83 protein-coding genes and 4 pseudogenes are annotated in these 105161 nt (G+C 59.9%); 44 read left to right on the forward strand and 43 right to left on the reverse strand.

Annotated elements, in window-relative coordinates; all coding sequences use genetic code 11:
- Window positions 1–385: pseudogene (locus GV818_RS23285) on the reverse strand (transposase); the annotation flags it as partial.
- A 639-nt stretch (window positions 386–1024) separates the two neighbouring features.
- Here GV818_RS23285 and GV818_RS23290 point away from each other — a divergent pair.
- Together GV818_RS23290 and GV818_RS23295 are read left to right on the forward strand one after the other, a co-directional pair.
- The gene (locus GV818_RS23290) at window positions 1025–2428 is read left to right on the forward strand and encodes an HNH endonuclease (protein ID WP_161777651.1); all 1404 of its coding nucleotides are present in this window, start codon (window positions 1025–1027) and stop codon (window positions 2426–2428) included.
- 109 nt (window positions 2429–2537) lie between these two features.
- Window positions 2538–3011 (forward strand): hypothetical protein, encoded by a 474-nt coding sequence (locus GV818_RS23295; protein WP_161777652.1) that lies wholly within the window; start codon window positions 2538–2540, stop codon window positions 3009–3011.
- Window positions 3012–3090: 79 nt separating this feature from the next.
- Here GV818_RS23295 and GV818_RS23300 read toward each other — a convergent pair whose 3' ends face one another.
- A complete protein-coding gene (locus tag GV818_RS23300; RefSeq protein WP_256679517.1) occupies window positions 3091–3852 on the reverse strand; it encodes a 3'-5' exonuclease in 762 nt (253 codons plus the stop codon).
- Window positions 3853–3962: 110 nt separating this feature from the next.
- Between GV818_RS23300 and GV818_RS23305 the strand changes: the two genes are divergently transcribed.
- Window positions 3963–4130, forward strand: a complete 168-nt coding sequence (locus GV818_RS23305; protein WP_161777653.1) for a hypothetical protein — start codon at window positions 3963–3965, stop codon at window positions 4128–4130.
- A gap of 572 nt (window positions 4131–4702) precedes the next feature.
- Here GV818_RS23305 and GV818_RS23310 read toward each other — a convergent pair.
- Window positions 4703–5440 carry a hypothetical protein gene (locus tag GV818_RS23310; RefSeq protein WP_161777654.1) on the reverse strand — a complete coding sequence of 246 codons (738 nt, stop codon included), beginning with the start codon at window positions 5438–5440 and terminating at the stop codon, window positions 4703–4705.
- Between the two features lie 970 nt (window positions 5441–6410).
- Between GV818_RS23310 and GV818_RS23315 the strand changes: the two genes are divergently transcribed.
- Window positions 6411–7952 carry an AAA family ATPase gene (locus GV818_RS23315; protein WP_161777655.1) on the forward strand — a complete coding sequence of 514 codons (1542 nt, stop codon included), beginning with the start codon at window positions 6411–6413 and terminating at the stop codon, window positions 7950–7952.
- Entirely contained in the window at window positions 7949–8809 is an 861-nt protein-coding gene (locus tag GV818_RS23320) for an HNH endonuclease (RefSeq protein ID WP_256679518.1), read from the forward strand. Before GV818_RS23315 ends, GV818_RS23320 begins: the two co-directional genes overlap by 4 nt.
- Before the next feature lie 713 nt (window positions 8810–9522).
- Here the strand turns inward: GV818_RS23320 and GV818_RS23325 are convergent.
- From GV818_RS23325 to GV818_RS23360, 8 genes and pseudogenes are all read right to left on the reverse strand, one after another.
- A complete protein-coding gene (locus GV818_RS23325) occupies window positions 9523–12462 on the reverse strand; it encodes a DEAD/DEAH box helicase (protein ID WP_161777656.1) in 2940 nt (979 codons plus the stop codon).
- 566 nt (window positions 12463–13028) lie between these two features.
- The gene (locus GV818_RS23330; RefSeq protein ID WP_161777657.1) at window positions 13029–14231 is read right to left on the reverse strand and encodes a hypothetical protein; all 1203 of its coding nucleotides are present in this window, start codon (window positions 14229–14231) and stop codon (window positions 13029–13031) included.
- Between the two features lie 41 nt (window positions 14232–14272).
- Entirely contained in the window at window positions 14273–14878 is a 606-nt protein-coding gene (locus GV818_RS23335; protein ID WP_256679519.1) for a hypothetical protein, read from the reverse strand.
- A gap of 398 nt (window positions 14879–15276) precedes the next feature.
- A pseudogene (locus GV818_RS23340) lies at window positions 15277–15433 on the reverse strand (IS66 family transposase); the annotation flags it as partial.
- A 130-nt stretch (window positions 15434–15563) separates the two neighbouring features.
- Window positions 15564–15767: a hypothetical protein gene (locus tag GV818_RS23345; protein ID WP_161777658.1), complete on the reverse strand. Its 204-nt coding sequence runs from the start codon at window positions 15765–15767 to the stop codon at window positions 15564–15566.
- 165 nt (window positions 15768–15932) lie between these two features.
- Complete coding sequence (locus GV818_RS23350; RefSeq protein ID WP_161777659.1) at window positions 15933–16445, reverse strand: Imm15 family immunity protein; 513 nt, start codon at window positions 16443–16445, stop codon at window positions 15933–15935.
- A gap of 150 nt (window positions 16446–16595) precedes the next feature.
- On the reverse strand, window positions 16596–17741 hold the full coding sequence (locus GV818_RS23355) for an AAA family ATPase (protein WP_161777660.1): 1146 nt from the start codon (window positions 17739–17741) through the stop codon (window positions 16596–16598).
- 14 nt (window positions 17742–17755) lie between these two features.
- The gene (locus GV818_RS23360; protein ID WP_161758835.1) at window positions 17756–18616 is read right to left on the reverse strand and encodes an RNA ligase family protein; all 861 of its coding nucleotides are present in this window, start codon (window positions 18614–18616) and stop codon (window positions 17756–17758) included.
- Between the two features lie 339 nt (window positions 18617–18955).
- On the opposite strand from GV818_RS23360, the gene GV818_RS23365 reads away from it, so the two are divergent.
- Both GV818_RS23365 and GV818_RS23370 read left to right on the forward strand, forming a co-directional pair.
- Window positions 18956–19615: a hypothetical protein gene (locus GV818_RS23365; protein ID WP_161758836.1), complete on the forward strand. Its 660-nt coding sequence runs from the start codon at window positions 18956–18958 to the stop codon at window positions 19613–19615.
- Between the two features lie 382 nt (window positions 19616–19997).
- Window positions 19998–21095, forward strand: coding sequence for an NADH:flavin oxidoreductase (locus GV818_RS23370; RefSeq protein ID WP_161777691.1), 1098 nt, complete (start codon window positions 19998–20000; stop codon window positions 21093–21095).
- A 584-nt stretch (window positions 21096–21679) separates the two neighbouring features.
- Here GV818_RS23370 and GV818_RS23375 read toward each other — a convergent pair.
- On the reverse strand, window positions 21680–22603 hold the full coding sequence (locus GV818_RS23375) for a LysR family transcriptional regulator (protein WP_161777661.1): 924 nt from the start codon (window positions 22601–22603) through the stop codon (window positions 21680–21682).
- A gap of 227 nt (window positions 22604–22830) precedes the next feature.
- On the opposite strand from GV818_RS23375, the gene GV818_RS23380 reads away from it, so the two are divergent.
- Both GV818_RS23380 and GV818_RS23385 read left to right on the forward strand, forming a co-directional pair.
- Window positions 22831–23886 (forward strand): M24 family metallopeptidase, encoded by a 1056-nt coding sequence (locus GV818_RS23380; RefSeq protein ID WP_161777662.1) that lies wholly within the window; start codon window positions 22831–22833, stop codon window positions 23884–23886.
- 690 nt (window positions 23887–24576) lie between these two features.
- On the forward strand, window positions 24577–25455 hold the full coding sequence (locus tag GV818_RS23385) for a LysR family transcriptional regulator (RefSeq protein WP_161758839.1): 879 nt from the start codon (window positions 24577–24579) through the stop codon (window positions 25453–25455).
- Window positions 25456–25665: 210 nt separating this feature from the next.
- On the opposite strand, the gene GV818_RS23390 is transcribed toward GV818_RS23385, so the two are convergent.
- Window positions 25666–26172 (reverse strand): DUF4265 domain-containing protein, encoded by a 507-nt coding sequence (locus tag GV818_RS23390; RefSeq protein WP_161758840.1) that lies wholly within the window; start codon window positions 26170–26172, stop codon window positions 25666–25668.
- Window positions 26173–26530: 358 nt separating this feature from the next.
- Between GV818_RS23390 and GV818_RS23395 the strand changes: the two genes are divergently transcribed.
- Window positions 26531–27757, forward strand: a complete 1227-nt coding sequence (locus tag GV818_RS23395; protein WP_161758841.1) for an MFS transporter — start codon at window positions 26531–26533, stop codon at window positions 27755–27757.
- A gap of 146 nt (window positions 27758–27903) precedes the next feature.
- Here the strand turns inward: GV818_RS23395 and GV818_RS23400 are convergent, their stop codons facing one another.
- On the reverse strand, window positions 27904–28551 hold the full coding sequence (locus GV818_RS23400) for a dTMP kinase (RefSeq protein ID WP_161758842.1): 648 nt from the start codon (window positions 28549–28551) through the stop codon (window positions 27904–27906).
- Window positions 28552–29746: 1195 nt separating this feature from the next.
- Between GV818_RS23400 and GV818_RS23405 the strand changes: the two genes are divergently transcribed.
- From GV818_RS23405 to GV818_RS23430, 6 genes are all read left to right on the forward strand, one after another.
- A complete protein-coding gene (locus GV818_RS23405) occupies window positions 29747–30652 on the forward strand; it encodes a hypothetical protein (RefSeq protein WP_161758843.1) in 906 nt (301 codons plus the stop codon).
- Between the two features lie 322 nt (window positions 30653–30974).
- Window positions 30975–31334, forward strand: coding sequence for a cupredoxin domain-containing protein (locus tag GV818_RS23410; protein WP_161777663.1), 360 nt, complete (start codon window positions 30975–30977; stop codon window positions 31332–31334).
- 4 nt (window positions 31335–31338) lie between these two features.
- Window positions 31339–32169, forward strand: a complete 831-nt coding sequence (locus GV818_RS23415) for an FTR1 family iron permease (protein WP_161777664.1) — start codon at window positions 31339–31341, stop codon at window positions 32167–32169.
- Between the two features lie 17 nt (window positions 32170–32186).
- On the forward strand, window positions 32187–32711 hold the full coding sequence (locus tag GV818_RS23420; protein WP_161777665.1) for an iron transporter: 525 nt from the start codon (window positions 32187–32189) through the stop codon (window positions 32709–32711).
- Window positions 32712–33075: 364 nt separating this feature from the next.
- Complete coding sequence (locus GV818_RS23425) at window positions 33076–33825, forward strand: SDR family NAD(P)-dependent oxidoreductase (RefSeq protein WP_161758847.1); 750 nt, start codon at window positions 33076–33078, stop codon at window positions 33823–33825.
- A 100-nt stretch (window positions 33826–33925) separates the two neighbouring features.
- Window positions 33926–35401, forward strand: a complete 1476-nt coding sequence (locus GV818_RS23430; protein WP_161777666.1) for an aldehyde dehydrogenase family protein — start codon at window positions 33926–33928, stop codon at window positions 35399–35401.
- A gap of 165 nt (window positions 35402–35566) precedes the next feature.
- Here the strand turns inward: GV818_RS23430 and GV818_RS23435 are convergent, their stop codons facing one another.
- A complete protein-coding gene (locus GV818_RS23435) occupies window positions 35567–36508 on the reverse strand; it encodes an AraC family transcriptional regulator (RefSeq protein ID WP_161758849.1) in 942 nt (313 codons plus the stop codon).
- 467 nt (window positions 36509–36975) lie between these two features.
- Here GV818_RS23435 and GV818_RS23440 point away from each other — a divergent pair, with 467 nt between their 5' ends.
- Window positions 36976–37746, forward strand: coding sequence for an N-acetylmuramoyl-L-alanine amidase (locus tag GV818_RS23440; RefSeq protein ID WP_161758850.1), 771 nt, complete (start codon window positions 36976–36978; stop codon window positions 37744–37746).
- 205 nt (window positions 37747–37951) lie between these two features.
- On the opposite strand, the gene GV818_RS23445 is transcribed toward GV818_RS23440, so the two are convergent.
- Complete coding sequence (locus GV818_RS23445) at window positions 37952–38293, reverse strand: hypothetical protein (RefSeq protein WP_161777667.1); 342 nt, start codon at window positions 38291–38293, stop codon at window positions 37952–37954.
- Between the two features lie 214 nt (window positions 38294–38507).
- Here GV818_RS23445 and GV818_RS23450 point away from each other — a divergent pair, with 214 nt between their 5' ends.
- The 4 genes from GV818_RS23450 to GV818_RS34270 all read left to right on the forward strand — a co-directional run bounded on the left by GV818_RS23450 (window position 38508) and on the right by GV818_RS34270 (window position 41861).
- The gene (locus GV818_RS23450) at window positions 38508–38771 is read left to right on the forward strand and encodes a hypothetical protein (protein WP_161758852.1); all 264 of its coding nucleotides are present in this window, start codon (window positions 38508–38510) and stop codon (window positions 38769–38771) included.
- Between the two features lie 292 nt (window positions 38772–39063).
- Window positions 39064–39444, forward strand: coding sequence for a RidA family protein (locus GV818_RS23455; RefSeq protein WP_161758853.1), 381 nt, complete (start codon window positions 39064–39066; stop codon window positions 39442–39444).
- Window positions 39445–39569: 125 nt separating this feature from the next.
- The gene (locus GV818_RS23460; RefSeq protein WP_161758854.1) at window positions 39570–41570 is read left to right on the forward strand and encodes a peptidase U32 family protein; all 2001 of its coding nucleotides are present in this window, start codon (window positions 39570–39572) and stop codon (window positions 41568–41570) included.
- A 183-nt stretch (window positions 41571–41753) separates the two neighbouring features.
- A complete protein-coding gene (locus tag GV818_RS34270; RefSeq protein ID WP_256667593.1) occupies window positions 41754–41861 on the forward strand; it encodes a phosphoglycerate mutase in 108 nt (35 codons plus the stop codon).
- 11 nt (window positions 41862–41872) lie between these two features.
- On the opposite strand, the gene GV818_RS23465 is transcribed toward GV818_RS34270, so the two are convergent.
- Together GV818_RS23465 and GV818_RS23470 are read right to left on the reverse strand one after the other, a co-directional pair.
- Complete coding sequence (locus GV818_RS23465; RefSeq protein ID WP_161758855.1) at window positions 41873–42316, reverse strand: MarR family winged helix-turn-helix transcriptional regulator; 444 nt, start codon at window positions 42314–42316, stop codon at window positions 41873–41875.
- On the reverse strand, window positions 42313–42738 hold the full coding sequence (locus GV818_RS23470; protein WP_161758856.1) for an SRPBCC family protein: 426 nt from the start codon (window positions 42736–42738) through the stop codon (window positions 42313–42315). The genes GV818_RS23465 and GV818_RS23470 overlap by 4 nt, the downstream gene beginning before the upstream one ends.
- A 783-nt stretch (window positions 42739–43521) precedes the next feature.
- On the opposite strand from GV818_RS23470, the gene GV818_RS23475 reads away from it, so the two are divergent.
- Window positions 43522–44229 (forward strand): peptidoglycan DD-metalloendopeptidase family protein, encoded by a 708-nt coding sequence (locus tag GV818_RS23475; RefSeq protein ID WP_368668941.1) that lies wholly within the window; start codon window positions 43522–43524, stop codon window positions 44227–44229.
- Between the two features lie 43 nt (window positions 44230–44272).
- On the opposite strand, the gene GV818_RS23480 is transcribed toward GV818_RS23475, so the two are convergent.
- Window positions 44273–46558, reverse strand: coding sequence for a KAP family P-loop NTPase fold protein (locus GV818_RS23480; RefSeq protein ID WP_161758857.1), 2286 nt, complete (start codon window positions 46556–46558; stop codon window positions 44273–44275).
- A 57-nt stretch (window positions 46559–46615) separates the two neighbouring features.
- The gene (locus GV818_RS23485) at window positions 46616–48025 is read right to left on the reverse strand and encodes a hypothetical protein (protein ID WP_161758858.1); all 1410 of its coding nucleotides are present in this window, start codon (window positions 48023–48025) and stop codon (window positions 46616–46618) included.
- Between the two features lie 333 nt (window positions 48026–48358).
- Here GV818_RS23485 and GV818_RS23490 point away from each other — a divergent pair, with 333 nt between their 5' ends.
- Both GV818_RS23490 and GV818_RS23495 read left to right on the forward strand, forming a co-directional pair.
- Complete coding sequence (locus GV818_RS23490; RefSeq protein ID WP_161758859.1) at window positions 48359–48985, forward strand: response regulator transcription factor; 627 nt, start codon at window positions 48359–48361, stop codon at window positions 48983–48985.
- Window positions 48986–48995: 10 nt separating this feature from the next.
- Window positions 48996–52217: an ATP-binding protein gene (locus GV818_RS23495; RefSeq protein ID WP_161777668.1), complete on the forward strand. Its 3222-nt coding sequence runs from the start codon at window positions 48996–48998 to the stop codon at window positions 52215–52217.
- An 8-nt stretch (window positions 52218–52225) separates the two neighbouring features.
- Here the strand turns inward: GV818_RS23495 and GV818_RS34800 are convergent, their stop codons facing one another.
- From GV818_RS34800 to GV818_RS23520, 5 genes are all read right to left on the reverse strand, one after another.
- Window positions 52226–53242: a fimbrial protein gene (locus GV818_RS34800; protein ID WP_161777669.1), complete on the reverse strand. Its 1017-nt coding sequence runs from the start codon at window positions 53240–53242 to the stop codon at window positions 52226–52228.
- 4 nt (window positions 53243–53246) lie between these two features.
- Window positions 53247–55757, reverse strand: a complete 2511-nt coding sequence (locus tag GV818_RS23505) for a fimbria/pilus outer membrane usher protein (RefSeq protein ID WP_161777670.1) — start codon at window positions 55755–55757, stop codon at window positions 53247–53249.
- Between the two features lie 83 nt (window positions 55758–55840).
- Window positions 55841–56566, reverse strand: a complete 726-nt coding sequence (locus GV818_RS23510) for a fimbrial biogenesis chaperone (protein WP_161758863.1) — start codon at window positions 56564–56566, stop codon at window positions 55841–55843.
- A gap of 48 nt (window positions 56567–56614) precedes the next feature.
- Window positions 56615–57202, reverse strand: a complete 588-nt coding sequence (locus GV818_RS23515) for a fimbrial protein (protein ID WP_368668942.1) — start codon at window positions 57200–57202, stop codon at window positions 56615–56617.
- A 291-nt stretch (window positions 57203–57493) separates the two neighbouring features.
- Window positions 57494–58399: a helix-turn-helix domain-containing protein gene (locus GV818_RS23520; RefSeq protein ID WP_161758864.1), complete on the reverse strand. Its 906-nt coding sequence runs from the start codon at window positions 58397–58399 to the stop codon at window positions 57494–57496.
- Window positions 58400–58562: 163 nt separating this feature from the next.
- Here GV818_RS23520 and GV818_RS23525 point away from each other — a divergent pair, with 163 nt between their 5' ends.
- The 3 genes from GV818_RS23525 to GV818_RS23535 are packed head-to-tail and all read left to right on the forward strand — an operon-like array spanning window position 58563 to window position 62355.
- Window positions 58563–59921, forward strand: coding sequence for a glutamine synthetase family protein (locus GV818_RS23525; protein ID WP_161758865.1), 1359 nt, complete (start codon window positions 58563–58565; stop codon window positions 59919–59921).
- A gap of 47 nt (window positions 59922–59968) precedes the next feature.
- A complete protein-coding gene (locus tag GV818_RS23530; RefSeq protein ID WP_161758866.1) occupies window positions 59969–61057 on the forward strand; it encodes a polyamine ABC transporter substrate-binding protein in 1089 nt (362 codons plus the stop codon).
- The gene (locus GV818_RS23535; protein WP_161758867.1) at window positions 61054–62355 is read left to right on the forward strand and encodes an NAD(P)/FAD-dependent oxidoreductase; all 1302 of its coding nucleotides are present in this window, start codon (window positions 61054–61056) and stop codon (window positions 62353–62355) included. Before GV818_RS23530 ends, GV818_RS23535 begins: the two co-directional genes overlap by 4 nt.
- A gap of 37 nt (window positions 62356–62392) precedes the next feature.
- On the opposite strand, the gene GV818_RS23540 is transcribed toward GV818_RS23535, so the two are convergent.
- Complete coding sequence (locus GV818_RS23540) at window positions 62393–63280, reverse strand: alpha/beta fold hydrolase (RefSeq protein ID WP_161758868.1); 888 nt, start codon at window positions 63278–63280, stop codon at window positions 62393–62395.
- 104 nt (window positions 63281–63384) lie between these two features.
- Here GV818_RS23540 and GV818_RS23545 point away from each other — a divergent pair, with 104 nt between their 5' ends.
- On the forward strand, window positions 63385–64284 hold the full coding sequence (locus GV818_RS23545) for a LysR family transcriptional regulator (RefSeq protein WP_161758869.1): 900 nt from the start codon (window positions 63385–63387) through the stop codon (window positions 64282–64284).
- Between the two features lie 24 nt (window positions 64285–64308).
- On the opposite strand, the gene GV818_RS23550 is transcribed toward GV818_RS23545, so the two are convergent.
- Window positions 64309–65271, reverse strand: coding sequence for an alpha/beta fold hydrolase (locus GV818_RS23550; protein WP_161777671.1), 963 nt, complete (start codon window positions 65269–65271; stop codon window positions 64309–64311).
- Between the two features lie 213 nt (window positions 65272–65484).
- Window positions 65485–66240, reverse strand: coding sequence for a TetR/AcrR family transcriptional regulator (locus GV818_RS23555; protein ID WP_161758871.1), 756 nt, complete (start codon window positions 66238–66240; stop codon window positions 65485–65487).
- 353 nt (window positions 66241–66593) lie between these two features.
- Here GV818_RS23555 and GV818_RS23560 point away from each other — a divergent pair, with 353 nt between their 5' ends.
- The 4 genes from GV818_RS23560 to GV818_RS23575 are packed head-to-tail and all read left to right on the forward strand — an operon-like array spanning window position 66594 to window position 71262.
- The gene (locus GV818_RS23560; protein ID WP_161758872.1) at window positions 66594–67298 is read left to right on the forward strand and encodes an ABC transporter ATP-binding protein; all 705 of its coding nucleotides are present in this window, start codon (window positions 66594–66596) and stop codon (window positions 67296–67298) included.
- Window positions 67295–68494 (forward strand): ABC transporter permease, encoded by a 1200-nt coding sequence (locus GV818_RS23565; RefSeq protein ID WP_161758873.1) that lies wholly within the window; start codon window positions 67295–67297, stop codon window positions 68492–68494. Before GV818_RS23560 ends, GV818_RS23565 begins: the two co-directional genes overlap by 4 nt.
- On the forward strand, window positions 68487–69986 hold the full coding sequence (locus tag GV818_RS23570; RefSeq protein ID WP_372242119.1) for a TolC family protein: 1500 nt from the start codon (window positions 68487–68489) through the stop codon (window positions 69984–69986). Before GV818_RS23565 ends, GV818_RS23570 begins: the two co-directional genes overlap by 8 nt.
- Window positions 69976–71262 carry an efflux RND transporter periplasmic adaptor subunit gene (locus GV818_RS23575; RefSeq protein WP_161758874.1) on the forward strand — a complete coding sequence of 429 codons (1287 nt, stop codon included), beginning with the start codon at window positions 69976–69978 and terminating at the stop codon, window positions 71260–71262. The genes GV818_RS23570 and GV818_RS23575 overlap by 11 nt, the downstream gene beginning before the upstream one ends.
- A 148-nt stretch (window positions 71263–71410) precedes the next feature.
- Here GV818_RS23575 and GV818_RS23580 read toward each other — a convergent pair whose 3' ends face one another.
- The 10 genes from GV818_RS23580 to GV818_RS23625 all read right to left on the reverse strand — a co-directional run bounded on the left by GV818_RS23580 (window position 71411) and on the right by GV818_RS23625 (window position 84985).
- Window positions 71411–73114, reverse strand: a complete 1704-nt coding sequence (locus GV818_RS23580; protein WP_161758875.1) for an AMP-binding protein — start codon at window positions 73112–73114, stop codon at window positions 71411–71413.
- 19 nt (window positions 73115–73133) lie between these two features.
- The gene (locus GV818_RS23585) at window positions 73134–74432 is read right to left on the reverse strand and encodes an acetyl-CoA C-acetyltransferase (protein ID WP_161758876.1); all 1299 of its coding nucleotides are present in this window, start codon (window positions 74430–74432) and stop codon (window positions 73134–73136) included.
- Window positions 74432–75322 (reverse strand): MaoC family dehydratase, encoded by an 891-nt coding sequence (locus GV818_RS23590; RefSeq protein ID WP_161777672.1) that lies wholly within the window; start codon window positions 75320–75322, stop codon window positions 74432–74434. Before GV818_RS23590 ends, GV818_RS23585 begins: the two co-directional genes overlap by 1 nt.
- A gap of 3 nt (window positions 75323–75325) precedes the next feature.
- A complete protein-coding gene (locus GV818_RS23595; protein WP_161777673.1) occupies window positions 75326–76678 on the reverse strand; it encodes a 3-oxoacyl-ACP reductase in 1353 nt (450 codons plus the stop codon).
- A 30-nt stretch (window positions 76679–76708) separates the two neighbouring features.
- Window positions 76709–79258 (reverse strand): acyl-CoA dehydrogenase, encoded by a 2550-nt coding sequence (locus GV818_RS23600; protein ID WP_161777674.1) that lies wholly within the window; start codon window positions 79256–79258, stop codon window positions 76709–76711.
- Window positions 79259–79533: 275 nt separating this feature from the next.
- Window positions 79534–80949 (reverse strand): outer membrane protein transport protein, encoded by a 1416-nt coding sequence (locus GV818_RS23605; protein ID WP_161758880.1) that lies wholly within the window; start codon window positions 80947–80949, stop codon window positions 79534–79536.
- A gap of 125 nt (window positions 80950–81074) precedes the next feature.
- Window positions 81075–81566, reverse strand: a complete 492-nt coding sequence (gene praB, locus GV818_RS23610; protein ID WP_161758881.1) for an alkane oxidation protein activator PraB — start codon at window positions 81564–81566, stop codon at window positions 81075–81077.
- A 204-nt stretch (window positions 81567–81770) separates the two neighbouring features.
- Window positions 81771–82262 carry an alkane oxidation protein activator PraA gene (praA, locus tag GV818_RS23615; protein ID WP_161777675.1) on the reverse strand — a complete coding sequence of 164 codons (492 nt, stop codon included), beginning with the start codon at window positions 82260–82262 and terminating at the stop codon, window positions 81771–81773.
- Window positions 82263–82418: 156 nt separating this feature from the next.
- On the reverse strand, window positions 82419–83696 hold the full coding sequence (locus GV818_RS23620) for an alkane 1-monooxygenase (protein ID WP_161758883.1): 1278 nt from the start codon (window positions 83694–83696) through the stop codon (window positions 82419–82421).
- 293 nt (window positions 83697–83989) lie between these two features.
- Window positions 83990–84985, reverse strand: a complete 996-nt coding sequence (locus GV818_RS23625) for an alpha/beta fold hydrolase (RefSeq protein ID WP_161758884.1) — start codon at window positions 84983–84985, stop codon at window positions 83990–83992.
- Between the two features lie 267 nt (window positions 84986–85252).
- On the opposite strand from GV818_RS23625, the gene GV818_RS23630 reads away from it, so the two are divergent.
- The 3 genes from GV818_RS23630 to GV818_RS23640 are packed head-to-tail and all read left to right on the forward strand — an operon-like array spanning window position 85253 to window position 88586.
- Window positions 85253–86821, forward strand: coding sequence for a flavin-containing monooxygenase (locus tag GV818_RS23630; RefSeq protein WP_161777676.1), 1569 nt, complete (start codon window positions 85253–85255; stop codon window positions 86819–86821).
- Window positions 86808–87707, forward strand: coding sequence for an SDR family NAD(P)-dependent oxidoreductase (locus GV818_RS23635; RefSeq protein WP_161777677.1), 900 nt, complete (start codon window positions 86808–86810; stop codon window positions 87705–87707). Before GV818_RS23630 ends, GV818_RS23635 begins: the two co-directional genes overlap by 14 nt.
- A gap of 39 nt (window positions 87708–87746) precedes the next feature.
- Window positions 87747–88586: a metal-dependent hydrolase gene (locus GV818_RS23640; protein ID WP_161777678.1), complete on the forward strand. Its 840-nt coding sequence runs from the start codon at window positions 87747–87749 to the stop codon at window positions 88584–88586.
- A gap of 31 nt (window positions 88587–88617) precedes the next feature.
- Here the strand turns inward: GV818_RS23640 and GV818_RS23645 are convergent, their stop codons facing one another.
- Window positions 88618–89451, reverse strand: coding sequence for an AraC family transcriptional regulator (locus tag GV818_RS23645; RefSeq protein ID WP_161777679.1), 834 nt, complete (start codon window positions 89449–89451; stop codon window positions 88618–88620).
- Between the two features lie 91 nt (window positions 89452–89542).
- Between GV818_RS23645 and GV818_RS23650 the strand changes: the two genes are divergently transcribed.
- Together GV818_RS23650 and GV818_RS23655 are read left to right on the forward strand one after the other, a co-directional pair.
- Entirely contained in the window at window positions 89543–89941 is a 399-nt protein-coding gene (locus GV818_RS23650) for a DUF3224 domain-containing protein (protein WP_161758889.1), read from the forward strand.
- Window positions 89942–89976: 35 nt separating this feature from the next.
- Window positions 89977–90762 carry a type 1 glutamine amidotransferase domain-containing protein gene (locus tag GV818_RS23655; protein WP_161777680.1) on the forward strand — a complete coding sequence of 262 codons (786 nt, stop codon included), beginning with the start codon at window positions 89977–89979 and terminating at the stop codon, window positions 90760–90762.
- On the opposite strand, the gene GV818_RS23660 is transcribed toward GV818_RS23655, so the two are convergent.
- The 4 genes from GV818_RS23660 to GV818_RS23675 all read right to left on the reverse strand — a co-directional run bounded on the left by GV818_RS23660 (window position 90738) and on the right by GV818_RS23675 (window position 95028).
- Window positions 90738–91940: an MFS transporter gene (locus tag GV818_RS23660; RefSeq protein ID WP_161777681.1), complete on the reverse strand. Its 1203-nt coding sequence runs from the start codon at window positions 91938–91940 to the stop codon at window positions 90738–90740. The two genes, GV818_RS23655 and GV818_RS23660, sit on opposite strands and share 25 nt — an antisense overlap.
- Before the next feature lie 294 nt (window positions 91941–92234).
- Complete coding sequence (locus GV818_RS23665) at window positions 92235–93095, reverse strand: NAD(P)-dependent oxidoreductase (RefSeq protein ID WP_161777682.1); 861 nt, start codon at window positions 93093–93095, stop codon at window positions 92235–92237.
- Between the two features lie 148 nt (window positions 93096–93243).
- Window positions 93244–93846: a TetR/AcrR family transcriptional regulator gene (locus GV818_RS23670; RefSeq protein WP_161777683.1), complete on the reverse strand. Its 603-nt coding sequence runs from the start codon at window positions 93844–93846 to the stop codon at window positions 93244–93246.
- 99 nt (window positions 93847–93945) lie between these two features.
- Entirely contained in the window at window positions 93946–95028 is a 1083-nt protein-coding gene (locus GV818_RS23675; RefSeq protein ID WP_161777684.1) for a sigma-54 interaction domain-containing protein, read from the reverse strand.
- A gap of 834 nt (window positions 95029–95862) precedes the next feature.
- Here GV818_RS23675 and GV818_RS23680 point away from each other — a divergent pair.
- The 7 genes and pseudogenes from GV818_RS23680 to GV818_RS34550 form a co-directional block, all read left to right on the forward strand.
- Window positions 95863–96936 (forward strand): ABC transporter substrate-binding protein, encoded by a 1074-nt coding sequence (locus tag GV818_RS23680; RefSeq protein WP_161777685.1) that lies wholly within the window; start codon window positions 95863–95865, stop codon window positions 96934–96936.
- 22 nt (window positions 96937–96958) lie between these two features.
- Window positions 96959–98182 carry a lipase family protein gene (locus tag GV818_RS23685; RefSeq protein WP_161777686.1) on the forward strand — a complete coding sequence of 408 codons (1224 nt, stop codon included), beginning with the start codon at window positions 96959–96961 and terminating at the stop codon, window positions 98180–98182.
- Between the two features lie 15 nt (window positions 98183–98197).
- Window positions 98198–99406, forward strand: a complete 1209-nt coding sequence (locus GV818_RS23690) for an LLM class flavin-dependent oxidoreductase (protein ID WP_161777687.1) — start codon at window positions 98198–98200, stop codon at window positions 99404–99406.
- Window positions 99407–99410: 4 nt separating this feature from the next.
- Window positions 99411–101000 (forward strand): ABC transporter substrate-binding protein, encoded by a 1590-nt coding sequence (locus tag GV818_RS23695; protein ID WP_161777688.1) that lies wholly within the window; start codon window positions 99411–99413, stop codon window positions 100998–101000.
- Window positions 101001–101344: 344 nt separating this feature from the next.
- On the forward strand, window positions 101345–103924 hold the full coding sequence (locus tag GV818_RS23700) for a TonB-dependent receptor plug domain-containing protein (protein WP_161777689.1): 2580 nt from the start codon (window positions 101345–101347) through the stop codon (window positions 103922–103924).
- Window positions 103925–103962: 38 nt separating this feature from the next.
- Window positions 103963–105030, forward strand: a pseudogene (locus tag GV818_RS23705) (LLM class flavin-dependent oxidoreductase); the annotation flags it as partial.
- 5 nt (window positions 105031–105035) lie between these two features.
- A pseudogene (locus GV818_RS34550) lies at window positions 105036–105161 on the forward strand (REP-associated tyrosine transposase); the annotation flags it as partial.

The raw sequence follows: 105161 nt of genomic DNA on the forward strand, positions 1-105161 counted from the left end.
TTGTGTAGCCATTGGTAGAACCCGGCACGAGCGATCCGCAATACCCTGCACATCGTGGTAATTGCATACTGATGACGATGCTCGTTCATGAAGCGGTACTTCACTCGGGCTCTCTGGCAAAGTACCGCGCGGCTTTTTTTAAGATATCCCGCTCTTCTTCAAGGCGGCGCATTTGGGCCCGTAGCCGCAGGATTTCACTCTTGGCTTCGAGCAATTCGCTGGCCTGCTTTTCTGATTTATCAGGGGTGACGGCGCTCACCCATTTATAGAGGCTGTGAGTCGAGACGCCGAGGCGTGTGGCAATCTCCGCGACTGAATAGCCGCGTTCAACCACCTGCCTGACGGCTTCCGCCTTGAATTCCGGGGTGTATCGCTGGGTACTCATAGACTTCCTCCTATGCTCAAAGCATAGGCCGGGGATGTCTACCTTTCCGGGGCAGTCCAAAGCATAGGCCGGGGATGTCTACCTTTCCGGGGGCAGTCCAAAACGCCCTGTTGGGCTTTTTTACAAAGGCGAGTCAACACGTTTGTAAGCGATGAAACCCGCAATCTTCTGTCGTACACGAAGCCTTAACCTTGCTTGGAGCATGTTGAGATTAACCGCGCCATCTATGTCGACTCAATCACTCACTGACCACGACGAATCGCCTAGAGCACGGGTCACGACATACCCACAACCATTAGGGACGTGATTATCTATCTCATAGGTGCGGCTCGTTACATCACCAAACCCACGCTGGCTGAGATTGCGCGTGCTTCGTACTGCCCGCAACACACTCGCAAATGACGATTTAGGTGACATCAATCCTTCCTGAAATGATATTTCCGGGCAAGGTCATCCGTTGGATTCTATCGGCATCATAAGGTGCGCGCGCACAGGGGTACATTTGTACTCAGATGCTTTTTGAGCCTCTCGGATCACTCGCAGAGGCATACTCCGGTAATGTGGCGCTACTCACTGTCGCAACACTCAGAGCCTGCAGGTATACCTGCGGTTCACCATTAGGTTCGCCAAGGAAAGGATATGGCTTCACATCGCACATGCATCATCTGTGGCGCTCCCGCCAAATCAAACGAGCACATCTTCCCGGCAGCCTTGGGAGGTCGTAGAACCAACCGGGGGATCTACTGCCATGACCACAATATCGGCTTTGGCAGGCTGGTAACTCGACTTGAAACCCAGCTGGCGATGATGAACGGGGCGCTGGAGGTCAGACCAGATCGAAAGGACAAAGCCAAACCCTACATTTTCAAGGACGGCGACACTCGGTACCGGCTTATTGGGGCCGACATTCAGATCGATATGCCACCGCCGCTGGATAAGGCGCAACTCAAATCGGACATGGAGATTCAGCTAGCCGTGCCGAGCCTGGACGTGGCCCAACGCTGGGTGGAGGAGAACCAGTCCGATAAGGTCAGAATCGAGATCAAACAGGCAGGGGCGGCTCGCACGCACTACCGGACAGAGGGCAATCGCATCCGTTTGGAGTTCGGCGGGTGTGATTTTTTGCAGGCCGTGGGTTACTTGGCACTGACGTTCTTTGCACACTCGTTTCCCGGCGCTGCTCGACAGGAGGGCTTGAAACCCTTCAAGGCGATGCTCCAGCGTGAACTGAAAAACGACAAAGCAAACTGGCAGGACGAGCTCGTCTGGTGGGATGGTAGGGAAACTTCGTCGGTTGTCGGCGCTAATCCCCATGAATTTGGCCACGTCTTGGCGGTGGGGATCTGTGGCACTACGGCGCGCGCTTATGCCTACGTTTCGTTCTTCTCATGCTTGAGCTTTGGCGTTGATCTAGGGGCAGTGGAGTACGACGACGAACCGCGAACCGTATGCACCTTCATCAACCCGCTAGCGGAAAGGGCTGGTGATTCCGTTACAGTTGCCCAGGACGACGTCTTCAATGCCGAAATCGGTAAGCCCGGGATTTGTCTCCACGACATGATGCATTCCGGGAGAGCCGTGAAGGCGGTGGGCCGATTCCAAGAGAGATTGCACGTGCGCAATGCTTGGGAAATCGTCGATGCCATCATGCCTCGAGTACCGAAACAGCTGTCATCAGAGGGGCTTGAAAGGTTTTCAGAAATTGTTCGAGAACACGGCCAACCTTTACTGAATTTGCTGGGTGTGGTAGTGACCGGGGTCGCCCAAGAATTCACAAACTACGACCACGCGCAGCGAGCCCTCAACAAGATGGTCGCGAAGGACGAAAGCCAGGACAATGGCCTAGCGCCTGAGGCCTGGCAGGCACTGCAGGAATCGATGAAGGTTATCGCGTTGGCGATGCATGAGATTCATCTTGAAGGGGCCCTAGACCCTCAAGCGGTGTTGTCTTTGTTTTTCGGGCAGCCAGGCATAGCTTTGATCACATGCAAGGTCGTCCTGCCTGCCTTGCTTTCATTGTCTCCCGAAGAGTCGCTCACTTAGCCAGGATAGGAGCCCCAGCTTGTTCTCGACCTGATCCGGGCGTAGGGTTGATCCGGGCCAGAAAGCCCGTATAGGTTAGCCAGGTGGGCGGTGATTTGAGGATGCATGCATGGAGCAACTGAACCGAGCCAAACGTTACCTCAAAAGGATCCAGAAGCTGTATGCAGGGGTATTTTCATCGATGGGACATGATGAGGAGGAATACTTTGACGATGTCCTATCGTTCTTCATCCACTGCTATCACGTCAGGGACTGGGCATTCCATCAAGACGGGGCAGTCGTGCGAGCTCGAGAGATCGACGCGTTCATAGACCTAAACGAGCCGCTCAGAATTTGTGCAGATCTCGCAAATGGTTCCAAGCACTGCAAGCTCATGCGCACACCGCGCTCCGGCCATCAGCCAACCATCTCACAACCACAGAAATTGTACTCCACGTGGTTTGTAGGCGATGGCGGTGGAGAGATATTACAGTGCAGCTACCGCGTCGAGAGCAATGGCAAGTCATTCGACGTTCGAGAGCTTGCCTGCGAATGTATCACCTTGTGGGAAAAGTTCCTGAATGGCCCAAGGTCGATGGATTGATTCAAACAGCTCGTTGGTCGAGAAGATGAAGCACTACCGCTGCCACGTTCTTCGCATTATCGATCCCGCGATGATAGGTTCAGGCCCATGCTAGCCCGAGCTCCTCAACAGTAGGCTTCAGGCCACCAGGCCGCTCTCCAAACACTTGCTCGAACCAGTCTTTCACATTGAAGTGGGGTATGGTTTCGAGCAGGCTGCTGGTTTGATTGATGGCTCCATCGCGGCGTATCTGAGCAGTATCGTACTTACCCCAAGACAGCCAAGCAGCGCCGGCGTAGCCGCTCGAGAAATCATTGAGCCACTGCATGGCGTCGACAAACCCAGGAGCAGAATCGATCTCGCATTGTTCGATGGTTGTGAGCTGCCTGCAGAACGGCGTGAGTCGGGGATGTAGGCGAGGGCGAACGAAGCTCTGGAAACTGTCCACAATGCGCCGCTCTCGTTGATCAATCACGACCAATCCGAGCTCAATGGTTTCCATCTCTCCTGGCGTAATAACCAGGCCTCGCGAGGGCTCACCCGGCATCAGGTCATCGCAGGTCGCTTCAAGATCAACGCAATAGAGATAACGGTACTGGCTGAGACTGAGCTGAATATTCTGAGGCTGCTGGTTGGACATATTGCAGTAATCCAGCTTGTTGCTGTCGTTGGAGAAGGTCAGAACCCAGCCATTGACCTCGACCGTCATGAGCCCGGTCTGCGTTTGAGTCCAGCCCAAATCACCCAGGCGTCGCATCGCTTGCTGTCCAAGCGCAATAGCACGCAGCGCAGCAAAACTGCTCCGATTGTAACGGGAAAGCGCAGTCGTCAGCGTTTTAACGAAGCATTCAACCGAGTGCATGCCGGCGGGCAGGTCTGACCGCCGCGATCACTGAATCGGTGCCCGATCCATGAAACGCCTTCAAACGGCCAGCGCCAGGCAGGGGAGCATGAGAGACAGAGGGTGGGCGGATGCCCCACAAGGGCACCGGCATCAAGCGGTTTCAGGAGACCTGGGAGAAAGTGCTCGAGGTTGAGTTGAAATCAAAACAGCTTAAGGGCATTGATACATCACCGCTCATCAGTGAGGTACAACAATGCGTGGAAGTTACAGCAGCAGCTCGTCTGCCGGGATCTTGATCTGTTTGGCCGTGTTTTTGTGTTTCTGTGCCGTGGTCACCTTGGCCGACCAGGTACATCTGGATATCGCCACTACCGGCGCTGTCCTGGGAAGGTTGGGGCTCGCCTGGCTCTTAGGGTACTGCCTGGGCCGAGGGCTACTAGGCGTAGGTCTCAGCTACAGCTGGCCAGGGTGCCTCGGGCTTTCCTGGATCGCCCTCATGCCTGCGTTCAGCGTTTGGCTTGACGAGGACACCTAAGCCTGGCTCGAGCCTTTTTGGTCTCAATTGGTAGGCGTGTTTGCGGTAGCACTTCTCGCGTTTCGCATCAAATCAATCGCAGAGTAAGTCTGATCGGGGCGTGACCATGAACACCTCAGACTGAGGTCGAGGCGCTCCTCGCGATCGATGGCATACTCAATGACGTGAAACCACCTCAGCGGCGATTTTAGCCGAGCGCCGCTGTCGTTCATCAGCAGTGGTAAACAGTGTCAGACAGCAAGCATTCTGCTGGGGCATTCGACAGGTTCGAGTAGTACTAGGCGAACATTCTGAAAAAACAAGGCGCTACCATCTCTCTCAGCCCCCCTTGCACTAACTTTTACTTGAGGCACTCCCATTTGCTGCGTGATAACTCCGCACCGCCGCCTGCATTTCTCCCACGTACCTTTGAAAATCGCCGACGGCATACTCCAAAAAACGTTCGTCCATCAGCACATCGTCAATAAAGTTGACCGACACCCCCTCGGTTTTGCGAATGGCTGACAAGACCCTTTTTTCCGAAGGGCTCTTTCTACTATTGCGCGTGCTTATTTCCCTATATCCCTTAGCGGTGCCGTCGCTGTGAGCCATTACATTCCTGATAACAGTCAGATGATCCAGATCTGTGATGCCTTGGCCACCAATGACCTTTTTGAGCATAACGTGGGCCTTTTCTATTGGCCCCATACCCTTGAGCTCTCCCTCAAACCCAGTGAGTTCAAGCATAAACTCCAGGCATTGACTCATACGGTGTTCGAACAACCCAAACATCGTAAGAAATGCTGAGCGTCGCGTGAGTTGGGTGATCATAAATTTGTGTGTCAATAACACTTCTTCATGGTCATAACCGATAGAAGAGCCGCATGAGTAGAAAGTCCGTTGCCGCACGTAGTGTTCACCGTACTGACCGTACGCTTCTTCTTCGTGCTCATGCTCCTTTATCGAATCGTCGGCTTCCTTGAGTGCAAGCGCCACATTTTTTTCTGCCTGCTCTGCGAGCATTCGCATGACAGAGATGGACTCGCTGAGGGCACACATATGAACACTGAAAATAAAGTCGAGCTTGGCCAAATTGCCTCCCTGCGGGCTCATTTCGAAGACACACGATTTTCTGGGCAGATCTGAGGTCTGCTCAGCGTACATAATCCATCCGCATCTCGATATCCCAGCCTGGGCTGGCGCCCTCATAGATCTCGGAGGGCAGGCCGCATTGCCCCACGGTCGATCGCCCAGAACACAGGCCACCTAGGCAGGGCCTAGCAAGCCCCAGACGTTCGAGTACCTGCAAGTTGCCACCGCAGGTGTCCTCTATCCAATTTTTTGGAAGTGAGGAGCTTTCTTTGGAGGCAAAGAAAAGGTGGCGGCGAAGCCGCAAAAGCAGGGCAACCCTCTCCACCAGTCACTTGATGCCATCTCAATTGCATGTCATCAAAGCCAGAAAAGCGCTAGAAGCAAGGGCAGAAGCGGCCCGAAATCCGCGGTAGCAAGCGCTAACGGGTGAAATGCTTAAACCACCTCCTCAGTTTCTCGGCAACCGGATTATGTTCGGCGATCTGACGTGCGGCGTGAAGCGGTTCAAGTCACAGCGATGAGGCGGTTGGTTGCGCGTCCATTGAGTGGCGACCAGTTGTCTTTCCAGTGGGCCTGATTGATACCTGCCGATTTAGGTCAGGAGGTAAATATTGAGTGTTATACCGCTCAAAAAAGGCAATAACGGAGCGCACGCCAACGATCTGAGCTTCACGTGTTCAGAAGCCTTATTGCAGGTTGAGCAGGGCACTAACGAGCATATGCATCGATATACTGGGCCACTGCGGGCGCACACCGCCGCTAAACCACTGAAAATCTCGAAACGATAATGCGGTGCCGGCGGCGAAATGTAGGATTCAGGCGGCCAAGTTCCTGTATCCACTGAAGATAAGCGCTGTGTTAGGCCTGATCTGCGCGTCACGCGTTGTGGTTCCGGAGCTGAAATGCCACCATGAGAACCAGCTGGCGAAGATGGTCGCTGAACATCGCGTTGTATCAGGAACAGGGAAGAATGGAATTTCACATCATAGGAAGGGAAGAAAAATTCCCGAGCGGCAGACCCAGTACTGCTTACCTGAAATATGACCGCTGGAACGACCACAGTTTTGTCACAATGTTTTATGTCATCGCGTACGACGAATCTGGCGCGGCTCACGACCTTGAGAATGTCAAGATTGGATTCAAGGGGCAGGATACCGCAACAACCACACGCTCCAAACTTCCAGATTCTTTCCAAAGTCTCCCAGAGGGCTTCTTCTCACTCGGTACCAGTGTGGAGTACTACCAAAAAATCGCGAGCCTATCCTCCGATGATTTGCGGTTTGACTTCCTCCGAGGGATGAATGACATCGTTGCCAACCCTGAAATCCTCGAAGCGATAATAGACGAGCCCGTGCTGTCAATCTCGTTGTTGCGCAATGTCAGCTTGGCCAGCGTCAAGAATCAATTTACGCGAGTCCTACTTGGTGGTGCTGTCCGAACCAATTTTTCTTTCGTCTACACGAAGCAAGCGGATAGCTCTACCGCCGGCATTGAGTTGAGTTTTGATGTGAATGTTGATTCGACGCCCCTGACAAATGTGCACGCGCTAATCGGGCGAAACGGCATCGGAAAGACCACCATCCTCAATGGCATCACCAATGCCATCCACAATCGCCACGCTGGTGCAGATGCCATCTACCAAGTTCAGTTTTGGGGGCAACAGCGAGCGATTATTGCCCCTGATTTTTTCAGCAGCGTAGTGCTCGTATCCTTTAGCGCATTTGACCCCTTTGATCCACCTCCAGAGCAGCCCGATCCAGCCAAAGGCACCTGTTTTTTCTATGTCGGGCTAAAGTCAAAAGGCGAGGACGCATGGCATGAGTTAAAGCGCCGGGACGCTCTCAAATCTGACTTCATCGACGGTATGAGAGGGTGCCTGCGGGAAACGCATAAGCGAAACCGTTGGCGACAGGCCGTCAAAACTTTGCAAACTGATGAGAATTTCGCAGGTTTGGGATTCGACAGGCTCTTGTCTTTGAGTGGCGAGGAATGGAGCACGGCGGCCAACGAAATCTTTTCGAACCTTAGCTCAGGCCATTCGATCGTGCTGCTGACTATCACCAAGTTGGTCGAGCGGGTCGAGGAAAAAACTCTCGTCCTGATGGATGAGCCCGAAAGCCATTTGCATCCGCCACTGCTATCGGCATTGATTAGGGCGTTGAGTGAGCTGCTTCTGGATCGCAACGGTGTAGCGATCGTGGCCACGCATTCCCCGGTGGTGCTCCAGGAAATTCCTGCGTCGTGTGTCTGGAAAATTCATCGGTCTAATTTGGTGGCGTCAGCGCAGCGGCCAACAGTTGAAACGTTCGGCGAGAACGTAGGGATTCTTACCCGGGAAGTTTTTGGATTGGAAGTCGCATCCTCGGGTTTTCATACACTTCTTGCAGCTGAAGCTGCCGAGGGACATACCTTTGAGGTGATCCTTGGAAAATTCGGTGGGAAATTGGGGCTTGAGGGGCAAGCAATTCTTCGGGCGTTAATCGCTGAGCGTGATTCAAAGGTGCAGGCATGAAGCAATTGTTAGCCCCGAGTTGCACTCCTGAGGAGGCCTACATGGCCTGCACCTCTGCGATAATTGATGATCATCAGAGAGATAGAATGAGGGGTATTCTTCCAGGTATCAAAGCCAACGCCACCGAATTTATCGAAAGAGTCGCCGCCGGATCCACGTGGGAGTTACCATCATTGAGGTTGGCCAGGGGGGACGATCCCTTCGTGATCGATGACATTCGAAAAAGCGAGCTCGTTCACCTCTACGAATACTACATGGTGCAGCGAGAACCTGGCCGAGCACTCTACGACTCTATTTTGGTGGCTGCAGGTGACCATTGTCCTACATGTGGAGGAATAGGACGACCGCGAACCCTGGATCATTATTTGCCAAAAGCCAACTACCCGAAGCTGACTATCGTTCCTCAAAACTTGATCCCTGCCTGCCGTGACTGCAATACCGACAAACGCAATCCCTTGATTGACCACCCGCATCGGCAACCGCTTCACCCATATCTGGACAAACGACAATTTTTCGAGGAAAGGTGGATCAGTGTTTCCGTATCTCACACCAGCCCTTGCTCAATCATCTACAGCGTCAGTCCACCTGATGACTGGAATGATGAGGACAAGGCAAGGGCAGTTAATCATTTTGACCTGTTCGGTATTGCCGAGCGGTACAGCATCCAAGCGGGATCAGAACTCAGCATGCTGATGGACATGGGGGCGAACTATTTCAGCAGGCAGCCCCCCGAAGCTTTCTCTGACTTCCTTCGTTCAGGCGCTCAGGTGACTGGTTTGGTGATCAATGGATGGAAAAAAGTGCTTTACGAAGCACTGGCGGATGACGTCTGGTTTTGCAACCGCAATTATCGGTAGACGTTATCTAACTAGCTCCAGCGCTGCGCACGCAGGTGAGGAACCGCTTGGGATGTCGCTTCGTCACGACGCCCTGCAAAGGATCGGTCTGATCGAGTACAAGTTATAGCGATGAGGCGGTTGGTTGCTCGTCCATTGAGTGGCGACCAGTTGTCTTTCAAGCGGGCCTGATAGATATCTAGCGATCTAGGTCAGAAGGTTGATATTGAGTGCTCTACCGTTTTCAAAAAAGGTAGTAGCCCGCGACCCGATGAGATGAGCTTCAAGTGTTCAGAAGCCTTTTTGCAGGTTGAGCAGGGCACTGACACGCACAAACACCGAGCTACAACGGTGGCCGGATGACTCGATCGTTCGTTGCTTTCAAGATGTAGATGACGAGAATAGTACCGCGCGGTTGTCAGGATTGAACAATTCCATGCTCTTGCCCGGCGACGCTCTACGTCGGCGAATGCTAGAGAGCATCATAGCTTCCGTGTTCTGGTAAATCAGCTTGGAATTTGAAGGGTAGGGCGGATTACAGTTAGCCGGTATACCCTTGCCCACGAACGCAGTCCAGGACAAGCGGAGTTGGGAAGCCCGAAAGGAGTTTAGCGTTCCCCAGAGGAGAGGACGCCTTGATAATGCGTGCGTCAACGCCATGAATCCAAGGCACTGGCGTTGCAGCTAAAACCAACACCAGCGGAACAGGTCACTGTCCCGCCGGAGTAGGTGCATCAGGGGCTAACGATGACTTTGATGTCCGATCCCGAGATGCTTTTGATGTATGAGTGGCTTGTTCCCAATACAGCAAGCTGTTCCTTTGACACCCTCTTCGCGGATATCGCGGGCTGCACGATCACAAATTTGAAGATCAGCTCGTGGTCGTGGCACTTGTTGCGGAGTATCTCCAGCTGCTGAGGCGTGCCTTTGAGGATTCTGTCGAAATCCTTCAGCAATCCTTTCTGGTACCGATCCATCAGTCGGTTGAAGAACTTATCTCCCGTGTACAGCCATTTCACCGACCTCGACGCCTGACCGCATACCTCATAGACGTCTTCAACGCGTGCCCCGGGAGCGGCCACGCCCTTCGTCATAGGGCAGAATTTGCAGTGGTAAAGGTCTACATAGATGGCGTCCTTGCTTTCTCGAATTGCCACCAGGTCAGCGATTTCGCCTTTGCCGTCATCATTGAATACGATCGAGTAGTCATCAGCGATCTTATCAAAGGTAAAACCTTGTACTGAATCCTTACGTCGCTCTGCGCGCATAGACTCTTGATGGATTTTCGTCGCTCCCCAATTCCAGGGCTCGAGCAAACCGGCAGGCAGTTTTACATCCATACTGTTGAGCGAGTACTGACGATAATTGCCCTGCACCATGGAACCGTCGACCTTGAGCAGTACAAGCGGGTCTCCATCCAGGTAAGAGTCGAGCGGCATTTCGTGGGGGTAGAGGATCTTCACACCTGGGCAGGACGTCTTGTATGCGTCCTCCAACAGCCTGACAGAGATGGTAGTGAGGCGACGCTCCTCGCCATCATTGCCCGCGACCAAAAGGGGGATCTCCAACGTCTGCGGGTCACTGTACTCAGGCTTACCAAGCTCGACGTCGAGAAGGTTGAAAGTTTCCCCTTGAAAATACAGTGAGATCCTTTGTTCGTTTTCGATTGCGATCGACACAGGCCAGTCAGCGTAAAATAGGCCTTCCGGCCACTTGCCCTTGATCTGCTCCATACGCATGACGTTTTTGAGTACGTCACCAGGGTCAATGGTGTTGTCGTTCAGCTTGACCGCCATGCGCTTGCACCACTCGACCCAGTAGTCGATCGGAGAGGAACTCATCTCCCAGATCTTGCCCTTGTGCGAGCATCCCACGGTGGTTCGTTCTCCACCCTCAAACCCGGTGGCGAAGATGTTGGACTTCGTAGCGTTGCCTTTCTCAATGTCACTAATCACTTGGTTGATATCGCGCCCCACGTGCATCGTGAACCGCAGGTCTTTCCTGGCGCGTGACAGGCCAACGTTCTGCAGTTTCATCAGCTTGATGTCATGGAGCGTACGGAAGGCCGGCTCACCATTGATGCGACGAGAGTCCTTGGCCACCAAGTTCAGAAAGCGAGTTGTCTGGGTGTCGTCACCCGAGGTGTGAATGAACAGGGTTTTCTGCGCTTTGTCATAGAACGCGATGTACAGATTCCAATTGGTATCGACGATTTCTTCGGTCTGAGCCCACCCAACCAGTGTCTCTCGCCGAGTCACGGCAATCACTGTATCGGCCTGATCGTTGATCGAGATGTACTGCAGCGTTTCCCTGCGTCCATCAAGATCCTGCGCCCGCTGTGGTCTCCAGTCTGAGGGAGAGACGTGGTATGCCACCGCGCTGATTTTGGGATTCGGATTCAGGCCAAAAATCACTTGGGCGTCGTCCCCGTCGGCGAATTGTTCATTAAAGTCCGCCTTCTTAATTTCCCGGCCGACCTTTTGCTCGCTCACGTTGCGGATGACTGCACCCCAGTCAGCACTCTCTTTATAGAGGTCTGCCATCTGGTGGTCGGTCTTCTGGTTAGCGATGTTCGCCACGAACTTAGCATCACCAAGGGCGGCATCAACCCTCGTCAGCCGGCCAATGAATTGGAGTGTAACAGCAGGACTTTGGTGCTGATCATGAATGGCCGCGATCTTGAGTTCGGGCAGATCGAAGCCTTCCCCAAGCATGTCAACGCAGACGATGATCCGGTGCTTTTTTTTGACGATCTCCGCCATCACCTTGGCTTGGTTTGGCACCTTGCTATGGATCAGCACGGGGGTCAGGTCGGCGTGCTGCTTATAAATCTCGAACAGGTCAGTCGCCCGCTTGTGCGACTTTGCCCGCACCATCATCAGATGGTTATATCCAGCCTCAAGGTCAGCCCTCAGCAGCTCAACAGCTTTGTCTGCGATGGCCTGATCGGACAGCTTGAGGTTGTATTCTCGTACTGGATGGAACTCGATACCTTTGAAATAGCCGTCAAGCTGCGCATCCCGGAGCGGGTAGTTGTAGATGATCTTGCCGGCCAGAGCCAGACCATCCTCCCGGAACGGCGTCGCTGTGAACTGAATACATGGTTTGCCCCTGAAGGCTGTTTTGATTCGATTCCAACTGGCTGCCACGACATGGTGAGCCTCATCGATCATCAGATGGCTACACATGTTCACGAGCGCCCCCAAGGCGGCGTCTTCAAATAACAGCAGAGCCTGGGGAGTGGCCACAATGATATTGGCGTTAGCCAACTCAGCAACCTGCGCTTCAGACAGCATTGAATCGATGGCTGCAACGATAGGATTGCGCGCCTTGTCCGATACGGCCCCAACCGTGCGAAGCGTCTTCATCTCCGTGCACTTGCCAACCAATTGCGTACGGAGAGCGTCTGATGGAACCAGGATCAATGTTCTAGCCATTCTAGCAGCGATGATAAGCCCGAGCATGGTGTCAGTCTTCCCTGTCCCTGTGGGCATAACCACCGTAGCGGTGGAGGAGGGATCGACCACCAGATGCCCCAGGGTGGCGTAAAGCGCAGCCAACTGCGGTTTGCGCAACCCAGGTGCATTCGTTTTGGGATCGTCGAGACTGAAGTTGAACAGGTGGGTTTGCCAGCTCTGGTACACATCCGAATGCGTTATGACTACATCGTCCATGGCGATTACCTGGGGTAAAAAACTCAGGGGAGGGTGGCGATATGGTAGCACGACGTAATCGTATCAATGACTTGACTCAGGCCAATGCAAGGGCAAGCCGCATCGCCCCCGCGTTCTAACCATCCGCCTCAATGTGTCGGACTGGCGTTGAACAATCGAACTGCTTTGAGCAAGCGGAGCACGCAGGCGTGGGAATGAGCGCCCACATAGCCGAGTCACCGCGCGCGGAGGGGGCACGATTCACGCCAGCCGTCCCGGTAGGGTGCGCACCATCGTAATGCAACGATGTGGCTCGAGCTTTCTGAACCTCCATGGCCGATGAGCAGGTGCTTCCAGGGACGAGGTGCCCGCTTGGCGGATGGCTTGATTTACGAACTACCCCAGTAGTCGCTGAGGAGCAATGTCATGGAGAAGATGGCGTTCACAATAATGTCGCGTGGCTGATGCATAGATTCAGCCCGCGAGCAAAGCAGTACTACAACCAACTCAACTAAATGACTATTTAGTTGAGTTAAAAAGGTTTCATAGGAATACCCTCGAAAAGAGCAGGGCAGACATTCTAGATACTAACCACGCCACGCAAAGAAACGTTGATAGGCACTTTCCGCGTTTGATTTTCGCACAAGTCTGATTACGTCATCCATCCCCATCGTTCTTGCGCTGTGGTGCATACTTGTTTCTCGCAACCAGAGCAGACTCGCTTTACGAAACCCTGAGTCCGGCGAGACCACACATCCGCTCTCGGTAAGCCTATCAATGACGACTTGACATACTGTCCGGAATAACAGTCTCGCATGAGCAGAGCTAATTGAATCTTTGCCACGAATCTTTCGGAGCAACAATGTGTGATCACGCTCTAACGGAATGGATTGTTGGCCAAATTTTTTACGATAACGATTGACATAGTGATCTACAAACTCAGAATGTATTTTCCATGCGTGATTGCCGGGAAACTTCTCCTCCACTAAATCGTAAGTTCCATCCTGCATAAGTCGCAGCGCACTGATTGTCAGACCTCCCCCTAGGCTGTCGATCTCAGTTGGCTGCATCCTAAGATAATAAACGGACGCAATCATGAGCAGCGTACGCTCATGTTTGATGTCCTTATCCGCAAGGTCGCTAAGCGTCAACATCAACACCGCAAACTCTTCGTCAGTGAAGAAATTCGCACCAGTGTGAACAGGAAGACTTATGGCGTAAAAGCCAGCAGCGTGTAACCTTTGCGCAGGGTTGGTTGCTATAAGATCACTGTAGTGCAGATGCAAAAAAAAATTCGCAACTACAGACATCTGCATAGCTAGCGCGCCTCTGCCAGCTATGTACGCTATGTGAGTACGATCATCCCCAATAGACGGTTGTTCAAAGCTAAACGGACGCCAAGCGGGGTTAAATCCTATTGCCTGTTTCAGTTTGCCGGGAGTAAATCGCCGATGAGACTTATCTGCCACCCAGGCATTCGGGGGGGACGTGCAGAAACTCATAAATTCTTGAATGTCGCCTTCATTCAAATCAGTTATGGGCTTTTTTGCCTCCAAAATGCTCCAGAGCAAGAGTCGTTCGATACAGCTTCGATAGTTTGAATAGCGCGTAGGTTCGGTATGCTTAACCAAGAACTGCTTCACCAGCAGGTAGCTTTTTGTCGGCAGACTACTAGCTGGGCATTGGTTGAGAAAATGCTTAATTACAGAGAGTTCGCCATCGAGGCTGTCGGGATCTAGCTGTGAAAATTCTTTTAGCGTTTCAAAGCAAGGGCGGGGTATTGATTCCATGATTTTTTCTACCAGTAGTCTCTGAGAGTTATCTCTGAACATTAGTCGCGATTTTTCAAACCCAGTTTTTTAAGCGAGTACGAGCGTTTATCTTCATAACTGCTGTAGTAGATGTCCTGAGTAGTAGACAAATTGTTGTGACGTAGATCCATCTGCAAGTCCTTAAGGTCTCGCCAAGGGGCATCAAGTGTCGCAGCCGTATGCCTAAGCCAGTGTGTGGAGGCCAGTCGCAGAGCCTCAATCTCGCCAAGTTGGCGATCTTCGTTCACCATTTCATTAATAGCCTGGTCGAACAGCTTCTGGATGATCGAATGAACCATTCGAGTGGATAACCCTGGACGACCATTCAAGGTCGCAATCAGAGGGGTCTGTTCATTAGGTAATGGCAGTTCAGGCAGCCCCATGAAGCGTCGGTAGCGCTTTAGGTAACGATCAATGTATTCCGGCCTTACAGCTACCTTGGCGGCTTTGTCACCCTTACCAATGAGGTAGAACCACCAGTTGCCTTCATGATCTGTCTTGAAGGAGCCCATTGTGGGCTGCCAATTCACCCGACCACAGAGATCTGAAACGCGTAGGTACATCGAAAACAACGTCGCGGCGATGAACAGGGTGCGTTCATGGTGTTCAGGAGCAGTTGCTGCCATTTTTTCAGCGGTGGTCAGTACGAAGTCCCGAGGCTTTCGGGGTGGAAACGCTAGGCGCCGTCTTAGGCGCCATCTTTAAGGGAGGGCCACAGGAGGAAATGACGCGTCAGCCAATCAGCAGTTGATTGTCAGGACTTTAATTTTCGCGTTCGCGAAAACGACGGCCGGAGGCAGTGCCAGGCTTCAAATCTGATCACCAGAGCCCCTCACGTCCGTATATGATGGTTCGCATAATGTATATTATGTTAAATCATGTGTTATGTCGGCATTGATCAATTGAGGTGTCCACTTCCACTAACCCCCGAGTCCCCGGAAGTGAACATCGAAATATTTGAGACCTAAAGATCGAAACTCAGATTTCTTGCTCCATTTTGGATCTTCCCTTCAACGCGACACCTTGCGAAAGCATCATGCCCGCTGAGGTTGGCCGACTGGATCAAACTCATCAGCACCGCCGCCCGATTTCCACCGCAACGAGCCGGCAAACAACCATTTTTTGCGTCCGAGCGCCCATGGCTGCATCTGATTTTCTATGTAGTTGTTGCCTATCGGCACCTCTCATATAAGGCCGCGATGTGCCGCAACGCTTGCTCGGCGAGCACGCTTTTATCACCCAGCGACGCCCCCCGGCTTGGTGAAAGACCGCTGAGAAACATCGTGATTTTGGACTGAATTTGTACGGCCGTTAACTCCATTCAACTGCCGCCGATGCTGAGGGTAACGCTTCGCTCTGCTCCAAAGCAGCACTTCTCCGGTCGCCAAGATCGATCAGCGCATCGAGTATGCGTAGCAAGCCTAACGACTGGTCTTGATCCAGCGGAAAGTGTTTATCTGCAAGACGTTGGACCACGGCAGCTTTGAAAGTGCTGTAAGCGTAGCGCTTCTGCACGCTCGTAGGCCCCTGCCAGGTCTTTCTCGGTGATGATGATCGAGCAGATCACAAATCCTTTGACCAATTACTCAGTCTGTTGCCGATGTTGCAGGTTGGGCATTCAAAATCAGCCGCCTAGGTCAAAAGCGTATCAGCACCAACAGACAGACGAGTTCTTTACACTCAACAAGTCCTGGGAACAGCAAAGACCCTTACAATTTCCTCAGCGCAAACGGCGTCATGAAATCTACTTTCATAAAAATCAAAAGCAGTTTCTACCCCACACTTGGAAAAATGCCTTTTTACTTCATTCATCTCCCGTGACTCAAGATCTCCATCATTTTCTCGTACTTTTTCCAAAAATCCGACCGAGGCCAGCTTTGGATAAATAAATATATTAGGTATGAGGATGCCTTGTTCCTCCAACCCCTCAAAGTCTGTAAAGGTCAAGGCAAAAAATACACTTTCACTTCTCGATACTTCTAACAATCTTAAAGTATTCAAAAGAAATACAGCGAGCCCTGTCAAAAAGTTAGAAGCCCCGCTGCCGCTCATCTCATCCTTTAAGAGCTTTAAGCGGCTGTATCTTGACACAAGCGGAATTTCTTCAAAGCTTTCATAGTTCTCAAAGAATACATCCAGGTCATTATACGGTTCTTCGCTGATTATTTTACTGTAGACATCAGTAAGCTTCATTTTTAGGGGGGGGGCTCCATCCGTGCTTATTAAGTCATTCTTCTGTTTTCTTCGAGAGCGTCACATCCCCTTTGCTCTTTTCAATTGTATTGTCCGACTCACTGTATTGGATTTGGAGCAGCCTCCTCGACGACTCTCCATTAGGACCGCTCATCCCGTCACTGCCTGATAAACAACCCGGTGTGCCTCGGTCGGCAGCGGCACTTCCCACTTGAACAGCATGCGGCGGATATCATCGTTGCGCAGCGAGGTGTCGCGCTTCTGGTTGCGCCGCATGATCTCGTCCTCGGGGCGCTCCAGGTAAACAATCTCCACCTGCGCGCCGTAACCGTAGAGCAAGTCCAGGGTACGGTTGCGCATCTGCGTCGACAGGTGCGTCGAGTTCCACACAAAGGGTTTGTGCTCGCGCAACAGGGCCTTGGCCCGGTCGATAGCGTAGTGCGCAGCGGCGCCCTCGTTCTGGCCATGGCGCAGGCCAAGGGCCTGGCGCGCGTCGTCGAACGACACCACCGGCAGATCCGGGTAGTGCTGTGCGGTCCAGGTGTCCTTGCCGCTGGCCGGCAGGCCCGAGAGCATCACCACCGACGAACCCTGCGGCGCATGCAACGGGTAGTCGGGATGTACCCGGGCGCCACGCAGGTACTGAATGCGTGTGTAGTCGTCGGCAAAGGCCCGCGGCCCGTGCAGGCAGCCCTCCTCCTCCGCCAGTTCGCGCCACAGTTCGATGGCGTCCAGTACATCGGCCTTGCCGGCGTAGTTGCGGCCCTGCATATCGGCCTCGGCCACCGCACAGAGCATCCACAGCGGCAGTTCCCAGGACAGTTTGTGCAACAGGAACTCAGCGCTGCGGCCGCTGCGATCACCCTGCAGGGCGAAGAACGGCACCTGGTGCACGGCGATGATGCGGCAGATCTGCTCGCGCAGCTCGAAAGGCACGCCGGCGCGCCACAACAGCAGCCGCGCATCCACCGCGCCCCGGCGTGAGTGACCGGGCTGGCCGATACGCCCGGTATCCGGGTCGATCACCGTGGTGTCGGGCTTGGCGATGTCGTGCAGCAGGGCAGCGAAGAACAGCACAAAACGCTGCTCGGCGCTGGCCTGCTGGTAGGCGGGTTGCGCCAGCAAGGCTTCGACCACCAGGCGGGTATGAATCCACACATCGCCCTCGGCGTGGTAGGTCGGGTCTTGCGGTGTGTCGGCCAGGCGCGCCAGAGCCGGAATGGCCACCAGGCAGGCGGCGGCGTCCATATCGCGTCCCGGCTCGGGGACCAGTTGTTGCAGTTGACGAATATCCATTTCGGGATGCTCCTTCAGTAGCCGTGGCGTGGGCCCTGCCAGTCCATGGACAGGCGCGGCGCATAGAGATCGACGCCGTCGGCCAGTTGATTGGGGATAAAGGGTTGATTGGCATGGTGCTGGTCGGCATCGAGGATGGCCTGGACGAAGTCCTGGCGTACCCACTTGAGCCGGCCAAGGGTCTGTTGCTCATCCTCGAGCTTCAGGTACAGGCCTTCCATGCGGCTGGAGCGGTCACACTGGCGCCACGCACGGGCCAGGTCGAGGCCTTCACGGCGTACCACCTGCTCGAACACTTCGCGCCAGCGCGCGCTCTTGGCCAGCGAATCGCTCACCAGCGCCATCAGCTCGGCATGCCGGCGCGGCGCCGGGCCTTCGTACAGCACCGGCACCGCAAGCACCGGCCCACCCTCAAGCAGGCACCGGCGCGCCGCGGTGGAGAGGAACAGCCCTGTGGCGCGGTCCCACACATCGAACTCGCAGAAGTAATGTGGCAAGCGGTCGTAGAACACCGAGTGCTTCTTGTGCAGCCATTCGCCATACAGCACGAAGCGGTCTTCCAGGCGCTCCAGCAACCAGTGCTCATGGGCCGAGGCCCACTGCTTGAACAGATTGAACTGGCGCTCGCGACCACCGCCGGTGAGGTAGTGACCGCGTGACTGCAGGCGCAACTCGCCGCCTGCGGTAAAGCTGATGCCGGCGTTGGCGCCATCGAGTTTTTCTTCTACCACCAGCCACTGCCCGGCCAGGGCGGCATAGCGCACCTGGCCAGTGTCAGTGTCGCCATCCTGCAGGCGCGAGCCTTGCAGGTGGGGCGTGCGGGGGTATTTGAGCAGTTCCAGGTTGTGCGCGGTGGCACGAATATCCATGTGCATGGGTTTGTCCTCGAAAATAGAGAAAAACCAACGACAGGATCAGGCAGGCATGGCAGTGAAGCGCCGCCGCGCGCAGGCACGGGCAGCCATCAGGCAGGATGGACCGTCGTCGGTATCAGGCGTGTTGGCTGGCGTAGGGCACTGGCTTCACCACTTGGAGAAAAGGTTGCAGAGGCTTTAGGGCGCGCATTCAACAGCAAATAGCGGCATAACGTCAAGCCCCGAGAGGGCAAAGTTCCAGCGGCCCTGTTTGCGCGAAACACCCGAGCTTTTGTCATGAAAAAAACCACCTGGCGCTCATAGGGTGCTGCAAGTCATAACCCCGATAAGGAATCGATCATGAATCTTTCAAGCTTGCTGATGGCTGGAGTCATTGGTCTGGCACTTGCACCCTTGGCCCAAGCCTCGTCCACGGCTGACAGCGAAGAAAAAGCCCAGTTACGCAAACTCTTCTGCGAGTCGAAGGGCGGCGCCGATATCACTGCGCTGGGTGAGTTGAAGAAGTCCGACGACGTCGGCGCCGTGGTGGTGTGCAAGCTCCCGCCGTCGCCCACCACGGCGGTGGCAAACCAGGCGGCATCGAGCCTTGCCCCGCTGCCACTGACGCCTGTCACGGCAACGCTTGCGCCACCGTCCGGGGTCTACAAGCTCGCCCCGGGCGCCAGTAGCGTCAACACCTCATGTTCGGCCAACCTGGCCATCGCCAAATGGGCGGGTTTGCCCAATACCAGCAACGGCAACGCCACCTTGAACTGCCGCGGATACAATGCCGGCGCAGCGGGCGGTACGCTGGGTTGCAAGATCGAATGGACCGGGCCGACCCAGGTCGCCATCGGGGTAGTCCCTTACGGTGGCCAGGTAGCGGTGAACTTCAATTGCCAGGCCCTGTACTTCGGTTCCGTCGGCACGGTGATGGATTTCAGCTACGCCGATCCGGCGTATCCGCGCATCCGCTATGGCTCAGTCCAGGCCACCAGCAGCATGACCATCACTCAGTGATGCGTGATGCGGTTCATGCTCGGCTGAGCGTCGTTCAAACACCGGCGGGGCCGCTCCCTGCCGGTCACCCTCCTCTGCATCATTGCTTGCCGCGAGCGTCTCTTTGAACTGCAGGAGCGCTCCCTACCCCAGCATTGCTTCCATGAAGTGAGTTGAGATTTGTCCTGCTCGACATGCCGCAGCAAAAGCGGATCTGTCATCCGTATCCTTTTGTGCATCATTCCTGCTTCCGCCAACCACTGGGCGTGAACAGTTCCCTAGTGGTTATCTAACGCTAATCGTTACACTGCCTTATCTGAATGCCTCAATTCTAAGCCACACCCGAGCAACGTATCTTGGTGCCATGAATCACTACATGGGCAACAGCCCTTCGGAGAAATTTATGACCGCTAAAGATCCGCTTTTTACACCTCACTATGCCGGGCCACTTCAGCTCAAGAACCGTTTCGCGGTGGCGCCAATGACTCGTGTCAGTGCCACTGAAGAAGGCTGTGCAACGGAGCTCATGGCGAAGTACTACGAGCGTTTTTCCACGGGTGGATTTGGACTGCTGATCACCGAAGGGCTCTATACGGATCAAAAGTACGCGCAAGGTAACCTGCTCCAGCCAGGGATGAGTGATGAGACTCAAGCTGAGTCCTGGAAAACCATCGTAGAACAGACTCACAGGGCTGGAGCCAAGATCGCAGCCCAACTCATGCATGCGGGCCCGTTGGTACAGGGCAATCGATTCGTGAACGGCAGTATTGGCCCCTCCGCAGTCCAGCCCCGTGGTGAGCAAATGACTTCCTACTACGGCAAAGGGAAGTTCCCTATCCCTAAAGAAGCTTCGGAAGCAGACATTGCCGATGCGATCGAGGGCTTTGCACGCGCAGCGCATCTTGCTACCCATATCGCTGGTTTTGATGCAGTAGAAATTCACGGCGCAAATGGCTATCTGCTCGACCAGTTCTTCACCGATTACGGCAACAGCCGATCCGATCGCTGGGGTGGTGACGTCTCTAGCCGAGTACAGCTGATCCTTGAAACCGTGAAAGCGGTGAAGAAAACGATCAAACTAGGCGCTGCTTTGGGCGTGCGGATATCCCAAGGCAAAGTTAATGATTTTTTCCACAAATGGTCGGAGGGAGAGCAAGGCGCCAAGGTGGTATTCGAGGCTCTTGCCAACCTCGGAGTGGACTATATCCACGTCACTGAATTCGAAGCGTGGCAGCCAGCGTTCTCCAATACAGAGAAAAGTCTTGCCACGCTTGCAAGGCAGTACGCGCCTGGAGTGACGGTGATCACGAACGGTTCACTCCACGACCTGAACCGCTCAGCGCAACTGCTTGAGGAAGGTGCCGATGTTATTGCCTATGGCAGAGGCGCGCTCGCAAACCCTGATCTGCCAATTCGTGCCAAAAACGGAGAAGACCTGCGGGACTTCGATCCATCGCTTCTCGGCCCAATTGCCAATATCAAAGAAAGCGAACTGGCTTAAGCGATCTATTTGACGTAGGTGTTTGCGTCGAGCTTCGCCCAACGGTCAATTCCTGGCAGCCGGCTTTTGTACGTCGGCCTTGGCAAGGAAAAGATCTCAGCATCGGGGATGCAAGATATAGAGAATTGGCGCGCGACTGCATACTCGGGCGAGGAGCTGAGCGAAAGCTTTGTAGAGATCACTCGGTGGCTCAAGGACCGCGGGGCATCAAAACTGCTGGAACATTTGGATTTGGTCGCGCTTGCCCCGTCGCTTTTTCGTGGCCAATTGTTCAATAGCCCGGTGTGGAGGTCGTGGCCCTTACCCTTGCCGAACATCTGCCCAGGGATATCCAACCCTTACAAAAGAACTTGGCCGAGCTGCCCTTGCTGAGCGGGGATCACTCCCGCTGCGCTCCTTGATTGCAGCACTTTGCGTTTCAAACCGTAGGAAGCATGTGTTGACCTAGCCCCGGTTTGGAAGGCTGAAACCGCTGTCCAGGTATCCGAATCAGGGGAAGCTGGCTCGCAGCTTCCCCCCACCTAAATGTCTTCTTTGCTTAAAAGTCTGAAGAAGCACTCTCCAGAATATGGTGGGCGTGTTGGCTACCTGTATTTGCTCTTGAGAAAGTCCACGAATACCCGAAGCTTCGCTGGCATCTGAGTCCTGTGTGGGTAGTAAAGGAAGAAAGGCTCGCCGGGAGGACTGTAGCTCTCTAGTATCACCTGCAAAGCTTCCTCAGCAATCTGAGCCTGTGCGAACTGTTTGAATACGTAGGCGACACCTACGCCGTTACAGGCAGCTGAGACCACGGCTCTCATCTCATCAAAGATCAAGTTGCCAGCGACGTTGATCTGTACGTTGCGCCCCCCCATTCGAAACACCCATTCGTAAAATTGCCCGCGCGGGTGCAACCGCTGCCTGATGCAGCGATGACTGACGAGCTCTTGAGGCGTTTGCGGCACGCCGCACTTGAGCAAGTAGCCTGGGGAGGCCACAACGACGCGATGCTGCGGCACACCTAACGGTATGCCCACCATATCCCGTTGCACCGTGTGGCCCAATCTGATGCCCAAATCAAACCCATTGCCAACGATGTCAGTGAGCTCATTGTCGACTGATATTTCGACATTTATATCTGGGTAATGGGCAAGGAATTCGGCGAGGTAAGGCTCCACCATGGTCACGAATGCGACATGAGATGTGTTGATGCGAAGCTCACCACTGGGCTGATCGTATGAAGAGCGTACGAGCTCGATGGCGCCTTCTACGGATGCTAGAGCGGGCCCCAATGCCGAAAGCAATTGAGCCCCTGCATCGGTTAGCGAAACGCTCCGAGTTGTCCGATTCAAGAGTCGCGCGCCAAGGGTCGCCTCCAGTTGTTTAATGGTCTTGGAGACCGCCGTCGCACTGACACTGAGCTCAGCTCCGGCCCTTGTGAAACTCAATGTCCGGGCGACCATGACAAACACTGATAGTGCTGGGAGCAAAGAAGGTGCGAAAGCAGGTGCAGCCGTAATCATCGTCATTCCACTATGAACCGTAGGTTCATAACCTATACGCATCTTCACCACTTATCGTCAACAGTCCTCCCCCTTAAGCTGGTTGCATCCATTCATCTACGCATGAGGAAACAACCTTGCTTACCAATCGCACACCAAGATCAGAATACGAAAACCGATGGAAACGTGCCCAGGCATCAGCTAAAGCATGCGGTGTTGAGGCTCTCGTGGTTTGGGGGAAAGGTGGGGGGACGGTGGACACTGCCAACGATCTTATCTACCTCGCCAACTACTGCCCCGTATTCCCTTACGCCCCGGATCTTCCTGGCCTCTGGGCTGGACTGTCTCATGGCGCTGTAATCATCCCGGTCAATGGCGAGCCTATCCTGATCACGGAGTCACCCGCGATCCGCCGAGACATCGTCAGTGTTCAAGACGTCCGCTCAGCCGATGGCTTCGTTCCGGATAAAGTAGCGGCAACGCTGCGTGAGATGGGCCTTGGCAACTCCAGGGTTGGATTAGTAGCTGGGCCGTGGCTGGTAGCTTCCGTCTACAAGCGCTTGCTGAACTCCGCAAAAGGAGTCGACTTCATCGAGCTTGATTACGTGATTGAAGCGTTGAGAACTCACAAGTCGGAGTTTGAATTTGAGCTACTTCGCGAAGCAGCCGTCATCGGAAATGCCTCGATGGAAGCCATGATGAAGAGTGCATCCACTCCAGGGACTTCTGAAGCCGATGCAGTAGCCCAGGCCTACAACGTGGCTATACGCCGGGGCAGTGCCATGATCGACGCTGCCTGTTCGTCCGGTCGCCATTCGGCACTGTACGCCGACGGGATGGCGCCACAGTGGACAACTCGTCCTCTTGAGTCAGGGGACATTTTTCACTGTGACATGTACGGCGCTGCAGTCGAGGGTTACTGCTGGGATTTTTCCCGGACAGTCGTCACGGGTGGGAAATGGAGCTCGGCTCAGAACGAGGTGTATGACGGAGCGATCGCGGCTATCGATGCCGGCGTCGCAGCATGCCGTCCAGGCATCTCTGCGCAAGCACTCTATGACGTCGTGTTTGCCGAGCTTCAGAAGCGCGAAATCTATTGTGGCTATCCGCTGCACGGCCACTCGTACGGTATCGGGTGGGAGTCGCCGTGGCTTGTTCCAGGCAACGAGACGAAAATTGAGGCCGGAATGGCTATCGCAATTGAATGCATGGCAGGTCGTGAAGACACTGGCTACGTGAAGTTCGAGCACAACGTACTCGTCCATGCAGACCGGACCGAGCTGATCTCTACCTGCCCAGCCCGCCTGTAATAACCGACCCAAACAGTGCGCCGCCCTCAGCAGCGCATTGTTTCGGGTGAGTTCAATACCGTCGCCCGCCCCTGTCCTATCCTGAGAACCGGCCACCACCATCGGCGTCCACCACCACACCGCTGAGGTAAGAAGCACGCCGGGACGCCAGGTATTGATTCCGACCATTCCATATTCCAACGCTTCGGACACGCGGAAAACTCGGCTCATATCTTGGGTGCGGGCCAAAGGAAACACCCTACGCTAGCCCATCGCCGATCTGAAGCTTGCTCACTGCTGCCGCCAGTTTTCTTACAAAACGGTTGCTGAGGCGAACACCTGCAAACTGGGTCGGAGTGAAAAGCGTATGAGTGCCACTCGACATGAAGACCTCCTGTATCCGGCCTGGCAGGCATCGGAAATGAACAATAACCGGTCTACGTTAGGCGTGACTGTCAGTGAATAGAATCCCGCCAAAGCGATAAGTCGCTATAACGAATTTCGTTATAATGACGTTGCGGTCTTGTCGTAAAATGACGACGTCGCCCGGGTTGAGTGGTATGGCCAGAGAGAAGATCGAGACAACTCGATTGCCTGCGACATGCAGCAAAATCACCCGCTGTTTAGCCGTGTCCTTTTTGATTTGGGCCAAGCGTCCCGGTTGTGGACAACCTCCCCAGAGCCAGTGCCTCCAGTAGAGATCAACGAATCATGAATTTAAACGACGTACATGTATTCTTGATGGTGAGTTCCTCCGGGAGCCTGACTCAAGCAGCAAAGCGCCTGGAAATTTCAGCGATGGCAGCATCAAGACGGTTGGCAAGTCTTGAGGAGGAGTTAGGAACCCGGCTGGTTCACCGGACAACACGCTCAACTTCGCTTACACCTGAAGGCGAAGATTTCTTGCCCTACGCCAAAGCAATGGTCGAAGCGGAGGAAAGCGCGAAGTTTCTGTTCTCGCCCAACCCAAAGGGCGCGTCCGGGCTGTTGCGAGTCACATCTCCATCAGGGATAGGACGGCGCAATGTGATGCCGCTGATCAAGCCGCTGCTCGAGCAGAACCCCGAACTGAGGGTGGAGCTACAACTACACGATGATGTGCTGGACATTGTAGGCAGAGGGATTGACGTTGCCATCCGCGTGGCGCCGCTAAGGGACTCAACGCTGATCGCCAAGCGAATCGTGAATAACGCCCGCGTCGTCTGCGCATCTCCCGAGTATCTTGCGCAGCATGGCGTGCCGAGCAGCCTGGACGATCTGCATCGTCATAACTGCATTCGACTTCTGAATGTTCCACAATGGACGTTCATCGCCGATGGACAACCTACCGTGGTCAGCATCGAAGGCCGAGTAAGCTGTAACAACGTCGACTCAGTTCGCGAGCTGTGTATGGAGGGTTTAGGCCTCGCTCAACTCACGCTGATGGACGTCAAGCGCGAGTTCAATTCCGGAGCGCTCGTTGAGGTGCTGCTCGACAACGTCACCCCGCAAGATCTCAGTGTTTGGGCCCTTCTGCCCACCAACAAGAACCTGCCTCCCCGGGTGACGTTATTCATTGAGCATCTGAGGGCAGCCATGGAACAGGAATAGTGAATCGCCCCCGAATTTCATCCAGAGCACCGTCGAGTGGCTGGTCAGCGCCGGCCGCCTGAAGCGCGCCGATGTCGATCGCGCTCAGCAGTTGCAAGCAGGGCCACATACCCTGGACCCGACAGAGGTCCCAATGAATGATGGTCGCTTTGCCATCGCCTAATTGTATGGATGCCTCCAAGCAAGGCATCTGCTAAATACAGACTGGAATCAGTGTGTCATGAACGGTAGCGTGGCGAGCGACAAGCACTCTTCAAGGCGAACTGATGAGATGCCGGGGTGTTGTAAACATGCGTCTTCGTACGCAATATTCTCTCCATCAGAGATGGCCGAAAGATACTCATCGATTCCCGAAAAAACACAAGAAGCTGGAATATCGACTGAGAAAAGTGACAACTCCTTATTCGACACGCAGGAAGCACCAAGCTCTTTGAGCTTATCGATGATTTCTGATTTTTTTTCAGGATTATTTGCATACACCCTGATTGTTGAATGCCCACCTTGCTTGATTACATGCGTTACAACTAACTCGCTATCACTCTGGCGCACTAGCACGCCATCCCCCTTGCTTACGCCATATATGTAATATGGCGTATTGTCGACAACATAACGATTATCTCCCTGGTAAATCCCCCATACCGATTCCGCTGAAACCGGCGGATAATCATCTTCATCAGGTGTTAGTTCAAAAATAATCTTATGAAAAATTTCGCTCATGTGAGATGCGCTCACGGGTTGGAACCACCTGGGCGATTCAAAGTTTTATAATTCAGCCTGGCTAAACAGGCCATCAAGGTGAGCCGGAAGTTCATCCCATTCGCTATCCGTGATGGATTTGAGTGGTGCGATTAGATCCTTTGACCCGATATTACTGACTGTAAATCAGCTTTCGCAAGCCCGTCTCGAGTGAGCCTGGGCCTGCCAGAATCGGACGCTCTCTTCGAGCGTCTTATCGATTGCACTGATGATGACTATCAAAGGGCCGGTCTATTGGGTTGCCAAAACCGATCAATATAATCGCCCCTCAATTTCTCCCCCCGTCTGGCTTCAGGCGAATCCCCCGGAACCCAACACCATGCCAAGCGCAAGCCTGGGCCCTCGCGGTCTTCCCGAACATAATCAACAGAGTGTCAAACAGCAGTGGCTAGCAATTCTCTCGGTCGCCGTGGGTGCCTTCGCCTTGGTGACCAGTGAATTTCTCCCGGTGGGCGTGCTCAACGACGTCGCCAGCGACCTGGGCATCAGTGCCGGCCACGCCGGACTGATGGTTACCCTGCCCGGCATCATGGCCGCCCTCGCCGCTCCCTTGTTGTCTATCGGCATTGGCGCCATGGACCGTCGCTATCTGCTGATCGGCCTGACACTGATAATGATCATCGCCAACTCGGTCGTGGCCTACGCCAGCGACTTCAGTCTGCTGCTGTTCGGCCGCGTGCTCCTGGGCATCAGCATCGGCGGTTTCTGGGCCACTGCCATTGCCCTCAGCGGCCGCCTGGCCCCCAAGGGAGTGGGCGTAGCCCAAGCCACCTCGATCATCATGGTGGGTGTGACGTTGGCCACCGTACTGGGCGTGCCCGTAGGCACCTGGCTCAGTGGCCTGATGGGCTGGCGCATGACCTTCCTGGTCACCGCGCTGGTGGGCGTACCGGTGTTACTGGCGCAGATATTCCTGTTACCGCGGCTCACCCCGGAAAAGGCCATTCGCATCAGCGACCTGCCGGCCTTGTTTATCAATCCACAAGCTCGGGTTGGCCTGATCGCTGTATTGCTGATTGGCCTGGCGCACTTTGCCGCATACACCTATGTCGCCCCCTTCTTCAAACAAAGTGCCGGCTTTGACGGGCCGACTATTGGCTCGCTGCTGCTGCTCTATGGCGTGGCCGGGGTAATGGGTAATGTTTTCGCCGGTTTCGCCGCCAACCGCAGCGTACGTCACACCCTGTTGCTGGTTGCCCTGATGATCGGCGCCAGCACCGCCCTGTTTCCCTACTTCGCCACGGGCATGACCGGTGCAGCAATGCTGATCGCGCTCTGGGGCTTCGCCTTCGGCGCATTCCCGGCCTGCGCCAGCATTTGGATGTTTGTCGTCGCACCCAAGGATGTGGAGCGTGGCATGCCACTCTTCGTTGCCTTGTTCCAGGTGATTATTGCCCTGGGCTCGTTCTTTGGTGGGCAGATCGTCGACCAGTTGGGCAGCTTGGTGCTGTTGAGTCTGGCGACGGCCCTGGTGGGCTGCGGTTTTGTCACGGTGCTGGTGCTGGGGCGTAATGTCAGTAACAGCCTGGCGGCCCAACCCGGCTAACCAGGAAAGCCGGGACTGATTTATTGCAGTCCCTTGACATGACTTATCGTTCGCCTTGTACCAGTGAACACAGCGCCATGCTTCATAGTTGCGTCACGGTACATGGTTACGACCACCTGAACATCGGCTGCTCATCAGCAGATCTATCAAGCAAGGCGAGAGTTCACGAGTTCGCCTACAGGGCATCGAAGGACTCTATAGATCTCGGAAATCACCTGCATCGTTGCGTCTTCGAGCGGTCCTTCATTACGGCATAAAACCCAGCCGCGATCCGCAATCGCTCGCTCGAACGCCTTGGTACAAGCAACATGTTCTTCCAGCTTATGGATCACAGTACTGCTCAACCCACGTCGTCGTGCCGCTGCCCTCGCCCATGAAATATCAGGCGTGGTGACAACCCCGACATGCAGGTCTGGCACTCGCACGTTTCGATCAATGTTCAACTGCAGAATCTCTGCAAACGGGACTATCCGGCGAAACGCGGCATCAGACGGGTACCAGCGATCGATCAAGATGATGCTGCCAGGTTGCTGTTTAGCCAGCACGTACTGGGAAATCCAAGCACGGCTATCAGCCAGGCGCTCACAAACCTCCAACTCCAAATCCCTGGAGGGACTTCTGACGAGCTGGTTGACGAGGGCCATTGTTTCACCCCTATAGGGATCGCTTTTTTTCTCGCAAAGCCGGATCACCTTGTTGTTGTCGGCCCTAAGTACTTTTGTAACGGCCTCCAACAGTGTGGTTTTGCCGGCTCCCTTGGGCCCATCTAGAGAAACAAACAGCGGACGATTCATTCTTCACATGACAGTTGATAGACGGTTTTTGTTGCCCGTTTCGTTCGCTGGAACCGCTTGGCGCGACTACGCAAATCGAGTGAGGGGCCCTTATGGATAGACATTTATGAACACTCTAACCGGATTACGTCGCTACCGCCTGAGTACAGGTCTTCGGCGGTAAGCCGTTGGCGATGCGTTTAATGATTGCCGGCCGGTGTGTTTTCATCCGTCTGACCGGACCGGGGTTGGCGCAGAACCGTGGTACAGGCCAACGCCAGATGCACATGCAGTACTCTGCGATCACGGCGCCATCCACCGAACGCTGCATGATGGACAGCATGACCCGTAAGTTGGGCGTAGACATTGCAAAATGGCTACTCGAACCGGTGGATGGGGTACTTCTAGTAAATGGGAAGTGAGACTCTCCCGTTTATTTCGACCAATACTCGATCCACATCACTCAAGTTTCATGGCTCTATCGGATAATATTGAGTCCGACAGGAGCTAGAATTGCCATCCCCAATACACTCTCCGTACAAGTACCGATCACCCAGTTCTTGGCCAACATCAACGCGAAATCTTTGATTGATAGTCGGCACTCTCTGCCGTGAAATCGATTATCTCTTCCTTGGCTGGGCATTCCGCGCCGGTCGGAAATCATCACTTTCACTCTGCACGCTTGCCCATCTCCCGTATGCACAGCAGACCGGATGAACACGTGCCAAATCCATGCGCCCCCGACGTACAAGGGCAATGCACGTTGCCCGCATGAACTAGCTTAGACTGACATATTTGTCTTGGGATACGGTTTTTTTAGAACTCCAAACCCGTAAAAAATATTTTGTTACGTTTTCCTTATTAGCAAAAATGGAAAAACACTTATCTATCACTATGCTTAATTTCGTTAATGCAAGCCCCCTCCCACTAAAACTTATACAGGTGATCGCATGAACACTAAGAAAGTCGAGAAAACCAGCAAAGAACAGACTAATACCGCTCGGACTGTAAAAGCCCGCCAAGTAGATGTTGATGTGCGCAAAGCACTGGAAAACGCCTACTGGTAAGTATGTAGAGCAATGAAGAGGCTCTAACCAGCCTCTTCACTACCGACAAAGCTCCCCCCCTCTGATGTAAACAGTAACCCTGCATAGACCCGCTGAGCTTCAAGCTCCCATCGGGCAATTTCCTATTAGGTTCTCTGAGAGAAACTTGAATGAACGCCAATACTTACTTTGAGTCACTCCTCTCACGTTCCATTCCCATAGTGGTCGACTCTGACATTGCACTTGACGTGGCGCGCAATGAAGGATTCAAGACAGTAGACATCAGCAGCTTTGACTTTACAGACAAGAACGCTTGCGCGTTGATGCTTATAACAACTTATGATGGGCATGCCAAACTACGCAAGCTTTGGGATATCACTAAAGCCAAGCTGGCCCACCTGGCCACAGCAAAATTTGACTCCGGAGCAGAGTCTTTAAAGTACTCGCTACATAAGCTGCTCGCCCTGGATCACCAGGCTACATTGAAGCGCCGTGCAGAATCCTATGAAATACTTTTGGCTAAGCCGACAATTCAAGTTCGCAGCGGTCACCACACGCTTCAATGCACTTTGAGTGACAGCGTAGAAATTGCCAATGATTCCGACGACATGCTGGAAGGCTGGTTTTACTCGGTCGCTGAGTTTTTTGAAGCCTCTATAGTAAACATCTCAGAAGAGCAGCCGAGCTTCTCACTTGATGGCGAGCTGGCATTTGATGGCTTTATTTACTTAGCCAACAACCAAAACTTGAAGGATAAATTTGCCGGCGAACTTTCTGAGCTATTGAAACAGGCTTCACGTGGAAACAACATTGTCGAATTCAAAGAAAATGTGGCACAACGTATAGTCCTGAACAACACCGATGTAACCGAAAAATTCCGCAGTATGTTTGGCGACCTGGAGCGAGGCTTGGCGGCGACCGAGTTTGCCGTGGGCTGTGCGAAACACCCGAATCCAGTCGACTGGTCAATAAATTCTCTTTTGAATGAAAGCAGTTGCGGAGTACACGTCGGAATTGGAATGGGGCAGAACATGCCACACATTGATTTCATTTCTACTAGCGCAAGAATTGTATAAGTGGCTGCGCGTCATTACGAAGGATTGGGCGCCGACCTATGGCGGTGTGCTTCGCCTCCCCCTCCTTCACCCAATCGCAAAAGCCTCGCGGGCATGAGCCGGATGCCACTCCCCTTTTGACGTCCGTCAGAACTTCTGATCAGCCTGGTGCCGGCGAGCGCTCAGCTCTCCAGCACCTCTGCGGCGCTATGCGTGGCAATAGAAGCCTGGCCACGAAGTTGAACAATCGCTGAACCATTCTCTATCGCCCTTCGAAACATCTTGAAACAGGCCGCCTGGCAACCACACTATTGCGAATGAATTTCATTTGAGTGGTCGGTGCATGCGAACTGCGGTAAAGCTCACCAGCGTTCTACTCGTGCTCTGCGGAGGGACAGCTCTGGCCGCCCCACCAGCGGTATCAGAGGAGTCGCCCATAAAACTGCTGATTGAAAACCACCGGTTTACTCCCGAGTCCTTCTCTGTCCCAGAGGGAAAGCGCTTTCGTATCGAACTCACCAGCCACGATGAATCCGTGGATGAGTTTGAAAGCTATGACATGAAGTTCGAAAAAATCCTGGTTCCCGGTAACACCATCAGCGTATTCGCCGGCCCCCTGCATCCAGGCACTTACACCTTCTTCGACGACTACCACCCGGACCAGGCCAAAGGCACGGTCATCGTCGAAAAAAATCAGGAGTGAGGCCGTGCTGGCGAGTCTGTTGATCGTATTTCGTGAGGTACTGGAGGCCGGCATCATCGTTGGCATTGTCCTGGCCGCTACCCAAGGCATCCGCCGCAGAGGCCGGTTCATTGCTGGCGGTATTCTTGCCGGGGTTGCCGGCGCCGGGCTACTGGCATTGTTTGCCGGAGCCATCACCCAGGCCTTGTCAGGGTTTGGCCAGGAGGTGTTCAACGCCAGCATCCTGATCATTGCGGTGCTGATGCTCGGCTGGCACAACTTGTGGATGGCCAGCCACAGCCGTGAAATGGCCGCACAGATGCAGGCGGTCGGCCGTGCTGTGGCCTTCGGCGAAACGTCCTTGCTGGCCATGGCCACAGTAGTCGCGGTGGCTGTCCTGCGCGAGGGCTCGGAAATCGCGCTGTTTCTCTATGGCATCGCTGCCTCGAGCCAGGCCGAGCCGCTGTCGATGTTCCTCGGCGGCCTGTTAGGCATTGCCGCCGGCAGCCTGCTGTCCTGGTTGCTCTATCGCGGGTTGCTGGCGATACCGCTGAAGCAACTGTTCAGGATCACATCATGGTTGATCACGCTGCTGGCCGCCGGCATGGCCGGGCGCGCTGCGGCAATCCTGGCTGGCGCCAACCTGATTCCCGCCTGGGGCTACGAGCTCTGGGACAGTTCCTGGCTGGTGGCCGACGGCAGTATGAGCGGACGGGCGCTGCAAGCGCTGCTGGGCTATAGCGACCGGCCCATGGGCATCCAACTGGCGGCCTGGGTCGTGACCCTGGTCATCCTGTTGGTTGGCAACAGACTGATCCACAAGCGCTCCACCCACACGCCCGCCCGAGTCCTTTGACTCCTCAGGAGAAACCCATGAAGTTACCGTTCTCTGCCCTGGTCCTGGCCGCTGCCAGCGCCCTGACCTTCACCCTGAATGCCCAAGCCCGCGAGTACCCGATCGGCGGACCGGTACAGGCCCACGACATGGAAATCGCCGCCTCGTATCTGGTGGGCATTGAAATGGCGCCGATGCCACCGGGCATGGAGATGGGCGCGAACTCCGTGCACCTGGAAACCGATGTGCACGCCACCGCCGACAATCAATACGGCTTCGCCAATGGCGAGTGGATCCCTTACCTGAACATTACTTACCTGCTGGTCAAGCAGGGAGCGCCAGACTACAAGGAAATCGGCAAATTGCAGCCCATGGTGGCCAAGGACGGCGCGCATTACGCCAATAACGTCAAGATGCACGGTCCTGGTACCTACACCGTGGTGCTACGTTACGAAAGTCCGCAGGTCAATGGCTTCTTCCATCACGTCGACAAGGCGACTGGGGTTCCAGAATGGTGGAGTCCCTTCACCCAGACCTTCACCTTCAAATACCCCCAGCAATAACCTGCCTGGCAGGGCCCTCAGTGAAATGGGGGCTACATTGCCAAACCAGCGTCGCAACTGATCAGCGCCTTGAACCGACCGTCAACCTCCCGCCCATTGCCCCGCCTGGCCCTGCTCGCCGCATTGCTGCCGAGCCTGATGTTGCTGCTGGCAATCGAGTGGCTGCTGCTCCCGGGAAACCCGATGAAAAAACCAGGACGCCATGTGCTCTCAACAATGGACTTGCTTTGGCAGGGCGCAGCATCGCTGGACGATCACCAAGCTTTTATGGACTCAGGGGCATTATCGATAACCCCCCGGGCCGTTAGCATTCCTCCATCAACACCACGCCTGCATTCACGCCGTGGAAATGCCTGGAGGATTCATGCAGAAACTACAGAACCGCATCGCCCTGGTGACCGGATCATCCAAGGGAATCGGCGCGGCCATTGCCAAGCGCCTGGCCATGGAAGGCGCTACCGTCGGAGTGAACTACACCCGCAGTGAACGGGAGGCTGACCTGGTGGTATCACAGATCACCGCCTATGGCGGCAAGGCCTTTGCCATTCAGGGTGATGTGTCTCAGCACACGGATATCGAGCGAATGTTCAGCCTGATAAAACGCGATCACGGCCCGATCGATATCCTGGTCAACAATGCCGGTGTCTACTCGACCGGTGCGATTGAAGAAGTCACCGAGCAGCAGTTTCACCGGCACTTCGACCTGAACGTTCTGGGGCTGATTCTCTGCACCCAGGAAGCGCTCAAGCACTTCAATCCCAAGGGCGGCAGCATCATCAACATCAGTTCGAGCGTGACCTCGTTCACCCCGGTCAATTCCACGGTCTACACCGCTTCCAAGGGTGCGGTGGACGCGGTGACCCGCACCCTGGCCAATGAGCTGGGACCGCGAAAAATCCGCGTCAACTCGGTCAACCCGGGCCTGATTGAAACCGAGGGCGTCCACGCCAGCGGCTTCTTCCATGACGACTTCCGCCAGAAGATCGAATCGATCACGCCCTTGGGCCGTATCGGCACACCTCAGGACATCGCGCCCGCCGTGGCCTTCCTCGCCAGTGATGAAGCCAGCTGGATCACCGGTGAAACCCTGATTATCGGCGGTGGCCTGCACTGAGTCGGCCTCACTCCGACAGCAGCACCCTCTGCTCTTTCCAACGGCTGAAACGGGGTCATTCAATGACTCCGGCAAGGCTGCCCATTGCCTGGAGAAACACATGAATACTGGATTGCAAAGCGCTTATGGTGCGTTGATCAACGGCGTCCATGAAGTCTGCACCCAACAACACTTCGAGGCGCGGGATGCGGCCACTGGCGCCCTGCTCGCACAGGTATCGCGTTGCAACGAGAACGCTGTCGAGCGTGCGGTGAATGCTGCACATGCGGCCTTTCCAGGCTGGCGCGATCTCGGCCAGCAACGCCGTGCCGTGTTGATCAACCAACTGGCCGATGCCATTGAAGCGGATGCCGAGCGCCTGGCACAGATCGACGCGCGTGACGTCGGACGCTGCATCAGCGAAGTGCGCAAGGACTACGCCATCGCAGTGCGTCATTACCGTTATTTTGCCTCGATCATCCTCGCCCATGAAGACAGCGGACGACCCATCGATGGCGGCTACAGCATGGCCAAAAGAGAGCCCCTGGGCGTCTGCGGCCAGATCATTCCATGGAACGCGCCGGCCATCATGGCTGCCTTCAAGCTGGCACCGGCCCTGGTCGCCGGCAATACCGTGGTACTCAAGCCGGACGAAAACGCTTCACTGTCGACCCTTGAGCTGGGCAAGCATATTGCCCGTCTCTTGCCACCTGGCGTGGTCAACATCGTTCCGGGGTTTGGCAGTGAAGTGGGCGCGGCGCTGACGCGGAATAAAAAGGTCAGGAAACTGTCGTTCACCGGCAGCACTGAAGTCGGTAAAACCGTCGCCGGCGTCGCTGCCGATCGCTTGGTACCGGTGACCCTGGAACTGGGCGGCAAGAGTGCAAACATCGTGTTCCCGGACGTGGAAGACCTGGATGCCGTGGTGGATAACGCGACCTTCGCGGCGATTCACAACAACGGCCAATCCTGCCTCGCCGGTACCCGACTCTTTGTGCATGCGGACATTTTCGAGGCGTTTTCGCAGAAGCTGGTGCAGTCGTTCAAGCGCATCACTGTCGGCTCACCGCTCGACGAACAGACCCGGGTCAGTTGCCTGGTCTCGGCCAGACAGGGTGAGCGGGTGCTGGAGTACATCCGTATCGGTCTCGAAGAAGGCGCGCAACTGCTGGCTGGCGGCGAGCGCACAGTCATCCCCGGTTGCGAACACGGCTACTTCATCGAGCCGACCCTTTTTCTGGCCACTAACGCCATGCGCATTGCCCAGGAGGAAATCTTCGGCCCGGTACTGTGCCTGATCAAGTGGGATGACCCTGAGCAGATGATCGAGCAAGCCAACGCCACCGAGTACGGGCTGGCAGCCGGTATCTACACCGCCAACCTGAAAAATGCGCTGGACACTGCCGACCGCCTGGAAGCTGGCTCGGTGTGGATCAACCGCTACTCCAACATCACGGATGGCACCGCCTTCGGTGGCTACAAGAGCAGCGGTATCGGTCGTGAATTCTGCCGTGAGACCTTGAATGCCTACACCCAGATCAAGACCATCACCTTGCAGACCGAAGTCCCCTCCCCCTGGTTCTCCCCGCTTAGCTGATCGCTCATCCCGAGCAGTTGCACCGATGCCCCCCGATCTACTTGATCGGGGGGTATTCGGTTATCGGTCATGCCCCTGAGTTTCTCGACGCTGCGATGACCTTGATGTTCAGCAGGGCCGTTGAACATTGGCGCTCCTGCAACTTCTTGCCAACGCCAGCCCTGATCAGCGTCTCCCCAGGCTACAACCCAGGGCTGCAGTCTTCTCGGCGTGCTTGCTCGGCGCGTAGCCGGTCACCCCCTTGAAGGCGGTGCTGAAGGCACTCTCCGATGCGTAGCCCAGCGCAAAGGCAATCGTCGAAATACTGTCCCGGGTATTGGACAAGCGTTCCATGGCCAACTGGATCTTCCACACCCGAATGTATTCGATCGGTGTGTAGTCGGTGACCTGCTTGAACTTTTGCGCAAACGCCGAGCGTGACATGCCGGCCAACTTCGCCAACGCCTGCAGGTTCCACTTCTTTTCCGGCGCGCAATGAATGGCGTTCAGCGCAAGACTCAGGTGCTTGTCGGTAATCGCATACAACCAGCCCATCCCACGTACCGTTTGCTGGGCCGCCAGGTGCGCGCGGAGGATCTCGATAAGGATGATATGGGTGACATGCTCAATGATCAGGCCGCCGCCAGGCGAGTCTTTGCCGATCTCGTTCTTGAACATTTCCAGCGACCACTTCAACACCGGGAGGTTTTCATCCTCACGGCGAATGATGATGAATTCCGGCAGCGCCTTGAGGAAGCCCTTCGCTTCATTGTTGTGAAAGTCGAAGCGGCATCCGGTAAAGGCCAGGTCATCGCCACCATTGCTGAACACCGAGGCTTTTTCAGTGGCCTGGGTGTAGAGCCGGTTGCACTCGATGACCGGGCTCTGCAGGTTGTCGGCAATGATGAACGGCTGGCCGTTGGCGAGGAGAAAACAGTCACCTTGCTGTATGAGGTGAGTGCCCTCGATACCGTCGATGCTCAGGTAACACTGGCCTCTGGTGACCAGATAGATTTTCAGGCCTTCATAGCCGGGAAAACCGACCGCAATGTCTTCGCGCATTTCAAAGTGCACCGTGCGGCTACTGCGCGGTTTGAGCTTTGAAATGACGTCGGACAACGGATCCACAGGCAGCACTCCTGGCTGGTTTAACTTGCGACAGGGATGTAACTGGCGGAGCATAACATGCTGTATCTCGAACACAGTCCGTCAGATTTCATACCCTTCAAATATGTAATATGCTAGGTCCGTCCGACTCAATTTCGACATTGCACCGGACAATGGATCTGCATAAAACCATTAATCCCAGCTGGCTGATCAGCCCAGTGTGCAGTAGATAATCAAGCAGGTCCTCAGCTGTCCCTAGAGCCAACCTCTGGACGCTTGAAAAGGCTTTGTGGATACCCTGGCATGGCGAACTCGCGTTCATGCTCCCTACAATTAAATTAGGCAGGAAGGTAATCGTCCCTTATCTCACATACGATGCAAAAACGCAGACTGAAGGAAAGTCTACAATTCGGGCGGCCCTGGCTGGATATTTAGCGAAGATACCAACGATGGGCACATTGCAATCACTGCAGCACAAGGAATTCACAATGTACCAGATTGACTACAACCGCTATCGCTCAGTAAAAAGCTTCAATCGTCGGGTTCGATTCTTAGTCATGCACTACACTGCCGTCGACTTTAAAGCTTCCATAGCATCGCTCACCGGGCCTTCGGTAAGTGCCCACTACCTCATACCTGACCCTACAGATAACACCTATCTCGAGGCCGGGTTCAAGGATATGCGGATCTTCAATCTAGTCGATGAAACCGAGCGTGCGTGGCATGCTGGCGCCAGCGCATGGGCTGGTCGTCGCAACCTGAACGACACCGCGATCGGAATAGAGATCGTCAATTTGGCCACAGATAACAATGGCATATTTACCTTCCCTCCCTACCATGCGTTGCAAGTCGATGCCATTAAACAATTGGCTTTGAACATTATTCAACGCTACCCGGACATCACTCCCCCCCACATCATTGGTCACAGTGATATTGCCCCCGGAAGAAAAACTGACCCTGGCGCAGCCTTTCCATGGCAAGAACTTCACGCTGCAGGTATTGGTGCCTGGTATGACGATGCAACCAAGCAGCACTATCTAACTAAGTTCTGCAACTCGCTGCCTTCTAGGGCGGACCTCATTTCGAAGCTCGGCAAGTACGGGTACGACACTTCAAGCGCAAGTACTGACAGTGCGTACAAAGATTTGATCCGCGCATTTCAACTGCATTTCCGCCAGAAAAAATATGATGGGGTCGTTGATGTCGAGACAGCCGCAACGCTGTATGCCTTGGTAGACAAGTACTTCCCGACCACTTGAGCAACTTTTATTGTTTGGGCAGCGCCCAGCAAGCCACAAAGCACGCCAATTTAAAATCCAGATATTAGTGGCGGGATAGTTGCGCGTAAAAAATATCAAATCGAATACTGATCGTTACCTGATACACACTCCCGCCACCAGACCTGATCTGCCCATATCAAGACAAACCAGATCCGCTACCCGCGGTTTTGCGCGCTATCACGAATTACAGGCATTCCTGCGCGACACGTTCAAAGTGCGAAGGCGCAAAGCTCGACGCCAACAAGTGCCGTTCATACAAGAAGACCTTGCCGCCGTTCGGTGCCTTGTAGGCTTCCAGCACGTTATCCGCCGCCACTTTGCTGGTGACCACGATCCGGTAGCCGCGCTGTGTTTGCGAGACCGTCGTGGCCTGCGCAATGCCCTGCAACTTGGGGACCACGCACTCGGCGTACTCGGTCGGGGTTTTCTGGGTGTGCATGACCAGGGTCGGGTCGTTTGGCGCAGTGGCGCAGCCGGCCAGCAACAAGGAGGCCAGTGTCATGGAGGGAACTAAGGGAAAGCGCATCGGTGAAGTCCTGAAGTAACAGCCTGGTTCGGTGCGCATCGGGTCAGCGTCACGGCGCTGCCGTTGCGGTCATGGTTTTCGTCGCAGGCGATTTTCCATGGTTGCCGGACAAAGCAGAACTAGTGTTGCTTGATTGTGACTATTACTTGAACCGATAGTTACCGCGCATGCAGACTGCGCGACAGCCCAACTACAACTAGAAAAGGATCCTTCTGTGCGAACTTTTGACCTCATTCGTGACGCCGTCCTGCCGGAGTTTCGTGAGCGGGTAGCCGACTACCTGATCGAGTACGAAAACGTATTGCGCGACAACAACGTCGACCGCGAGTCCCAGCGGGCCACAGCCTATCAACTGCGCGGTTACTTGCGTGGGTTGAACACCACGCGAGTGCTGGGGATGGCGGACTGGGAAGAGCTGGACCGGCGGGTGGTAGCCTCGTGGCTGAGCCCATCGCAGGAAGACGCGGCTGCCGAGTGAGCCCGCTGCAACCTTGCTGAGCAAGTAATGCGCGATTGGTGTTTTCTTCAGCCTGCAGCGTTTCTGCGGCACTCGAGAGAACCTTGGCCAGCGGCCCGAGGCTCATGCCCGAAGCTGCTCGAACAGTTCATCGACAATACCCGTGTGCCGCAGGCACCGCCCCTCGAGGCTCTGCAGTGACGGATCAAGGACCTTGAGGATCTGCAGAATCCGCGGCCGCTGAACACTTGAACTTCATCGGACAGCCGATCATCCTTCCCGCCCTTCACTCGCTTTTCCACAAGAGATTCCCATGACCAACCCGGACCTGACCTTCATTCCCGACGCCGACGCTGACTCCATCTCCTCCGACGTCGCCGGCTTCGGCGGCCTGCTGGTCTCCACCCAGATTCCCACTCGCGCCGACGGCAGCCTGGAACTGGGCGGCATCACCGAACAAAGCGAATGCACCCTGCAAGCGCTCAAGGTGGCACTCGAAGGTGCCGGCAGTGCCATGGACCGAGTGCTGCACTTGACCATCTACCTCACCGACATGGCCGATCGCGCCGCGTTCAACCAGGTCTACCAGCGCTTCTTCACCAAGCCCTGGCCGGTGCGCGCTGCGGTCGGCGTCGCCTCCCTGGCGGTCGAAGGCATGCGCGTGGAAGTCACCGCGATGGCCGCCAAGGCCTGAGTCACTCGCATTATCCGGCGGCCGTGCCCAGCGCGCGGCGGCCCACCTGGCAGCACACAGGTGCCGGTCAAGCGTTTCACCGCTACAATGCGCGCCTCGACCGTGACAAGCCTGATTAAAAAAATATGTCCTTGCCCAAACATCACCTGGAACTGCTCAGTCCCGCCCGCGACGTAGCCATCGCCCGCGAAGCCATCCTGCATGGCGCCGATGCGGTGTATATCGGCGGCCCAAGCTTCGGCGCGCGCCATAACGCCAGCAACGAGGTGAGCGATATCGCCCAGTTGGTGGAGTTCGCCCGGCGCTATCACGCCCGCGTGTTCACCACCATCAACACCATCTTGCATGACAACGAACTGGAGCCGGCGCGCAAGCTGATCCACCAGTTGTACGACGCGGGTGTCGATGCACTGATCGTCCAGGACCTGGGGGTCATGGAGCTGGATATTCCGCCGATCGAGCTGCACGCCAGCACCCAGACCGACATCCGCACCCTGGAACGGGCCAAGTTCCTCGACCAGGCGGGCTTTTCGCAACTGGTCCTGGCCCGCGAGCTGAACCTCAAGGAAATCAGCGCGATTGCCGCTGAAACCGATGCGGCCATCGAGTTCTTCATCCACGGCGCCCTGTGCGTGGCCTTTTCCGGCCAGTGCAACATCTCCCATGCGCAGACCGGCCGCAGCGCCAACCGTGGCGATTGCTCCCAGGCCTGCCGCCTGCCCTACACCCTCAAGGACGAGCATGGCGGGGTGATCGCCTACGAAAAGCACCTGCTGTCGATGAAAGACAACAATCAGAGCGCCAACATCCGCGCCCTGGTGGAAGCCGGCGTGCGCTCGTTCAAGATCGAGGGGCGCTACAAGGACATGGCCTATGTGAAGAACATCACGGCCTACTACCGCCAGCGCCTGGATGATGTGCTCGAAGACCGCCCGGACCTGGCACGCGCCTCCAGCGGCCGTACCGCGCACTTCTTCGTGCCCGACCCGGACAAGACCTTCCACCGCGGCAGCACCGACTACTTTGTCAGCGACCGCAAGATCGACATTGGCGCCTTTGACTCACCCACCTTCACCGGCCTGCCGGTAGGCGTGGTGGAAAAGGTCGGCAAGCGTGACTTGCAAGTGGTGACTTCCGAGCCGTTGTCCAATGGCGACGGCCTCAACTTGCTGGTCAAACGCGAAGTGGTGGGCTTTCGCGCGAACATCGCCGAGGCCCGCGGCGAGTTCGAGGAAGACGGTGAAAAACGCTATCGCTATCGCGTTGAGCCCAACGAAATGCCCGAAGGCCTGGATCGCCTGCGCCCCAACCATCCGCTGAGCCGCAACCTCGACCACAACTGGCAACAGGCCCTGACCCGCACCTCTTCCGAACGCCGGATCGGCCTGACCTGGGTTGCCCAACTGCGTGAAGAGCGCCTGGAACTGACCGCCACCAGTGAAGAAGGCATCAGCGCCCGCGTCGCCCTCGACGGGCCGTTTGGTGTGGCCAATAAACCGCAACAGGCCCTGGAGCAACTGCGCGACCTGTTGGGGCAACTGGGCACGACCCTCTACCACGCCACTGATATCAAGCTGGACGCGCCCCAGGCGTACTTCATCCCCAACTCCCAGCTCAAGGCCCTGCGCCGGGAAGTCATCGAGGCCCTGGACACTGCGCGCTGCGCCGCTCATCCACGGGGCGCGCGCAAGGCCGAGAGCAACCCGCCGCCGGTGTACCCGGACTCGCACCTGTCGTTCCTGGCCAACGTCTACAACCAGAAGGCCCGGGACTTCTATCACCGCCATGGCGTGCAGCTGATCGACGCGGCGTACGAAGCCCATGAAGAGCACGGCGAAGTACCGGTGATGATCACCAAGCACTGCCTGCGCTTCTCCTTCAATCTGTGCCCCAAGCAGGCCAAGGGCGTCACCGGTGTGCGTACCAAGGTTGCTCCCATGCAACTGGTGCACGGTGACGAAGTGCTGACCCTGAAGTTCGACTGCAAGCCTTGCGAAATGCACGTGGTGGGCAAGATCAAGGGCCACATCCTCGACCTGCCGCTGCCGGGCAGCACCGCCGATTCCGTCGTCGGCCATATCAGCCCCGCAGACCTGCTCAAGACCATCCCTCGCGCGCCACACTGAGTGCCGGCCCCGCGCGACCCTAAAGGGCCGCGCGGGTTTGCGCGGTCGACCGTTCCTCACCCAATAGCGGCTCCAAAACCGTGAAGACGTGTTTGATGTGGGCCTGCGTCAAGGCTTCAGGCCGGGTCACCGGATAGATCGCCATAGGCGCAAAGCCCATCGCTGCTGCTCGGGCATGACTGAATGAATCGCCGAGTCGGTCAACAGCTGGCGGCAGCAGGATGGACCCGCCAGCAGACTGACGGCAGCCAGTATTGGAGCACCGCGGTCTATCAGCATGTCGGCGTTTGAAAGTCGCCCCACTACAGCTCGCAGGCCCCACTGGCCGGCCGTGATGCCGCATCGCGTGCCAGAAAGAACTCTGCGTCAAACGCTTCGACGATGGGCATGGCGAGGCGTAGTTGCTGCTGGCCACCTTCGCTGAGGGACAGCAGATTCGCGCGCTGGTCGTTTGGGTCAGTACGCTTTGCCAGCAATCCGTCTCGCTCCAGGCGGGCGACAATTTGCGAGATGTGCATGCGGTCCATGCCGGTAAAGTTGGCAATGCCGCTTTGAGTGATCGGCTCGCCCTCCCGTGTCAGCCAACCGCAGACCGCCAGAATGGCGAACTGTGGCTGTGTGAGCCCCAAGGGCTTGAGCCGGGCATTGAGCTGGCGCTGCCAGTCGAGGAAGTCGCGCCAGAACCGGAAACCCGGGCTGTCACTGGGCCCTGCGTACCCGGAAGCGCGCCACTTGTCCGCACTCATGCCAGGCCTGCCCGGGCTTCGCTGGCTTGTTTGAGGCCGCGCATCGTGTTGGGCAAGGAGGCTTGAATCGACTTGCCGATCAGCCGCCGGAACACAAAGCTCAAAGGCCCGGAAAATTCGACCCAATGGGTGGCTACCGTGCCTTGATCATTCGGCGCCAGGCTGTGCCCGAACAGCATGCGGCACAACGGTAAACGGCTCTGGACCGAGAACGAGCGACCCTCGCTGACTTCAACAATCTGAATGCTGGCTTTCGGCCCCGTCCTGGGTTTCAGCCAGCCTGTAGCCCCTTGATTGAGACCATCCGGCAGGCTTGCCCCTGTCACTTCCGGGTCCCAGCCAGCCCAGCCAGCGGCGTCCTGATACAAGCCGAACACCTGCTGTGGATTCGCTCTAATTACGATGGACTCTTTGATCTGCATGTTCCGCTCCCTGGATCGGTTGCCAAAGAAGCATATAGTAAATGCATTTACAAATAATCACTACAGCGCCCTCTGAACCGTTTACGCCCCTTGATTGGTCATCCGGATATACACGCGTCCCCCGAGGGTTCATTAGCCCACCGCCAAATGATGCCTGGCCATCGGGCTTCGACAGTGAGTTGAGGATCACGCTGCAGCTGCTATTGGCAAGGCTGTTCAACAGGCGCCCTTGCCTTCAGGCAACTCTTCGGTCACATCGACAGAGCCCGCCGCAACATGGCTCGCCGCCTTGGGGATGTCTGCCTGGAGTTATTCCAGCTGCCAGCCAGCGGCGGCCTGAAACGAATAGTGGTGTTGCCAGAGGAAGAAGCCCGCGGTGCTCAGCGACGGCACAGACAGCCATTTGGCACAGAGGGAAAGTCGGGGGCAATGGCACGCTCTGGCGCTCGCAGAGGAATGTCGGGCCAAGGAGGGTCTACTCTGGCAGACGCCGACGTCTTTAATGATTTCCCAAGGGGTATGCATGATTCCCAGCGATCTCCCCAGGGCTTGTATATTTCAAGAAATTACCAGGAAGACCCGCCATCCAGCCTCAACGCCAAGTACCGCATGCGCTTGCGCTCGATCACTAGGTGATTGAATTTATAGGGGCTGTGGCAGTCTATTACGCGCCTCATCGCCAGCAAACCGGTATAGTTGCCCGCCGTGCGCATCGCCGGTTACCCAGGCTGCACGCAGCGGGGTTCAGGCTGGATGGCTTTATCAGGAAATAGTGGAAGCCACGTGTTCGTCAGACTCCTATTGATTGCCTTGCTGCTAGCCGTATCGGCCTGCAGCTCCAACTCCTCCAGCCCTGGCGGCAACGCGCCCCTCAAGGCCGGTGAATATCGGGTCAAGCGTGGTGACACGCTGTATTCGATTGCCAGCCGCAACGGCACGAACTGGAAGGTGGTGGCGCGGGTCAACGGCCTCAAGGCGCCCTATACCGTGGAAGTCGGCCAGGTGCTGCGGGTTGGCGGCGCGGCCAGGACCACCCGGGTAATCAGCAGCAAGTCGCGCAGCACCACCAGCAAGAGCAAGGGCAAGGCCGCGCCGCCTGCCCCGCCGATGCCCAAGGTCACTTTGCAGGGCTGGAGCTGGCCACTGCGCGGGGTGCTGATCGGCCGCTTCTCGCCCACCGGCAAGCTCAACCAGGGCATCCGCATCGCCACTACCCAGGGCCAGCCGATCCACGCCACCCTGGGCGGCAAGGTGGCGTTCGCCGGCTACATGCGCGGCTACGGCAACCTGATGATCCTCCAGCACGGCCCCTCCTACACCAGCACCTACGCCTACAACAGCCGCCTGCTGGTCAAGGAAGGCCAGATGGTGATCAAGGGCCAGAAAATCGCCGAGGCCGGTTCCCAGGACACCGACCGCGCCCAGTTGTATTTCGAGATCCGCGCCAATGGCGTACCCGTAGATCCGTTGCGCTTGTTGCCACCGGGTTAGCCGGCGCAAAGAGGCGGATGACGCCTCAAGCCGTTGAAGGCAATCAAAGCGCTGGCAACTCGGACTCGATATCACCAGGCCTGCCGTCCCACCAGACAGGTGTGCTCAAACCCTCAGGCGCTTGCATAAGCGCCTCCAGGCTGCCTTTCAGCACTTTCAGGTAAGTCAGGGTTTGCAGGGTCGGCTCCAACTGGCTGACGGCCTGCCAAGCCAGACGGATATAGTCCAGATGCAAATGCGCCTGGTAAGTGAGCAATACGTAGCTTGACTCACTGCTGCTGATAAATAGGCCCAGATAACTCAAGGCATTCTTGGCGATGATTGCCTTGCCACTCAGCTCTTGAGCGCCGTGGATCAATGCCTTGAACTGTTCGCAGCCATAGTCCCTGGTTTTTCCTGTGTACAGTGGTGATACGTCTGCTGTCAGTACCCAGCGCAACTGCGCGTCATCCTCCAGGAACACGTTGTTTACACCGTAGGGCAACCCGAACTGGTTGATCGCCTCATCCACCAGGCGCGGCGCAGTAACCTCCTGTATGGCGCCCATGTAGTGTTGGTAAACAGCAGGCTGCTCTTGCCAGCAAGGCACGAACACCTTGCGATGATTGGGCTCGACATCCAGATACAGGCGTTTGGCATCATCACATTGCCCGGCAATGACCCGCAGCAGCGGCAATTCGCGTTCACGCAAGCGCCGTTCACCGGCGCTGCCTGTTTGACCAGCCAAGTAGAAGAAGCGCCGGATGTACTCCAGGCAGATAGCGTGGCCGGTACGGACAACGGACATGGCGCCATCGAGTTCATCGCTGTAGAAGAACTCGATCAATGCCAACAACTCACTGGCTTGGTGCAATGCCTGTTCAAACTCTTGCCGTGAGTAGATCGATGCCGTTCTGCCGAGTAGCTGGCCATATTGAATATTGGCAATGTTCAACATCGCACTGGCTACCACGGTCTCTGCAGCGCCACTTCTACTGGCCGCGGTCAGGATGAAGTGGTGAATGCACCCTGGGCTCCTTTGCTCCCGCCAGATATCCAGAAGCTGGGAAAACTCGGGAATGGTGAACTCGACCTCACGTGTTGCCAGGCTCATTTCATAGTTGATTCGTTCCAGGGACAATTTGCTCCTGGCCTTCCCCAACTCGTCCAGCAGCCGCAACAGGCGCTTGTTCTTCAGTTCGTCCTGGGGATGTTGAGCGGCCGCGAGCGCGGCGTGTTTATGCTGCTCCTGTTCTTTGGCATTGCTCTGGTTGAACATCGCCGGTCGCCATGCCGAGTGGAACCCCAGCATGTTCTCTTCAACACGCAGCGCCACTTTGGGTTCAGTCTCTCGCAAGAGGGTCTGCAGGATGATCCCGCGCCAATCCAGCTCGTCGTCGGCATGCCGGTCAGCCGCAGCGCCAAATACCGACAAGCTGCGGCAGATGCGCTTGGCCTGGCGCGGGTTGGCCGGGAACCACTCGGCCGTCTGTTCGATGGTTTCATCGAGCAGGAACGGGCAGCAGTCCTTCAGGTGCCTCGCGGCCATTTTCTGCACTTGCTTCGGCGTGGGCTCCGGTAAGGCAAACGGGATGTCGATGATCTTGTCCAGGAAGTGCTGGGCGGACTCACCGAAGGCTGCGGAGTAACCGCTCAACGCCCGGCTGACCAGCTCCTTGTCAAACGCCAGGACAAACACGAAATCCGGCCAGTCGAGCAACTCCCGCAGGGCCAGAAGTGTCTGCGGAATGACCTTCGGATCGGCCCGGTCAAGGTCGTCGATAAAGACGATCACCCGCCGCCTTCCCAGTTGTGCGCGCAGTGCGTTGAGGTCCTCGGCTTGCAATTGCAGCATGCCACTGAGCTTGTCAAAGACCACTCCCGAGACATGGGCCGCCGCGCTGATCACCGGCGCGTATTCGACCGACTCGGGAAGGGTCACCTGAGCAGCGGAATTCGACACCTTGCTCAGAGTGTCCGTGACCTTTTTGCTCAAGCGCTGCAACCAGGGCCGCAACGCTTCGGCCTGCCCCTTGCGCTGCAACACCGCGGTCAATTCCAGATAGAACTGAGCCACGAACCCCGCCTCCCCGCTGATCTGCCACGCGGGAAAGCGCACAACGATGTCATCTGCGTCCTCAGCAATCTGCTGCAGAAAATTCAACACACTGGTCTTGCCACTGCCCCACTGGCCGTAGAGGCCAATCCGGGTCGACCAGCCCGAGGGCGTCGCGGTGATCATGCGGTAGATCAACTTGGCCACCGGCCAGCGATCGAGAAGATCGTCCGCTTCCTGGGTGAGCGCCGCATCGTGCCCGCCCGGGGCAGTGAAAGCCTGTGTTGCCGACATCTGCTTGAGTCCTTCTGCTCGTTTGCGCTTCCCGAGTGCGGCTGATGACCGGAGTCCCTATTGCTGTTTCGGCTTGATCAGATCGATGGAAAGCATCTTGTACATGCCACTGAGCGGCACCATGCGCTTGATATCCATCTGGTAGAAATCGGTCACCGGGCTGATGGACGCCGGCATGCCGGGGGTGCAGCCGGTCAGGCTGTAGAGGTTCATGTAGTCGGCATTCGGGTCGCCCACGGTGCCCTGACGCATGGACAGGCTGCAACGCAGGCTGCCCTTGAGCCCCGGGCCGCCATCACCCTGGACTTCCAGGCGCAGCGGACAGACCCCCATGCGCCGCCCCCCCATCCAGGGGTCCTGGGTCTGCGGGCATTCCTGGTCACCGACGGTGGCCATGACCTGGCCTACCAGTTGGCGCAGGTCCTTGTTCTGGTCGGGCCAGACTTCACCGTTGTCGACCATCCGGTCCTTGATGAACAGCGTGTAGCGCACCGGAAAACCGACTTTGTTGCTGAGCATGAAGGCGCCCTGGGAATAGGCCAGCTTGTCGCCGGCCTTGCAACCGGCGCGATCGGTGACGGCGAACTCGGTGGTGTTGAGGTTCCTCACATCGGTGCCGCCGTTGAACCTGATCAGGCACTGGGCTTGCCGGCCGTCGCGGCAGCCGTTTTCCACAAGGCGCAGACCACTGCCGACCACAGCGCTGTCGTCGATGACAAAACCGTTGAAGTTGGTCATGTCGCTGGGCAGCACGCGGTTGACCCGCAAGTCGACGAGAAAATCGCCGTTCGGCGCCAGCGAGGGTTCCAGGTTCATCGAGAAGCGTGCGTTGCATTGCTGCTTCAAGGTCACCTTGAAGTTCTGCACATCCGGCAGGCCGCCGATCATGCCGGCAGCACCGAACGGCAGGCCGAGAACGCTGCTCAGGGTGGTCAGAATTCCCGAGATCATGACCTTGGTCTTGGCGTAGGCGTCCAGCTCATCGTTGGTCATGTTGCGCACTTGCGCATCGCTGAAGTTTTTCGACTGATTCCAGTTGAAGCTGGTGGTGGAGCGGATGGTCCCACTGAGCCGGGCTTCGTCACAGGCCCCCCGTTCCTGGCAGAACTTGAGGTTGAAGCCCCAGTCCTTGCTGAAGATATCGAGGATATTGAACATCGGCTTGCTCAAGGCCATCACCAGCATCCCCTGCTGGCGCGCACCGATCACCACCGGCCCCGACTCCATGCCCTTGACGGTGGCGTACCTGGGCACATCAACCGGGTATTTGCGCTCGAAGTCCGAGGAATTGACGTTGAACGGTGGCTCGAAGGTGATGGGATAGTCGCCTTCGTTCTCGATCACCAGAGTGATGAAATCAGGCTCCGCGGCCTGGACCTCAAGGCTTAGAGCGGCCAATGGCAGGCCTAGCAGGCAGCTGGTCAGCAAGGTCGTTTGGCAACGGGTCCAGAATCCAGTGTGGCGCATCGTCAATCCTTGAGCGTGGGGGTGAGGGGCACTTACTTTAAATGCTTTATGGCGTATTGCCATCCCTGCTCTCTGAGAATTTTCAGACGAGATGATTTGTCATAAACCCCCATTTGTAAGATTTTTCTTGCTAGCTCTGGGGCGAATTCTTGCAATTCATCCAGCAAGATTCTGGTGACCAAAAGACTCTTATCCGGCATTCTTTTCCAACAAAACCTGCCAGAAAACTCGCTAAATACTTAGGAAAATTCCCAGTCATAACCAGTTAATACCTGGTCACTGGAGGCTGCGGGTTATCAAGCTCACTAATATTTCGACTTTGGATAATCTGCCATGGGCAAGAACGTACTGATTGTTGATGATCATCCGGTGGTCTGCCAGGCGGTTCGACAAACCCTGGAAGCCGAGGGTTACACCATCGTTGGCGAGACTGCCGATGGCCTCAGCGCGCTAAACATGATCGAGTCGCTCAAGCCGGAGATCGTGATCCTCGATGTCAGCCTGGAGAAAATGGACGGCCTCACGGTACTCAAGCGCATTGCCCTGTCGAACCTGGACGTGAAGGTCCTGGTGTTCTCCGCCCAGTCGGTCGATACCTACGCAATGCGTTGCCTGCAGGCCGGCGCCAGTGGTTTTGTCAGCAAGAACGAGCCGCTGAGCAAGCTGCTCAAGGCGGTTGACACCATCGTCGAGGGCTACGTGTTCTTTCCCAAGAAGTCCATGCCGCTGCATGATGCCGACCGGCACAGGAACGGCAGCGACATGCTGGCGGTGCTGACCAACCGCGAGCTGGAGATGCTCAAGCTGCTGACCGAGGGCCTGACCAACCTTGAGATCGCAGAGAAACTGCACCTGAGCAACAAGACCGTCAGCGGCCACAAAATCAACATTCTCAGCAAACTAGGCGTAACCTCGGTGGTAGATCTGGTAAACATTGCCAGGCAAAACAATCTCGTCTGAGAGCCACAATGTGAAGTCACTGAAGCGCCCATGGCTGTTTGTGCTGATGTTACTGTTGTTCGCCCCCCCTCTATTCGCCCAAGACTCTGAACTCAACATACGTGCTCGCCAGCCCCTTGAGTTTGTGCGCCTGCAATTGAGCGCCGACGAGCAGGCCTGGCTACGCCAGAAGCAGTCGTTGTTAGTTGCAACCGTCAACCAGGACTTCCCGCCCTACCGTGAAATCAACGATGAGCGCCAGGAAATGGAAGGCATCAGCGCCGACTTCCTGGCCGCCTTGCAACGGGAACTGGGTATCCCGATCAAGGTTCGCACCTACCCTTCGATCAAGGCCGCCTACCAGGCCCTCAGCGCAGGCCAGGTGGATATGGTCGATACCGCAAGCCGGGCTCAGGCCGAAGACCACCATGTACTTCTGAGCCCGCCTTACGCCTTCACCGAGCTGGCACTGTTTGCCGAAAGCGGCGACCTGCGCGACTACAACAGTGACCTGAGCCTGGCCCATACCCGGATCGCCGCCACCCACGGCATAGGCCTGAAGCATTACCAGAGCAACGGCGGGCAAGGCCTGATCACCGTGTACGGATCACCCCTCTCGGCCATGGCTTCGGTGCTCGATGGCGAGTCTGATGTCTACCTGGGAGACACCCTGTCCACCAGTTATCTGTCCAGCCAGCTGTTCAGCCGGCAACTGGTGGTCAACGTCAGCGCCCAACGCCCGGAAATCCAGGTAGCCTTCGCCGTCGCGCCACAGGACCGGCGCTTGTATGGCTTGCTTGAGCGCGCGCTGGGTGGCCTCGACCGCTGTCAGTTGGCCTCGGCGCTGGCCTTGTGGGGTAGCGAGGAAACCTGCGAGTTGAACGGCTTTCGCGCAAGCCTGGAGGCTGCCGAGCGCGACTGGCTGGACCATGCGCCAGCGGTGCGGCTGGTGGTCAGCGAAGACTTGGCGCCCTATGCATTTTTCAATACGCGAGGCCGCTTCAGCGGTGTCACCTCGAATGTCCTGGACATCATTCGCCACAAGACCGGACTGCGCTTCGACATCATCCGGGTCAGCTCCCTGAGCGAAGCCTATGCTCGGCTACATGATGCCGGGGCGGACCTCAGTGTGCTGACCCATATCACCCCGCACCATGCATCCCTGCTGTTCACCCGCCCTTTTGTCACCGCCCCTTACGTTATCGTGCGGCAGAAAAATGCCCCGCCGTTGAAACCCTTGGACCAGGACGCAAGCGGTAAAGCAGCGACCGCCATGGGTTACCTGCAACGCGATGAACTGAGCCGGCAGTACCCGAAGTTGCAGATCAGGGAAACCCTGACCATCGCCGATGCGTTCAATCGTGTACGTGCAGGCAGCGTGGATTTCGCACTGGCGCCCGCCAATCTGGCGCGTTACTACCTGTCCTACAAATACGAGAGCAGCTTGAAGATCAACGGTGTCATCACCGGCCAGGAGGCACAGATTGCCTTCGCCGCGCCCAGGACACAGGCACTGTTGACCTCGGTCCTGGACAAGGCCATGGCGCAGATCAGCCCGCAGGAATACCTGCAGATTGTCGACCGCTGGCGAGCCAACTCGGCCACCGACGACAAATACTGGGAAGGCGTGGCGTCGTCCATCTGGAACACCTTCGGCGGGCTCGGCGTGATGCTGGCCCTGGCCGCCTGGTGGATTCTCAGCCAGCGGCAGAAGATCATTCGTAAACGATTCGACCTGATGCAACGCCAATTGATTCTCGATGAACTGCGGGTCACCAAGGACTCGGCAGAGAAAGCCAGCCGCAGCAAGACGGTGTTCCTGGCCACCATGAGCCATGAAATCAGAACCCCGCTGAACGCGATCATCGGCATGCTGGAACTGGTCCTGGCGCGCAAGAACGCCGCGGCGCTCAATACCCGTTCAGTGCAGATCGCCCACGAATCGGCGCAGAACCTGCTGGGGCTGATCGGTGACATCCTCGATATCTCGCGGATCGAATCCGGCAAGCTGACCTTGCGCCCCGAAACGGCCAGCCTCAAGGAACTGATCCTGTCCGTGAGCAAGGTGTTCGAAGGCCTGGCCCGGCAAAAGCATCTGGACATCTACCTGGAGCTGGATGCCCTGGCCGCCGAGCAGGTGTGGATCGACAGCCAGAAGTTCAAGCAGATCCTCTCCAACCTGTTGAGCAATGCCATCAAGTTCACCGACCAGGGCTGCATTCGGATCCGCTGCCAGGGCCAGGACAGCCACGACAATTCCCTGGCCTTCAGTGTCAGCGTGGCTGATGAAGGCATCGGCATTGCGCCCTCGCAGTTGCAGCAGGTATTCACCCCTTTCTTTGAAATCGAGGGCGCGGTCAACAACCCCAACGCCGGCTCCGGGCTGGGCTTGTCCATCAGCCATTCGCTGAGCCTGTTGATGGACGGCCACCTGAGCGTGGACAGCGAGCCCGGGGTTGGCACCACCATGACCTTCAAGGCGCGATTCGATCGGGTCAGCGACGAGGTCGGGTGCTTGGCCGATGACCCGGAACAAGCCACGGCCAGTGCCATTGAGCGGCCGCTGACGGTGCTGATCGTCGAGGATCACCTGCCCAGCCAGTACCTGCTGGACCAGCAGATCAACTACCTGGGGCATCACCCGCTGATCGCCAACAATGGCCTGGAAGGCCTGGCCATGTGGCAGGAGCATGACATCGACATCATCATCACCGACTGCAACATGCCGGAGATGAGCGGCCACGAGATGACCCAGGCGATCCGGCGCATGGAAGGCCAACTGGGTCTGCGGCCGTGCATCATTGTCGGCCTGACCGCCAGTGCCCAGCCTGAAGAACTGGAGCGCTGCCTGAACTCGGGGATGACCAGCGCCCTGGCCAAGCCGGTCAACCTCACCGGTTTGAATCGGGTGGTGCCCATGCTCAGCCGCGAGCGGCGCCCCGAGACCAGTGCAGAGCCTGCGCCGAGTGACAAGGTGCCGCCGGCGCTGGCAGAACAGGTGATCAACAGCAACCTTCAGGAACTGCAGGCATTGCGCAGCGCCATGGCCGCTGGCAACCGCAGCGACCTGAACGCCATTGCCCACAAGCTCAAGAGCACGGCCTATCTACTCGACATCGAAGAGTTGCTGGCCCTGTGCCTGGCCCTGGAGCAGCGGATTGCCGACGATGCCGATGAGCAGCAACTACGCGCGGTCGTAGCCCGCCTTGAACAGGCACTGCTGGCCCTCAACCATTCACTGCAAGCACACTGAGCCAAGGCTTAGTTGTACTCGAGGATATAGTTGAGCGTTGCATCGGCTTTGCCCGCAGTAATCGAGTAGCCCGGAATCTTGACGTAGCGGGCCTTGATCGGCAGGTTGTACAACTCGCCACTTGCATCACTGCGCATCCACTTCATGGCCATGGCGTTGGCCTTGGAAATAGGCAGTGTTATCCCTTGTTCATTGAGCACGGAGATTTCCACGCCACCCGCCCCACCATTGGACAGTTTCAAACGACCCGCAGTGCGGAAGTTGCCCTCGAAGTAGGCCTTGACCGGCAACTTGGTTCCGGCAGGCAAGCCGGTACAAAGCACATCGAGGTCGAATGACTTGGTAGGTGTAGCCTCGACCTTCATATCCCCCGCCCAGACCTTGCCCATGGGCACGTTGATATTTTTTTTCACCCCTGCGCAGCCGGCGAAGTAACCGCCGGTTTCCACACGGGTGATGCCATTGATATTGATATTCGCGGCGTACCACTGGTCCACCATGAGCCTGATCTTGACATTCAGCTTGAGGTCGCCGGAACCCACGCCTTGGGCTGTCCGAACGAACTCGTATTTAAGGTTCCTTATAACAGAAGCCACCACGGTTATATTGTTTCCATAACTAAATGAGGTAGGTATCGAGACACCAGCGCCCTCAGACACCCTGAACCTGATGCCTATACCCGCCACTCCGGTCTTGTAGACATCTCTATAACCACTCTCGAGCTCTGCGCCACTATCAGGGGCGATTTCATAAGCTACTTTAACGGTAGTCACGAGAGGCATAGGACATTGAAAAGTGTCGTCTGACACTTGGTAATCGGCCGAAGTCGCCATTACTTTGCCCACTGCCACCATCTGCAACTTCATGGTGCTCGGTGTGTTCACATTAAATTCCTTTCGCTCGCTCCCGCCGTTTATCTCGCCATTCCAAATGCGCCAATAGCAGTTATTGGGGTTATCTGCCCTCGCTGTATCGAAAGCCATGCTCAAAAATACGGTCGCCAATAATAAAATAATGATTCGCACTGGGTTACCTCTCTGTATCTTGATCAGCGCAGACCACCGCTACCCGGTCATACACCGTGGATTTATCCGCTTGCGGTAGTTGGTAGGGGAAGGTGCAACTGCCATCGCCCCAGGTCACCCGTAACCGCCCCTGCTCCTTGATCCCGAACGCCAGGGCGCGGGCCATGTTGTCCACCACGGCCAGTTGCTTGCCCTGCTCATCGAGCAGCTGGGCGCCAAAGGGAATCCGCGCACCGGCGGCGTGGCTCAGCTCGAACTGCACCCGGCGTCCGGACTCGGCCTCGAAGCGCGCCTTGACGATGGCGCCACGGCGCGGCACCAGCATTTTTGAGCTTTCGCTGAGCTCCACATCGCTGCCCAGGGTCTGGGTATCCAGGTTCACCCAGTTGTAGCGGTAGGGCTGTGCATAGCTGCTGACGATGTAGCCGGAACCGTCGCTGCGGGCATTGGAGCCTTGCAGGCCGACGTTCTTCACCCCCGGCACTTCGATCAGGGCGAAGGTCTCCCCTACCGGTTGACCAAAGGTCACGCCGCCGGCGTGAGCCACCACCGACCCGGAGGCCGTGAGGTCCATGTGGCGGCTGTCGCCACTGCGCGAATAATTGCCCGCCAGCCGCGCCGAGGGCGCGTCCCAACCCAGCCCGACACCGGCGGAACTGTCGATCTGATCCACCCCGGCCTGGGCCGAATAGGACAGGGTCGCGGCATCGTCGATGTAACCGTTGATGCCCGACTGCAGGCTGCGCTGGCCATTGCCCGAAGAGGTCATGTTGCTGTAGAGACGATGGGAGCGCCCCGGGCTGCCAAAGGGAACGCTGAAAGACAGCGACACCTGGTTGTCCGAGCCTTGGGAGCTGCCGGAGTTCTGGGTGCGCGACAGCGACAGGCTGTAGCTGACGTTCTTCAGGTTGCCGCTGTAGCCCATCTGCAGGCGCCGGGTACTCCCGGCGCGGTTCCAGTAGCTGGTTTCACCGGCGCTGACGAACAGCGAGCCGCGGCCGCGCAACGACTGGTTGACGTTGAGGTCGATGCGGCTTTTTTGCCGGCCGAAGTTGTAGCCCTCGCTGCGCCCGGAGACGTACTCCTGCTCATCCACATGCTGGCTCAAGGTGCGGTAGCCATCGGTGGAGTAGCGGTAACCGACCATGGTGAAGGTGGTGTCGGTCCGGTTCAGGGTCTTGGAGTAGAGAAAGCGCACACTCTGCCCCTGTTTCTTCTCGCCGTGATCAGGCTGCGAACGGCTGTTGGTCAGGTCCACCGACATGCCGCCCACGGGGGTGTTGAGGCCCAGGCCGAGGTTGAACGCGTCATAGCCCTCGGAGCGCAGAAAGCCGCCGTAGGTGGTCAGGTTGTCGCTGGCGCCATAGACCCCAGTGGCCTGGACCAGGCTCGGCGAGGCGCTGTCCTGGTTGTCGTACTGCCCGGCCGCCATGCTGTACTGCAGGTTGCCGCGCCGGGTCATGACCGGTAGGTAGGAGTAAGACTGTGAATAGCTGCGTTCGCGGCCATCGGCCTCGATGATCTTGATTTCCAGGTCGCCATTGGAGCCACCCGGGTAGATGTCACGGATTTCGAAGGCCCCCGGAGACACGGCGGTGGAGTAGATCACATAGCCGTTCTGCCGCACTTCCACCGTCGCATTGGTTTCAGCGATGCCACGCACCACTGGTGCATAGCCGACTTCGTTGTCCGGCAACATGCCGATATCCGAGCCCAGCAATACGCCGCGAATTCGCGTGCTGTCGAAAATTTCGCCGTTGGTGTACAGCTCGCCGAAAGACACCCGGCTACTGAGGCTGGAAACATCGCGCTCCACATAGCTGCGGTTGCTGGAGAACTTGCGCTGCATGCCCGTGCCCTGGGTCAGCGACGACTCGTTGCGCAGGCGCCACGGGCCGATGTTGAAACCATTGCGCAGGCCCAGGTAGGCGTAGTCGCTGGTGAAGCCTTTGTTGCTGTTGCGGTTGAAGTTGGCCTGATAGTCACTGAAACCCGCGGTGATGCCTTCGTCCCACAACGAGGGGTCGACGTAACCACGAGAGTTACGCAGGATGTAAGCATGGGGAATGCTCACCGACAAGGTCAGGCTGGCCACGTCGAGTTCTGCCGAAGCATTTTCGATGCGGTCGATATCGTAGATGTCCGCTTCATCGCTGCCGGCCAGCAACAGGCCTTCCTGCTCCAGCCGCTGGATATTCACGCCCAACTCGCGCAACAGCGCGATGGAGAGCAAGGGGCGCACCTCACCGCTTTCGGTGTCGGCGGCGAAGGTCACTTCCTGGCGACGACTCAGGGTCTGGTTCAAGTACAGATCGACACTGTAGGTGCCGGGCACGACGCCGTTATTCTTTTCAAAAAAATGCAGATCTGTTGCGGCCCCTTTGTCTTTGAGAAAGTACGGGTTGAACTGCGCAGCCAGAACACTAGGCGAACTTAGCAAGCCCATCGCCGCCAGCCAGGAAAAACCTGCTTGCGAACTGAACTTCAAACTCCATTTTTTTCTTAAATTCGACATGAGTTTATCCGGCTTCCCATATGAGAGGCTGCGTTTCATTCAAACAATGGAACCCATCAAGAATATAAAACGCTCAACCAGGTTTATTGACCGAGTTTGGTTTCGTGCTTGATCAGGGCGCCATAATCATTGATCGATTCCCAGTGAAGCTGGGCTTGGCCTTTGGGCATTGCACCGAGGCTTCTGACTTTCATGTAGACGGTGCTTTTCGGGGCAATCATTTGCTCTTGCACGTTGTAGCTTTGTTGCCCGCTACTCAATGTCAAAGTTCCCAGGGAGATGTTCAAGGCTGAAGGGTTTTGCACTTCCAGTTGAACCGCGCCATCACGGGTTACCAGGCGCCAGTGCAATTGGCTGGCGGATTCTTCCAGGGTTACGGTCACCGCCGCCGGGCGATAGAACACTTTGATTCGCTGGCGGATTGCCACCTGCAGGGAGTTCTCCTCCTTGGCCTGCTGGGGGATTTCCTGGACGTTGAGCCAGAACACCGATTCACGGTCCTCGGCCAGGCCCTTGCCGTGGTAGAAGATGCGCAGCATCTGTTGCTTGTTGCCGCCCATCCGCGCCAGCGCCGGAGTAATGGCGAAGGGTACATCGGCGTCCTGATCCCGAGCATCCGCCTCGATCCACGACTGGATCATGATGTCCGCCGAGCCTAGGTTTCTCACCAGGATCGAGGCTTCACGATCGGCCGCCGGGTAGACAATACGGGTGCCGCCCAACTGGATTCCCGCCGAACAGACACCGGAAAACACCCACAGCGCCAGGATCAGCGCCGGGCGATAACGCACTGTAAAAAAACTTTTCATAAGTCACTCGCTGAGAGCGGGAGCATTGCGCCCCCGCTGGACGGAGATTTACTTGTAGGTCAGGGTAAACGGCAGGGTGCCGTCGGCGGGGCCTGCTTCCAAGGCTTCACCGTTGGCGACATAGGCCGCGCGCAGATTGAGGATGGCGCTGTACTTGTCGTCTGCGCCCTTGACCAGATTGCCATCGAAGCTCTGGTTCGCGGACAAGTTCAGCAAGTTGCTGTCGACGTCGTAGAGACCGATGCCCACACCCTTGGCGCTGCCCACCGTCTTCAACAGACTGTTGTTGGCCAAGTCGACACCGGAACCGGACATCGGGTCGAAGTTGACGCTGACGGTGTTCAGGCCTGTACCGGTGTTGCCGCAATCCAGGTTCAGGTTGATCGCGGTGCCACCCACGATACCGGCGGAACTGCCACTACCCAGGGAGTCCATACTGACCTTGCCGAGTTTGACTTCGATCTCCTGCTTACCTGCGCTTCCACCAACAGTGGTACCGCCACCGGCGGAGATCACACAAGAGGCAGAAGTAATTTCACCGGTGAAACTAATGGTGCCATCAGCAGCCATCGCACTAGTGGCGAATGCGCAGATTACTGATGTAGCCAACAGTTGCTTGATCATTTTGATAGACACGATTTACTCCTTGGATATTAGGTTAATTCAAACTAATAAGTGACACCATCACTGGTGCCAAACAAGGATAAAATCTTGCAGATTCCCAGACCACAAGAGTCATCTTCCGGGTATCCGAGAATCTTCTTGGAGGTGCTCAACGGCAGACTTTTCAGTCTTCCTTCAGAGCGCAAGGCGATAATCGATCAAGTCTAAATAAGCCTAGACTCTAAGGATAGTTAATGCTCGTAAAGTTCATGCCGCCGCAAAGCGAATGAACTTCATTAGTTAAACTTGAAAAGACTTGTTACATCACCCCGGCCGACGTTTCAACGTCTCACTGGGCAACTCCCTGAACAGCGCCCGATAGCTGCTGGAAAACCGTCCCAGGTGCCAGAACGACCAGTGCATCGCCACCTCGGCCACGGTGGTCTCGCTGGGCCCGCGGCTGAGCAGTTCGCGGTGCGCACTGTTGAGCCGGCGCAGGCGCAGCCACTGGCTGGGGGCCATGCCGGTAAAGGCCTTGAACGCGCTTTGCAACTGACGCAGGGAAACCCCGGCCACCTGGGACAATTCCAGCAGGTTGAGGGTTTCCTCGGGCACATCGGCAGCCCATTGCGCCACCCGCTGCATGATCACCCGCTCCTCGCTGCGCCGTTGCAGGCCGCCAGGGTCCAGGCGCACACAGGCGTTGTCGAGGATGTACAGGCAATCGTCCAGCAACTGCTGGGTCAGGGCTTCGCGGCTCGGTGGATCGAAGGTCTGGGACAAGCGGGTCAAGGTGCCGCTGAGCCAGCGGCAGAACAAGGCGTTCTGCTGGCTGTTGAGCGGCGCCATGAACAAGCCGTCCAGGCGCTCCACTCCCAGGCCATGACGCTGGACGAATTCGGGGCCGAATACCACCGCCACTTCCTGGTAGTTCTCCGGGGTGATCCAGATGTTGCGACTTTCGCCGTTGAGCACGTACAGGGCGTTGTCGCTGCGGTCGAAACAGAACGCCAGGGCGCCTGCGGGAGCGCTGAAATTCTGCTCGACCCGGGTGTTCATGCACTCCTCGTAGATCTCGACGCCCTGCAGGTCGAGGTAGCGCACCAGACCATTGAAATGCCCGGGGGACATTTGCTGGTAATGCTGCACCCAGCCCGGGGTGGCACGGATCTGATCGGCCACATCGAAGGTGTTGAATGCTTGGACCTGAAGCGGATTGGAGGCTGTCATCGGGGGACCTTGCGCACTCTTTTGGTGCGCTTTGGTGCTGCTTAAAGTGGATAGATGGAACATCAAGGCTCGCCCAAGATAGTCGTCAATGCGCCGCAGGGGAAGCCTTGCCGGGATACTCCCGCTCACCTCGGAGCAGATAAAACCAATAATCGAGGTCTTTATGAACGCCCCTTTCGATCAGCTTTCCTCTTGGCTGAAAGATCACAAGATTACCGAAGTAGAGTGCGTGGTCAGCGACTTGACCGGCATTGCCCGCGGCAAGATCGCACCCACCAACAAGTTCCTGCATGAGCGAGGCATGCGCCTGCCGGAAAGTGTCTTGCTGCAAACGGTAACCGGGGATTTTGTCGACGACGACCTGTACTACGAGCTGCTGGACCCGGCGGATATCGACATGATCTGCCGCCCGGATTCCGCCGCCATGTACCTGGTGCCCTGGGCCATCGAGCCGACAGCAATCGTCATCCACGACACCTTCGACAAGCACGGCAACCCCATCGAGCTGTCGCCGCGCAACGTGCTGAAGAAAGTCCTGCAGCTGTACACCGACAAGGGCTGGCAGCCGATCGTCGCACCGGAAATGGAGTTCTACCTGACCCAGCGCTGCGAAGACCCGGACCTGCCGCTCAAGGCGCCACTGGGCCGTTCCGGTCGTGCGGAAAGTGGCCGCCAGTCGTTCTCCATCGATGCCGCCAACGAGTTCGATCCGCTGTTCGAAGATGTCTACGACTGGTGCGAAGCCCAAGGCCTGGACCTCGACACGCTGATCCACGAAGACGGCCCGGCGCAGATGGAAATCAACTTCCGTCACGGCGACGCCCTGGACCTGGCAGACCAGATCACCGTGTTCAAGCGCACCCTGCGCGAGGCGGCACTCAAGCACAACGTCACCGCCACCTTCATGGCCAAGCCCGTGGCCGACGAGCCGGGCAGCGCCATGCACCTGCACCAGAGCGTGGTGGACATCGCCACCGGCAAGCCGATCTTCGTCGACGCCAACGGTGAGAAAAGCAAGCTGTTCCTGCACCACATCGGCGGCCTGCAGAAGTACATCCCCAAGGTGCTGCCGATGTTCGCCCCCAACGTCAACTCGTTCCGCCGCTTCCTGCCGGACACCTCGGCCCCGGTGAACGTCGAGTGGGGTGAGGAAAACCGCACCGTTGGCCTACGGGTGCCGACTTCCAGCCCGGACGCGATGCGCGTTGAAAACCGCCTGCCCGGGGCCGACGCCAATCCTTACCTGGCCATCGCCGCCAGCCTGCTGTGCGGCTACCTGGGCATGGTCGAGGGCATCGAACCCAGTGCCGCCGTGGAAGGTCGCGCCTATGAGCGCCGCAACCTGCGCTTGCCGATCACCATCGAAGACGCCCTGGCACACATGGAAGATTGCCCGACCATCGAGCAGTACCTGGGGCGCAAGTTCGTCCGTGGCTACGTGGCGGTCAAGCGTGCCGAACACGAGAACTTCAAGCGCGTGATCAGTTCCTGGGAGCGTGAATTCCTGCTGCTCAGCGTCTAAAACCCGCGATTGTGCAATCACCAAAAATAACTCGAAGAGGTGTCGATATGCGTCTTTTGAAAGCAGTGATCCCGGCAGCATTGGCGATCCTGGCCAGCACTGCTGCCCAGGCCCAGCCCAGCGTCAGCGTGTACAACTGGACCGACTATATCGGTCAGACCACCCTCGCCGACTTCCAGGCGCAAACCGGGATCAAGGTGATCTACGACGTCTTCGACTCCAACGAAACCCTGGAGGGTAAGTTGCTGGCCGGGCGTACCGGCTACGACGTGGTGGTGCCCTCCAACCACTTTCTTACCCGCCAGGTGAAGGCCGGGGCCTTCCTCAAGCTCGACCGCTCGCAGTTGCCCAACTGGCAGAACCTCGATCCCAAGCTGCTGGCCCTGCTGGAAAAGAACGACCCTGGCAACCAGCACTCGGTGCCCTACCTGTGGGGAACCAACGGCATTGGCTACAACGTCGACAAGGTCAAGCAGGTGCTGGGCATCGACCACATCGATTCCTGGGCGGTGCTGTTCGAGCCCGAGAACCTGAAGAAGCTCCAGCAGTGCGGCGTGTCGATGATGGATTCGGCAGATGAAGTGTTCCCGGCGATGCTCAACTACCTGGGCATGGACCCACGCAGCGAAAGCCCCGAGGACTACAAGAAAGCCGAGGCCAAGCTGCTGACCCTGCGCCCCTACATCACCTACTTCCACTCTTCCAAGTACGTCTCGGACTTGGCCAACGGTGATATCTGCATCGCTTTTGGCTACTCCGGCGACGTGTTCCAGGCGGCCAACCGCGCCAAGGAAGCCAAGAACGGGGTCAACATCGCCTACGCGATTCCCAAGGAAGGCAGCAACCTGTGGTTCGACCTGCTGGCGATTCCCTCCGACGCCAGCAACCTCAAGCAGGCCCATGCCTTCATCAACTACCTGCTGGACCCGCAAGTGATCGCCAAGGTCAGCGCCTACGTCGGCTACGCCAACCCCAACCCGGCGGCCAAGCAGTACATGGATGCCGAGCTGGTCAACAACCCCGAGGTCTACCCACCTCAGGAAGTGCTGGACAAGCTGTACATCTCTACCACCCCGACGCCGGCCATCATGCGTCTGATGACCCGCTCCTGGAGCAAAGTGAAGTCCAACAAATGAATCAACCCATAGTCTCGGGCCATGCCCGCTCCTACTACGCCGCCTCGGTCGGTGCGCTGCCCGACTATCCGTCCCTGAGTGGCGACCTGGACGCCGATGTCTGTGTGATCGGCGGTGGTTTTACCGGGGTCAACACCGCCATCGAGCTGGCCCAGCGCGGCCTCTCGGTGATCCTCCTGGAAGGCCGGCGCATTGGCTGGGGCGCCAGCGGCCGCAATGGCGGGCAGCTGATTCGTGGCATTGGCCATGACGTCAGCGGCTTTGCCCGCTACGTGGGCAGCGAGGGGGTGAATTACCTTGAACGCGCCGGGATCGAATCGGTGGAGGTGGTCGGCCAGCGCATCGTCGAGCACGGCATCGACTGCGACCTGCGCTGGGGCTTTTGCGAACTGGCCAATACCCCGGCTCAGTTCAAGGCGTTTCAGGCCGAACAGCACAGCCTGGCAGACCTGGGCTACCGCCACGCCACACGCCTGGTAACGGCCAAGCAGATGCACCAGGTGGTGGCCTCGTCGCTGTATGCCGGCGGCATGGTGGATATGGGATCGGGGCACCTGCACCCCCTCAAGCTGGTACTGGGCGAGGCACAAATCGCCGCGTCCCTGGGGGTGCGGATCTTCGAACACAGTCCGGTGCTGGAGTTGCTCCATGGCGACAGCGTGAAGGTGCGCTGCGCCAGCGGCACTGTACGCGCCGGCCGCCTGGTGCTGGCCTGCAATGCCCATCTGGATGAACTGGAGCCGCGCCTGAGTGGCAAGGTACTGCCTGCGGGCAGCTACATCATCGCCACCCAGCCGTTGCCCGAAGCGCTCGCTGTGCAGTTGATCCCCGGCAACCTGGCGCTGTGCGACCAGAAGGTCGGCCTCGACTACTACCGGCTGACGGCGGATCGGCGCTTGCTGTTCGGTGGCGCCTGTCACTATTCAGGGCGTGACCCAGCGGACATCGGCGCCTATATGCGGCCGAAGATGCTCAAGGTGTTCCCGCATTTGAGCGAGGCGGCCATCGACTTCCAGTGGGGTGGCAAGATCGGCATCACCGCCAATCGCTTCCCCCAGGTCGGGCGCCTGCGTCAGTACCCCAATGTGTACTACGCCCAGGGCTATTCCGGTCACGGGCTGAATGTCACCCATTGGACCGCACGCCTGCTGGCCGAGGCGATCCATGCCGGGCACAGCCAGGGCATGGATATCTTCAGCGCCGTACCGCACATGACCTTTCCCGGTGGCCCCGCCTTGCGCGTCCCATTGCTGGCCCTGGGCATGCTCTGGCACCGCCTGCGCGAAACCTTGGGATAGGCCCCGGAGTCGCCCGGAGATTCCGGGGGCCGTGGGGTCAGTGCTGGATAAAGCGCAAAATGGCCTCGGCCACCACGGGGGCCGCTTCACGCTGAGGGAAATGCCCGATGCCATCGAGTATTTCTCGCTGATAACGTCCGGAAAAATAAGCTTCACGGCCTGTGGAGCTGTCCGGGTGATTGCACCTGTCCACCGCGCCATGCAGCACCAAGGTGGGCAGCGCCAGCAACGGCGCCGGATCGAGTTGCGCTTCGGCCGCCTCATAAGCCGGATCCCCCAAGGCCATCCCCCAGCGGTGCTGATAGGAGTGCAGCACGACTTCGGCCCAGTCCTCGCCCTCGAACGCCTGCGCCGCCTGGCGAAATGCCGCCTCGGTGTACCAGCCCGCCGGAGACCAGGTATCCCACATCATTCGCGCAAATGCCTGACGCTCTTCCCGCACGGTTCGCTGCCCCCTGGGCGTAGCCATGAACCAGTGGTACCAGTAGTTGCGTACCTGCTCCAGGGCCAACGGTTGTTGCGGACTGTTGGTGCCGTAACCGACCGACAACATCACCAGGGCCGAAGCCACATCCGCACGCAAGCCGCAGGCATTGGCCACCGCCCGGGCCCCCCAGTCGTGGCCGACCAGCAGCGGCTGTTGCAGGCCAAGGGCATCGATGAACTGCAACAAGTCCACCCCCAGCGCCGCCAACTGACCGCTGCGCAAGGTGTTGCGCTGGCGAAAGCGGGTCGGCGCAAAGCCGCGCAGCACCGGCGCCAGCACCCGATAACCGGCCGCCGCCAAAAGCGTTGCCACGCCTTCCCAGGTGTGCGCGCTGTCAGGCCAGCCGTGCACCAGTACCGCCGTCTTCGATCCTTCGGGGTTCCATTGCAGGTAGGCCACCTCAAGATCAACGGTGGTGACGAATGAATAGGACTGCATGCTCGGCTCCAGCTCATAAGGAGCCCCATCCTAGGCCGGCGTTACTGATTGATTGCTGATGAATCAGATCGTACTGTTGATATTCGCTGATGAATCGAGCCGCCATGAACACCCCACTCCCTGCCCTTCCCCCGTCCCTGGACCTGCAGTTGCTGCGCACCTTCCTCGCCGTGGTCGACGCCCACAGCTTCGCCCTGGCTGCCGACTGGCTGGCGTTGACCCCTTCGGCGGTGAGCGGGCACATCAAGCGCCTGGAAGACAACGTCGGGGTCAAGCTCCTGGCCCGTACCACCCGCCGCCTGGAGCTGACCGCTCAAGGCGAGACGCTTTACGCCTATGGGCGAAATATCCTCAACCTTGAGCGAGAAGTTCGCGCCAAACTCTCCGGCAGCCCCCTGCAAGGCCGCTTGCGGGTCGGCGCCTCGGAGGACTTCGCCAGCACCTGGCTGCCCTATGTGTTGCAATCTTTCAGCCGTTCTCATCCCCAGGCCAGCGTCGAGCTCAAGGTCGGTGTCACCAGCCAATTGCTGCAGTTCAAGGACCTGGGCCACCTGGATCTGGTGTTCGGCAAGCAATGTCGGCGAGTCGAACAGGAAGGTGAGCTGCTGTGGGAAGAGCCGCTGGTCTGGGCCTACAGCAGTCAGTTGCCATTGGACCCGCTGGCCCCCCTGCCCCTGGCGGTGTTCCCGGAGCCCTGTGTGTACCGGGAGTCAGCGGTTGACGCCTTGTCCCAGGCGCAGCGGGCCTGGCGCCTGGCGTTCGAGAGCAGCAGCATGGCCGGTTGCATTGCGGCGGCCCTGGCAGGCTTCGCCGTCACTCCGATCGCCCGCAGCCAACTGCGTGAGGGGCTCTGCGAACTGGGTCCGGAGCAGGCGTTGCCGAAATTGGCCGTGGCGCGTTTCTATGCCTTTGCCGAAGGGGGCAGCCCGGCGGTAAGCGCCCTGGTCGAGTCCGTGCGGGAATGGGGCAAGCGCAAGCGCTTCATTGGCGATAGCCGGCTGTAAGCCCCTGCCAGCCGATGGTCTGCCTCAGTCCGCATCCAGAACGGCAAAGTGCCGGCTCAGGAAGTCCAGCAACAGGCGGTTGACCTGTGGCGCCTGCTCGCTCTGAATCCAATGCCCGCAGTCGTGCAGGGTATGTTGCTCAAGATCAGGTACCACCGCCGGCATGCGCTTGAGGGTATGCGCTTCAAGCACGCCCACCGGATCGCGGTCCCCCAGCAGGAACAAAGTGGGTTGCAGCACCTGGGCGCCCTGCAGGAACTCGGTGCACTGCCAGGTGCGTTCGAAGTTGCGATACCAGTTCAGGGCTCCGCGAAATCCGCGCCCGGCAAACGTCTCTCGGTAGGCCTGGAAATCGTCTTCGGAACACCAGTCGGGCAGCCCGACGGGCACCGAGACCCCATCGAACAGGCGGGCATCGGCCGGCTTGGCCTCCAACAGCGCGGCAACATTGCCCATGAACAGCCGCAGACTGGCGTCGATGTCCGCATCCAGTTCCGCCTCAGCCAGCCCGGGCTCCTGGAAATACAGGATGTAGTTGAAGTGTTCACCATGCACCTCGCGCATGATCTCGCTGGCCGGGCGTTTCGGCCGTCCGGCAAAGGGCACCGACAGGGTCACCAGCGCCGCCACCCGCTGTGGTTCCAGCAGCGCCAGGTGCCAGGCCAGCGGCGCGCCCCAATCGTGGCCGACGATGCACACGCGTTGATGGCCGAAGGAGTCCATGGCCTGTTGAATGTCCCCGCACAGGGTCAGCAGATCGTAGGCCTCGACCGCCTCTGGAGCCGAGCTGCGACCGTAGCCACGCAGCTCCGGCACCAGCACCCTGAAACCTGCGGCCACCAGGGCCGGCACCTGATGCCGCCAGGAGTGCCAGCACTCGGGGAAACCATGCAGCAGCCACACCGGCGGCGCCGACTCAGGGCCCGCGGCCCGGACATTGAGTTCGATACCGTTGACGGACAAAAGGTGCTGTTGATAGGCAATCATCCCGAGCGCTCCAAGGCAGGTGCAGGAGCAAAACCTAGCAGAGCTCACTGGCTGCCCTGAGCATCATTGATCTGTCGAATGATTGCGCTGCTCCTGGAGCCGCTGGCGCAGATTGCGAGCCGCCATGCGACGCCCCCAGGCACACATCTGCTTGGCAGCACACTGCCGCCCGATTGATTGCAGGCGGCAGCAACTGTAGGAGTCGAGGGGGCGTCAGCCGGGAATGAGCCCGACCAGGGATTGGCTTTGCTGGCGAATCAGGCGCTGGGTATTCAGGACCTTTTCCAGGGCCTGTTGCGAATCCGGGTCCTGCATCGGCGCACGAATCGCCGCAGACACCAGGCTGATCAGCTTGGCCATGACTTCGGCGTCGGTGGCTGGGCGGCCCAGGCTCATGGCCTGCATCAGCAGGCGCAGCTCGGTGCCCGCCATGACCCCGGAAATCGCCTTGAGGGCGAACTGCAGGCGCACCCCGAGCTCGTTGCGCGGCAGGTCCGGCAAGGCCAGGGCGAAGGACTTGAAGAAGCGCTCGAACACCGGCTGGTAATGTTCCTTGAGGTATTCCTGAATGAACGGCGAGGTGTCGCTGTACACCCGGCCCAGGAAACGGATGAACGAGCGCCCTTCCAGGCCGCCACTTTCATCGCTGCGCTCCAGGCCCATGGCCGGGGCGAACAACACGCCCAGCAGGGTCTCGCAATCCAGCGGCCCCGCCGACTGTTCTTCACATTTGGCCAGCAGTTCCAGGCGTTGATCATTCAGCGGCCCCAGGCGTTGCATGAGCAAGGCCTTCATCAGCGAATCCTTGTCGCCGAAGTGATAGTTCACTGCGGCCAGGTTGACCTTGGCCCGCTCGGTGATCTGGCGCAGCAGCACCGCGTCGTAACCGTACTTGATGAACAGTGCCTCGGTCGCTTCCAGCAGTCGGGTCTTGGTGACATTGGGGGCACTGAGTTTCTTGGCGACCATGGAGGACTAACCTTTGCTGGGATGAAAAACTGACCGTTCGAACAGTGTTTTAAAAAAAAATTTGATTTTTTATACCCGTGAGAGGCCCTAAAAGCAAGCTCCTGAAGGACTTGCAGAGTGACCGAAGGCCTTTTTGTGACCCGTCGGTTCCTCGAAAAAAAGCCGTCGAAAAAGCCCTCAATTACCCGGTTCAGACGGCTGGCGCAGCAGGATGAACACAGTTACTATTCAAACAAAGTTTTTAAAATAATAAATAAAACCAGAGCTTGGCGTTGCCCCCCGAAAAGCCTGCCGATGATTCCCGAGGTGCGGTTTTTTCAAGCAACCCGTCGAGCCAGCCGGCGCGGTAAGCGATGACAGCGACGATAATCGAGCAAGGTTTTATCTCCCTGCAGGGCATAGGCAAGAGCTATCGGCTGGCGGAGCAACCGCTGCACATTCTGAAGAACGTTTCCCTGTCCATCGAAGCCGGTGAAAGCTGCGCCATTCTCGGCGCTTCGGGTTCCGGCAAAAGCACCCTGCTGAACATCCTCGGCCTGCTGGACTTGCCCGACAGCGGCGACTATCGCTTTGCCGGCCACGACATCTTTGCCGCCAGCCCCGACCAGTTGGCAGCGATCCGCAACCAGCAGATCGGCTTCGTGTTCCAGAGCTTCAACCTGCTGGCCCGCCTCAGTGCCCTGGACAACGTCGCCCTGCCCCTGAGCTACCGCGGCGTGTCCCGACGCGAATCCCTGGAACGGGCCATGCACCGGCTCGATCAGGTGGGCCTGGCAGAGCGCGCCGAGCATCGCCCGGCCGATCTGTCCGGCGGCCAGCGCCAACGGGTGGCGATCGCCCGCGCGCTGGTGGGCGAACCCTCGGTGATCCTGGCCGACGAACCCACCGGCAACCTCGACAGCCACACCGCCCAGGAGATCATGGACCTGCTGCTGTCATTGAACCGTGAACGCCAGGTCACCCTGATCATCGTCACCCACGACCCGAACATTGCCCAGCGCCTGGAGCGGCAGATCCGGGTCACTAACGGTGTGGTGCAGGAGGTCTGCCCGGCATGAGCCTGATGCTCGAGCAAAGCGCCAGCCAGTTGCTGCACGAAGCCTTTATCAGCCTGCGCACCTTGGGCAAACGCTCGATCCTGGCCCTGTTGGGGATCGTCATCGGCAGTTCATCGGTAGTGGCCTTGATCAATATCGGCCACAACGCCGCCGAAGATGCCGCGGCGATTTTCCAGGACATGGGCACCGATACCCTGGCGGTGCAGTTCCCCGACTCATCAGGGAACCGCACACCCATGCCGGCGACCCTGGATATCCAGCAACTGCACAGCGCCTTGCCCTCGCTCCTGCACATCGCGCCCGTGGCCCTGTTCAGCGGGCCGGTGGTTTACCAGGGCCTAACCACCAATGCCAATCTGGTGGGCAGCACCGCGTCCCTGGCGGAGGCCATGCGCCTGCAATTGCAGGAGGGGCGTTTTCTTTCGCAATTCGACGCCGGTGAAACCTACGCGGTGGTCGGTGCACAGGTCGCCCAAGCCCTGAGCAAACCCCATGCGCCACTGCGCCTGGGGGACCGAATCCGCATCAACGACTACCTGTTCCAGGTCATTGGCATCCTGCGCAGCCAGCCCGCTGCGGTACTGATCCCGGTGCAGACCAACGAATCCCTGTTCATCCCGCTGGAAGGCATGCGGCGCATTTCCAGCAGCCCGCAGATCAGCAACCTGATCGCCCGCACCACGCAGGCCCAGGACATGAATCAGCTGGCCACGGCACTGTCTGAAACGTTGAAGAAACAGCTGCCGGGGCGCGAGGTCGAGGTGCAGATCCCGCAAAAGATCATCGATGGCATGACCCGGCAAAGCCGCACCTTTGGTTACTTGTTGATGGCCCTGGGCGGCATCTCGCTGGTCGGCGGCGGTGTCGGGGTGATGAACGTGATGCTGATGAACGTCTCGGAGCGCCGCCGGGAGATCGGCATCCGCATGGCCCTGGGGGCTCGACGCCGGGATATCCGCAATCTGTTCCTGCTTGAAGCGGTGACCCTGACCGCGGTCGGCGCCCTCTCCGGGGCCGTGCTTGGCCTGAGCGCCGCCTACCTCTATGCCCGCGTTTCAGGCTGGGTATTTTCCCTGGCCTCCGCGTCCTTGCCCCTGGGGATCGGCAGCACCTTGTTGATCGGGCTGTTCTTCGGCCTGTATCCGGCGATCTCGGCCTCGCGCCTGCAACCGGTGGAGGCGCTGCGCGATGATTAACCAGCCACGCGCCGCGTTCTTGCTGTTGTGCCTGCTCAGCGCCGTGGGCCAGGCCCAAGCGCAGGACATGAACGTGGCCCGCCAAGCCTCGGCCCCGAGCATGCGCAGCACCTATGAGCGCAGCGCCCTGCTCAGCCAACAGCAGGCCAGCCTGACCCTGGGCGACGCGGTCTACCTGGGGTTGCGCAACAACCGCGGGATTCGCAGCGCCTACCTGCAGCGGGTCGCACAGAAGTTCGACCTGCGGGTCTCCGAGGACGCGTTCAATCCCAAGCTGGTGCTCAACGGTGCCTATCAAGCCAACAAGGGCAGCGATGACGGTGCGCGCAAGGCGACCTTGAGTCCCACCTCAAGCCTGCTCGGCGAGTACGGTACCCGCCTGAACCTGGCCTGGCGGCAGGAGCTGAACAATGCCAATCGTGCCGGCTACTACCGCCGCGACGGCCTGGACCTGGCTATTATCCAGCCGCTGCTCAAGGGCGCCGGCTGGGACGTCACCACCGCCCCGCTGCGCCTGGCGCGGATCAACGAGCAAGCCTATCGCCTCAACCTCAAGGCCAACGTGGCGCAAACCATCACCGACATCATTGGCGCCTACCGCGAGCTGCTGCGGGGCCAGGAGCAACTGACGATCGTCGAGGATGCGCTCAAGCGCGCCAATGCCCTGCTTGAGGTGAACAAGGCCCTGATCGGTGCCGGGCGCATGGCGGAATTCGAGATTGTGCAGACCGAGGCCGACATCGCCAGCCAGGAGCTGGGGGTCGAGGAAGCGCGTAATCAAGTGGACATCAATCGCCTGACCCTGCTGCGCCTGCTGGCGCTGGACCTGTCCACGCGAATTCGCGCCAGCGATGGCCTTGAGGCGACTCGGATCAGCATTGACCAGCAGCAGGCGCTGCACCTGGCCAAGGCTCAGCAACCGAACTACCTGGCGACGCTGCTGGGCAGCCAGCAGGCCGACCTGAACCTGGTGATCGCCAAGGACCAGAGCCGTTGGGATGTGTCGCTGGTGGCCGGGGCCAATCAGGTGCGCAACCGCTACGACAACGACGGCGGCAATGGCACGGGACGGACCTGGGACAGCTACGCCGGAGTCCAGGTACAGATCCCCATTGGTGACCTCAGCACACGCCAGGCAGAAGTCCATGCCCGGGTCGATGTGGAGAACCAGGAACTGGTCCTGGCCGACGCCCGCCAGGCCCTGGAACGCAGCGTCAACGATGTGGTGCGAGACCTCGGCACCCGCTGGCGGCAATACGAAATATCCCAGCGCGCGGTGGAGCTGTCCAAGCGCAAACTGGCCATCGAGCGGGAGAAACTCAGCGCCGGACGCTCCAGCAACTTTCAGGTGCTGAGCTACGAAAGCGATTTGCGCGGTAGCGAAAATGCTCGCCTCAATGCCCTGATTGCCTACCTCAACGCCCAGAGCCAACTGGATCTGACTTTGGGCACCACCTTGGAGACCTGGGACATTGCGCTCAATGACTACTGATCAACGAACATGGCGCAAGCGTGGCCTGCAAGGTGGCGCGGTGGTGTTGGTGCTGGCCTTGGCCGGCGCCGGCCTGGTCGGCTACCGCGCCCCGGCCGGTCCTGCAGCCGAGCAAGGCCGTTGGATCGAAGTCAGCAGCGCGCCGCTGATTCATCAGATCGGCCTGGTGGGCAAGATTGAACCGCAAGCCACCATCAGCCTGACGGCGCCCTTCGATGGCAATGTCCTGACCACCCTGGTGGAACAGGGCCAACGGGTCGAGGCCGGCCAGACCTTGTTGAAGATGGACCCCAGCCTGATCGAAATCCAGCTGCGCGAAGCCTTGTCGACCCAGCTCAAGGCCCGTCGTGCGGTGCAGGAACTGCAGGACTGGAACAACAGCACCCAAGTCACCCGGGCGCGCCGCACCCTGCGCACCTCACAAATGACGGTGAGCAACTCCGAGCGCAAGCTCAGCGAAAGCCAGAACCTGTTTGCCCGCGGCATCATTCCCCGTAATGAACTGGATGACCTGACCCAACTGCTGCAGACCCAGCGCCTGGACCTGACCGCGGCCCAGGGCGAACTGCAACAGGCGCTGGATCAGGGCAAGGGCGAATACCGGCAGATCGCCGACATGGAACTGACCAATGCCACGGTCAAGTACCAAGCACTGCGCAATCTCCTGGCCGGCAAGGACCTTACGGCACCGTTTGCCGGGATCGTGGTCCCGGCGCCGGGCATCAACCTGGCGCAACTCGCTTCGGCCGCCACTCCGGGCCCGGTGCAGGCCGGCAGCAAGGTTGGTCAGGGCCAGGCGTTGTTCGGCCTGGCCAACATCGAACAATTGAAGATCGTCAGCAAGGTCTCGGAGCTGGATATCAACCAGTTGCACCAGGGCCAGAGTGTGGAAATCCTCGGGGACGGCTTTGATGGCGAACGCCTCAGTGGCCAGGTAGAGATCGTCAGCAGCCTGGCCCTGCCGGGCGATGCCAGTGGTGGCAGCGCGCAGTTCCCGATCACCCTGTCGATCCCCAAGCTCAACCGTGAACAACTGCAGCGCGTACGCCTGGGGATGAGTGCGCGCTTGACCATCATCACCTACCGCAACGATCAGGCGATCGTGCTGCCGCCAACGGCGATCCAGCACGGGGCAGACGGCCTGAGCGTGGAATACCGGGCCTCCGCCGATCAACCGGCAAAACGCCTGCCGGTGAGCGTCGGTCAATCGACGGCGCAAGGTGTCGAAGTGTTCGGCCTGCCGCCGGGCCAGGTGCGCCTCCCTGGCGCCCCGTGAAACTCCAACCTCACAACAGCGCCGACACGCCGGCGGTCTTTTTGTAGGAGCCGGCTTGCCGGCGAAGAGGCCCGCAAGATCTGCAGCGCCCTTGCTGACGCCTTCGCTGGCAAGCCAGCTCCTACGGTGGTGTTGGCCGTTCAGCGGCTCAGCGCAATGCCCGGCGCAGGACCTTGCCAACTGTGGTCTTGGGCAGCTCTTCGGTGCGGAACTCGACGTAGCGCGGCACCTTGTAGCCGGTGAGGTATTCCCGGCAGTGAGCCAGCAACTGATCCTGGGTCAGGTTCGGGTCCTTGCGCACCACGAAGATCTTCACTTTCTCGCCGGTCACTTGATCCTCGACGCCAATCGCCGCGACCTCCGCCACCCCCGGGTGCAAGGCCACCACGTCCTCGATCTCGTTGGGGTACACGTTGAAGCCAGACACCAGGATCATGTCCTTCTTGCGGTCCACCAGGCGGATGAAGCCCTGCTCGTTCATCACCCCGATATCGCCGGTGGACAACCAGCCATGGCGGTCCAGGACCTTGGCGGTTTCTTCCGGACGCTGCCAGTAGCCCTTCATCACCTGGGGCCCACGGACCTGCAACTCGCCCTCCTCACCGATCTCGGCCAACTGGCCGTCCTCACGCATGAAACGCACCCAGGTCGACGGCAGCGGCACGCCGATGGTCCCGGTAAAGTCGCCCTCGCGCATGCGCGCAATGTCGATCGGGCTGATGCTCACCACTGGCGAACATTCAGTCAGGCCGTAGCCCTCGATGATCGGCACCCCGGTGACTTCCTTCCAACGTCGGGCCACCGCGGTGTGGGTGGCCATGCCGCCGGCAATCGCCAGTTTCAGGTCGGAGAAATCCCGGCCGCGAAACGCTTCGTTCTCCAGCAAGCCGTTGAACAGGGTGTTGACCCCGACGATGCCGCTGAACTTTTCCTTGCGCAGAATCATCTGCACCCGCTTCACGTCCCGGGGGTTGGCGATGAGGATGTTGCGCCCGCCCAGGCACATGAACATCAGGCAGTTCACCGTCAGCGACAGCACGTGGTACAGCGGCAGCAGGGTGACGTTGGTTTCCTGTTGGTTCTCGTCCAGTTGATCGCCGACCCAGGCCTTGGCCTGCATCAGGTTGGCGAGAATATTACGGTGGGTGAGCATCGCGCCCTTGGCATCGCCGGTGGTGCCGCCGGTGTATTGCAGGAAGGCGATGTCGTCCTGCTGCAGGTCAACCGGCCGATGTTCCAGGCGCGCGGCCTGCTTCATCATCGCCGGATAGCGGATGGACCCGGGCAGGTTGAACGCGGGTATCTGCTTTTGCACATGGCGCAGGACGAAGTTCAGCGCCGCGCCCTTGAAGGTGCCCACCAGGTCGCCGATCGAGGCCACCACGATGTGCTTCAGTTTGCTGCCCGGCATCGCCTGTTCCAGGGTGTGGGCAAAATTCTCGAAGATCACCACGGTCTCGGCGCCGCTGTCCTTGAGCAGGTGCCGAAGTTCGTGGGCCGTGTACAGCGGGTTGACGTTGACCACCACCGCCCCCACCAGCAGGGTGCCGAACAGGCAGATCGGGTACTGCAGGCTGTTGGGCATCATCAACGCCACCCGGTCGCCCTTCTTTACCCCTTTCGCTTGCAGCCAGGCGGCGAAGGCGAACACGCGTTTCTCCCACTGGTCGTAGCCCATCTCGGTGCCGATGCTCACATAGGCCACCCGCTGGCGGTACTTGTCCACGTGTTCAAGGAACACCTCGCGCAGCGACGGATAGCGGTCGATGTCGGCTTCGATATCGCTGGGCACCCCCGGCAGGTAAGCGTTCAACCAGATACGCTCGGCAGGTTGCAGGCTCACGACACTCATTGGCAGTCTCCTGGTTATTTTATTTTTCGACGATGGCGGTGATGCCCAGCCCGCCTGCTGCACAGATGGAAATCAGGCCACGGCCGCCGCCTCGTTCATGGATCGCCTTGGCCAGGGTCGCCAGTTGGCGGCCACCGGTCGCGGCGAAAGGATGACCACAACCCAGGGAGCCGCCGTTGATATTGAGTTTGCTGCGCTCAATGCTCCCCAGCGGCGTCTCCAGCCCGAGTTTCTCGCGGCAATAGTCGGGGTCTTCCCAGGCCTTGAGGGTGCACAGCACCTGGGCGGCGAAGGCTTCGTGAATCTCGTAGAAGTCGAAATCCTGCAGGCTCAGGCCTTCCCGGGCGAGCATTCGCGGCACCGCATAGGCCGGCGCCATCAACAAGCCTTCGCTGGCGTCGACAAAATTCACTGCCGCCGTTTCCCCGGTACGCAGGTACGCCAGTACCGGCAGGTTGTTGGCCGCCGCCCAGTCTTCGCTGGCCAACAGCACCACCGAGGCGCCATCGGTGAGCGGCGTCGAGTTGCCGGCAGTCAGGGTGCCGCTGTTGCGGTCGTAGGCCGGGCCCAGGCCGGCGAGTTTCTCCAGGCTGGCATCGGCCCGCAGGTTGTTGTCACGCTTGAGGCCGCGGTACGGGGTGATCAGGTCATCGAAGAACCCCCGTTGGTAAGCGGCGTGCAGTTGCTGGTGGCTGGTCAGGGTCAGTTCGTCCTGGGCCAGGCGCTTGATCTGCCAACGCTTGGCCATTTCTTCACAGTGCTCACCCATGGACAGGCCGGTGCGCGGCTCGCCATTGCGCGGCAACAGCGGCTTGAACAACATGCCCGGCCGAACCTTCAGCAGGCTGCGCAGTTTGTTGCCGGTGCCCTTGGCCCGATTGGCCTGGAGCAAGGTGCGACGCAGGCCCTCGTTGATCCCGATGGGCGCGTCGGAAGTGGTGTCGGCACCGCCGGCGATGCCGACTTCGATCTGCCCCAGGGCGATCTTGTTGGCCACCAGCAGCGCCGCCTCAAGTCCGGTGCCGCAGGCTTGCTGCACATCGTAGGCCGGGGTTTGCGGCGACAACGTGGTGGACAGCAGGCTTTCCCGAGCCAGGTTGAAATCACGGGAATGCTTGATCACCGCCCCCGCGGCGAACTCGCCCAAGCGCTGGCCCGAGAGGCCGAAGCGGTCCACCAGGCCCTGCAATGCGGCCACCAGCAGATCCTGGTTGCTGTCATTGGCATACACCGTATTGGAGCGGGCAAACGGAATCCGATTGCCGCCGATGATTGCCACCCGACGCACCGGCGCCGGATTGAAACTGTACTCAGTCATCACCGAGCTCCCCCGATAAATAGGCCGCGCATGTGCGGCTTGTCCCCCGCGTTGTTGCGCACTTCGAATGCCTGTTGCTGGTCGACAGGCGGCTGGCTCCACAAGGTCACGGCCGCCGGCAGGAAGATCGGCAGCTTGAACTCGCAATCCAGCTGCGCTGCGGCCAGCGGGTGCGGCGGTTGCTGCGCCGCCAGCGCCCGGCCCAGGGTCCACAGGCCGTGGGCAATTGGCCGGCGAAAGCCGAACAGCCGGGCACCGAGCCACGAGGTATGGATCGGATTGAAGTCACCACTGACCTGGGCAAAACGCCGTCCCAGATCGCCCCCCAAGGTCCAGCGCTGGGTGCGGATCAGGGCCTGCTCATCCAGGTTCAGCGTGCCCTGCCAGGGCTCGCCAATCGGTGCCGCTACCCCGCGCCGCAGGTACAGGCTGTCACTTTCCCAGACCAGGCTGCCGCCACTGTGGGCCCGGGTGGCAATGGACAGGGCCTGGCCCTTGGGATGCGCCAGCCAATGCTCGGCGAACACCTCCAGGCGCAGGGCCTGGCCCTGGGCCAATGGCTGGTACTGACGGATGCGGTTGGCCAGGTGCACCATGCCGCTGGCCGGGTAGGCAAAGGTGCGACTGGTGAGCAGCATCAGGTGCAAGGGAAACGCCAGGGTGTGGGGAAACGACAGCGGCACCCCGTGCTCCCGGCGAAAGCCGCAGGCCTGGGCATAACCGGCAATCGCCGCCTCCTGCAGCTCCACCGCCGGACGCACCAGGCGCTCCAGCGGCAAGGTCGGCGGCGCCTGCAGCTTGGGCTTGCGCAAGCTGCGGATACCTTCGTACAGCAACTGGCCACGGGACGGTGGTGGTTCGATGATGCGTATCGCGCTATCGGCATTCATGGCTCAGGCCCCCAGCAGGCTTTGCCCGCAGACGCGGACCAGCTGTCCATTGATCCCGCCGGAAGCCGGATGGGCCAGCCAGGCGATGGTTTCCGCCACGTCCACGGCCTGCCCGCCCTGGGACATGGAATTCATCCGCCGTCCGGCCTCGCGAATCATCAGCGGGATCTTCGCGGTCATCTGGGTTTCGATGAACCCCGGAGCCACACCGTTGACCGTGATCTGCTGGCGCGCCGCCAAGGGCGCCAGGCTCTGCACCAGGCCGATGACCCCGGCCTTGGAGGTGGCGTAGTTGCTTTGCCCGAGGTTACCGGCAATCCCGGAAATCGACGACACGCAGACAATCCGTCCTCCCGGGTTCAGCCCCTGCCCTTCCAGCAACGCCTGGCTGAGCAGCAGCGGCGCCTCGAGGTTGACCGCCATGACCTTGCGCCACGCAGCCTCGGTCATCTTCGCCAGGGTCTTGTCCTGGGTGATCCCGGCGTTGTGCACGACGATATCGAAGGCGCCGTGCTCACCGACGAACTCCAGCAACCGCTGGCCGGCGCCGGAAGCGCTAATGTCCAGGGCCAGGGCGCTGCCGCCCAGCCCCCCCGCCGCTTGCTGCAGCTCGGCCTCGACCTGGGGAATATCCAGGCACACCACCTGGGCGCCCTCCCGGGCCAGGACCTTGGCGATGGCCAGGCCGATACCGCGACAGGCACCGGTGACCAGGGCCCGACGGCCGTGGAGCGGCTGCGCCCAATCGATGTGCTTGGGCACGTCCACCGGTTCGCCGATACGCACCACCTGGCCCGAGACATAGGCCGAGCGGCGAGACAGGAAGAACCGCAGGCTGCTGTCCAGTTCCGCTTCGGCGCCGGGCTCGACGTACAGCAACTGCACGGTGATGGCCCGGCGCAATTCCTTGCCCAATGAGCGCACAAAGCCTTCCAGGGCGCGCTGCGCCACCGCCTGGGCGAGCGCCGTGCAATGCTCCGGCGGCGTGCCCAACACCAGTACCCGACCGTGGGCGGTCAGGCGCCGGACGTTGGCGTGAAAGAAACGGTACAGCTCATCGAGCTGGGCGATATCGCTCAGCCCGCTGGCATCGAACACCACGCCCTGGACCTTCACCGTGGAAGGTGCAGTGATGCTGGCGGCCTGCGCGGCCACCGTGTCGGTGGCGGCGAAGATCCGTTGCAGTTCGCCCAACAGACGCCCCTCGGGCGCCGCGGCAAGGATCACCGGGTTGATCAGGTTGCTGCCCTGGCCCTCGCGGTGGCGTTGCAGCGGCACCGGTTGTGGCAGGCCCGTGCGCTGGGCCAGCCAGCGCCCCCACCCGGAATTGACGAACGAAAGATAACCATCAGACATAAAGAGATCCCGATCAAAAGCCGTAGAGGGTCAATAGGCCGAATCGCTGGCCGTCACCGCGTCTTCGCTGCTGGCGGCACGTTTGCGCGGCGCCGGCTTGGCGCTTTGCTCGAAGTGCGTCTGACGCTGTTGCAGGGCTTCCAGCAGACCGAAGTCCTGGGGGAAGTCGTCGACCTGGATCGCGTGGTCGCCGTACTCCACATAGCGCCCCAGCAACTCGTCCTCGTCGGCACTGATCAGTTGCTGCTCCAGGGCCTTGACTCGCCAGATGACAAACGCCTCGCGGGAAATCGGCAGCGGCGCCAGGGTGCCCTGCTTGATCGCCGGCTTGAGCCGCGCCTCGATCAGGTCCACTTGCGGCTGCAGGCGGAACGCCAGTTCGCCATAGGCCAGCTTGTCGATTTCCGGCTGAGGCATGTAGGAATCGGCCAGCAGGCGTTCGCGGGTAGGGCCCGGGGTCTGCACCAGCTCGGCGACTTGCGCCAACAGTTGGTCGCAGGGTTTGTGCTGAGGGATACCCATCGGGAAGCTCAAGCCACGGATGATCCGGGCAGCCGCCTTGGACGGGTAGTTGTCCAGCACCTCGGCCAGGGCTTCATGGGCCCGCAGCAGCGCATCCTGGGCTGACCAGTGCACCAGCGGCAGATCGGACTGTGGACGACCGTCATCCTCGAAACGCTTCAACACGCAGGACAGGATGTACAGCTGCGAGAGAATGTCCCCCAGGCGCCCGGTGATACTTTCCTTGCGCTTGAGGGCACCGCCCAGCACGCCCATGGAAATGTCCGAGGTCAGGGCCAGGACCACCGACAGACGCTGGATCTGCCGGTAGTAAGGAGCCAGGGCCTTGTCGGTCTTGGCCGGGGCCTTGATCAGGCGCCCGCCGGTAAGTGCATGCACCGCTGCCCGCACCGTGTTGGCCAACACAAAGCTGATATGGCCGAACATTGCGCTGTCGAAATCTTCCAGGCTCTTGCGCCCGCTGTCGCGGGCCGCTTCCATTTCGCGCAACACATAAGGATGGCAGCGGATCAGGCCCTGACCGTAGATGATCAGGCAGCGGGTCATGATGTTCGCGCCTTCAACAGTGATGGCGATCGGGCTTTGCTGATAGGCCCGGGCGAGGAAGTTGTTGGGCCCCATGCAGATGCCCTTGCCGGCGACGATGTCCATGCCGTCATTGACGATGGCCCGGGCGCGCTCGGTGACGTGGTACTTGGCGATGGCCGAGATCACCGAGGGCTTTTCGCCGGCGTCCAGGGACGCCACCGACACCTTGCGCACCGCGTCGCAGGTGTACAGGTGCCCGGCCATGCGCGCCAGAGGAGCCTGCACCCCTTCGAACTTGCCGATCGGCAGGCCGAACTGCTTGCGCATCGCCGCGTAAGCAGTGGTGCCGCGTACTGCAACCTTGCCCATGCCGACGTTGGCCGACGGCAGGGAGATCGCCCGGCCAGCGGCCAGGCACTCCATCAGCATGCGCCAGCCGTTGCCCACCTGGTCGCCGCCGCCGATCACCCATTCCAGGGGAATGAACACATTCTTGCCAGTGGTCGGGCCGTTCTGGAACACCGCGTTCAGCGGCCAGTGACGGCGCCCGGTATTGACCCCCGGATGGCGGGTGGGGATCAGCGCGCAGGTAATACCCAGGCTGCCTTTCTTGCCCAGCAAGCCCTCTGGGTCTTCGGCGCGAAAGGCCAGGCCCAGCACCGTGGCAATCGGCCCCAGGGTGATGTAGCGCTTGTCCCAGGTAACGCTGAAACCCAGCACTTCCTGGCCTTCGAACTGACCTTTGCAAACCACCCCGACATCGGGAATTGCCCCGGCGTCGGAGCCGGCGTAGGGGCTGGTCAGGGCGAAGCACGGGATGTCTTCGCCGCGAGCCAGGCGCGGCAGGTAATGCTGGCGCTGGGCTTCGGTGCCGTAGTGCAACAGCAACTCCGCCGGGCCCAGGGAGTTGGGCACCATCACCGAGATCGCCGCCGCCGAGCAACGGGTGGAGAGCTTCATCACCACTTGCGAGTGAGCGTAATGGGAGAAGCCCTTGCCGCCGTACTGCCGGGGAATGATCATCCCCAGGAAACCGGCGTCCTTGGTGTATTGCCAGGCCTTGGGCGACAGATCCTGCCAGACCTGGGTGGTTTCCCAGTCGTTGGCCATGTCACACAGGGTTTCCACTTCATTGTCCATGAACGCTTGTTCTTCAGCGCTCAGGCTGGCCGGTGCGGCCTGCAGCAAGCGCGGCCAATCGGGCTTGCCACTGAACAGCTCGGCGTCCCACCAGACCGTGCCGGACTCGATGGCCGCGCGCTCGGTGTCGGACATCGCCGGCATGATCTTGCGGAACATCGCCAGGGCCTTGCGGGTCAGCAAGGCGCGACGCAGCGGCTTGATTGCCAGCACCGCAGCCGGCAGCAGGACCAGCGCCGTGCCCAGGGTCAGCCCCAGGGTGCCCAGCAAATTGAACAGATGCCCTGCCGCCAGCCAGACCAGGCCAATGCCCAGCCACAAGACTGCAGTCGCTTGTCGATAGGCCAATGCAAGTGCCGCGGCGAGTCCCAACAATAACCAGACAATCATGGAATACCTCTCTTGTTCTAACGAGACAACCACGTGGAACCTGGGCGTTGTGCCGGCCCCTCGAAGATCACCCTACAAAGGAAAGAACGACGTTTCAAATTTTATTTTTAAATAATAATTTAAACATTTGGCAAAAATATGCGGCTGAGCGAACTCAGCCTCGAGGACACAGGGAATGGGTCAGGACGCGAACGACGCCCGCCGGTCCAGGCTACGGCAATACAGCAGACGCAGCCTGTACCGCCGTGCGCCTGAAACCCGGCGCAGTACGGGTGTCAGAAGTGATAGGTCGCAGACAGGCTGACCACTTCACCCGAGGCTTCAACCTTGCCATCGAGGCGAGACCCGCCAAGACGATCCTGGTTCTGGGTCTGGATCCGGGCTTCCTTGACGAATTGCCGCGAGTAGGCGCCGTCGATGGTCAGCCCTGGAACCGCCTTGATGTCATAACCAAAACCCAGCGAGGTGAACCAGCGATCATTGTCCGGAATCCGTGGGTCACGGGTTGAACCACGGGTCGGCGTCTGGTCGAAGGCCACACCGGCACGCAGTGTCAGCTGATCGGTGAAACGGTAGTCGCCACCCACCGAGTACATCATCGAGTCCTTGTATCGGTAGGGGATCGAAATGAGGGTGTTGCCATCGGACTTGAGCGTCAGGTCCTTGAACGACGACCACTGTGTCCAGAGTGCGCTGACGCCGAGGGTGAAGCGATCATTGAACACGTGCACCCAGTCGATAGCTGCACTGGCCGGAATATCCAGCTGGGCCGAGGCATTGGCGCCATCGGGATTGAGCTTGAGCCCCGGATAGGCAATTTCCACGAGGGATGGCCCTGAGGAAGAGTCGGTGTAGGCCCGGCCCAAGGCGTCGGCCCGGATATTGTATTTACCTTCCAGCTTGTTCTTGATCTTGGCGTGATAGTTCACCCCCAGAGTGTCCTGTTCGGTAGGTTTCCAGGTCACCCCGGTAAACCAGCCGACGGAGGTGTTATCCACCTTGACCCGCATCAGGTTGGAACCCACGCCTGAAGGAGCGCCCGGCAACAGGGAGACCCCGGCGGCACCGCTCAAGTTGAGGTTCTGGCTGACAAAGCCGTTGGTGTGCTGGAGGATCGCGCCCAGGCCGAGGGCGAACTGATCGTTGACCTTGAACGAGAAGGCGCCTGAGACCCCCGCCGTTTCGATCTTGGTGTCCACCGCGAAATCCTGTCCCTTCCAGCCGTTGTCCCAGGTGCTGCGCATGCCCATGGGAACCACTTGGCTCAAGCCAAAGGCAAAGCGATCATTGATGGGCATGACCAGGAAGCCGGTCGGCAACCAGGCGGTAAAACCACCCTCGCCACCATTGCCTTCAAGCGGGGTCTGGTTGAAAGGATCGTCGATCGAAGAGGTGGAGGCCGGCTTGCCTTGGTAATCGTAGGCATTGCCCTTGTACTTGAGCTTGATCCGCGCGTAATCGACGGTCATCTGTGCCACGTTCTGATCGATGAACGCCATGGCTGCCGGGTTGTTGTAGGCCGCACTGGGATCATTCTTGAACAATGACCCCCCACCGAACGCCCGACCCCAGCCGGGGGTACCAAAAGTAGGAGTAGTAAAACCACCCGCTTGCACCGACCCGGAACTCATCAGGCCGCCCAGCACTGCCAGGCCGATGACTGCCTGGATCTTGTGTTTCTTATTATTCATGCCCCACTCCTTATTATTATCGACCGCGATCGGCTAGCACCGATCCAGGGTGTTGCAACAGGCGCCTCAGCAGAGGCGCCTGTTTTTTTTCAGCAAGTGATCAACAGGCTGAAGTCAGCTCAACTTCATGGCGTTACGGTGAGAGCAGGGTTCGGGTTGACGCTCAGAGCAGTGATTTTGCAGCTGCCGACGGTTTGCGCCGAAGGAATGCTCAGGGTGTTGGTCGCGTTGTTCCAGGAGACGTTGATCGTCACTGGAGAAGCGCTGCAGTTGGAGAGGATCTTGAAGTTGACCCCAGCCACAGTGCCGGTGGTAGCGCTGGAGGTACTCAGCGTCCAGGGCAGACCCAGTAGGGCCGGTACGCTGCACAAGGAGTTGCTGCCGCTGACCGTGGCACCGGTGATCGAGGCGTTGGCGCCATTGGCCGCTACGGTACCGGTGAAATTGATGTTGCAATTGACCGGTATGCCGAACGACGCAGGCGAGGCCACCGAGATGGTGCCTGGCGCCGAGAAAGTCGCACCAGCAGGAGCAATGGTGGCAGCGCTGGCCATCGACGCGGCGCCCAGGCAGATGGCGAAAGAAGCTACGGATACCAGAGTCTTGATGCTTTGCATTGTTGTTTTCCTCAAGATTTAGGCAACAGGCAGTTGCCAGGGGGTTATCAGCCTTGCCAGGGTGTCGATGACGCCATCGGCTCTCCAGTTCGACCGAATTCGGTGCTGGAGCACGCTAGGGCGATACCGACACGGCCTGAACCACCCGTGCTTTCGGACTCGATCGCAAGTTCATCAGCGTCCCTCCATGGATTCTGTTGTCGATCAGGGCGCGACCCGAAAGGTCGGCGGCATCTGGATCGACACAGTCTTGATGGTGCAGCCACCGTCGAGGCTGACCTGGGTCGCCTCGAGTTTTCCGGTGCTGTTGTTCCAACTGCCTTCGGCGGTGCTCGGCCCACAATCGCCACCCACCAGCGGCGCGTGCACGGTGACCCGGATACCGGACATGGCACCGCTGGCTTCATCCTTTGCAATCAGCTTCCAGGGCAGGTGCGTGGCTTCGACCTGGCCACACTTGAGGCCGCCGCTGAAGTCGACTTTGTCGACGCTGGCGAAGCTGCCATCGGGACTGACCTTGCCGCTGACCTGGATGGTGCAGTCGGCATTGATGATGCTCTTGGCAAAACTGATGGGGCCTTTGGCGGTGAACTCGGTATTGGCCGGTTCGATGCGCGCGGCGTCGGCCGCACCCATCATCGACACCCCCACCAGGACCACGAACAGACGGGCAGCAAACAGCGGTGAGATAGACATCCGTGACTTCCTTACAGTTGCTTATTGTTGTTGTCGGTCAACGTGTTCAAGGACTTCATCTGACTCTGCTCCGCCGTCAAGGGACTCCGTCACCGGTGAACGCAAATGGTTCACCGGCACTTGAAGGGCTGAGCAGCACAACGCAACAGCGGTGTTTCAATCGGTGTCGGTAAAGCCGTGTTGCTTGAGCAGTTCGCTGCGTTTGGCCGGATGCAGGTTGGCCAGCCGGACATCCCCCGAGTAATGCGCCAGCACTCGGTGATCCATCAGTCGCCGCCAGAGAAACGGCACGTAGGCCCAAACGATCATGGTGGCGTAGCCATAAGGCAGTTGCGGCGATTCGTCGAAGTGGCGCAGGGCCTGGTATGAACGGGTCGGGTTGGCGTGATGGTCGGAGTGCCGTTGCAGCTGGAACAGGAAGATGTTGGTGACGATCCGGTTGCTGTTCCAGGAATGCCGTGGCGAGCAGCGTTCATAGCGGCCGTTGGGCTGTTTCTGCCGCAGCAGGCCGTAGTGCTCCACGTAGTTCACCACCTCCAGCAAGGAGAAACCGTAGATGCCCTGGATCAGCAGGAAGGGAATCACCGCCGCGCCGAGCCAGGCGATCAGTACCCCCCAGAGCACCACGCTGTACAACCAGGCGCTGAGCACGCCGTTCTTCCAGTGCAGGGTCGGCAGCCCGAGCTTGTGCAGGCGCTGGCTTTCCAGGTGCCAGGCCGAGCGCAGGCTGAACCAGGTGGTACGCGGCAGGAAGCTCCAGAAAGACTCGCCAAGACGCGAACTGGCGGGATCTTCCGGAGTCGCCACGCGCACGTGGTGGCCCCGGTTGTGCTCGACGAAGAAGTGCCCGTAGAAGGTCGAGGCCAGGGCCAGTTTGGCCAGGAACTTGGCCATCCCCCGGTTCTTGTGCCCCAGTTCATGGGCGATGTTGATGGCGATGCCCGTGGCCGCGCCGGTGGACATCGCCATGCCCAGGTAAGTGAACCAGCCGACGCTGCCGTGCAACTGGGCGCGTTCGGTAAGAAACGCGGCGAAACTTGCCAGGCTGCCGTGCAGGTGCAGCTGCTCACTCAAGTGCAACAGGCCGCCGGCGATGATCCAGTCGACGCCGCTGACGGCCATCCACGCGGTGACCACCAGGGACAGCACGGAAAACACCGCACAGCTATAGACGATGAAGCGGTAGTAGGGTTGTTTTTCCAGATCGGGAACCGCGGACTCCGGCGGGTTGCTGGCATCCTCTCCCATCAGGCCGTCGATCAACGGGATCAGGCCGAAGATCACCAGCACCCCGCTCCACCAGAGCACCTGCACACCGGTGGTCAGGGCGGACAGCCCGGCCAGCAGCGGAGTGATCATCGGCAAGATCCCCAGCCACCACAGGTGACGCTTGCCATCGGTCCATACGCCAGGTGCCGCCACGGAAACAGTCATGGCAGCCTCCGCAGGATGGCGGTCGGCAGGGATGCTATAAAGGACAACGCGGTTGCGCTGTACAGAGCGTGAATGGATGAAAAAACAAAAGCGTGAAATGGCGTTATTTTCATTATTTTAATCGCTCAATTGCACTTTCAAAAAAAACATTCAAAACATTTTTTTAAATAAATAGCTCGGATTCGTTAGCTCGTCAACTATTTTTTCGGCTTGTTTTGAATGTCGCCCGTGAAGCATTTACCGCTGCTGCCAGAGTCGTTGGGCGCCGCGTCAACGCGCCCCCGACAACGCCCCTAGCTTGCTCGTGATGCCGCGAACGGCGGGTGCAGCACGGTGGCACTGCGCTGCGGCCTGGCTTGGGCTGCGATTCGCTGGACCATCGCCACCACCGGCTCGACCGCACTGATGGGCAGCATGTGCCCGTGCCCCGGAACAATCTCCAGTGACAGCCCCGTCACCTTGCCGAGCATCGACTCGCCATGCTTGCGGTAGTTGAGTACCGCGTCGGCCGAACCGTAGATCAAGCCCACCGGCAACGTCAGGCTGGGGTAATGCTTGACCATGTCGGGCAAGGCGCGGTTGACCAGCGCAATCTCGCTGGACGCGTTATAGAAGTTGTCCGAACGCATGCCCAGCAGCCCGCCCCCACGCACGGGGAAATCCTCGGGCGGCGAATCCGGAGCGAACACCGCCTTGACCAGGGACCGGCGCCCGAGCATGGCCATCGGCGCGGCCAGGGTCAGTGACAGCCAGCGCCGCAGGAAGGCCGGACGCACCCCCAGGGACAGAAACACCAGTGGCAGCGTGCGCTGGGGATGGGTCAGCGGTGCCACCAGGATCAACCCGGACACCGCATGCGGATAATCCAGCGCCAGGGACAGGGCAACCGCGCCCCCCAGGGAATGCCCAAGCACCAGTGGCTGTCCCAGGTCCAGGGTGCGAATGAAGCTAGCGATCAGGCTGGCCTGGGCTGGCAAGTCCGCGGCCGCGCCCCGCGCTCGAGTGGAGTAGCCGGAACCGGGCCGGTCGAGGGTGATCACCCGGAACTGCTCGCGCAATTGTGGTGCCAGGGAGTGCGTGAGATTGCGCCCGCAACCCGATAGCCCATGGATCATCAACAGCGCCGGGCCGCGGCCTTCGTCGGTGTAATGAATGCGTTCGCCAGCAACGTCCAGGAAGCGGCCGTTGATCGGAACCTCGCGTTCAATCCTGCGGTTGATGCGCACGCTCACTCCCCAGAGCACCGCGCTGACTATCAGGAATACCGCTGCCGCTACCAGCCAATCCATAACCCGTCCCCTCAGCTTCCCTGCGCCGTGGCCCGCGATCGGGATGATCCGGCTCTGTGGCTGTTGCCTGGGCCTGCTACTGCCTGTGACGTCTCATCCAGAGTCCGGATGAGCCCCGCAAAAAACCACAGGCGACTGGCGCAGATGACATTTTCAGGTGATTTATTTAAATTAATTTTTAAAACATTATTTTAAATTGTGCAATCCTGAGATTTCACTCACCGACGAAAGTCATCAAAAAGCGTCACCACAATCGAGGTACTCACCATGAATGCGTACTCGCCACCCAATGACCCCGAGGTCGTTGACATCGCCATCATCGGCGCCGGCTTCGCCGGGCTGTGCATGGCGATCAAACTCAAAGAAGCCGGGCTAGAAGATTTCTTTGTCGCCGAACACGCCGCGTCCCTGGGGGGTACCTGGCGCGACAATCACTACCCCGGCTGCGCCTGCGACGTGCAATCCCACGTTTATTCCTTCTCCTTCGCGCCCAATCCGAACTGGACCCGGCAGTTCGCCCCCCAGGCGGAAATCCGCGAATACCTGGAAAACTGCGCCAGGGATTTTGCCCTGGGGCCGTTTCTGCGCTTCAACATGGGCCTGGAACAGGCCGTCTTCGATGCCGTCACCGAGCGCTGGCAACTGCGCTTTGGCAATGGCCGCCAAGTCAGTGCGCGGGTCTTGGTCTCCGGCATGGGCGGCCTGTCGCGCCCGGCGATTGCCGATATACCCGGGCTCGAATCCTTCACCGGCAAGCGCTTCCACTCCCAGCAGTGGGACCACCGCTATTCGCTGCAGGGCAAACGAGTGGCGGTGATCGGCACCGGCGCCAGCGCGATCCAGTTCGTGCCAAAAATCGCCCCCCAGGTGGCCCAGCTCAAACTCTTCCAGCGCACCCCGCCGTGGATCATGCCCAAGCCCGACCGTGAACTCGGCGCGCTGGAGCGCTGGGCCTTCAAGCATCTGCCATTCACTCAGCGGCTGATGCGTTCGGCGTTGTACTGGACCCTGGAGAGCCGGGTGATCGCCTTCGCCCGCCGCCCACAGCTGATGAAAGTGGTGCAGCGCGTGGCCCTGCGGCACTTGCGCAAACAGGTGCCCGATCCGCTCCTGCGCCAGCGCCTGACCCCGGACTACACCATTGGCTGCAAACGTATCCTGATTTCCAATGACTATTACCCGGCCCTGTCCCGGGGCAACGTGGGGGTGATCAGCGAGGCGATCCAGCGCATCGACGGCGACGCGCTGATCACCGCCGACGGCCACCGGCACAGCGTGGACTGCATCATCTTCGGCACCGGTTTCCAGGCCACCGACCCGATACCCCGCGGCCTGCTGTTTGGCCGCCAGGGCCAGGACCTGATCGACAGTTGGTCCAGGGGCGCCCATGCCTACCTTGGCACCTGCGTGGCGGGCTTTCCGAATTTGTTCATGATCGTCGGCCCCAACACCGGCCTTGGGCACAACTCGATGATCCTGATGATCGAGGCCCAGGTGGACTACATCCTCAAGGCCCTGGAACGGATGCGCCACAGCGCAATAGCCACACTGGAGGTCAAGCCCCAGGTCGAGAGCCAGTACAACCAGCGCCTGCAACAGCGCCTGGCGACAACCATCTGGTCCACCGGCGGTTGCCGCAGCTGGTACCTGGACCCTCGCAGTGGGCAGAACACCACGCTCTGGCCCGGCTCGACCTTGAGCTTCAGGAAGGCTGTGCAGCACTTCCAGCTCGAGGACTACCTGACCACTCACCTGCCCCATCCCGGGCCTGTCGCCACACCGGCCACAGTGCGCCCAGTGAATCTGCAAGAGGCCGCCATCGATGAAAAACTTTAACGGTAAAGTCGCCGCCATTACCGGCGCCGCCTCCGGCATGGGCCGCGCTCTGGCCGTGGCCCTGGCCCGCGAGGGCTGCCACTTGGCACTCGCCGACAAGAACCCCCAGGGGTTGGCGCAGACCGCGGCCCAGGCGCGGGCCGCGACGCTGCTGCCACTGCGCATCAGCAGCCAGGAACTGGACGTCGGCGACCGTGCGGCGATGTTCGCCTGGGCCGCCGCCACTGCCGCCGAGCACGGACAGGTCAACCTGGTGTTCAACAACGCCGGGGTGGCCTTGTCGAGCACCATCGAAGGCTCGAGCCTGGCCGACCTGGAGTGGATCGTCGACGTCAATTTCTGGGGCGTGGTGCACGGCACCCAGGCCTTCCTGCCCTACCTCAAGCAGGCCGGCGAGGGGCATATCGTCAACACGTCCAGCGTCTTCGGACTGTTCGCCCAACCGGGCATGAGCGGCTACAACGCCACCAAGTTCGCCGTGCGCGGCTTCACCGAGTCCCTGCGCCAGGAGCTGGACCTGCAAGGTCACGGGGTCTCCGCCACCTGCGTGCACCCGGGAGGCATCCGCACCGAGATCGCCCGTTCCAGCCGCATCTGCGACAGCGTCAAGGGGTTCTTGATCGACAACGAACAGCAAGCCCGCGACGACTTCGAGAAGCTCTTCATCACCTCCGCCGAAACCGCCGCCAAGGTGATTCTGCGGGGGGTGCGCAAGAACCGGCGGCGGGTGCTGATCGGCCGTGATGCGCACGTCCTCGACCTACTGGTGCGCCTGCTGCCCAGTGCCTACCAGGCTCTGGTGGTGTGGCTCAGCCGGCGCATGGCGCCGCGGCCGGGCAAGGTCCCGGCGCCAGTCTACGAGCCCCAGGACGAACGCAGCCGCTAAGGCCGCGCTCCCCATTTCATGTCTAGAGGAGCGACAGCCATGCTGCCCATCCGCCGCGACATCCAGGTCGAACTGCCTGCCGAACGCGCCTGCGACTGGCACGAACAAGGCAGTCACGTGAGCCATTTTTTCAACGCCCTGTCCCTGCTGTTCCCTACCGGCGAACTGTTCTTCATGGACAGCGTGCGCCACTACCGCGAGCAGATTGACGACCCCCAGCTCAAGCGCGAGATCCAGGGTTTCATCGGCCAGGAAGCCATGCACAGCCGTGAGCACCTGCGCTACAACGACCTGTTGCAAGCGGCCGGGCTGCCGGCCCAGCTGTTGGACCGGCGGTTGCGGATGTTCCTCGACTTCCAGAAAAAACACTTCCCACCCGCCTTCAATCTGGCGATCACCGTGGCCCTGGAACACTACACGGCGATTCTTGCCGACCTGCTGCTGCGCGACCCCAGCCGCTTCGGCGACTCGGTGGCGGGTTACCGACAGATGTGGCTGTGGCACGCCCTGGAGGAAACCGAGCACAAGTCGGTGTCCTACGACGTCTTCAACAGCGTGCTCAAGCCCGGGCCCAAGCGCTACCTGATCCGCACCGGGAGCATGCTGTTCACCACCCTGACCTTCTGGCTGGTGGTGTTCGATTTTCACCTGCGCATGCTGATTGCCGACCGCCGTCGCGGCGGTCATTGGCGCGGCCTGTGGCAAGTGATCAAGTACCTCTACGGCCCCAAGGGCGTGTTCCCGCGAATCGCCCTGCCCTGGCTGCAGTTCTTCAAGCCGGGCTTTCATCCCTGGGATCACGACAACCGCGAGCAATTGCGCCGCATCGATGGCCTGGTGCAGGACATCGAACGCACCCGCGCGGCAGCGGCCAAATAAGCAGCGACCATTGGCCAACGCTGGCGCCAGCTCAGTCCGGCGCCACCTGGCTGCGCACGTAGGCGGCCGGTGGCTGGCCCACCATGCGCTGGAAGTCCCTGACGAAATGCGCCTGGTCGAAGTAGCCCAGGCGCAGGGCCAGCTCGGCATCCGGCTGGGCCTCGCCGCGTTGCAACAGGGCCAGGGCCTCATGCAGGCGGTAACGGGCGATGATCCACTTTGGGCTCACCCCGACGTAATGGGCAAACAGCCGCTGCAACTGACGCGGGCTCACGCCGGCCAACTGCGCCAGGTCCTGCGCTCGGGTCAGGCGACAGTCCGTCGCGGCCCGGGCCACCAGTTCATTGAGCAGCCACACCCGCTCATCGGCGGCGGGCAGGCTGGGCATCAGCAAGGCTTCGGCCCGCTCGCACATCACCGCCATCCCCGGCCAGGCGCCAGGGTCGAGCCAGGTATCGGCGGCGGCCCAGACTTCGCCAGCAGCCACCGAGCGATCACGCAATTGCTCCATGGGGCGCCCCCAGAACGGCTGCAACGCCGCCGCACGAAACTTCACCCCGAACACCCAGCCATGGCCGGCCAGGGTCTTGCTGAAGCGTTGCCGATGCGGCCCCCAGACCCGCGCCTGGCCTCCCTCGAACACCAGGTGCGCATTGGGATGAGGCAAGGTTTCCTGGCGTTCGACCAGCGCCCCGGGCAAGGCCCAGCCGACATACCAGAAGTGCTCCACCCAGGGCGCCAGGGCGGGCGGCGGGGCCTGGCGCAAATGCTCGAAGTGCCGGGCCGACAAGCGCTGGTTGAGCACGCCCCGAGCCGGCCCGGGAGCCGCTGCTGCTGGCGGTCGCGTTTTTCCAATCCGCTGCATGATGCTTGTGCTTTCATCCTTGTCCGAAGACCTGGGCCCAACGCCCAACGGTCCGGCGCTTATTATCACCCGCTCAACACTGGAGAACAGCATGCACGCCACCGGACAATTCAACGTCGAACTGCCCAACCACCCCGTTGCCCCGGATACCGAAGCCGCGCAACTGGGACGCAAGGCGATTCACAAGACCTTCGAGGGCGACTTGCAGGGAACCAGCCTCGGCGAAATGCTCAACAGCATCGGCACGGTAGCGGGCTCGGCAGGCTATGTGGCGCTGGAAAGATTCTCAGGCAGCCTGGCCGGTCGCCGCGGCAGCTTCGTGCTGATGCACTACGGGGTCATGGACCGCGGCCAGTCGACCCTGCACATCCAGGTGCTGCCCGACTCCACCAGCGGCGAACTGCTGGGCCTCACGGGCCGGATGCAGATCCGTATCCAGGACGGCCAGCACCACTACGCGTTCGACTACAGCCTGCCCGACGCCTGCTAATCTGCTGCGCACCCTTTGTGCTGCGAGCCCGCGCCATGATCCTGATTCTGCTGCCCCACGCCGACTACGATCCCACTGAAAGCAGCCTGCCCTGGCAGGCTGCCAGGGAGGCCGGGTTCGAGGCGCAATTCGCCACGCCGCTGGGGTTTGTGGCCTACGCCGACTCGCGCCTTGTGAGCCTAGGCTTCGGCCCGCTCAATCCGCTGTTGATGACCCCGGCCGCCGACCTTGAGCGCTACCACAGCATGACCCGCGACCCGGCGTTTCTCAGCCCCCTGAACTATGCCGAAGTCGATCCGCAGGGCTTCGAGGGTTTGCTGATTCCGGGCGGGCATGCCCGGGGCATGCGCAGCCTGCTGGAGTCCGAGGACGCAAGGCGCATCATCATGGCGTTCTTCAAGGCCGATAAACCCGTGGCTGCGGTGTGTCACGGCCCCCTGGCGCTGGCCCGCTGCATCGACCCCGAAAGCGGGCGTTCGGTACTCTACGGGCGCAAGGTCACCGCCCTGCTCGCCGGCCCCATGGAGCTGGCGGCCTGGATCGTCACCGCGCCGTGGCTGGGGCGCTACTACCGCACCTACGCCCACAGCGTCGAGCATGAGATCAAGCAGGCACTGGCCAGCCCGGCGGACTTTCTCTCCGGCCCCTGGCTGCCCCGCCGGGACTCGGCGGCGCATCCCGAGCGCGGCTTTGTGGTGCGGGACCGCAACCTGTTGACCGCGCGCTGGCCGGGGGACTGCCACCGCTTCGCCAATGAATGGGTAACCCTCTTGCAACAGGCCCGCGAGGCCCATGTTCAGCCGGAGCAGGCCAGCCTCTGACCCGGCTTGAAGGCATGGCTGCGTGCGCCCCACACCAATATCAGGCCCGCCAGCGCCAGAGCGGCCATGGCCCAGGGAAAGGACACCGCGCCATAGCGTTGCAAGAGCAGGCCACCGACCACACCCCCGCAGGCGATTCCCAGGTTGAAGATCGTCACCAACATCGACTGGGCGACGTCCGCGCCCTCCCCGGCCACGTCCGCCACGGCGGTCTGGAGCAAGGTCGGGGCGCCGCCGAAGGTCAGGCCCCAGGCGCCAATGCCGAGCCACAGCAGCCAGGGCTGACTGGCGCCGATACCCAACAGCAGGCAGGCCAGAGCAAAGCCGGCGAGGCTGCACAGGGTCAGCCCGCGCAACCAGCGATCGACGCCGAGCCCGGTCAGCCAGATCCCCGCCAGAGAGGCCAGGCCGAACACCAGCAGAGCTCGATCCAGGGAAGCCGCCTGGCCCAGGGACGCCAGGAACGGCGCGATGTAGGTGTAGAGAATGTTGTGGGCCAGGATCCACACGAAGATCACCAGCAGCGCCTGGGGCAGGCCCCGGGTGAGAAAGATCCGCGCGATCGGCTGGCGCTGGTGGGCCTGCTGGCCGGGATAGTCCGGCACCGCAAGGCGCACCCAGAACCACAGCAGCAGGGCCAGCAGCGACAGCCCCCAGAAAATCTCCTGCCAATCCATCTGCGTTCCCAGCCAGGCCCCCAGGGGTACCCCCAGGCACAGGGCAATCGGCTGGCCGATCCCCACCACTGCCAGGGCCCGGCCTTGCAACTCGGGCACCACCAGACGCCGGGCATAACCGGCCAGCAAGCCCCAGACCAGCCCGGCGGCCATGCCCGCGGCGAACCGTGCAGCCAGGGTCAACAGATAGTGGGTCGACAAGGCGGTGAGGCTGTTGAACAGCAACAAGCCGCCGATGGCCAGCAACAGCAAGGGCCGTCGGCGCCAGCTGCGGGTGGCGGCGATCAACGGAATCGCTGCCGCCACCGAGCCCAGGGCATAGACACTGATCAACTGCCCGGCCAGGGCCTGACTGATGCCCAGGCCCTGGCTGATCTGCGGCAACAGCCCCGCGGGCAGTGTTTCGGTGACGATGGCGACAAAGCCGGCCAAGGTGAAGGCCAGCAACTGCCAGATCGGCAGCCGGTTGGAGGCAGCCGGGAAAGACGAAGAACCACTCATGAACAAATACTCACACAAGAAAAAAATCCCCCCGTGTAGGAGCCGGCTTGCCGGCGAAGAGGCCCTCGAGCCTTGCATCGCCCTCGAAGAAGTCCGCAAGACATGCAGCGCCTGGACGGCAGCCTTCGCTGGCAAGCCAGCTCCTACAGCAGTCAGATACACCGTGCAGGCCCCTGTAGGAGCCGGCTTGCCGGCGAAGAGGCCCTCGAGCCTTGCATCGCTCTCGAAGAAGTCCGCAAGACATGCAGCGCCTGGGCCGACGCCTTCGCTGGCAAGCCAGCTCCTACGGGGCATTCAGCCGAGGTAGGACGCGGCCATGTCCTTGTCTGCGTGCCCCCGGTCCAGGGCCCGCTGAAAACGCTGGATGCCGGCCTCGGCCAGGTCGACCCGGACCCCGACCTTGTGGGCCGCAGCCACCATCAACTCGGCATCCTTCAAGGCATTGGCCACGGTAAAGCTCGGGCTGTAGTCGCCACTGAGCATGGCCCGGGTCTTGGCCTGGAAATAACCGCTGTCCAGGGGGCCGCCACTGACCAGCTCCACCACCAGCGCCGGGTCCACCCCCAATCCCTTGGCCAGGGCCAGGCTTTCCGCCGCTCCGTGAGTCAGGGCCAGTACCCAGCTGTTGAGCGCCAGTTTCAGGCGGCTGCCCGCCCCCGGCTCTTCACTGACCCAGAGCACGCGCTTGGCGATGGCCTCCAGCAGCGGCTGCAACGATGGCCGATAGGTACCGGAACCGGCCCCCAGCACCACCAGTTGCCCCTGCTCTGCCGGTTGCCGGGTGCCCAGTACCGGCACGTCATAGAAGACCAGCCCCCGGGCCTTGGCAAAACCATGCAGCTCATCGATAGCGTCCACGCCGACCGTGGCCATCTGCAGCCAGATGGCGCCGTCTTGCAGCCCCGGCGCGGCCTGTTGCATGGCCTGCAGAACGGCGGGCCCATCCTTGTTCAGGGTGATGATCACCTGCGCCCCGCGCACTGCCTCGGCGGCCTGGTCAAACACCTGGATATCCTCCGCCAACAGCGCCTGGGCCCGCTGTGGCGTGCGGTTCCAGGCGTGCACCGCAAATCCCTTGCGCCGCAGGTTGCGCGCCACCGCCGCGCCCATGATGCCGATGCCTAATACCGCGATGGTTGCTGGTTGCTGGGTCATCTGTGTGTCTCCTATGTTGAATAGCTTCTGGAATGATCATTCCAATACAAGGCAAAAAAACGCCCACTCCGATAGCAACTGACTTGCCAGCGAAGGCCCCCTTGAGCCTGATAGCGCTTTGAGGGCCTCTTCGCCGGCAAGCCGGCTCCTACGGGAGGGGCTGGGCTCGGGACAGGCTGGCCAGCGCCACCTCGACCACATCCAGCAAGCGCTGGCGCCGTTCATTGGGCAGGCTGCCCTTGCCCAACACCCGCAGCCCCTGCACGGTGCACACCACAAAACTGGCCAGGGCCCGGGTATTGCTCTGCGGATCGATCTCGCCCTGCTCCTGACCCTGGCGCAGCACCTGCTCCAGGGCGCTTTCAATGCGCTGGAAATTCTGCGCAACGATCTGCGCCACCGCCGGATCCTGCCCGGCCATTTCCAGGGACGCATTGGCTGCCAGGCAACCCAGGCGTTGGCCATCCTCCAGCTCGTTGTCGACAATGCGCATCAGCAAACGCCGCACCCGCTCCAGCACCGGGGCCGGTGCATTCAGCAGTTCGATATTGGCGCTGGTCATCTGCTGGTAGCGCTTGAGCGCGCAGGTGTACAGGCCATGCTTGCTGTCGAACGCGTTGTACAGGCTGCTGCGGCTCAGGCCGGTGCCTTGCACCAGGTCCTGAATCGAGGTGGCCGCGTAACCGCGCTGCCAAAACACCTGCATGGCCGCATCGGCGATCTGGTCGGGGTCGAACTCCTTGGGACGCACGGCTGTTACCTTTCTGGAATGATCGTTCCAAAGACTAGAGATCAAGCCGGCAGGCGTCAACCGGCCCGGGCAAAAAAAGCTCCGGGCCGGTTCTCGGGCCTAGGAAACGGAGGTTGCCAGGGGCTTGTTCAACTCGCCGATCTTTTCCAGCCGGGCCCGCACGATGTTGCGGCTGATATTGAGCAGGCGCCCAGTCTGCAGCTGGTTGCCGTGGCAATAGCGGTAGGCCTCGCGGAAGATCGTCTCTTCGATGTGCTCGTACAGGTCCGGAATGTTCTGTTCGAACAGCGCCTGCAAGGCCCGTCCCAAATCCACCGGAGCAGCCGCGGCCGGCAGCGCTGCGGCCTGGGGTGCCTGTTCCTGGCGGATGCCGGAAGAGCGCATGTCCACCAGGTGCAGATCGCCAGGCGCCACTCGCTGCTGACGGCACACCAGCAAGGCGTGGTGAATGGCGTTTTCCAGCTCGCGGATGTTGCCCGGCCAGCTGTGCTCCAGCAGCTTGCGTTCGGCCTCCTCGGTCAACGAGGCGCGGTTGTAGCCCAGGCGCTGGCAGTGTTCCTCAAGGAAGAATTCCGCCAGGGGCAGAATGTCCCCCGGGCGTTCGCGCAACGGTGGCAGGCGGATGGTCGCCACGTGCAGGCGGTAGAACAGGTCTTCGCGAAAGTGCCCGGCCACCACCGCATCCGCGAGGTTGACGTTGGTGGCCGCCACCAGCCGCACATTGATCGGAATCGGCGTGCGCGAACCCAGGCGCACCACTTCCCGCTCCTGCAACACCCGTAGCAGCTTGACCTGCATGTTCAACGGCAGGTCGCCGATCTCGTCGAGGAACAAGGTGCCGCCGTTGGCCGCTTCGAACCAGCCGGCCTTATGGGTGGTGGCGCCGGTAAAGGCGCCTTTTTCATGGCCGAAGAGTTCACTTTCCACCAGGGATTCGGCAAAGGCCCCGCAGTTCACCGCGACAAAGGACTCACGCCCGCGGCGGCTCAAATGATGGATGTGCCGTGCCACCAGCTCCTTGCCGGTGCCGGTCTCGCCAATGATCAGCGTGTTGGCTTCACTGGGGGCCAGGCGCTCGATGCGGCTGAGCAGTTCCTGGGAGCGCGGGTCCTTGAACACCAGAACGGTGGCCCGTACCGACTTGGTCAATTCGCGGGCGTGTGGATGAGTGATCAGCGACATGGTGCATTCCTGGCAGTAAAAGCGCGGGTTCAATAGTGCACGAAGATATTTAGACTAAATAATTATTAATTAATCTTTATATATTCCATTTGTGAATATGCCTGATCGCTGCTCCTGGCCTGCTGCTGGAGCAGCAATCGGCCAGCACCCGGCTGTTCGCCGATCAGCAACAGCGTCCTGCGACGAGCCTGCCCGACTTTTGCGAAACCCTTGCCCTGCAAGGCCTGCAGCGACTTTTCCGCACCCTGGCATGCAATCTGCTCTCTCCCTGCCAACACCGGCCCCTACGCCGCCGCAACCAATACCGCCCCCTGTAGGAGCTGGCTTGCCAGCGAAGGCGTCCGCAAAGGCAACACAAGATTCAAGGGCCTCTTCGCCGGCAAGCCGGCGCCTACAGGAAACACCGCGACATCCGCCGTAGGAGCTGGCTTGCCAGCGAAGGCGTCCACAAAGGCAACACAAGACTCAAGGGCCTCTTCGCCGGCAAGCCGGCTCCTACAGAAACACCGCGACATCCGCCGTAGGAGCTGGCTTGCCAGCGAAGGCGTCCGCAAGGGCAACACAAGATTCAAGGGCCTCTTCGCCGGCAAGCCGGCTCCTACAGAAACACCGCGACATCCGCCGTAGGAGCTGGCTTGCCAGCGAAGGCGTCCACAAAGGCAACACAAGGCTCAAGGGCCTCTTCGCCGGCAAGCCGGCTCCTACAGAAACACCGCGATATCCGCTGTAGGAGCTGGCTTGCCAGCGAAGGCGTCCGCAAAGGCAACACAAGGCCCAAGGGCCCAGGCCGAGACTCGCTCGGGCGATGAAGGCAAACATTTTAGGGAGAGTGCAATGCAAGCTTTATGGCGCAACACCCTGGCCGCATTGGCCGCACTGCTGATCAGTGGCACCGCCCTGGCCAATCCGGCCCCTGAGTCGGTGAAGATCGCCATCGTCGCCTTTACCCAAGGCGGCAAGCCGGTGTTCGGCGGGATCGCCGGGCGGGTCATCGAGGACGGCTGGCTGGAGCAGCAATTGAGCCAGCGCGGCATCAAGCTGCAGTGGATCGCCCTGCCCCATGCCGGCGCCGGGCCGCAGATCAACGAAGGCTTCAGCAACAACAGTATCGACTTCGCCGTGCGCGGCGACCTGCCCTCGGTGATCGCTGGCGCCGGCGGCGTACCCGGCAAGCTGATCGTGCCCGGCGGCAGCGGCAACAATATCTATCTGGTGGTGCCGACGAACTCCACGGCCAAGAGCATCGAGGACCTCAAGGGCCAGCGCCTGGCCCTGCATCGCGGCCGGCCCTGGGAGTTTGCCTTCAGCAACTTCCTGGCCAGCAAGGGCCTGAAGCTCGACGACTTCAAGATCGCCAACCTCAACCCCCAGGTCGGCGCGGCGGCGGTGTCCGCCGGCAAGGTCGACGCGACGGTGCTGCTCAGCGAGGCCTATGCCCTGGAAGACAAGGGCGTGGGCAAGATCATCTGGTCCACCAAGCAAGGGGCCAATGACTGGCGGCTGATCTCCGACCTGTGGGGCACCGACAGTTTCATCGAGCAGCACCCGGAGCTGACCCAACTGCTGGCCACTGCCTGGGTCAAGGCTGCCTGGTGGATTTCCCAGGAGCAGAACCAGGACGCCTATTACCAGCTGTCCTCCCGGGCCGGCACCGCCGAGAGCGTGCTGCGCCGCGACGACCAGGGCGACCCGGTGGCCTGGAAAGAGCGCTGGGCGCCGAAAAGCGACCAGCAGCTCAAGGCCCACTACCAGGCACTGAGCACCTACGCCCTGGCCAACCAACTGATCCGCACGCCCTATGACATCGCCCCGGCCCTGGCCACCGGTTTCACCAACCAGGCCCTGATCGACCTGCACCTGAGCGATTACTGGCCCGCCCTGCGCGGCCAGGTCGCCACCCATCCTTGAACCCTGAACGCGAGTCTGATTGATGAAACTGTCCGCAAAATTCACCTTTGGCCTGAGTGTCCTGGCGGTCTCGCTGACGACCATGGCCGGCCCGACCTACGCCCCCAAACCCGATCCGCTGCAGGGCGACGGCCGGGTCTCGGCTTTCTATACCTGGCAGGAGCCGATCCCCGCCACCCCGGGCAAGCTGCTGCGCAGCGAGCCCCTGGAAGCCACCCTGAGCCTGCCCAACGCCGCCAGCGCGCAACGGATTCTCTATACCTCCACCGATGGCATCGACGGCAAGACCCCGGTGGTGGTCTCCGGCACCCTGTTCCTGCCCAAGGGCAAGGCCCCTACCGGCGGCTGGCCGGTGGCTTCCTGGGGCCATGGCACGGTGGGCGTGGCGGATGTCTGCGCACCGTCCTGGCAGGGCCGCTCCTACCGTGACGTGCAGTACCTGAGCCGCTGGCTGGACGAAGGCTTCGCCATTGTCGCCAGCGACTACCAGGGCCTGGGCGTGCCCGGCGGCCATCCGCTGCTGAACAACCGCATGGCTGCCTACGGCATTCTCGACGCCGCCAAAGCCGTGGTCGCCGGGGTGCCCGGGCTGGCCAACAAGGTGCTGATCGTCGGCCAGTCCCAGGGCGGTGCCGGGGCCTTCGCCTCGGCTGCCTATGCCGCCAGCTACGCCCCGGAGCTGGGGGTCAAGGGCAGCATTGGCACCGGGGTGATCTACACCATCGGCGCGAAGAACGTCGGCGAGCAGGACCCGAACAAGGTCGACGCCTCCCTGGCCTACGGTTTCTACACCCTGCTGGCCGCCCAGCAGTACGACCCCAGCATCAACCCCAAGGACTTCTACACCGACAAGGCCCTGCCGCTGTTCGAACAGGCCCGCACCAGCTGCCTGGCATCCCTGGTCAGCGACGTGGTGGGGGTCGGCCTGACCCCGGCCAACGCCAAGAAGGACTACCAGGGCAATCAACTGGCGGCCTGGCAGCAGCAGGTGTCCTACCCGACCCTGAAGACCGCGCAGCCGGTGTTCATCGGCACCGGCGCCGAGGACAAGACCCCGGCCGCCGCCACCCAGGTGGCGCTGATGCAGGACGCCTGCAAGGCCGGCTCGGTGGTCGAGGGCCACCTGTACAAGGGCCTGGGCCACAGCGAAACGGTCAACGCCTCCCTCAAGGATTCGGTGCCGTTCGCCCACAAGGTGATCAACGATCAGCCCATCACCCCCGTCTGCAACCCCAGCGTGCAATAACCCGGAGCCCCATCCATGAGCATTGAATTCTTCACCCGCCTGCCGTTGCACGGCGAGACCCAGTTTCTTCCCGGCGACCCACGCAACCGCGGCGACTGGCACCGTGGCGGCCCCAGCACCGGCGCCGTCTCAGGCTTCAGCGTCGGCGACCACTTCACCTACATCGACTACCTCGGGCAGATTGCCAAGGCCGCGGAAATCAACGGTTTCGGCGGCGCGCTGATGGTCAACGCACCGTCCGGCGAAGAGCCCTGGACCGTCTGCTCGCTGCTGGCCCGGGAAACCCGCAGCCTGAAGTTCGTCACCGCTTTCCAGCCCTACCACTACACGCCCTGGGTCGCGGTGCAGCAGGCCGCCACCTACCAGCGCGCCACCGGCAACCGCCTGGTGTGGAACATCATCAATGGCGGCTCGGACGCGATTCAGCGCCAGGTCGGCGACTTCAGCGACCACGATGAGCGCTATGCCCGTGCCAGCGAGTTCATGGACCTGGTCAAGGGCTACTGGCACAACGAGAACTTTCACTACCAGGGGCGCTTCTACCGCGCCGAAGGCGGTGGCCTGCGCGGGCCCCTGAAAAAGGCCGAACTGCCGCTGATCTGCACCGCCGGCTCGTCGATTGCGGCCCGGGAGTTCGCCGCCAAACATGCCGATTTCTACCTGATGCGCGCCGAACACCCGGACGAGATCGCCGCGCTGATCGCCGACATCCGTGAGCGGGCCTTGCAGTACGGGCGCAGCGACATCCGCTTCGGCCTGTCGATCGACGTCATCACCCGGGAAACCGAAGAACTGGCGCGCACCGAGGCCAAGCGCTTCTTCGACGAAGGCATCGCCAAGGGCGCGGTCAAGGCCGTGGCCGCCCATGCCGGGCTGCGCACCGCGCGCAAGCTCAGCTACGAGAACGGCTTCGCGCAGAAGAACGAGACCCAGGGCTTCGACGACTTCTTCATCCACCCCAATGTCTGGACCGGTTTTGGCTACATCGGCATTCCCCCGGGCTGCGCCCTGGTGGGCAGCTACGAAAACGTCGTGGCGCGCATTCGCGAGTACCACGCCATCGGCATCGATCTGTTCTTCCTCGCCGGCTACCCGCACCTGGAAGAGGCCTACCGCCTGGGCGAGCACATCCTGCCGCACTTTCGCGGCGAACGCGCCGCCCTGAGCCGCCAACCGCAAGCGCCGCTGGAGCTGCGCAGCGCCAACGGCCCGGCCGGAGCCTGATGCCATGAGCCAGGACCCCTACGGTTTCAGCCGTCGCAGCTTTTTGAGTCACAGTGCCTTGTTCGGTGGCGGCCTGCTGCTGGGCAGCGGCCTGCTGGCCGGCTGCGGTGCCGAAAGCTCCAGCGGCACAGGCAGCGTGGCCGCCGCCAGCAACTCGCCGCGCTACGGCGGTCGCCTGCGCCTGGGCATCCTCGATGGCAACCAGAGCGGCAACCTGGACGCCCACAAACCCATCGGCAGCGGCATCGTCCGCGGCTTTGCGCTGTACAGCAAACTCTGGGAATGGGACGAACAGATGCAACCGCGCCTGGCCCTGGCGGAGTTTGCCGAACCCAATGCCGATGCCAGCAGCTGGACCCTTCGCCTGCGCCAGGGCCTGGAATTCCACCACGGCAAGAGCATCGATGCCGACGACCTGATCTTCTCCATCCGCCGCCTCACCGACCCGCAACTGGCCTCGCCCTACGCGGCGCTGCTGCACTGGGTCGACCGCGACAACCTGGTGAAGCTCGACGACCGCACCGTGCGCCTGAGCTTTCGCCAGGGCCGCAGCTACATGCCCCTGGCGGAAACCTGGGTCAACTTCGGCGGCATAGTGCCGGTGGACTACCACCCGGTGACCAACCCGGTGGGCGCCGGCCCCTACAAGCTGAAAAGCTTCACCCCGGGCCAGCGCTCGCTGTTCACCCGTTTCGACAACTACTACAAGGACGGCCAGCCCTACGCCGACGAGCTGGAGATCATCGACTTCAAGGACCAGGTCGCGCGCCTGGCGGCCCTGCGTTCCGGGCAGATCGACATGGCCAACGTGATGCCCACCGAACAGCTGCAGGTGCTGCAACGGGACCCACGGGTACGGCTGCTGAAATCGGTGACCGGCAACTGGCTGTCCTTCGACATGAACCTGGACAAGCCACCGTTCAACGACCCAAGGGTGCGTGAGGCCTTCCGCCTGCTGGCCGACCGCGAGGAACTGGTGCGCCGCGCCCTCAATGGCCAGGGCCGGGTGGCCAACGACCTCTATGCCCCCAGCGACCCGACCTTCAACCACGGCCTGGGCCCGCGCCCCCACGACCCGCAGCGCGCGGCGCAACTGCTCAAGGACGCTGGGCAAGAGAACCTGGAGCTGGAACTGGTGACCACCCCCGGGCCGGGCCTGACCTCGGCCCTGGTGCTGGCGGAACAGGCCAAGCGCATTGGCGTGACCCTCAAGGTTCGCCAGGTGGACCTGGCGACCTTCCAGGGCCCGCAGCGCGACGACTGGACCCTGAGCACCGGCGGCAGCATCGGTGCGCCGTTCCTGGCCAGCGCCATCCACACCGACGCGCCGTTTGCCGTGTCCAACAAGACCCACTTCAACGACCCGCAGTTCGCCGAAGTGTTTCTTGCCGCCATGGCCCAGCCCGACCTGCAACGGCGCACGGCCCTGGTGCACCAGGCGCAGCAGATCCAGTACGAGCGTGGCGGCCTGCTGATCTGGGGCTATGCCGACCTGCTGGACAGCGTCTCCACCCGCGTCGGCGGTGCCCACGAAGAACAATCGCTGTTCAGCACCTGGCGTTTCGAAAGGTTGTGGCTCAACGACAGCGCCTGACCCCGTAGGAGCTGGCTTGCCAGCGAAGGCGTCCACAAGAGCACCGCGAGCCTCAAGGCCCTCTTCGCCGGCAAGCCGGCTCCTACAAGGAACCACCGCAACCGCCACACAACCCGTAGGAGCTGGCTTGCCAGCGAAGGCGCCCGCAAGAGCACCGCCAACCTCAAGGTCCTCTTCGCCGGCAAGCCGGCTCCTACAAGGAACCACCGCACCACCACACAACCCGTAGGAGCTGGCTTGCCAGCGAAGGCGACCGCAAGAGCACCGCGAGCCTCAAGGTCCTCTTCGCCGGCAAGCCGGCTCCTGCAGAACACCCATGCGATTCAACATGAGGCTCATGTGCCATGCCCTCCAACGCCTTCGCTCGCCCCGCATTCGGCCCGGCTCTGGCCGTAGTGATGCTTTCACCCCTGGCATCGCCGCTGTGCGCCGCCGATACCCAGCTGCAAACCGTCACCGTCCAGGCCAGCAGCCAGCCCGACGACGATGCCCTGCCCACCCGGCCAGCAACCTCGGTGTACGGCGGCACCGAGACCAAAATCATCGACACCCCGCGCTCGGTGACCCAGATCAACGCCGAACAACTGGCCAACGACCCGATCCGCAGCGCCGACGACCTGGTCAAGTACGCCCCGGGCATCACCCGCGGTGGCGGGCAAAACGCCGGTATCGCCCCGCAGTTCCGCGCCCAGGGCTCGGAGGTATTCCAGGACGGCCAGCGCGCCTACGGCGTGCGCCATCCGGCCAACTTCAACGCCTACGAGGGGGCGGACATCGTCGCCGGCCCCTCCTCGGTGACCTACGGTTCGGTGTCCGGCAGCGGTGGCTACGTCAACTACCTGAGCAAGAAGCCCAACTTCAGCGCATTCAAGACCCGTCTCAGCGGCGAGTTCGGCGCCTGGGTGCCAAACGGCCAGTCCCGGGATTCCAGCAAGTTCAGCATCGACAACACCGGCCCCCTGAGCGATCAGCTGGCCTACCGGGTGAGCATCAGCAAACAGCGCCAGCAGGACTACTACGACAACGTCGACAACAATTTCGACGCCTTCTACGGAGCCCTGGCCTGGCGCAACGACAACCTGCGGGTGGACTGGAACGCCAGCTACGACAACTACTACGACTACAACATCACCCACGGCTGGAACCGCGCCACCCAGCAACTGGTGGACAGCGGCAAGTACTACGCCGGGCGCGCCACGCCGATCATCCAGAATGGCAACAGCCTGTGGTCGCCGGTGCTGGCCTCGGGCGCGGCCAATGCCCCGACCCTGGGCTGGGTGCAGCGCCAGCGCAACGCCCAGGGCCAGTACAGCGTGGTCGATGGCAGCTTCCAGGCGGCCTCGCCCAACACCCAGGCCAGCCCCGGCACCCTGCGTGGCTGGGTGTATGACCCGAGCCTGGCGGGCAACGGCCTGAGTTCCCTGTCGCCCCAGGCCGGGCAGCGCCGCGAAGACCAGAACAGCTCGCGGCGCTTCACCACCCAGCTGCGGGTCGAAGCCGATCTGTCACCGACCATCACCCTGGCCAACAGCACCTTCTACCAGCGCTCCAGGGACCTGACCGACGCCGTCGGCGCCTTCCAGGTGCAGTCCAGGGACAACCTGCTGGACAACCGTTTCGAGTTCCGCTCAGGCAATGAAACCCGGCTCGGCAACCTGACCCTGCGGGACGACAGCAACAGCGGGCTGATCTACCGCCGCGAGTTCAACCAGTCGATCGCTGCCAACAACCACTTCGGCTCCACCATCAACGCCTACGACCTGACCCAGGACCCTTCCGGCAAGAACCCCGGCGACCTGCTGGGGCTCACCGGCAGCAACCCCGCCGGCGGCAACGGCGCCTGGATCGGCCAGCCCGGGGTGCCCCAGTACTCCAACTATTACGGCTGGCTCAACCTGGCGGCCATGTACCCCGCCGGCCACGGCCTGTACGCCGAATCCCTGGCGCCCTACACCGCCGAAAGCACCTGGACCACCAAGACCCTGTTCAGCCAGCACAACCTGCGCCTGGGCGACCGGGTGGGGCTGAACATCGGCGCCAGCCGCAGCTGGATCGACGCCGAGATCGACAACCCCTTCGTCCTCAAAGGGGGCAACGACCGGCGCGACAGCCACAACTACCGGCTGTTCGCCTTCCAGATCAGCCCCTACGTCAAACCCACCGAAAACAGCACCCTGTACTACACCTTCGACCGCTCCCTGGCGGTCAACACCGGGTTCTTCTCCAACGGCCTGGGCTGGGGCAGCGGCAGTGGCGCCAACCAGCTCAACCCCCTGGCCTTCCAGAGCCTCAGCGTGCTGCATGAACTGGGGCTGAAGGTCGAAGCCATCCCTGACCAGCTGTTCATGACCCTGGCCACCTTCAAGCAGGCCCGGGACCAGTCCCCGGACAGCAACAACAACATCGCCCGGCTGATCATCAAGGGCACCGAGGCCACCCTGCGCTACCAGCCAGACCCGCACCTGCGCAGCGGCCTGAACCTGTCCAGACTCAGCGCCTACAACGAATTCACCTCCCAGGCCGGCTTCGCTTCCGCCGGGTTCATCGCCGACAACGGTACGGTTTTCGGTGACAACAACAGCCTCAACCGGCGCCCGTCCGGCCGCTTCGACGCGGTGCAGATTCCCGAATACACCGCCAGCGGCTACCTCGACTACCGCTTCGACTCGGGCTTTGGCGCCGAACTCTCCGGCTGGTGGACCAGCAGCTGGTACCTGAACCTGAGCAAGACGGTGAAGATCCCCGACGAATACAACCTCGACCTGGCCCTCTACTACCGCCAGCCCCAGTGGAGCAGCACCTTGCGCGTGCTCAACCTGACCAACGAGCTGAACTTCGTCAGCGGCCTGGCCGCCTCCACCAACACCTTCCTGCAGCCGATGCCCGGACGCACCGTGCTGGCCCAGGTGGATTACCGCTTCTAACCCCTTTTCGCACACGCTGCCCCGAGGAAACGCCCCCTATGAGCATCGAATTCGTCGGCATGATCTTCCCCCGCCAATGGTCCGAAACCCGCGGCATCCGCAGCCCGGACTTCGACCTGGCATTCATCCGCGAGCACGCCCGCGCCCATGAACACGCCGGCTTCGACCGGGTGCTGATCGCCAGCGGCCCGGGCAGCGCCGACAGCCTGCAGATCGCCGCCTATGCCGCGGCCCACACCGAGCGCCTGGGCTTCATGATCGCCCACCGCCCGGCCCTCAGCGCCCCCACCGTGGCCGCCCGGGCCTTTGCCACCCTGGACCACACCACCGGTGGCGGGCGCATCCGCCTGCATGCCATTACCGGCATCACCGCCGAGCCCCAGGAAGGCGACACCCTGCTGGACAAGACCGAACGCTACAAGCGCACCGACGAATACCTGGAGATCGTCCGGCGCACCTGGACTGCCGAGGAACCCTTCGACTTCGAAGGCCGCTACTTCAACATCAAGGGCGCCTTCTCCCCGGTGAAACCCCTGCAACAACCGCAGATTCCGATTTCCTTCGGCGGCTCCTCCGACATCGCCTACCAGATCGCAGTCAAGCACGCCGACCTCTATGCCCTGTGGGGCGAACCCCTGGACGGGGTTGCCGAACAGATCGGCAAACTGAAGGCTGCCGCCAGCGCCGCCGGAGTGAGCGCGCCCAGGGTCAGCCTCTCGGTGCGGCTGATCCTGGGGGCTACCGAAGAGTTGGCCTGGCAACGGGCCGAACAGATCCTCGCGCAGATCCAGTCCAACCCGCAGTTCGCCGCCGGCAGCCCCTGGCAGAAACGCCTCAAGGGCACCGGTTCCGAACGCCTGCTGGCGGCGGCGGCCCGCGGCGACCGCCACGACCGCGCCCTGTGGATGCCCACCGCCACGGCCGTGGGCGCCTACGGAGACACCACCGCCCTGGTCGGCACCCCCGAGACCGTGGCCCAGGCCCTGCTGGACTATATCGACCTTGGCGTCAGCACCTTCCTCAACCGGGGTTACGACCCGTATTACGACACCGTCGACTATGGCCGCTGGATCATCCCTGCCGTCCGCGCAGCTGCCGCCCGCCGCTCCCCCGCGCCCTGCGTCGCGAAGAAAACCTGCGCCTGGTTGCCCGTTACCTCATCGCCAACCCGATCCGCGCCGGCCTCGTCACCCGCGTGCACGACTACCCCCTTTGGGACGCCATCTGGCTTGCCGGC

It is taken from the genome of Pseudomonas sp. Fl4BN1, assembly GCF_009908285.1.
GTDB lineage: Bacteria > Pseudomonadota > Gammaproteobacteria > Pseudomonadales > Pseudomonadaceae > Aquipseudomonas.

What these genes read in the sequence shown, in the direction of transcription:
- GV818_RS23460 (WP_161758854.1), top strand. Translation starts at nt 39,570, where the DNA reads ATGTCCTTGCCCAAACATCACCTGGAACTGCTCAGTCCCGCCCGCGAC.
- GV818_RS23480 (WP_161758857.1), bottom strand. Translation starts at nt 46,558, where the DNA reads ATGTCGGCAACACAGGCTTTCACTGCCCCGGGCGGGCACGATGCGGCG.
- GV818_RS23540 (WP_161758868.1), bottom strand. Translation starts at nt 63,280, where the DNA reads ATGCAGTCCTATTCATTCGTCACCACCGTTGATCTTGAGGTGGCCTAC.
- GV818_RS23355 (WP_161777660.1), bottom strand. Translation starts at nt 17,741, where the DNA reads ATGGATATTCGTCAACTGCAACAACTGGTCCCCGAGCCGGGACGCGAT.
- GV818_RS23305 (WP_161777653.1), top strand. Translation starts at nt 3,963, where the DNA reads ATGCCCCACAAGGGCACCGGCATCAAGCGGTTTCAGGAGACCTGGGAG.
- GV818_RS23600 (WP_161777674.1), bottom strand. Translation starts at nt 79,258, where the DNA reads ATGATTGTCTGGTTATTGTTGGGACTCGCCGCGGCACTTGCATTGGCC.
- GV818_RS23625 (WP_161758884.1), bottom strand. Translation starts at nt 84,985, where the DNA reads ATGGATTGGCTGGTAGCGGCAGCGGTATTCCTGATAGTCAGCGCGGTG.
- GV818_RS23335 (WP_256679519.1), bottom strand. Translation starts at nt 14,878, where the DNA reads ATGGCAGCAACTGCTCCTGAACACCATGAACGCACCCTGTTCATCGCC.
- GV818_RS23465 (WP_161758855.1), bottom strand. Translation starts at nt 42,316, where the DNA reads ATGAGTGCGGACAAGTGGCGCGCTTCCGGGTACGCAGGGCCCAGTGAC.
- GV818_RS23505 (WP_161777670.1), bottom strand. Translation starts at nt 55,757, where the DNA reads ATGTCGAATTTAAGAAAAAAATGGAGTTTGAAGTTCAGTTCGCAAGCA.
- GV818_RS23360 (WP_161758835.1), bottom strand. Translation starts at nt 18,616, where the DNA reads ATGCACATGGATATTCGTGCCACCGCGCACAACCTGGAACTGCTCAAA.
- GV818_RS23300 (WP_256679517.1), bottom strand. Translation starts at nt 3,852, where the DNA reads ATGCACTCGGTTGAATGCTTCGTTAAAACGCTGACGACTGCGCTTTCC.
- GV818_RS23455 (WP_161758853.1), top strand. Translation starts at nt 39,064, where the DNA reads ATGACCAACCCGGACCTGACCTTCATTCCCGACGCCGACGCTGACTCC.
- GV818_RS23585 (WP_161758876.1), bottom strand. Translation starts at nt 74,432, where the DNA reads ATGACTGAGTACAGTTTCAATCCGGCGCCGGTGCGTCGGGTGGCAATC.
- GV818_RS23665 (WP_161777682.1), bottom strand. Translation starts at nt 93,095, where the DNA reads ATGACCCAGCAACCAGCAACCATCGCGGTATTAGGCATCGGCATCATG.
- praA (WP_161777675.1), bottom strand. Translation starts at nt 82,262, where the DNA reads ATGTCTATCTCACCGCTGTTTGCTGCCCGTCTGTTCGTGGTCCTGGTG.
- GV818_RS23375 (WP_161777661.1), bottom strand. Translation starts at nt 22,603, where the DNA reads ATGACGATGATTACGGCTGCACCTGCTTTCGCACCTTCTTTGCTCCCA.
- GV818_RS23470 (WP_161758856.1), bottom strand. Translation starts at nt 42,738, where the DNA reads ATGCAGATCAAAGAGTCCATCGTAATTAGAGCGAATCCACAGCAGGTG.
- GV818_RS23650 (WP_161758889.1), top strand. Translation starts at nt 89,543, where the DNA reads ATGCACGCCACCGGACAATTCAACGTCGAACTGCCCAACCACCCCGTT.
- GV818_RS23525 (WP_161758865.1), top strand. Translation starts at nt 58,563, where the DNA reads ATGAACGCCCCTTTCGATCAGCTTTCCTCTTGGCTGAAAGATCACAAG.
- GV818_RS23640 (WP_161777678.1), top strand. Translation starts at nt 87,747, where the DNA reads ATGCTGCCCATCCGCCGCGACATCCAGGTCGAACTGCCTGCCGAACGC.
- GV818_RS23325 (WP_161777656.1), bottom strand. Translation starts at nt 12,462, where the DNA reads ATGGACGATGTAGTCATAACGCATTCGGATGTGTACCAGAGCTGGCAA.
- GV818_RS23350 (WP_161777659.1), bottom strand. Translation starts at nt 16,445, where the DNA reads ATGAAGCTTACTGATGTCTACAGTAAAATAATCAGCGAAGAACCGTAT.
- GV818_RS23405 (WP_161758843.1), top strand. Translation starts at nt 29,747, where the DNA reads ATGAACGCCAATACTTACTTTGAGTCACTCCTCTCACGTTCCATTCCC.
- GV818_RS23605 (WP_161758880.1), bottom strand. Translation starts at nt 80,949, where the DNA reads ATGAATAATAAGAAACACAAGATCCAGGCAGTCATCGGCCTGGCAGTG.
- GV818_RS23510 (WP_161758863.1), bottom strand. Translation starts at nt 56,566, where the DNA reads ATGAAAAGTTTTTTTACAGTGCGTTATCGCCCGGCGCTGATCCTGGCG.
- GV818_RS23315 (WP_161777655.1), top strand. Translation starts at nt 6,411, where the DNA reads ATGGAATTTCACATCATAGGAAGGGAAGAAAAATTCCCGAGCGGCAGA.
- GV818_RS23370 (WP_161777691.1), top strand. Translation starts at nt 19,998, where the DNA reads ATGACCGCTAAAGATCCGCTTTTTACACCTCACTATGCCGGGCCACTT.
- GV818_RS23520 (WP_161758864.1), bottom strand. Translation starts at nt 58,399, where the DNA reads ATGACAGCCTCCAATCCGCTTCAGGTCCAAGCATTCAACACCTTCGAT.
- GV818_RS23580 (WP_161758875.1), bottom strand. Translation starts at nt 73,114, where the DNA reads ATGAGTGTCGTGAGCCTGCAACCTGCCGAGCGTATCTGGTTGAACGCT.
- GV818_RS23675 (WP_161777684.1), bottom strand. Translation starts at nt 95,028, where the DNA reads ATGTCGCTGATCACTCATCCACACGCCCGCGAATTGACCAAGTCGGTA.
- GV818_RS23390 (WP_161758840.1), bottom strand. Translation starts at nt 26,172, where the DNA reads ATGAGCGAAATTTTTCATAAGATTATTTTTGAACTAACACCTGATGAA.
- GV818_RS23330 (WP_161777657.1), bottom strand. Translation starts at nt 14,231, where the DNA reads ATGGAATCAATACCCCGCCCTTGCTTTGAAACGCTAAAAGAATTTTCA.
- GV818_RS23635 (WP_161777677.1), top strand. Translation starts at nt 86,808, where the DNA reads ATGAAAAACTTTAACGGTAAAGTCGCCGCCATTACCGGCGCCGCCTCC.
- GV818_RS23320 (WP_256679518.1), top strand. Translation starts at nt 7,949, where the DNA reads ATGAAGCAATTGTTAGCCCCGAGTTGCACTCCTGAGGAGGCCTACATG.
- GV818_RS23440 (WP_161758850.1), top strand. Translation starts at nt 36,976, where the DNA reads ATGTACCAGATTGACTACAACCGCTATCGCTCAGTAAAAAGCTTCAAT.
- GV818_RS23490 (WP_161758859.1), top strand. Translation starts at nt 48,359, where the DNA reads ATGGGCAAGAACGTACTGATTGTTGATGATCATCCGGTGGTCTGCCAG.
- GV818_RS23445 (WP_161777667.1), bottom strand. Translation starts at nt 38,293, where the DNA reads ATGCGCTTTCCCTTAGTTCCCTCCATGACACTGGCCTCCTTGTTGCTG.
- GV818_RS23410 (WP_161777663.1), top strand. Translation starts at nt 30,975, where the DNA reads ATGCGAACTGCGGTAAAGCTCACCAGCGTTCTACTCGTGCTCTGCGGA.
- GV818_RS23590 (WP_161777672.1), bottom strand. Translation starts at nt 75,322, where the DNA reads ATGAATGCCGATAGCGCGATACGCATCATCGAACCACCACCGTCCCGT.
- GV818_RS23550 (WP_161777671.1), bottom strand. Translation starts at nt 65,271, where the DNA reads ATGATTGCCTATCAACAGCACCTTTTGTCCGTCAACGGTATCGAACTC.
- GV818_RS23400 (WP_161758842.1), bottom strand. Translation starts at nt 28,551, where the DNA reads ATGAATCGTCCGCTGTTTGTTTCTCTAGATGGGCCCAAGGGAGCCGGC.
- GV818_RS23530 (WP_161758866.1), top strand. Translation starts at nt 59,969, where the DNA reads ATGCGTCTTTTGAAAGCAGTGATCCCGGCAGCATTGGCGATCCTGGCC.
- GV818_RS23630 (WP_161777676.1), top strand. Translation starts at nt 85,253, where the DNA reads ATGAATGCGTACTCGCCACCCAATGACCCCGAGGTCGTTGACATCGCC.
- GV818_RS23690 (WP_161777687.1), top strand. Translation starts at nt 98,198, where the DNA reads ATGAGCATTGAATTCTTCACCCGCCTGCCGTTGCACGGCGAGACCCAG.
- GV818_RS23535 (WP_161758867.1), top strand. Translation starts at nt 61,054, where the DNA reads ATGAATCAACCCATAGTCTCGGGCCATGCCCGCTCCTACTACGCCGCC.
- GV818_RS23655 (WP_161777680.1), top strand. Translation starts at nt 89,977, where the DNA reads ATGATCCTGATTCTGCTGCCCCACGCCGACTACGATCCCACTGAAAGC.
- GV818_RS23680 (WP_161777685.1), top strand. Translation starts at nt 95,863, where the DNA reads ATGCAAGCTTTATGGCGCAACACCCTGGCCGCATTGGCCGCACTGCTG.
- GV818_RS23395 (WP_161758841.1), top strand. Translation starts at nt 26,531, where the DNA reads ATGCCAAGCGCAAGCCTGGGCCCTCGCGGTCTTCCCGAACATAATCAA.
- GV818_RS23660 (WP_161777681.1), bottom strand. Translation starts at nt 91,940, where the DNA reads ATGAGTGGTTCTTCGTCTTTCCCGGCTGCCTCCAACCGGCTGCCGATC.
- GV818_RS23365 (WP_161758836.1), top strand. Translation starts at nt 18,956, where the DNA reads ATGAATCTTTCAAGCTTGCTGATGGCTGGAGTCATTGGTCTGGCACTT.
- GV818_RS23575 (WP_161758874.1), top strand. Translation starts at nt 69,976, where the DNA reads ATGACTACTGATCAACGAACATGGCGCAAGCGTGGCCTGCAAGGTGGC.
- GV818_RS23545 (WP_161758869.1), top strand. Translation starts at nt 63,385, where the DNA reads ATGAACACCCCACTCCCTGCCCTTCCCCCGTCCCTGGACCTGCAGTTG.
- GV818_RS23425 (WP_161758847.1), top strand. Translation starts at nt 33,076, where the DNA reads ATGCAGAAACTACAGAACCGCATCGCCCTGGTGACCGGATCATCCAAG.
- GV818_RS23565 (WP_161758873.1), top strand. Translation starts at nt 67,295, where the DNA reads ATGAGCCTGATGCTCGAGCAAAGCGCCAGCCAGTTGCTGCACGAAGCC.
- GV818_RS23485 (WP_161758858.1), bottom strand. Translation starts at nt 48,025, where the DNA reads ATGCGCCACACTGGATTCTGGACCCGTTGCCAAACGACCTTGCTGACC.
- praB (WP_161758881.1), bottom strand. Translation starts at nt 81,566, where the DNA reads ATGCAAAGCATCAAGACTCTGGTATCCGTAGCTTCTTTCGCCATCTGC.
- GV818_RS23430 (WP_161777666.1), top strand. Translation starts at nt 33,926, where the DNA reads ATGAATACTGGATTGCAAAGCGCTTATGGTGCGTTGATCAACGGCGTC.
- GV818_RS23560 (WP_161758872.1), top strand. Translation starts at nt 66,594, where the DNA reads ATGACAGCGACGATAATCGAGCAAGGTTTTATCTCCCTGCAGGGCATA.
- GV818_RS23620 (WP_161758883.1), bottom strand. Translation starts at nt 83,696, where the DNA reads ATGACTGTTTCCGTGGCGGCACCTGGCGTATGGACCGATGGCAAGCGT.
- GV818_RS23555 (WP_161758871.1), bottom strand. Translation starts at nt 66,240, where the DNA reads ATGGTCGCCAAGAAACTCAGTGCCCCCAATGTCACCAAGACCCGACTG.
- GV818_RS34270 (WP_256667593.1), top strand. Translation starts at nt 41,754, where the DNA reads ATGAATCGCCGAGTCGGTCAACAGCTGGCGGCAGCAGGATGGACCCGC.
- GV818_RS23295 (WP_161777652.1), top strand. Translation starts at nt 2,538, where the DNA reads ATGGAGCAACTGAACCGAGCCAAACGTTACCTCAAAAGGATCCAGAAG.
- GV818_RS23700 (WP_161777689.1), top strand. Translation starts at nt 101,345, where the DNA reads ATGCCCTCCAACGCCTTCGCTCGCCCCGCATTCGGCCCGGCTCTGGCC.
- GV818_RS23420 (WP_161777665.1), top strand. Translation starts at nt 32,187, where the DNA reads ATGAAGTTACCGTTCTCTGCCCTGGTCCTGGCCGCTGCCAGCGCCCTG.
- GV818_RS23685 (WP_161777686.1), top strand. Translation starts at nt 96,959, where the DNA reads ATGAAACTGTCCGCAAAATTCACCTTTGGCCTGAGTGTCCTGGCGGTC.
- GV818_RS23645 (WP_161777679.1), bottom strand. Translation starts at nt 89,451, where the DNA reads ATGCAGCGGATTGGAAAAACGCGACCGCCAGCAGCAGCGGCTCCCGGG.
- GV818_RS23695 (WP_161777688.1), top strand. Translation starts at nt 99,411, where the DNA reads ATGAGCCAGGACCCCTACGGTTTCAGCCGTCGCAGCTTTTTGAGTCAC.
- GV818_RS23290 (WP_161777651.1), top strand. Translation starts at nt 1,025, where the DNA reads ATGGCTTCACATCGCACATGCATCATCTGTGGCGCTCCCGCCAAATCA.
- GV818_RS23570 (WP_372242119.1), top strand. Translation starts at nt 68,487, where the DNA reads ATGATTAACCAGCCACGCGCCGCGTTCTTGCTGTTGTGCCTGCTCAGC.
- GV818_RS23595 (WP_161777673.1), bottom strand. Translation starts at nt 76,678, where the DNA reads ATGTCTGATGGTTATCTTTCGTTCGTCAATTCCGGGTGGGGGCGCTGG.
- GV818_RS23385 (WP_161758839.1), top strand. Translation starts at nt 24,577, where the DNA reads ATGAATTTAAACGACGTACATGTATTCTTGATGGTGAGTTCCTCCGGG.